The sequence below is a fragment of the Lewinella sp. IMCC34191 genome (genome assembly GCF_003390935.1).
Taxonomy (GTDB): domain Bacteria; phylum Bacteroidota; class Bacteroidia; order Chitinophagales; family Saprospiraceae; genus Neolewinella.
In genome coordinates this window covers 288,358-403,700 of the sequence record NZ_QNQZ01000001.1, presented here as the reverse complement: position 1 = coordinate 403,700, position 115,343 = coordinate 288,358, and the positions used below count along the sequence as shown (strand labels likewise).

The window sequence follows — 115,343 nt, the reverse complement described above, 5'->3', positions numbered from 1 at the left end:
GCCAGCGCGAATCCGGCTATCGCGGCAATACCGACGAAAAAAACGGAATTATGCAGGAAGTTCGTCCAGAACCGCATGTGGTGACCCTCACCACCGTCGACGAAAAAGCTAATGAGGAGGCATAGAAAGCCGACCCCCATCAGGGAGAGGGTGGTAATCTTGGCGCGGGATGAAAAAACGAAAGTCTCCATGTATAGGATATTCGGGTTTGGACCGGCGAACCGATCCGGATGGTAGGTATCTTATTTCTTTTGCAAGCCGGACTGCGCGTCAGTCGGTTCACCGTCGGTTGCATCACTCATGAGGGCCTCACTCTGGGCGGACTCGGTATCACTGTCTTGCTGAGCAAGCGGGTCTAGCTCACCCATTGGCGTAGCTACTCCCGGATTGAAGGTATTGACCTGCTGGTTGTACTCCGTATCGGTTTCCCTGGCCTGCAGCGACCGGATGTAGTGGATCACCTGCCAACGCTCTTCGTAGTTCATCTTGTCGGCATAGGCCCCCATTACGTTGTAGCCGTACATGATGGCATGGTAGTACCGGCCATTGGACGCCTCCAAAAATTCGGGACGGAGGAAGCTGGCGGGTTGTGCCGGATATTTTGCCTGAGGGTTTTTATCCGTATCGTATATGTAACCCAGTCCGTCACCGGCCTCACCGTGGCAGATGGCGCAGAAAATCTGGTAAAGGTTACCTCCCCGGATCATTCCTTCGTCCGTGATGGGAAATGGGTTGGCAGCATTATCGGCGATGGCCGCTTCGCGTCCTTCGGGGGTATCATCGTAGTAGTACGGAACGTGGCCGTTAGTTGGAATGGCAATGGCATTCATATGGTCGCCATCGACGATGGAACCCCGCATGCTTTCCGCTACGTCCAGCGTACTAGGGGGTTGCATACCGGGCAGGTACTGACCGGCATAACCGCGCGGAACGGTACCCTTAACCGTATACTTCGGATAGGCCAACTCGCCCAATTTAATGGTGGAGCGTTCGTTCCAGGTATTGTAGTAGTAGTAGTTATAAGTATTGGCTTCCATGGCTACCGAGTGGGCCATGTCGGGCATATACTCACTTCCCGTGAACTCACCTTCGGCGTCGGAACAGGCCGTCAGTAAGACCGCAAAGAGAAGCGACATGATCAGATGATGCAATTTCATGCGTAGGGGGTTTGGAGGCAGCGCCGTTTTAGGCGGCTACGGTTTTTTGGTGTACGGTTTCGACACCGGTGCGATCAAAGTAATCGCGCAAACGGTCGACTTCGGTGGTGCTGAGTTCGGTCACATCGAAGGCGATACAGAATTTATCGTCGGTGATCCGGTCATGTAGGCGGCGTGGTTCGGCGCCGGGTCCGAGGCCATTAATAATGTAGAATACGGTCACCATCCCAACGGCGGAGAAAAGAACCGTCAATTCAAAGGTGATCGGAATGAAGGCCGGTACGGACCAGTACGGCTTACCGCCGAAGATGATGGGCCAGTCCCGGGTAAATACCCAGGTCATGAAACCGAAGCCAACCAGACAGCCGATCGTACCGAAGATGAATCCGGCGATGTGCAACCGGCTCTCTTCTAATCCCAGCAGGGGGTCGAGACCGTGCACCGGGAAGGGCGTATATACATCGTCGATATCGAGATGGTCATCGTTGGCAGCCCGGACGGCGTCCAACAGCGTAACCTCGTCGTCGTACAGTCCGAAAAGGATCTCACGCTGTCCGGCGTGTGCGTAGGCTTCCGCCGTAGCTTTCGATTCCGCGTCTCCGCTTTCCCGTTCAATTCTTATTGTAGCCATGATATGGTCGCGTTAAGAGCGTCTTAGTCTAGTGGTTTGTCATTTTCTCCATCAATATCTACGGTCCCACCGGCCGGTATATCATTGACTTCCGGTGCGGTCGTTTTGCCGTGGCTGCTCGCCGCGGATGTCGTCGGATGGGGAGTGTGCGAGGTACCGGCGTGAGCGTGCGCCAGGGCATTAGGGCCGATATACTGATCACCCGCGGTCTTGAGAATACTCTTGATCTCTGCAATGGCTACCACCGGAGCGACCCGCGTAAAGATCAGGAACAAGGTAAAGAAGAGGCCGATCGTACCGATGAAGATGCAAATCTCCACCCAGGTAGGTACGTAGTAGCTCCAGCTGGAGGGCAGGTAATCACGAGCCAGCGTGGTGGCGATGATCACGAAGCGTTCGAACCACATACCGATGTTGATAAAGATCGACATAAAGAAGGTCCAGAACAGGCTCGTGCGCAGGCGGCGGCTCCAGAAGATCTGGGGCGACACCACATTACAGAGCATCATGCCGATATAGCTCCAGTAGTAGGGCCCGAGAACCCGGTTCAGGAAGGCGAATTGTTCGTAAATGTAACCGGAGTACCAGGCGATGAAGAGTTCCGTCAGGTATGCTACCCCGACAATGGATCCCGTAAGCAGGATTACCTTATTCATCGATTCGATGTGCTCGATCGTAATGTAATCCTCCAGGTGGAGCACTTTACGGGCGATCAACATCAGGGTAAGTACCATCGCGAATCCGGAGAAGATCGCTCCGGCTACGAAGTAGGGAGGGAAGATCGTCGTATGCCATCCCGGAATGACCGAGGTAGCAAAGTCAAAGGATACAATAGTGTGAACCGAGAGTACCAGCGGAGTCGCCAGACCGGCCAGGATAAGGGAAAGACTTTCCCACCGTTGCCAGTGCTTGGCCGATCCGTTCCATCCGAAGCTGACCACGCTGTAGATCTTCTTCCGAAGCCCTACCGCCCGGTCGCGGACGGTTGCCAGGTCGGGTACAAGACCGGCATACCAGAACAGCAGGGAGACGGTGAAGTAAGTAGAGATCGCGAAGACGTCCCACAACAAAGGACTGTTGAAGTTCACCCAGAGCGGGCCCCGTGTATTGGGGTAAGGGAAGATGAAGATGGCCAGCCACAGACGTCCCATGTGGATAAGGGGAAACTGACCGGCACACATAACAGCGAAGATGGTCATGGCCTCCGCTGCCCGGTTAACACCCGTCCGCCACTTCTGGCGGAATAGCAAGAGGATGGCCGAGATAAGCGTACCGGCGTGGCCGATACCTACCCACCAAACGAAGTTGGTGATGTCCCAGCCCCAGTTGATCGTCCGGTTAAGGTTCCACGAACCGATACCCACCCAGATCGTCCAGGCCACGCTGAAGGCGAACAGCCCCAGGCAGATCACCGAAATGATGAAGGTTACGATCCAGGACAGCGAGGGCGCGGTTTCCGTCGGACGGCAGATGTCTTCCGTAATCTGGTGGTAGGTCTTGTGACCAGTTACCAGCGGCTGACGTACCGGAGCTATATGTCCACTCATAAAGATTTACGATTTTCGATTTGCAATCAATGCGGCCGGGCGGGCCGGTGAATATTTAAAGCAAATCGGTTCAGTTGTTGTTGCGGGTTCTTTCGGGTTATGCTTCGGAAAGGGTCTCGATGGGGTTATGGACCCGCGCCGCGTAGAATACGGACGACTGGGTATTGGTCTCTTCGAGCACCAGGTAGTTCAGCGGGTTCCGCAGCTTCTGCGGAATGTCGCCGTTGGCGTTGTTGCGGTCACCAAAGGTGATGGCACCGGTCGGACAGGCCGTTTGGCAGGCCGTGCGAACGTCGGAATCACGCAGGGCGCGCTTCTCGATCTTGGCCGTCAGTTTGCCCGCCTGCAGGCGCTGGGCACAGAAGCTACACTTCTCGATTACTCCGCGGCTACGTACCGTGACGTCCGGGTTGAGCACCATACGGGTCAGGTTGTCGGCTCCGAATGGCAGCTCTTCGTTTTCGACCTCCGGCTCATTGCTGCTGAAGAGGTCGGCGGTAGTGAAGTCTAGCCAGTTGAAGCGACGGACTTTGTAAGGACAGTTGTTCGCGCAGTAGCGGGTACCGATACAGCGGTTGTAGATCATCTGGTTAGCCCCTTCGTCACTGTGCTGCGTGGCGTTTACCGGGCAGACGTTCTCGCAGGGAGCGTTATCGCAGTGCTGACACATCATGGGCTGGTAGACGGCACGAGGGTTTTCCACGTCACCGTAAAAGTAACGGTCGATGCGGAGCCACTTCATTTCGTGGTGGCGCCAGACCTCATATTTACCGACAACCGGTACGTTATTTTCCGCAACGCAGGCTACTTCACAGGCGGCACAACCGATACAGGCATTCAGATCGACGTGCATCGCCCACCAGTGGCCCTGGCTGTAGATGTCCTTTACGTATTCCTCGTAGGGATATAGGGTTTGCTCGTTGAGGTGCTGGGCCTCGGCGCGACGCTCGGCGATATGCTCTTCCAGTTCCGCGACTTCCGAGAATTTCCCCTGGAAGATGATGGAGCGGTCCGTTAGACCACCCTGCATACCCTCTCCCAGTTCCATGACGGTTGCCTCGTCAACGTGGTAAGGTTCGAGATATTCCCGCTGTTCTTCGTCCAGTTCGCCGGCGATGGTTTCCGTATCCCCGGTGCGGCTGTTGTAGTAGAGCTTGCCTTCCTCGTTGCTCGTAGTCAGTCCCATCGTGTGGTGGTACTGCACGCTAGCGAATTCCTCCTCCGTGTCGACCTTATCGGAAACAGCCGCTTCGGTATTATAGTACTGCACGTAGCCGTCTTCGTCGACGGTCAGCCACGGATAGACGTTGATACCGATGTTCTCGCCGATCTCGCGACCCGGGGCGCCGACAATCTGACGGCCGTAGCCGATGGCCAGACCGAAGGTGCCGGGCATTTGCCCGAACTGCCGGACAACGGTGATTTCTTTTGCGCTGTCCCCTACGGCCAGCTCGACGATGTCGGCCTTACCCTTGTACTCTTCGGGGTTCAGGTCCTTATATGCGGAGTAGCGGTTGCCGCCGGTCCAGGTTACGGGGATGGTCAGGTAGTTCCCCCAGACGGTGCGCGTTACGGGATCCGGACACTCTTGCAGCCAGGGGTTGGAGGCGTAAACGCCATTACCCATATTGACGGTCTCGAAGAAGGTGATCTCATTCTCGACCTCCGTGGCCGGACGTACCCGGGAAACCGCTCCGGACTCATCGAAGTCGGAAACCGAGCGTGGTTCGGGTTGCGCCAGGGGCTGGGTAGCCAGACTGTCGGAAGAAGCTTCCGTCTGAGTGGCCGGGGCGGAGGAAGCATTGTAGCCGAGACCATAGTCCGTAATGCTTCCGGTGGCGCTGGCGTTGAAAACACCATCGTGTAGTGCGCTGTCCCAGAAAGAACGGAACGAAGAGAACTGGCTCTGCGCGCCAAAGGCCGTTTCCTGCCAGTTGCGCATCACGTAGTCCATGTAGGGTTGCTCGGCCGTCGGATCGTAGCGATCACTTTCGGCCCAGATCAACAGGCTTTCTCCCTCCTGACGGGTACCAAAGCGGTTGACGCTTGCGAAGATCGGAACGATCGTGGGCTGCACGAGAGAGTAAACGCCCTGCACGGCCTCGGCATCACCCCAGCTTTCCAGGTAGTGGTGGTTGGGCGTGATGTACTCGCAGAGTTGGCTGGTTTCGTTGGGGGTACCGTGCATACTGATGGTCAGCATCCGACGGAAGCCTGCGGCAACCGGGTCATTAACGACGGCTGGATCCACTCCGGGATCATTTTCATCGACGACGTCGGCGTCTTCGCTTCGATCACCGACTTCGTCGGCGTTGAGCGGATTCTGTGACTTGCCGCGATTGGGATCGTTGCGTTGCAATACCGTGCGGAAGCGATCGGCCCAGGGGTTATCGTAAGCGGGGTTAGCACCATCCAGAACGATGACGGCGTCTACGCTGCCGGATTCCAGCTCGTCTACGAAGCGGGCTAGATCCTGATCGCTACCCTGCCGTTGGTAGCTCCAACGGTTGGTTTCGATGGTGCTGCCGTAGCTACCGAGAGCCCGGTTGATGGCGATGACGAGTTGCTGCTCGTACAGGTTGTTGCTACCGGAAACCACCAGGGCTTCACCGCGGGCAGCCCGCAGTTCCGTGGCTACGGCTTGAATTTTGGCATTCGTAGCGGCGTCGATGGAAGCATTTCCCCGTCCACCGCCAACAATGGCATTGTATAGAGCCAGGATGGCCTGTCCTTGCTGGCTAGGCTTTACCTGGATGCGGTTGTCCGCGTTGGAACCGGTAAGGCTCATGTGGCTTTCCACCTGAATGTGGCGGGACATGCGTCCGCTCATGGCTTTGCGGCCCGTGGCGTACTGACGCGCATACTCGACGGGGCTGATCCAGGTTCCGAGAAAATCACAGTCGAAGCCGACGATGATATTCGCGTTGTCAAAACGGTAGTGGGGAATCGCGCGGACGCCAAAGGCGGACTCGTATGCGTCCAGTTGAGCGGCCGAAGAAACGGGGTCGTACTGGACCAAAACGGTATTACCCGGCATGCCGGCCTTGAAGTCGCGTATGGCGGTTTTGAGCGAGGGGCTCAGAATCGTGTGGGAAACGATCCGGATCTCGCGCGCGTCCTGCAGGCGATCGCGAATTTCACCGTCCAAAACATTCCAGCCGGGGTTATCGCCGTAATTCCGCGCCCGCTGGATCTGGCCACCACTGACCCGGAAAGGACCATCGAAGCGGCTCGTATCGTACATACTCAGTACGCTGGCCTGCACCCGTGCGCTGGTACCTCCCTCGGTAATCGGGCTCATGCTGTTACCCTCGACCTTGATCGGACGTCCTTCGCGCGTCTTGACCAGTACGGGGACATAGTCACCCCCCTGTACGAAAGTGGAAGCGAAGTAGGTGGCGACACCGGGAACGATGGTATCCGGCTTGGATACGTAGGGGATAGCCTTACGTACCGGAATATCACACGACGCTATCGTAGCGGCGGTCATTCCAAAACCCAGGTACTTCAGAAAATCCCGGCGGGTAGCTTCCAGCCTTGGGTTTTCGAGTTGCTCCTGAGCGACCTCACCGGATGTAGCCTCCTTGTACTCGGGGCTGTTTTCGATTTGGTCGGTACCTATCCAGACGTTGTTGATTGGCTTCTTCATTCAACTTTACTTTGGGTGGGGAATGTTCCCGCACTCCGGAAATCCGCGTGTCGCGGCAATTGATAAGGTTCTTAGTAGTGGCAGCGCTGGCAGTTCAGTCCACCGACATCCTCCACCGTTACGGAACTACGGGTACCCTCCTGGATCTCCTCGTGGTAGCGTTGGTAAGAGTTGTAGTATTCGTTGTCCTGGAACTGGACCTCGGTTTCCCGGTGGCAGTTAATACACCAGCCCATACTCAGTGGGCTATACTGGTATACGACTTCCATTTCCTCTACCGGCCCGTGGCAGTTCTGGCACCGTAGCTTACCCACCGTGACGTGCTGCGCGTGGTTGAAGTAAGCGTGGTCGGGAAGGTTGTGGATACGGGTCCATTCAATCGGCCCCGGTACCCGGTCGTCACCGGTGTATTCATTGGTCAGGGCCCCGTAGATACCATCTACCTGCTCATCGATGAGCTCTTCCAGGTCATCGACGTCGACGCCCTCGGTGTAGTTGCGGTTTTCGATCCACTTACGGTAGATGGAGAGCGCTTGCTCGTTGCTCATCTGGTCGTAGTTCTCGATGTAGGCACCTTCCATCGGGTCCCAACCCACGGCGGCAAAAATCTTCGAGATCTCGGCGGTACCGTATTGGCTACCGTAGTTGATAGCCCGGTGACAGTTCATACAGGTGTTGACGGCGGGAATCACCGAGTGCTTCGAGCGACGTGCGCCATCGTGGCAGTACTGACATTCGATCTTTTGAATGCCGGCGTGGAGCTCGTGGCTGAATTTGATCGGTTGCTCGGGTTGGTAATCCTGCTGGCGGCCCAGGTCGATCGCGTGATTAACCGTCGTATACCCGCCAATGACCACGACCAGGAACAGAATGAAAGCAATCATTCCCTTGCTCGTAAGCAGCTGCGCCAGCGTACGGCGGGCGGGAGCGGCTCCCTCCCCGGCTTCCACCATGTATTGCAGATTGCTGGTCACGCGGGCGAGGATCAGCGAGAGGAGGAGCAGGACGCCACCGAGGATGATAAACAGCCAAGTGTTATCCGTTTCGGCGACTTCCTCCTGCGGACCGATATTCGGGCCGCCCGCGGTAGGATTGTAACTACCATCCGCTACACCGCTGATGTAGGCTAGCAGGTGCTCGATATCCGACGGGCTCAGATTGGTGTAGTTGGACATCACCGTCGGCTGGTATTCATTCCAGACGGCGAGTGCGCGTGCGCTCTCTCCCGTTCCGATCAGACGCTGGGAGTTCTGAATCCAGCGGTAGAGGTGCTCCCGGGGTTCGCCGGCCCACCGTGACTCCACGCCAGCCAGTGCGGGGCCGGTCATGTCGGTGTTCATGTTGCTGGCGTGGCAAGTACCGCAGACGTTCTCTTTCCAGAGTGCGGCTCCCAGGGCGGGATCACCCTCGCCCGCGGCTACATCACCTGCGGGGGCGGGTTCGTCGGTAATGGCTTCGGCTGCCGAAGCGGCCGGATCGCCCTCCACAACGGACTCCGCAGTGGGGTCGTCGGTCGCTTCATCCTGGGCGGAAACGGGTCCAACTACCAGTAAAAAGCAGAAAAGAAGAAGGAGGAACCGGTGGGTTTTCAGAAAATATGTCATTATCATGTTGACATTTAGGATGTTGCAGCGAGAACCGCTAAACGGGCTTTCCACTGGTCGGGCAAAGATACTTTGGTGACATTTCTTTAACAAACTTGTGGGGAACACGGTCCATTATTTAGATTCCGTCCAGTTAGTGACGCGAATTTTACGGTAGCTGGCCGCAAGGATAGGCATATACGCATCCTAACGATACTTCCACGGCGTAAACGCCCTCTTTAACGCGCGGAACGTGAACTGAAGAGAATAGGTGGACACGGGGATAGGAACAAGGTTTTGGAATGCGGACAATTCGACGCGCCCCAAGCAAAGAGGGCGCCGCGGCAATAAGCTTCAACAGCTATTTCCCACGCGCGCCCTTGGAACAAAGTCGATCATGTATACAAAACAAAGCGCCCGGATCCGGCCGAACTCCTGATTTTCCCCGGGCAATCCAGCAAGCGGTCTACCTCCCGCAGCAACCCCGCTCACTGGCAATGCCCCGAAGCAATTGTGGATAATCGCCCTCCCTTAAGGCAAATGTATAAGCACGTCGGCCTCCCCCGGGTGGACAATTCCGCAAGAAAGGTGGACCGTGCGACAACTTCGATCAAGGGTCCGCGACGGCAACGATTAAGCAGGGAATAATTCCGATATTCCCCTTCTCTTCGACTTCAGTGCGTTTCGATCATGCCATGTATTCCCTCCCCGCGAAAGTTCGTCTGCGCGCTACTGACCGTAGCCGGCTGCCTGTTGGCGGTGGGAGTCCAGGCCGCCGAACCCTTCCCCTTTCGTATTCAGTACCTCACCACCGACGACGGCCTGGCCCAGAATACGGTAGACGACATGCTGCGCGACAGTGAAGGCTTTATGTGGTTCGCCACCTGGAACGGTTTGTGCCGCTACGACGGGTACGATTTTGAGACGTTCCGATCCCAAAGCGATGTTGCCTCCGGGCTGCCCGATAACGGGGTTCACGCCCTGATGGAAGACCCAAATGGCAGGATCTGGATCGGTACGTCGAAGGGACTGGCCGTGTATGACCTTCATCAGCGGGGATTTCTTGAATTCACGTTACCGGCCTTAACCCTGCGCTCCGCCGACATAACGGCTCTGCATTCCGCCGCCGACGGATCGGTCTGGGTCGGTACCCGGCAGGACGGTCTCTACGTATTACGTTTAGCGCAACCCGGTCCCGACCGCCTACTCGTTACAGCCTATTCTCGCGTTTCGCTGCCCGCCGCGACGATCACTTCCCTGGACTCCCTGGGCGACGGGCGGGTGATCGTAGGCACGGACGCCGGCGTGTTTACCGTCGCCGATAGCGGAGCATCCAGGCGCCTGCCCGGGGAGGTGGGGAGAATGCCGGTCACTACCCTACTGCCCGAGGACGGCGATCTTTGGATAGGCACGCACGCCGGCCTGGTACGATACCGCTGGAAAGAGCGTACGCTACGCCGGTATCAGCACCATCCGCAAAACGACGCTAGCCTTTTGCACAACACCGTCACGGCACTGGCCCGGGATGCCGAAGGTACCCTTGTAGTAGGGACCCTGGGTGGGGTCAACTTCTTTCAGCCCCTAACGGAAAAATTTCGTTCCCTCACCCAGCGGGGGCAGGGCCGGCAGGATTTGAATAACCGATTCGTAAACTCCCTCCTTACCGACCAGCTCGGGAACGTTTGGATCGGCACCGAAAAGGGCGGGGTAAACAAATACAATTTGCACCAGCATCGCTTCGGTGCGCTGACGCACCAGGCCGGGGAATCCGGAACGCTGAGCCATCCCACGGTGAATTCCATCCTGGAGGAGGGAAAAATTCTCTGGGTGGGCACGGCCGGGGGCGGCCTGAACCGCATCGATCGGAGTACGGGCGACGTCCGGTCCTACACCCACGACATGCAGAATCCGCGGAGCATCAGTAGCGATTTCGTCACCACCATCCTACGCGGCCAAGCGGATGATCTATGGTTGGGTACCTGGGGATCCGGTATCAACCGGTTTAATACGCGTACGGGTACCTTCGAGCGGCCTCTGACCGCGGATTCTTCGCCGGCCGCCCCCCGGGCCTTTATATCCTCCCTTCAATTGGATCCAAGAGGATTTATTTTGGTCGGCTCGGAAGAAGGGCTGGCGACGATCGACCCCGCCACCGGTAAGCTTCATCCCTTTGGCAACGACCATCCGCTGGCCTCCATTCGGGAGGTAGGCTGCATCCTCCTGGACGCAAAGCATCATTACTGGATCGGGACGCGCCGGGGCCTGTTTCGCTTCCCGGCCGGCGCCCTGGACCGCGATGGAAGAGGTATGGCAGCGGACGACATCGACCGGTATACGCGAGATTCCGGGGTCGGTCTTACGGGCGATTACATCCTCAGTTTGCGCGAAGACCACCAAGGTCGGATCTGGGTGGGCACCTACGGGCGGGGTATCGCGGTAACTCCCGGTCCCGGTCGGGGCGAACCGCGGTTCCGGGTATTCGACGAGGGTGACGGACTGGGTAACAACGTGGTGTATACCATCGAGATCGACGACCGCGGTTACCTCTGGCTGGGTACGGATCACGGCCTGTCGTGCTTCGACCCGGACGGTATGAAATTCAAGAATTACTACCGTGCCGACGGTTTACTTAGCAACCAGTTTTACTGGTCGGCTTCCCACCGGGGTTCGGATGGCTACCTGTACTTCGGCTCGGTCGAGGGGCTTAACTACTTTCGCCCGAGCGCGATCGGAGCCTACCCGGATCCGGCGGCGGCCGTGATCACGTCGTTGCAGATCCTGGACAAACCGGTCAGCGTAGGAGAAGCCATTCACGGAACCGTCCCGCTCACGTCGGCCATCAGTCGGGCGGAGGAAGTGGCCCTGTCGTACCGGGACAATGTCTTCTCCCTCACTTTTTCGGCGCTCGATTACTTTCTGCCCAACCAGACCCGATTCGCGTACCGGATGGTCGGGGTGGACAAGGATTGGGTGACCGTGGGGGCCGACCGGCGTTTTGCCACCTACACCAACCTGGGGGGTGGCGACTACACCTTCGAAGTAAAGGCGTCGAATGGCCACGGCAGTTGGCAACGGGAGCCCACCCGCTTACGCTTCGTCATTTATCCTCCCTTCTACCAGACCACTTGGTTTCGCCTGTTGATGGTGATGCTGCTGGCCGGGGCGGTTTTCGCCTACATGCGGTGGCGGCTGCATTTTCTGCGGGCGCAGACCAAGAAGCTCGAACGGCTAGTCGGCATACGGACGGCGGAGATCGAGCGCCAGAAAGAAAACCTGCACGCGACCAATACGACTTTGGCCCAGCGCCAGCGGGAGATCGCCGAGCAGAAGGACGAACTGGAAGTAAAGAATCTGGAGATCAGCCAACAGCGCGACCGGCTTATCGAACTGAACCAGAAAGTGCAGGAGGTGAACCGGACGCGCCTGCGCTTCTTCACGAATATTTCCCACGAGTTCCGCACGCCGCTGACGCTCATTCTCGATCCACTGGAAAGCCTGCTGGAGCGCTTTAACGGGAACGGGGAGGTGCAGCACAGCCTGAATATCGTTAACCGCAACGCGCAACGGCTCCTGCAGCTGATCAATCAACTGATGACGTTCCGGCGTATCGAGGAGGGGCAGCAGACGGTTAGCGTCAGCCGGGGGGATATGGTCCACTTCATCAAGGGTATTTTTCTGTCCTTTCAGGACCTGGCCCGCCACCGGCAGATTGACTACCGCTTCGCGGTGACGAATCCGCGGACGAAGACCTGGTTCGACGCGGAGAAGCTGGAGCACATTCTCTATAACCTCCTGGCCAACGCCCTTAAATTTACCCCGGCCGGCCGTTCGGTCAGTCTGGATGTCTGTTTCCTGGACGCCGGGCCGGGCGACGATGGGGCTCCCTGCGTGGAGATCGCCGTTCGCGATACGGGGATCGGCATTCCGGAATCCGAACGTTCCCTCATCTTCGATCACTTTTACCAGGCACCCGACTCGGCGCAGGCCACGGTAAAGGGCTCCGGCATCGGCCTGGCCCTGGTAAGGGAACTGGTGAACCTGATGCACGGCAGCCTGACGCTGGCGAGTGAGGTCGGCAGCGGATCCACGTTCACGGTCTACCTACCCTACCGCCGCCGCTCGTTCCTGCCCGAAGAGGTGAAACAGGAAGCGACACCGATGGCGGACCACGGCGCCCGCGACTGGGTCCCGCCGGCCGGCGAGCTGATGTTACCCGTACCCGTTCTTCCGGAACCCGGCGCGGAGGCACCCCTGGTGCTGATCGTAGAAGATAATTACGATCTTCGCTTCCTGCTTACTCAACGCCTGGGGCGCAGGTACCGGGTGGTGGCCGCGGAAGACGGAGTGGCCGGCCTGGAAGAAGCTAAAAATCAGCTCCCGGACCTGATCGTCAGCGACATCATGATGCCCCGCATGGACGGTATCGCGCTGTGTAGGGAACTTAAAACGAATATTGAAACGAGCCACATTCCCGTCATACTGCTGACGGCGAAGGCAATGGTCGAGAACTGGGTAGAGGGACTGGAGACGGGAGCCGACGATTACGTAGCCAAACCCTTCAACCTCCAGATTCTCATGGCGCGTATCGATAACCTGATCCGGACCCGCCGGCGGCTGCGCAGACTCTTTGGCAAGCAGGCCACGCCGGTTCCGGAGACGGCGGCCGTGAATCCGGTCGACCAGCAATTTCTGCAGAGCGTGTACGATGTCCTGGAACGGAACTACACCCGTCCGGAATTTAGCCAACAACAGCTGGCCGAGGAACTATTCATTAGTCGCAGCCTCCTCTATAAAAAACTCAAATCCCTGACCGATCGCTCGGTCACCGACTTCGTTAATTTTTTCAAACTGGAGAAGGCCCGCCGATTGCTGGCGGGCGACGGGCTAACCATCGCCGAGATCGCTTACCAAACCGGATTCTCAGACCCGAAGTACTTCAGTCGGGTGTTCAAAAAGTTTTACGGCTATCCCCCCAGCGAATATTCCGCGCACCCGCCCCCTGGCAACCTCGCCAACCCCGCCAGTCTCGATAATCGCCAAAACTAGGCACGCGCCTTCCCCGTGGCCACCCCGCAAAATTGACAACATGATAATTGTCAAGGAGACAATTTTGTAATTATATTTGTCTTGCCCTCCGCACGTATGGGTGGGAGGAAGGCTTGATCATGCAAATTATCCCAACCCACGTTTCCGGCACGATCGCTACCGGCGGGCCCCGCCCGCGCCGGAGGGCTTCCGGCGTGGGGATCCTCCGTTTCCGTAAACTTCCGTTCCCTTGACCGTACTTGCTACCATCGACTGGATCATTATCGTCGCTTACTTCACCCTGATCCTCGGCATTGCCTGGTGGGTCATCAGCCAGAAGTCCGACACCTCCGACGATTACTTTCTCGCTGGCCGCAACCTGGGTTGGTTCGTGGTCGGTGCCTCCATTTTCGCTTCTAACATCGGTTCGGAGCACCTCGTCGGCCTCGCCGGATCCGGGGCGACGGACGGGGTAGCCATGGCCCACTACGAGCTGCACGCCTGGTGTTTGCTGGTGCTGGGCTGGGTGCTCGCCCCCTTCTACATGCGCTCGAAGGTGTTCACCATGCCGGAGTTCCTGGAGCGCCGCTTTTCCCCCGCCGCGCGGGTGGTGCTGTCGCTCATCAGCCTGGTGGCCTACGTACTCACGAAGGTGGCGGTGGGCATCTTCGCCGGCGGCATCGTCTTCGGGGTACTAATGCCGGAGATCTCGTTCATGGGGCTCGATAGCTTCTGGATCGGCTCCATCCTGGTCATCATCCTCACCGGAGCGTACACGATCCTCGGCGGACTGAAGGTCGTAGCCTACACCGAGTCTATCCAGACCATCATTCTCATTCTGGGTTCCGTCCTCGTGACGTACTACGGCCTGGACGCCCTGGGCGGCTGGAGCGAATTGCGCCGCATCGCCGGTACCGAGATGTTCAACCTCTGGAAGCCGCTCGTACCGGACGGCGTGGAAAGCACCTGGGAGCCGGTCATCAGCGAGACCCGCATGGCCTGGTACTTCAACAGCAACTACCCCTGGCTCGGTATGCTCTTCTGCGCACCCATTATCGGCCTGTGGTACTGGTGTACCGACCAGTACATCGTCCAGCGCACGCTGGGTGCCGAGAGCCTGACCGAAGCCCGCCGGGGTACCATCGCCGCCTCGCTGCTCAAGCTGTTGCCGGTGTTCATCTTCATCATTCCCGGCATGATCTCCTTCGCCCTCGCCAGCAGCGGTAAAATGCAGGTCATGAGCGAGGCCCTGCTCGACGCCAACGGAAAACTCGTCACGGAGAACGCCCAACAGGCTTTTCCGCTACTGGTGGCTACGGTGCTGCCCGTGGGTATTCGCGGGCTCGTCGTAGCCGGCCTACTGGCCGCGTTGATGAGCTCGCTGGCCGGCGTCTTCAACGCCTCCTCTACCCTCTTCACGATGGACTTCTACTCGAAGTTCCGCCCCAACGCCAGCGAGGCCAGTTTGGTCCGTATCGGCCGCTTCGCCACGGCGGCCATGGTCGTCATCGGCCTGGCCTGGATTCCCGTCATTCAGGGAAGCCGCGGCCTGTACGATTACCTCCAGAGCGTACAGGGCTACCTGGCGCCGCCCATCTTCGTGGTGTTCTTCTTCGGCGTCTTCAACAAACGGCTCAATGCCCAGGGCTGTCTGTGGGCACTCGGAGTAGGCTTCGCCATGGGCCTTTTCCGGTTGGCCATCGATACCCCGGTCGCACTGGGCGAAAACTTCGCCTACGAGGAGGGCTCCTTCTTCTGGTTCGTCAACAACATTTTCTTCCAGTACTACAGCCTGCTGATCTTCTTGGTCTGTGCGGCCGTAATGGTCGGCGTGAGCTACGCCACCCCCGCACCCGCCTACGAAAAGATCGCCGGCCTGACCTACGGAACGCTATCCGATGCCGACCGGGCGGAGACCAAAGCCAGCTACTCGAAGGGAGACGTCATCTGGTCGGGCGTCGTGGTGCTGCTGATTCTGATCGCTTACGGCTACTTTAGCGGCTAACTTTCAGCACCAACCTCCCCGTACCTACATAACCATTTTTGCGCCGGAGCGCAGGTAAAAACATTTTCAGCATGCGAATTCACTTTTCCATTTACCTCCTTCTTTCCCTCCTCTATGCCTGTGGTGGCGAGGGCAACGCCGATACGGCCACGGCGGAGGAAGAAACTACGCGGGATAGCGTATCCGTGACCGGCTTCGGCGACACCCCCGAAGGACCGGCGGAGGTCTACACGCTGACCAACGAAAATGGCATGGAGGTCGACATCACGAACTACGGCGGCATCATCACGAGCATCCGGGTACCGGACCGCGACGGTAATATGGCCGACGTAGCCCACGGCTTCCCCACGGTGGAAGGTTACCTGGGAGAAGATCCCTACTTCGGCGCGCTGATCGGACGCTACGGCAACCGCATCGCCAACGGCACCTTCACCCTGAACGGAGAAACCTACGAACTGCCCACCAACGACGGGCCAAATTCCCTCCACGGCGGACCCGAAGGATTTCACACCAAACTCTGGAACGCTACGGCAATGAACGAGGAGAATGCCGTTGAGCTACAGCGCACCAGCCCCGACGGTGAGGAAGGCTATCCCGGCAACCTGGACGTAACGGTACGCTACACCCTGACCGACGACAACGAGGTGCGCATCGACTACACGGCCACCACGGACAAGGCCACCCCGGTCAACCTGACCAACCACAGCTACTTCAACCTGAGCGGCGGAGGTACCATCCTCGACCACGAACTCATGATCGATGCCGACGCGTACACGCCGGTCAACAATACCCTCATCCCTACCGGTGAATTGCGCGACGTGGAAGGTACCCCCTTCGACTTCCGCGAACCCACCGCCATCGGCGAGCGGATCGAAGAGGAAAACGAGCAACTCGGTTTCGGCCAGGGCTACGACCACAACTGGGTGCTGAACAGCGGCGGCGGCAGCCTCACCTCGGTGGCTACCCTGTACGATCCGTCCTCGGGACGCATGATGGAAGTCCTGACCACCGAGCCGGGTATCCAATTCTACTCCGGCAACTTCCTCGACGGCAGCTTTACCGGGAAAGACGATGTCAGCTACGAACTGCGTAGCGCGCTTTGCCTGGAAACGCAGCACTTCCCCGACGGACCCAATCAGGCGGACTTCCCATCGACCATCCTGGAGCCGGGCGACACCTACGAATCCGAAACGGTTTACCGCTTCTCGACCCGTGACGAATCCGAATAAGTAAATAAGGCCTTAATTGGACAGTGCACGGCGTAGACTTTCCGTGAAGTCTTCCATCACCCGGGCCGCGTTGCGGCCCAGCATAAAGGTGTCGGAGTAACTTCCAACCAGTCTACCGTCTTCGGCCTGCACCAGGGAAGCGCTGAAACCCGTCAGGGTCGATACTTCACCGGTGTAGCTGTATTTCAGTAGGTATTGGACCTCTTGATCTTCGTACAGTCGTTGGTATACCATCGCGCGGTCGGTACGGTAAACGGTGGTATCGGCTGCCTCATACCTGAGAACCGAGGCAGGCATACTGGCACCCAGCAGACCACTGGAAAACACGGTAAAGCCGGCCTCCGCCAGCGCCCGTTCTACGGACACTTGCATGGGGTTACCCGGATCGCCGTGCACCACCCGCACCGATTCGCCGGACGGAATTGCTAAAGGTGGCATTTCCCGAGTCGGTACTTTGTTCCGCGCTATATAGATCGGGAGGCAGGAGGTAAAGAGTAAAAGGAATACACAGGAAATTATCGGTCTGGGGGACATTGCTTATCGGTTTGACTAAACGTAGGCATACCGACTCTTCCCTTCCGTTACGAACGCGTTAAACCAACGGGGCGCGGCGTTAAATACTCACCTTGCAGTTACGTCCCTTGTTGCTTCCCACCAAACGAAACGGCCACGCCATAGGCGTGGCCGTTCCTCCTGCGTTGAAGCAGGAACGGGCTTATCCATCCTGTTGGTAACGCACTTTTTACCTGCGCTCCGCCGCCCTACTGATTGGCGGACATGAAGTCGATGAGCGCCTGGTCCGGGTGGTTGCGGACTTTACTTTCCAGGTCGAGCATCATGGTCGCTCCTTCGTTGGCGTTATACGTCGGCCACTCAGGGAGGCCGTCGTGATTGGGGTCACCGGAATGCGCGAAGTTGATCCAGGCGCGGCTAACGTCCTTAGCCAGGGCGTGAGCTTCCGGGCCGCCGCCGGTCATTTGGTCGCAGCGGTCGATGTTGTCGAAGACGAAGGGGATCTCCATGCAGTGCAGCGCCTTGTATTTGCCGTCGAGTACGGGCGACTGCCAGGTGAAGAGGTACATGTACACGGGGGCGCCCCCTTTAAGGGAAGATTTCTCATTGGCCTGGTACACGGCACCGGGGCGGAACATCATATCTACGTCCATCAGGTCCGAGGCGCGGGTGTCGTCGGGGTAGGCTTCCCGGACGGCCCGCAGGTAGGTTTCGGCTTTTTCGCCGTACTGATTGCCGAGGTACTCGACCACTTCCTCCTCCGTGGCGTCGGACATATTGGAGCGAAGCGAGGGCATGAACTCGTTCTTCACCGTACCGATGAGCAGGGGAACGTCGCGGGACAGGGCCAAAGCCTCCGGATCGTACATCTGGTAGGGCAACACCTTTCCGTCGACGCTGGGCCCCCAGCTAAGTCCGAAGCCGGGAACGGTTTCCCCGCCATCGCGCAGCCGTTGGGAGACGACCCGGATGGCCCGCTGACTGGCCGCGACGAGCGTATCAAAGGGGACTTCCTGGATGGCGTCGATGTCGCTCTCCAGGATCCCGAGCTGGGCTACGGTTTCCTTGCCGAGTGCCTGGGAGGTTTCCCGGGTGAGGAACCCGCCGCGGAAGGCACCGGATTGATTCACGGCTTTGTGAAACAGCCCCTTGGCGGAGGGCATGGCCATGAGGGTATTCACTTTAGCGCCGCCGCCGGACTGGCCGAAGATGAGCACGTTCTCAGGGTCACCGCCGAAATTCGCGATGTTGTCACGTACCCATTCCAGGGCCAGGCGGGCGTCTACCATACTGTTGTTGGCGGAGGTGGCGTACTTCTCTCCGTAGGCGGAGAGGTCGAGGAAGCCCAGAACATTGAGCCGGTGATTGATGGACACCACCACCACGTCGCCGTTCTGGGCGAGGTTCTGCCCGTGGTAGGAAGGCAGCTCCTGGGAGGATCCCGCGGTGAAGCCGCCGCCGTGCAGCCAGACCATGACCGGCCGTTTCTTGCCGTCGTCGATGCCGGGCGTCCAGACGTTGAGCACCAGGCAGTCCTCGTTGGGATAGCCCCAGTCGTGGTCGAAAACGAACTCGCTTTCGTCGTTGACCATGGTCGTGGGATTCATGAGGGGGGCAACGGGGCCCCAGGAAAGGGAGCTACGGATTTCCTCCCACGCTTCCGGGGCGGTGGCGGTTTCAAATCTGTTGGCCGTACCGTAGGGAATGCCCTTGTACGTATAGACTCCATCGCGAATGAAGCCCCGGACCTTGCCGGATTTGGTTTCTGTGACGGCGACGTCCATGCCGGATTCAATTTGGGCCACGGCGGGCAGGCAGATAAGGACGGTGATGAGAAATAGAAACAGTCTTTGCATGATCGATTTGTTTGCTTGGAGGAGGGGGTGGCTTTACCCTTTCGGATAGGTTTCGGAAAGGAAGCGGTAGCGGTCGTCGTTGGTAGCCGGCCGTGCCTTGGTGGTTTCGTCAATGACGATGACCGAGGGTTGCTCTTCGTCGGCGGTTGCGGCCGGCCAGTTGGGTAACTCCGTTCCGTTAGGATCACCCGTCTTGATGAAGTTGGCGAAGTAGTCCTGCATGACCTGGGATACCTGGTGGTCGGTATCGGTCCAGTCGTAGTCTTTGACCAGGTGAAGGTTACCCATGGCGTATTCGATCTCACTGGCGTGCGGGGCTCCGATGGGCTGTGGGGGCGGCGGCGTACTGTCATCGCGCTCGACGGTACCACCGGCCAATGCACTCATGCGATTCTGGTCAACCAGCGGGGGACGCACCCGACTGAAGAGATAGCGATATACGGGCGAGTCGCTGTGTTGGCGGTGCAGATCGAACCAGCGCCAGGTGCTGTACACGATGAAGCGATCGGAGGCCAGGTCGGTGGCGGAGTACTCAACCTCCTCGGCAGTTGCGTGCGGATACAAGTCGAGGGCTTCTTCGTAGCGATCCGGGTAGGTTTCCTTCATCTTGGCGATGTAGGCCTCCGTGGTGTAGGGTTGGCCCTGCATGAAGGCCATACCGGGGATTTCGGCGGAGTTCCATCCTACCAGCAGCGGTACCTGGGCTTGGTCGCCGGCCGCGAAAATCTTCGGCAGCGTGGCGGGCAGTAGATAACCGTCTACGACCAGGGGGAAGCCGAAGCGCTGGGATTTGACGTAGGCCCGGTAGAGCTCGAGGGTGCTGAGCTGGCGCAGTTCAGCCAGACTCGCTTGCCCGATCTGCTCGGCGAAGCTCGCCCCGGTTTGTTCCGCTTCCGCCAGGGGTACGGGGGCCAGGGTCGGTTCGATAGCAGCCCCGCTTTCGCCGATGGCGCCGGCGATGAGGCCCCGGGATAGGGGCGAAGCCATCTGCACGCTGACCGATACCGAGCCGGCGCTTTCTCCGGCGATGGTAACGCGGGCCGGGTCACCCCCGAAGGCGGCGATGTTGTCATGCACCCACTGCAGGGCGGCCTGCTGATCGAGTAGCCCATAGTTGCCGGAGGCACCGTAGTCCGCTTCGGCGGAGAGTTCCGGGTGGGCCATAAAACCGAATACGTTGAGGCGGTAGTTGACCGTAACCGCTACTATACCTTTCTCGGCCATACGCTGACCGTCGTAGCGGGGCTCACTACCGTCACCGGCTACGAATCCACCGCCGTAGAAGTACACCAGTACGGGAAGGGCGGCATCGGGAGACTCGGCCGGCGACCAGACGTTGAGGTAGAGGCAGTCTTCGCTCATTCCCGCCGAGCGGAAATCCATATCGCCGAAGACCGGTGGCTGTACCGGCCGGGGCCCGAAGGCTTTGGTTTCCCGTACGTCTTCCCAGGAGGTGATTGGTTGCGTGGCCCGCCACCGCAGTTCTCCTACCGGGGGCGCGGCAAAGGGAACACCCAGGAACTTTTGTACGCCGGAACGGGTGTCGAATGTCCCTTCGATGGTGCCGGCCGTCGTTTGGACGCGCACGGGAAGTCCGAAATTATCCTGAGCGGCGGCTTCGGTAGCGGAGAGCATATAGATGAAAATAAGAAAACACGGTAGGAATCGCATAGTGCATGATTGAGCGCGAGAAGCTAATGTCTCACTTTGAGACAATAATACGGACTGTTTAGTTTACTTCGGGGCAAATCGTTCCTGGGGCCTTACCTTCGGGGCCTATGCCCAGCGATTCTTCCGCTCCTTACCTACCCCACCTGGCTTACGATTCGGTCATCTTCGGCTTCGCCGAGGGAAGGCTAAAGATCCTGATCATGGAGTACCACCGGACGAAGTGGTTTGCCCTGCCGGGCGGCTTCGTGCGGGCGGACGAGGCGTTGGATGATGCCGTCCGCCGGGGGTTGGAAGAGCGAACCGGCTTAGCCGATGTTTACCTGCGGCAATTCCACACCTTCGGGAGCATGGAAAGGTCCGACGGCAAGGCCATGCGTACTATCCTGCAGATGAGTGGGTACGCGCCGGAGGAACAGCCCTGGCTGATGGACCGATTCGTGTCCGTGGCCTATTACGCCCTGATCGATTACCATGGGGTGGAACTGCAACCGGATGCCCTGTCGGATTCCATTGCCTGGTACGACGTGGACGAACTGCCGCCACTTCTGTTCGATCATACCCGGATAGTGGAGCGGGCGCTGGAAACGCTACGGCAGAATTTGGAAAGCAACCTGGTGGGTAAAAACCTGCTCCCTACGCGGTTCACCATGAAGGAGTTGCAGCACGTGTACGAGGCGATTTTGGGAAAGGAACTTCGCCGCTCGACGTTCCAGCGGAAGATGCTGGCCACCGGCCTGCTGCGTCGGCACCAGAAGTTACGGGAGGGCAAAGCTCACAAGGCTCCCTACCTCTATAGTTTTGCCCTGGAAGAGGTAGATACGGAAACGGGTTAGCGGTTCGCACTGAACTTTGAACGGTCAATACGTTACACCGACATGGAGATCAAAAACTTCAACGGCGACATGCGCTACAACGCCTTCGGCGGCACCGGATGGCAGGTTTCCAAGATCGCGCTCGGCACCATGACCTTCGGTCAGCAGAATACGGAGCAGGAAGGGCATCGCCAACTCGACTATGCGATGGAGCGGGGCATCAACCTCATCGATACCGCGGAGATGTACAGCGTGCCGCCCCGCGCCGAAACCCAGGGGAGCACGGAGCGGATCATCGGCACGTGGATCCGGGCCCGCAAACGGCGGGAGGACTTTTACCTAGCCACTAAAATTGCCGGCCCCGGGAGCATGGCGGAACATATCCGCCCGAACATGGGCTTCGCCGAAGGTCAGCTCCGGACGGCCGTCGAACGCAGTCTGAAACGACTACAGACGGATTACATCGACCTATACCAGCTTCACTGGCCCGAGCGGAAGGCCAATTACTTCGGCGTACGGGGCGTGCAGGAACTGGACGACTGGCAGGATAACTTCCTGACCGTCCTCCGTGACGTGCAACAACTCCAACGGGAAGGGCTGATCCGGGAATGGGGCGTGAGTAATGAAACCGCCTGGGGGCTGATGCGGGTCCTGCATCTGGCGGAACTTCATGACTTGCCGCGTCCGGTAAGTATTCAGAACCCCTATAGCCTCCTCTCCCGGGGTTTTGAGGTGGGGTTGGCGGAAGTGTGCCTGCGTGAAAATGTAGCCGGCTTTCCGTATTCACCTCTTGCGATGGGTCGTCTTTCCGGTAAGTACCTGCGCGGCACGGACAATCCTTCGAGCCGCCTGAACCAATTTACCCACTACACCCGCTACAACGGCGATAATGCCCTCGCGCCTACCCGAGCCTACGCGGAGGTAGCGGAGAAATACGGACTCACCATGAGTCAGATGGCTTTGGCCTTCGTAACCGACCGTTCCTTTACCCAGAGTAACATCATCGGCGCCACCGATCTGGAGCAACTTCAGGAGAACATCGACAGCATTCACTTGCGGTTAACGGAAGAGATGATACACGATCTGGAAGCTGTACAGAATAGATTTCCCAATCCCGCCGTTTGACGCGAAGTACCGCGATCCCTATTGTAGTTTCGCGCCCCTTATAAAAAGATGTATGCAACTATCTATCGAGCGTAAACCGCTCCGCCTGTACGGTGACTCCAGTCGGGTCATCGGTCGTTTCTTCTGGGCCGGCAAGGACCGCGCGTATCAGCTCATTGACCGGATTATTGACCTGGACGACCAGGAGACCCACGATACCCTGATGCGCACACTACGGGATTTCGCCCGGCGGCACCGGAATACCGTCGGCATTTACCGCCGCCACCTGAACGCCGCACTGGACCGGGTGCCGGAACAGCGGGAAAAGGTGCTGCAGCTGAGTGAGGAAAAGCAGGCACTGATCGGCGCCTACTTCACCCACGAGTACAGCATCGAGTCGGCCGCCTTTTTCAACCCTTCCGTCGTACCCGCCCTGGACCAGACCGGGCTGCAGGAAGGGCAGATGCGCATCGTGATGAGCATGCGCGCGGTTGGGGAGGGGCACACGTCGTCCATCGTCTTCCGCAACATCATTCTGGACAAGGACAATAACCCCCTCGCCGAACCGACGAACCCCTTTGTCGGACTGGCCGAGCGGATCCACTACTCCCAGTACACGAAGAAAAACTTTTACGAGCGCTGTCACGCCAACGAGGAGGTGGACGAGGCCATGTACGAGCGGCTGATCGGTGATCTGCCGGATAATTTCAATCACCGGGAACTCTACGAGCGCTACTGGCACCTCTGGAATCAGTATGAGGTGGACAGCGCCGAACGGGATCAGCTGAACCACCTGATGACGGTTGCCGACCGCTACTACGAACTACACTTCAGCCTGGACACGGATATCAGCGAACGGGTACTCTACCCCATGATCGATTTCGAGATGAAGGGCATGGAAGACGCGCGCTTCCTGCAGTTCGTAAACGAAGACGGCAGCACCGTTTACTACGGTACCTATACGGCCTATAATGGCAAGCAGATCCGGCCGATGATCATTGAAACGCAGGACTTCTACAGTTTCATAATCCGACCGGTATACGGTGACGCTGCCGTGAATAAAAATCACGCCATCTTCCCGCGTAAGATTAACGGTAAATTTTACGTGCTCTGCCGTATCGACGGGATCAATAACTACATCATCAGCAGCGACCGGCTTCAGGTCTGGGATGATGCGATCAAGCTGGCCGAACCGAAATTCCCCTGGCAACTCTACCAGGTCGGCAACTGTGGAGCTCCCCTGGAGACGGAGAAAGGCTGGTTAGTGATCACGCACGGTGTAGGACCAATGCGGCGGTACTGCCTAGGCGCTATGTTGCTGGATCTTGACGACCCGACCAAGGTAATCGGTCAGTTAGAAGAACCCCTCATTAGCCCCATGGACGATGAGCGGGAGGGATACGTACCGAATGTGGTGTACAGTTGTGGAAGCATTATCCACAACGGAGAGGTCTTCATCCCGTATGGCATCAGCGACGAGGCGGCACGCTTTGCCACGGTCAAGTTGCAGACTCTATTGGACGCGCTGACTAAATAGCGGGGTTACCGGCTGAGGATTCGTTGGTATACGTCGATGTAGCTATCGACCATTCGATCGACACTGAAGCGATCGGTAGCCACTTCCGCAATTTCCCAGCGATTGAGATCGCCACAGGCGGACACCAGGTCGACGGCTCCTTCGACGGAGTCAGTCAAATATCCGGTTTTACCATCTTCGATCAATTCCGGCATGCTGCCACGACGGAAGGCAATGACCGGGGTACCCGTGACCATACTCTCCGCCACGCTCAGACCGAAGGGCTCTTCGAAGTTGATAGGGTGCAGTAGCGCGTAGGCATTGCCGAGGATGCGATCACGTTCGCGTGGGCCGACGTTGCCGAGGTAGCGCACTTGTTCCCCGTCGATGTGGGGTTCTACCTGATCCCGGTAGTAGTCATGATCCTGAATGAGTCCGGCAATCCACAGTGGTTTTTTAGCCCGTCGTGCAATAGCAATGGCCTCCGCAGTTCCCTTTTCGGGATGAATGCGACCGAAGTAGAGGAGGTAGTCCCCCGGCTGATCGTTGAAAGTGAATTGATCGGTATCCACGCCGTTATAGACCGTGGCGATATAGTCTAATCGCTCATCGCGATCCGCATCGCTGATGGATACGTAGTCGGTCGTATCGTTGTAGCGTTCGTATACCGGCACGATGTGATCGCTGCTGAAGCCATGGATGGTAGTTACCATGGGCGTATCCAGCAGGGGCGTATAGCCCAGTGGCATGAAATCAAACTGGTTGTGAACGATGTCGAAGGTGTTAGCAACTCCCATAACTTGACTTATGTGGAGGTACTCCAGGACCTTTGCGTCCTGGCCCTCCTGTTCGGCGTAGCCCGCCGCCGTCGTGGCTACTAATTTTCCGGCGGTACGGCTGGTTGCGGTAGCAAACAGCGTAACATCAATTCCCCGTTTGACAAGCCCCTCCGTGAGGTGACTCGTTACCTGCTCCCACGGTCCGTAGGCGGCCGGTGGAGTAGACCACGCGATGGGGGCCAGCATGGCTACCCTCACTCCGGGGTTATTTTCTTCACCTCCTCTTTGAGGGTGGTCACCTGGTCTGGCAGCGCGAAACCATTGAGCATATCTTTAAGCGCGCGCTCTTCGTCCTCTAGCGATTCCGAACAGGGACTATCGGGCTGATTGCGGCAGTAGTTCTCCATTTCCACCCGGCTGATCAGGTAGGAGAGCAGGCTTTCCGCTCCCTGGTTATGATTGACTCCCTGCGCCATCAGCCCATCGTAGCACCCCCCCGATTCCGGATTATACATGGGTGCCTTCATCTCGTTCTGCCCCGTGAACCACGAGAAGGCGAGTCCAAGATTATCGCAGTGCACCCGCAACTCCTGGTGACGGCAGGCTTCGCTTAGCAGCAGCACCATGCCCATCGCATCGACGGGTTGCTGGTCGTAATGCGGTCGCTCGCAATCCTGAAGAAAAGGTTCGTGGCATCCTATCGGACAGAGCAGACCGTCAATAACCGTCTGCGAAACAAGGAAGTTAGTGGCTTCGACCGCCACTTCGCGCAGGCTATCCTTGTTGAGGTGCCGCAGCGAACGGAACAGCGAGAGCGGTATAACCCCGTTGCTATAGGTGAGGTATTTTTCGAACCAGTGCCAATCGTCCCGACGCGAGTCTCGGTAGTGGTCCAACAACCGGTTACAGGAACGGTCCAGCATATTCAGCATGGCCTCGTCACCGGGTTTGTGATCCAGGTAGTAAGAGAGTGCCAGTACGCCGTAGGCAACCGTACGGGGGCTTTGCATCGTGTCTAGGTGACCGATGGCCCGAATAAACATTTCCTCCAGCAAGGACCGGTGATCGGGGCGTGGCGGATGGGCATAGCAGTAGGCTATCCCCCACAGCGCGCGACCGTAGCTGTCTTCCGAACCGACCGCCTCCATAAAGCTGCGATCATAGCCCATGAAGTTCCGGAAGGTACCGTCCGAGTTCTGGGCGTGGAAGAGAAAACTGATATAGGTATCCGCAAGGCGTTCCAGCAGTTTGGTTTCGCCGACCTTGTGATTTAGCATCATACCCACCAGGAGCAAAGCACGTCCGTTGTCGTCGACGCAGTATCCCTCGTGGCGGTTCGGAGTGGCGTATTTGGCATGCTGGATTATGCCACAATCATCGGTCAGCCGGCGCAGGTGGTCCAGCTTCAACTTCGGCAAGGAAATGCTTACCTCGGTGCGCTGGCAGTAGCGGGCGTAAGCGGCGCGAGACTGTCCGAAAACCCGGAGATATTGCTTTCCAATTCGGGGCCACAGAAGATGCTGACCGTATTCCGCGGCGCTAGCCCGCATGGCTTGCATCGTTTCCGGATTGTCGAAGAGCTCCAGTATTTGCTGCGCAAGCTGGGGGCTGTCATTGAACGGAAAGAGTTTTCCGCGGCCGTCCTGCAGCAGTTCGGTGGCGTGCCAGAAGGGGGTGCTGACGATGGCCGCACCGGCGCCCACTGCGTAGGCCAGCGTACCGCTAGTGATCTGCGCTACATTGGGATAAGGAACTACATAGACATCCGCGGCCCGCAGGCAATCGAACAGCTCTTGCTCATCAGCGAATTTGCTGATCATCTGCAGATTGTCTCCGACGCCAAGTTCAGCGGCGAGGTCTTTCAGGTAGTTCCGGTATTCTTCCCCGTTGTCCCGTAACACATGGGGGTGTGTTTTGCCCAGCACCACGTAGAGGGTATTCGGGTATCGCTCCACGATGGCCGGGAGCGCCCGAATGGACGTTTCGATGCCCTTGCCCCGTCCGAGTAATCCAAAGGTGAACAGCACGCGACGATCGTTCCAACCAAGACGTTGACGCAGCTCATCGATCGGGGCCGAATCGATAACGGGCACTCCGTGTTCTATGACGCTGATCTTATCGGCGTCCACGTGGAATACCTCCTGGAGTAAATTGCTGGCCAGATCGGTCATCACCACGACGGCCTGTGCCCGGCGGGCGATGCGGCTTAGCACGTTACGCTGCCCGTAGCTGGGTTCTTTCAGGACCGTATGGCAGGTCACGATGAGGGGAATCCGCAGTCGGTCCAGCAAATGCAACACATACGCTCCGTCGTCTCCGCCGAAAATGCCGTATTCATGCTGGAGCAACAGCAGGTCGAACTGATTGTCGTTCAGATAGTCTGCGGTGTCGCGGTAATCACGGATGACCTGTGGTCTGATCGTGCGACTTACCTCCCTCGGATAATCGTGGTCATCGTGGGGATCTTCCATCGCGATGATCTCGGCATACTCATGCACGTCGTCCGCCTTCAAATTGCTGAGGATGGCAAGCGCCAAGCTATGGGTAAACGTACCGATACCGCATGCTTTGGGGGGGTAGTTTCCGAGAAAGGCGATTTTCATTGGAGGGCGTAAGTGTTGTTCGTGGTGGAATGCGTGTTCCCTGGTTTAAACTTGAGTTTCAGACCGTTAGTTCGCCCAAAACGCGCCCGAAGCGAATCCAATTTGTGCAATATATACTCAAACGCTTACAGGGCCTCATTCTCGAATATGAGAAATTTTCCCTCCGTAAGGTTTTGCCCCTCCATCGAGCTTTGCCGGCGGTGAACCATGCCTACCGCCCGCCCGCCTTTTGCTATCTTTGCCCCCCGAAACGAAAGCTATTATGGCCAAGAAATTAAAGCGGGGCAAACCCAGCAGCAGCGACCTGAAAAACGGACTTAGTGCCCTCTTTCCCGGTCAGCGGCTCGATAAGGCCAGCGAGGAAGAAACGATCAAGGCGCTGAGCCGCAACTTCGCCATGCTCCCGATCGATAAGGTCAGCCCGAACCCCGATCAGCCCCGGCAGGAGTTCGAAAAAGAGTCGCTAAAGGAACTGGCCGATAGCATTCGCGTGCACGGCATCATTCAGCCCATGACCGTCCGGCACATGGGCGACGGTTCCTACCAGATCATCAGCGGTGAGCGGCGCTTCCGAGCCAGCCAAATGGCCGGACTCCGCGAAGTTCCCGCCTTTATCCGGACCGCCAACGATCAGACGCTGCTCGAAATGGCACTGATCGAAAACATCCAGCGGGAGGACCTCAATCCGATGGAAGTAGCTTACTCATACCTGCGCTTGCAGGAGGAGTTTGACCTCACCCAGGAAGAACTGGCCCGCCGGGTCGGCAAGAAGCGGTCGACCATTACCAACTACCTCACGATCCTCAGTACCTCCAACCGCGTACGCCAGGCCATCAAGGATCGTAAGATCAGCATCGGTGCCGCCAAGACCTTCTCCGGCATCAAGGATATCGGTCAGCAGGAAACCTTTCTCGACGACATCCTCTCCCACCCCAACTGGTCCGTGCGGGACATCGAGCGCGAGAGCCGGGTATATAAGAATAGGAATAAAATTAGCCGCGCTACCCCACCCAGCAACGACGACGCCCGCCGGGTCGAACAGTCCTTCGCCGAATTTTTCGGTACCAAAAAGGTCAAGGTCAAATTAGACAACGCCGAAGGACGTTCCGGTACGGTAACCCTCCGCTTCGAGAGTAAAGAACAGCTCGATCAGTTTTACAAAGCCGTCGAGTAGCATTGGCTCGCTATCCGGTGCAACTATCGGGCGGCAGCGGGTATCAATACAGTATATGCATTCCCCGATCCACAGGCGAATTATTCTGGTCCTGCTACTGGTCATCGGCTTGGCGCCCCTGGCCGCCCAGTACGATCTGGTGGCCGACAGCCTCGTCGTATCGGATGAGCCGCTTACCCTGAAGGAAATTAATGCCAGCCCGAAAAAGGCCCTGCTGTGGTCCATCATCCCCGGCGGGGGCCAGGTATACAACCGGGCCTGGTGGAAAGTACCGCTGGTCTACGGTGGCCTGTTAGGTATCGTAGCCGTCGCCGACTATAATCAAAATCTGTTTTCCCGCTACACGACCGCCATCGAGCAGCGCTGCCTGGGCGACGGGCTGATCATCACCATACCCTACGCCGAATGTATTCCCACCCCGAATGAGCCGGGGCTTTCGGAAGTATCGACCCAGGGCCTCATATCCGCCAAGAACAGCTCGAACAAACAACGCCAGACGGCCTACGTCTTCGTGATCGTAGGCTACGTACTCCAGGCGGTCGAGGCCTTCACCGATGCGCACCTGAAGGATTTTGACATCGACGACGATCTAAGCCTGCAAATCGGCCCCGTGATCGGAAGCGATACCGGCGCCGGGGCCGGACTTACCCTACCGATTGGCACGGGCCGTGCGGTCACCCGCCAGGAAATGCGTGTCAGACAGCTTTCGGGGCGCTAAGCAGTTCTTCCACGACGGCTTCCGCCAGTCCCGCGCGCGTAGAGCGACTGACCTGCACCCGCCGCAGCGAAGCATCCGCGGTCGGCGCGTAGGCCGCCCAAACGTGGTAACTACCGATCTGGTCCTTCTCACAATAAACGCCCAGCGGCATGGAGCAGCCCCCTTCCATCAGGTTCAGGACGGTACGTTCCACGTTGGTACACTCCCCGACGACCGGGTGATGCAGCAGGGAAAGCCTTTTTCGGATCTCGATGTCTTCCTCCCGGCTCTGTACGGCCATGACGCCCTGGCCCGGCGCGGGCACGAACTCCCGGGGCGATGGCTCGATGACGTGCAATCCCGACAAGTCCATCTCCAACCGTTCCAAACCTGCAGCCGCGAGCACTACCGCATCCAATTCGCCACTCAGGGCCTTTTTCATTCGGGTGGGTACGTTCCCCCGGATGTCTACAGGCAGGAGCCCGGGGTGTAAGTCCCGAAGTATGGCTTTCCGCCGATTACTGCTGGTCCCGATGGTGGCATTATCGCCCAGGCTGAACGGTTTACCCTTCACCACCCGGTCGGGGTGCACCAGGATGCGATCCCCCACGGAGGCCCGGTAGCTCAGGGCGGCCAGCACCAATCCTTCCGGCTGGTTGGTGGGTAGATCCTTCAGGCTGTGGACCGCGCAATCGATACGTCCTTCCAGCAACGCATCCTCTATCTCCTTGGTAAAGAATCCCTTGCCCTCGAGCTTGTCGAAGCCGAGATGCTGCACGCGGTCGCCCTGCGTCTTAATGATCTCCAGTTCGCTGTCAATGCCGTGCTCACGTAGCTCACGCTGAACGAAGTGTGCCTGCCAGAGTGCGAGCCGGGAGCCGCGGGTACCTATTCGAATCTTATCCATCAAGGACTGAATTGGTGAAGTAGTGAATGGTTGAATGACGGAATGATTGAAAAAAAGCAGTGCGGGCATGTCCTACGGACCCATTCACTAACTCAACCATTAATAATTCAATAATTAAAACTGGGCCAGCCTCGGTGCCCGCGGGAAAGGAATCACGTCGCGGATATTACTCATGCCGGTAATGAATTGTACGATCCGCTCGAAGCCAAGGCCGAAGCCGGCGTGCGGACAACCACCGAAGGTGCGAAGTTGCAGGTACCATTCCAGCTCGTCGGCGTGGACGTCCATCTCCGCCATGCGCTGGCGAAGTTTGTCCTCCCGCTCTTCGCGCTGACTTCCGCCGATCACCTCCCCGATGTAGGGGAAGAGTACGTCCATGGCGGCTACGGTCTTGCCGTCGTCGTTCCGCCGCATGTAGAAGGCCTTTATATCCTTCGGATAATCCCGCACGATCACCGGCCGCTCGAAATGCTTCTCCACCAGCCAGCGTTCGTGCTCGGCCTGCAGATCGGCACCCCAGGATAGCGGAAACTCGAACTTGCCCTTTTTGTAGGGCTTCGACCGCATCAGGATATCCAGGGCCTCGGTATACGTGATCCGGGCGAAGTCGTTCTCTACCACGAAGCGGAGCGTATCCACCAGGCCCATGGGGCGCCGATCGGTGGCCTTCATATTTTTCTCCGCCTGCTGGATGCGCTGGTCCAGGAACTCGAGGTCGCCGGCGTAGTGCTCCAGGCAATAGTTGATGAGGTACTTGACGAAGTCCTCCGCCAGGTCCATATCATTCTCGATGTCGGCGAAGGCTATCTCCGGCTCGATCATCCAGAACTCCGCCAGGTGGCGGCTGGTGTTGCTGTTCTCAGCCCGGAAGGTAGGTCCGAAGGTGTACACTTTACCTAGCGCCAGCGCTCCGATCTCGGCCTGTAGCTGACCGGAAACCGTCAGATTGGTGGCCTTGCCGAAGAAGTCCTGATTGTAGTCGATCCGTCCTTCCTCCGTCCGCGGTGGATTCTCGGGGTCCAGCACGGACACGCGGAACATCTCCCCCGCCCCCTCGGCGTCGTTGCCCGTGATGATCGGGGTGTGGAGGTAGTAAAAGCCCCGGTCGTGGAAGTACTTGTTGACCGCATAGGCCACTCCGTGCCGTACCCGGAATACCGAACTGAAGGTGTTCGTCCGCATCCGGAACTGGGCGTTATCGCGTAGAAATTCCATCGTCTGCGCCTTCGGCTGCAGCGGGTAGCGACTCAGATCGTTGGCACCGTATACGGTAATATCTTCGGCGATCACCTCGACGGCCTGTCCGGCGCCCTGGCTTTCCTCCAGCTCGCCGGTCACGCTTACACAGGCATGAAAGCCGATTCCGCGTATGGTCTCTTCGTCGAACCGGTCTGCGTCCACCACGACTTGCAGGGTTTCCGGTCCGCTCCCGTCGTTGAGCACCAAGAAGCGGTTGCCCCGCCACGCCCGTACCCAACCCATTACGGTGACGGTACTTCCCAGTGGTGGATCCTGCAGCAGTGTCTTGATTTCCTGACGTTCGATCATCGAGCTAAAATTTAGGGCCGCAAAGGTAGCAAACGGGCGGCGGCTATGCTTTCCGCGCGTAGTCACAAAGATGCTTAACCACGCAGTTTTGGCACTCCGGATGGTTCCAGTGGCAGACCCGCTGCCCGTGGCGCATATATCCCTGGTGCGAATCGTATACGCGTTGTCCGTCCCAGTCCTCGGGCAAATACGCCTGTAGCTGGGTGGCCGCCTTGTCCAGACTAGCCTTCGGGGCGACCAATCCGATCCGCTGGGCAACCCGCAGATGGTGGGTATCGACCACCAGGGCCGGAAGACGCAGCCGACTAAAACTGAGTACGGCCGCGCTGGTTTTCGCCCCGATGCCCGGTATGTCTTCCAGCCAGTCCCGGGCCGCCCGCACCGGCATATCCGCCAGAAATTCCAGGGCTAGTTCCCCGTCGTTTCGCGCCTTCACCTGCCGGAGCGCTTCCTGGATGCGCGGCGCCTTCACCTCCGGGTAGGTGACCGCGGCAATTGTCTGTTCCAGCTGGTCGGTCGGGGCCTCGATCACCTCCTCCCAGCTCGGATAGACCTCGCGCAAGCGTTGGTAGGCTGCCCGCGTCACGGGATTTTTCGTCCGGTGGGAAAGCAGCGCGTTGACCATCTCGCTCAGTGGGTCGCGCGTACTGAAGGGCACGAAGGGGGCCCCGTACGTTTTACATAGTATCTCGTCTACCACCAGGGCGCGTTCTTGCTCTTCCATCTGTTTAGGTGGATGTCGCCGGCGGGGGCCCAGGTTCCGCACTCCCGGCTTTTCGTTAGGTTTACCCCCAGAATTCTCACGCGCTTGGACCTGTACTGGCTTATTCCGGCCTTTTTCGCGATCGCCCTGCTTTACGCCTCGGCCGGCTTCGGCGGGGGCAGCAGTTACCTGGCGTTGTTGGCGCTCTCCGGTCTGCCCACCGGCGCCATGCGGCCGATCGCCCTGGTGTGTAATCTCGTGGTGACCGGCGGCTCCACCGTATCCTTCGCCCGGGCCGGGGTCACGCCGTGGCGGCGCGCGTTACCGCTTGTAGGCGCGAGCATGCCCGCAGCATTCCTGGGTGGACGCATTCAACTTGCCCGCCAGGAATATTTGCTGTTACTCGGTGGCCTTTTGTTGGTGGCCGGCATCCTCATGATCGTCGGCAAAGGGGCTAAGCGTACAACGGAAGAAAAAGCAGGGCGGCGGAGCGCAGGTATAATCGCCGTCACTATCGGCATCGGGGTCGGATTCGTATCCGGAGTCGTGGGCATCGGGGGTGGTATTTTCCTTTCCCCCATCCTTTTCTTGAGCAGGTGGGCGGACGCCCGGGCGATCGCGGCAACTACGAGCTTATTCATCGCCCTCAATTCCCTCGCGGGACTGGCCGGACAGCTAAGCGTCGGACTGGAGTGGCACCTCGGTCTCACCGCCATGCTGGCATTACCGGTAGCGGCCGGGGGATGGCTCGGCACCCGGCTCACGCTGCGCCGCTTCACCCCCGCCACGATACGGAATGTCGCGGCTGTGCTCATCCTTTTGGTAGGTGCCCGGTTAGTATGGTCGAACTGGCTTATGCAACTATGAGGATTCAATGCTTTGGCGTGGCCCGGGAGATTGCCGGCGGCTCCTCGATCACCCTCGATCAGGTAGAAGGCGCTACCGTAGCCGACCTGCGTCAACGGCTGGTCGCGACCTATCCCGCCTTTGGCGAGCTCGTTTCCTTCGCCATCGCCCGCAACGAAGAATACGCCCGCGACGAAGAACAAATTATGGCCGGTGACGAACTCGTCATCATACCTCCCGTAGCTGGTGGATAATTCCGATACCCTCCACGACATTCTGCTTTCCGACCGGCCGTTGTCGCTGGAGCACTGCCGCGACTTCGTATCGCACCCCTCCTGCGGCGGGCTCTGCTTCTTCGTCGGCACCATCCGCGACGTAAACCTCGGCGAAACCGTCACCCACCTCGAGTTCGAGGCGTACGCCCCCATGGCCGTCAAGGAGATGCGCAAGATTGCCGTTGCCGCCCGTGACCGTTTTGGCCTCCACGCCGTCGCCCTTCACCACCGTACCGGCGACCTGGCGATTGGAGACACCGCCGTCATCGTCGCCGTGAGCAGCAAGCACCGCAAACCGGCCTTCGAAGGCTGCGAGTTCGTCATCGACGAACTCAAGAAGCACGTGCCCATCTGGAAAAAAGAATTCCGCCCGGACGGCAGCCACTGGCTAAATGCCCGCCCCTAAAGGACGACTACCGCACTACCCCCTTAATCCCACCCCGTAAGCTCACTACCTCCACCTGCGGCCGGGCCTTGGCGATCTGGGCGGCCAGGACCAGGCTGAGCTTTCCGGAATTGCAGTAGAGTAGGTACTTGCCCCCCTCCGTCATTTTCTCCATACACTGGCCGTAGGGGTTCCGCTGGTCCAGCCGTTCCACGCCGGTGGGAAGCTCGGGCTCGCGATCCGGGGAGAGCATACTGAAGATAGCATCGTAACCAGATGGGGTCAGCGTATCGTGCACGACCTCCAGCTTGTCGTGCCGGCCATTTTTGCTTCCCCTCGTCCAGGGTTTGGGAATGGTCTTGGGGTATAACTTTTGCAGCTTGACGCGGTGCTGGCTGTTATCCAGGGCGTTGTAGGTGAGGAGGCGGTTGATGGGGGGATCGCCGATACCCAGCAGGTAGCACAGGGCGGCGTTGGCCTGCAGCATAGCCACGATCCCCACCGCGGTGGGCAGGACGCCGGCGGTCGCGCAGTCCGGCATACTGGGGTCGGGCTCGGGATAGACATCGCGTAGGTTGATCCCCCCCGGCTGGTTTTCAAACAGGGCGACATAACCGCTGTAACCCTGAGCGGCCGCATAGACCAGCGGAACACCCAGATGGACGCAGGCGTCGTTGAGCAGATGCTTGGTCAGCGCGTCATCGGTACAGTCCAGCACGAGATGGGCCCCCTGTAGGAGGACCTTACAATTTGCGGCGGCGAGGTATTTACCAATGGTGTTTACCCGTATCTCCGGATTAAGTCGTTCCAGGTGATTGCGAAGTTGGTCCACTTTACTTCCTTCGGCACCGGCATCGTAGAAAACCTGGCGGTGGAGGTTCGTCGCATCCGGGCGATCGCCGTCGATAAGGCGCAGTGAGCCTACGCCGGCCCCGGCCAGATAGGCGGCCGCCGGGCTCCCCAAACCGCCGCAACCTACGATCACCACCCGGGCGGCGGCGAGTTTTTCCTGTCCCTCTTGCCCCACTTCCGGTAGTACGGTCTGTCGGGCATATCGCTTATTCGCCACGCCGGTAATCGCTTTTACCGCCCTGCTTCTGCTGCAAGCGGAGGTCCGTTATTTCAATGTCGTGCGACATGGCCTTGCACATATCATAAATGGTCAGCGCTGCGACCGAAGCCCCGTGCAGCGCCTCCATTTCAACGCCCGTCTTCCCTTCCGTGCGTACGGTACAGCTGACCACGAGGGTATCGTTCCCTTCCTCATCGATGGCCACCTGGCAACCGGTGATCGGCAGCGGGTGACAGAGCGGAATGACCTGGGCGGTTTGCTTCACGCCCATGGTGGCCGCGATCACGGCCGTCTGTATGACGGAGCCCTTCTTGGTATTGAAGTTACCGCCGCGCAATTCGGTCATGATCTCCGGCCCGATGACCACGCGGCAGGTCGCGGTCGCCGTCCGCTTTGTTACTTTTTTGTCGCCGACGTCGACCATCGCGGGCCGACCGGTTTCGTCGAGGTGGGAAAGAGGCATAGTCGGTTAGTTTAGCCGCCGATACTGGTCATACTCGCAAAAATATTCCCCTGTTGTTCGCGGCGTTCCGTTTCGTGACCGCTGGCGTATTTGCCGTAGACGTATTCGCGGATGAGGGATTCCAGTTCTTCTTCCGATATCCCGCTCCGCAGCAGCGGCAGTAGTTCCAGACCCTGAGTGGAGTAAAGGCAGTTCAGCATAGTGCCCCGCGGCGTCAGTCGGAGCCGGTCGCAGGTACCGCAGAGGGAGCGGCTGTAAGCGGGTATGATGGCTACCCTACCCCGGTATCCCGGCACCTGGAAGGTCACCGCGCTTCCGCCCTGCTCCTGGTCGCGGATGAGGTCGGGGTAGCGTTCCAGCAGCCTGAGGCGCATCGCGTCGTACGATAGGAATACGTCGTGGTTACCGTCGTCGTCGTTGAAGGGCATCGCCTCGATGAAGCGGACATCCAGCTCTTCATCCCGCGTGAGTTCCACGAAATCGAAGAGTTCGTCGTCGTTAATGCCCCGCATGACGACCATGTTTATCTTGGTCCGGCAACCGGCTTCGAGGAGCAGGCGGAGGGCCGCCATCGTACCCTCGAAGTTGTCGCGCCGGGTGATCCGCGTAAAGCGCTCCGGACGTAGGGTGTCCAGACTGAGGTTGTAGGTCCGCAGGCCGTGGGCCATCAGTTCCTCGAGGTAGCGAGGTAGCAAGATCCCGTTAGTGGTCATGGCCAGCTTGGGAAATTGTTTGCCCAAACCTTCCACCAGCGTAGTCAGCTCGCGGCGCACGAGGGGTTCGCCACCGGTGAGCCGGACCTTCTCGACCCCCATCCGCGACAGGACGCCGGTGAGGAAAAGGATCTCGTCGTAGTCGAGCAGGGCCTCCCGGGCGGCGAAGGCGATGCCTTCCTCGGGCATGCAGTAGCGGCAGCGCAGGTTACACCGATCCGTTACCGCTAACCGGAGGTATTTGATTTGCCGGCCGTGTTGGTCGAGGAGCATGTACTAAGGTACACTTGAGGGGCGGATGTGTTGCGTTAGCGGTGGGATCGCTGTCCGAGACAGCGTTGTACCTGCGCTGTCGGAGACAGCATTTTACCGCGCTGTCGGAGACAGCGTTGTACCTGCGCTGTCGGAGACAGCGTTTTACTTCGCTGTCGGAGACAGCGTCGTACTGTGGCGGGTTAGAGCATTTTTTCGAGGCTGGCGATCTTGGCCTGGGCGTCGGCTTGTTTCTTGCGTTCCAGGGCGACTACCTGGTCTGGGGCATTCGCGACGAAGCGTTCGTTGGAGAGTTTTTTCTCTACGCCCTTTAAGAAGCCGCGCAGGCGCTGCAGTTCTTCCTCGGTTTTGGCACGCTCCGCGGCGAGATCGACCTCTTCGTTGAGCATCAGGTAAGCCGTATCGTTTCCGAAGAGGAAGGGAAGGCCATTTTCGGGCGCGCTCTCAACCATGTCTACGGAACGGAGTACGCCCGCCCGTTGGAGAAAGGCTGTTTCACCTGCGCTCCGCCGCAAAAGTTGGTTGCTTGAATCGCTCTCCTTTACCGCCAGGCCCAGCGCTTCGCCGTGCGAAATGCCGCGTTGGTTGCGCACGTCACGGATGTGGCTGACCGCGTCCTGTAGAACGGAGAAGCGACGCAGTAAATCACGATCGTAATCACCCGCCGTAGGCCAGGTCGCCACGATGCAGTCTTCGCCCTCGTTGCGGTGGCGGAGCTGGTGCCAAACTTCCTCGGTGATGAAGGGCATGAAGGGGTGGAGCAGGATCATCAACCGCTCGAATACCGAGATAGCGGCGTCGTAAGTAGCACGCGCAATCGTGCCGTCGTCGGGCTTAATAGCCTCCAGGTACCAGCTGCAGAAGTCCGACCAAATTAGCCGGTAGAGGGTTACCATGGCCTCGCTGAGTCGGTACTCGGCGATCAGGCGGTCCACCTCCGAAATGGTGGCGTTGAGTTTGGCCTCGATCCACTCGGTCGCCAGACGGGCGGCGGGATCGGGTTCGCGATCGGCGACCTCGAAGCTCTGAATGAGTCGATTCGCGTTGAAGATCTTGTTGCAGAACTTCCGTCCCTGCTCGCAGAGCTGGCTTTCGTTCAGTGCCTTGCCATCCTCCAGGGGCGCATCGAAAACAATATCGTTGCCTGCGGCGGCGCTGGACAGCATACCGTAACGGACGCCGTCCGCCCCGTAGATGCGCAGGAGTTCCAGCGCGTCGGGGCTGTTTCCGAGCGACTTGGACATCTTCCGCCGCTTCTGGTCCCGGACCATACCCGTGAAGTATACGTCACGGAAGGGCTGCTTTCCGTTCTCCCGCACGAAGTCTTCCCCCAGCAACTCTTCGCTGAATTCATAGCCGGCCATGATCATCCGGGCCACCCAGAAGAACATGATGTCCCAGCCGGTGACCAGGTCGTTCGTCGGATAGTAGTAGGCCAGTTCGGTCTTATCCTCACCGAAGCCATCGAAGACGGACATCGGCCATAGCCAGCTGGAGAACCAGGTGTCGAGCACGTCCTCGTCCTGATGCAGATCCTCCATGGTCAGACCGGGGTGGTGGTGCTGGGCGTCCAGGAGGGCTTCCTCGGCCGTTTCGGCTACGTAGACCTCGTCGCCGTGGTACCAGGCGGGAATACGCTGTCCCCACCAGAGCTGGCGGCTGACGCACCAGTCGCGGACGTTCTCCGGGTTGAGCCAGGAGCGGTACATATTCACCATATTCTCCGGGTGGAAGGTGACCTCCCCGGAAGTGACGGCCTTGAGCGCGGTGGCGGCCGTTTCGTCCATTTTCATGAACCACTGAAGGGTCAGCCGCGGCTCGACGACGGCGTTCGTGCGCTCGCTGCGTCCTACGCTGGTGCGGTACTGCTCGATTTCGACCAGGTCGCCCCGCTCCTTGAGCATTTTGACGATTTCGGTGCGTGCTTCAAAGCGATCCAGCCCAACGGCGTATTCGGCGAGTTCGTTGAGGGTGCCGTCGGCATTGATGGTATCGAAGATGTCCAGCCCGTACTTCTGCCCGAGCTCGTAATCGTTGGGGTCGTGCGCCGGGGTGATCTTGAGCGCACCGGTTCCGAATTCGGGATCCACGTAGTCGTCGGCAATTACCGGAACCACGCGGTTTACCAGCGGCACGATGACCTTGCGTCCCTGGAAGTTGGCGTAGCGCTCGTCATCGGGATGTACGGCCAGTCCGCTATCGGCCATGATGGTCTCGGGGCGGCTGGTCGCGACCGTGATGTAGGTATCGTCCGTGCCCTCGACCCGGTAGCGTACGTGGTACAGGTTTCCGTTCTCTTCCGTGTGGATGACCTCCTCGTTGCTGAGTACCGTTTGTGCTTCCGGATCCCAGTTGGTCATGCGCTGGGCACGGTAGAGTTTACCCTTGCGGTAGAGCTGCACGAAGACTTTGATGACCGCATCGTAGAGTTTAGGCTCCATGGTGAAGCGGGTCCGCGACCAGTCGCAACTCGCGCCGAGAAGCTTCAGCTGCTGGAGGATGATGCCGCCGAATTCTTCCTTCCAGGCAAAGGCATGCTTCATGAACTCGTCGCGGCCGATGTCCGATTTCTTGACGCCCTGCTCGCGTAACCGACGGACGACCTTGGCCTCCGTGGCGATACTGGCGTGGTCCGTTCCGGGTACCCAGCAGGCGTTCTTGCCATCGAGGCGGGCCTTTCGGATCAGGATATCCTGAATGGTATTGTTCAGCATGTGCCCCATGTGCAGCACGCCGGTGACATTGGGCGGCGGGATCACGATGGTATAGGGCTCACGCTCGTCGGGCTCGCTCCGGAAGTAGTCGTGCTCCATCCAGTGGGCGTACCACTTTTTCTCTACCTGGCTGCTATCGTAAGTCGCTTTGGCGGACATGTCATTCGGCTTTGGCGCACAAAGATAGCGGATGTGTAGGGCTTGGTGTTTTAGTCTGCTCGTTCGTTACTCTGCTAGTTCTTTAGTCGGTTAGTCGTTGCGTCTTTTGGCGAAGCGGTAGCGTACGGAGAGGGTAACGGATCCAAGCCTGGCGGGTATTTGCCGGCTGAAACGGGGAATGCGATCGCAGGAATCGTCGGGGTCGCTCGAATCGCACTCAAAGTCATTAGTATGCACGAATACTGGCCGTCTTGTGTGGAGGGCGTAGCGCAGACCTACGAAGAGGTTGGGCGTCAACTGGCGGTTTAGGGCGGCATGGCCGAGCCAGTTGGTGTGAAGTCTGTTGTGATATGATCCTTCGTATTTGTCGGGTACCATTGTCCGATAGGGCAGAACTTCCGTGTAGGGCTCCGATATTTGCTGGCCGTTGTCGTGGTAGGTAGCCGTCGTAATTCTGGAGTTGAGATAGAGGAGCCGCAGGTAGGCCAGTCCTAGTTCTACGGACCACTTACCCAACGCTACGCCAAGCGCGGCGGAGGCCCGGCCTCCGAACTCCTTGAATTCCAGGTGGCGACGAAAGCGCTGGGCTTCTCCATCGACAATTAGCGCCTCTTCATCATTGACTACGTAATTACGGTATCCTATTCCCAAGCCAACGCGTCCGTACAGGCGACGGTAAAGGGTATAACCGTGATTAAGCGAGATGGTGGCCGCCGGACCGGATCCCGCGCCCGTACCAAACGGGTTAACCGCCCCGGCCGCCAGCTCCAAATCGGATCCGGTAAACTGAGCCATCGCGGCACCGGGCACCAAAAGCGCGATCGAAATAACCCAAATTTTGATGATGCGAAGCGGCGGGTAAGGGTTATGGGAAGTTGGATATCTCACTACTTACTAACGAGAACTGCCCGGGCGTATTACCCGATAGCCTGCTCCAGATCCGCGATAATGTCCCCAACGTCCTCGATGCCTACGCTAAGCCGGATGAGGCCGTCGGTAATGCCGTTGCGGAGCCGTATTTCCCGCGGAATGCTCCGGTGGCTCATGGTGGCGGGATGAAGCACCAGGCTGTCCACGTCCCCCAGCGTCGGGGTGAGGGTGCAGAACTTCAGCCGGTTCATGAAGGCCTTGGCCTGGTCGATCCCTCCTTCAAGCTCGAAGCTCAGCATACCGCCGTGCAACTTCATCTGCTTGTCGATGGCACTGCAGTCGGGGTGGCCGGGAATACCGGGGTAGTTGACGGATTTTACGCGCGAATGCTCCAGCAGGTAGTGGGTTACCGCGGCGGCGTTACGGGAGTGGCGTTCCATACGCAGGGGAAGGGTCTTCAGGCCGTTCAAAACCAACCAGGCATCCCAGGGGTTACCCGACCCCCCGTACAGCTGGTAAATTGGTCGAAACTTTTGTTCGAGCAGGTCTTTGTCCCGGCAAACGATGGCACCGGCCACGCCGGTACCGTGTCCATTTAGGTACTTGGTCGTGCTGTGGATGACGATATCGGCACCCGATAGCAGGGGTTGCTGTACTACCGGCGTAGCGAAGGTATTGTCGACGATCAACAGGGCGCCGTAGTGGTGGGTAAGATCGGCCAGGTAGTCCAGGTCCGTACAGCGGAGCGTAGGATTACTCGGGGTCTCTACGTAGACGATGCAAAAACCTTCGTTTTCGGCAAGTTTGTCCTCTAATCGTTCACTGTCGCGCAGATCGGCGGTCACGCGGCTAATGCCACGCGGTGCCAGGGTATCGATCAGGGAACTGGTGCCGCCGTACAGGTCTTCCTGCGTCAGGATGGTATCGCCGGTTTCGCAAAGCCCGAGGAGGACCGTCGAAATGGCCGCCATGCCGCTGGCACAGAAGAGCCCATAGGTTTCGAAGTCTCCGCCGAAGCCTTCCAGCTGCGCGATCTTGTCGGCCGCGGCGTCCACGGTTGGATTGCCGAAGCGTCCGTAGATGTGTCCGGCCTCCACGCCGTCGAAAATATTGATACCCTGCTCTATGGAATCGAAAACGAAGCTGGAAGCGGCTACCAGGGGTACCTGGTGGGGCGGATTTCGTTGGGTAAGCCGGGGATCCTTAACGGAAAAGCTGGCTAGTTTCATGCTTGTAGTGGGTGCGCTTTGGGTAGATTGCTACCAAAAGTGATTACTAAAATGAGATACTGGCAAATGCACTAAGTTAAGGCATGCTGCCCACAGTTCGAGCCATGCCGTAGGTCCTTCGCGCGAAGCTACCTTTGCGACATGGAAGAGGAAGACGAACAGGAGGAAATGTACGAGGTTCAAGAGATTCTCGTAGATCCGAAGCAGAAAGCGGTGCGGATCGATAAATTCGTGACCGACAAGCTCCCCCGGGTCAGCCGCAATCGCGTTCAGAACGGCATCCGGTCCGGAAGCATCCTGGTGGACGGGCAGCCCGTCAAACCCAATCATAAACTTTCCCCGGGGGAATTGATCTCGATTGTCATCCCCCGGCACGGCGACCGACCCGACGGAATCGTGCCCCAGGATATTCCCCTCGACATTCGCTACGAGGACGAGGCCATCCTTATCGTCCACAAGCCCCCCGGCATGGTCGTCCACCCCGGAGTGGGCAACCCCGACGGCACGCTGGTGAACGCCCTGGCGCACTACCTTTCCGATACCGACATCCCCGTGCTGCCGGGGAACGACAACGACCGCGTCGGCCTCGTTCACCGCATCGACAAAGACACCTCGGGGTTGCTCGTCATCGCCAAGACGGAAAGCGCCATGTCTTTCCTGGCGCGTCAGTTTTTCGACCACAGCATCGACCGGACCTACCAGGCGATCGTCTGGGGAGCACCGGAGCCGCCCGACGGTACGATCGAACGGAATATCGGCCGCCACCCCCGCTTCCGGCAGAAGTATACCGTCTTCGACGAAGACGAGGGTAAGGTCGCCATCACGCACTACCGGACACTCTCCGATATGTACTACGTCAGTCTGTGCGAGCTCAAGCTCGAAACCGGCCGGACGCACCAGATCCGTGTACACATGGGCAGTCTCGGCCACCCGGTATTTTCGGATGAAAAGTACGGCGGCGACCGGATCGTCAAGGGGACCGTCTACAGCAAATTCAAAACCTTCGTAGAGCGCTGCTTTGCCCTCTGCCCCCGGCAGGCGCTGCACGCCAAGAGTATCGGCTTTATCCATCCGGTAAGCCGTGAGTACGTCCACTTCGACAGCGAATTACCAGAGGACATGCAAAGCTGCCTGGACCGCTGGCACCACTACGTGGATCACCGGAGGGCCAACAACCAACTGGAACCTTGAATTCGCGGGAAGCAACCCGGCAGTGGGTGGAGAACTTCGTGGTGCGGTTAGGGCTCTGCCCCTTTGCCGCCCGTCCCCTACGGGAGGGGAGGGTCCGTTACGAGCAATGTCCGGCGGAAACCGCCGAGGAAGCATTTTACTGGAGCATGGGCCGCATCCAAAATTTGGTCGGGGAGCCCCGGGAATCCGTAGAAACCGAGCTAATCGTTTTCCCGGAAACATTAAATTATTTCCCGGATTTTCTCGACTTCGTGGAGGAGATAGAAGAGGTACTGGCCAGTTCCGGGGCGGAGTCTTTGGTCCAGCTGGCGCATTTCCACCCCGACTATTGTTTCGCGGGGCTTGAGCCGGAGGACCCGGCCAATACAACAAACCGCTCCCCCCACCCCGTCCTGCAGTTGTTGCGGGTCGAAGGGGTGGCGGAAGCGGTTGCCGGCTATCCGGATGTCGATGCGATTCCGGAGCGAAATATTAGCCTCCTGCGCCGTTTGGCGGCGGAGGGGAGGTAATTAATTACAGCTTTACAAAGTTGCGGCTCACGACACCCCGTTCGGAGGTCAGTACGAGCTGGTAAACGCCCTTCGGCAGGTTAGACACGTCGAGATCGTCGGTCAGGGTACGGTTACCTTTATCGAAGGCGCGAACCTGCATCCGGCGGCCGGAGAAGTCGAATACGGCGGCTTCCACGCGTCCGCTAACCTCGTCCGTAGTCATGCTGAAGGTCAGGCGCTCAGCGACGGGGTTCGGGTACACTTCGAGGCTTGCTTCCATATCCAGCGACGGACGTACGGGCGTAGCTTCATTTTCCATACAGCCGAGGACGTAGCTTCCGAATTGGGTGGGAAGGGTATCCTTCTGGCTCATGAAGATTTTATCCAGGTAGGCGCCGGATTCGCGGCGGGCTACGTAGATCGTGTGGAAACCGGCTTCGAGTTCAAATTTCGTGGAGTCGCCTTCAGCTCTTACGCGCTTCCATTCAAAACCATCGGTAAGGAGGGTGGAATCGTCATCGTCGAGTTCCGTACCGAAGTTGATCCAGGGATTGTCGTCAACCTTGACCCAGAAAGAGTTGCTGTCGTCGCCGCGGGCGTTCATCAGGAAGTTCAGGTAGTAGGTGCCGGCACTGATCTCCTTCGTGGTGTAGGTGATCTGTCCGGGGAGTCCCGTACCCGCGGGTTCGGTGATGTTAGCGGCCAGGCGGCTGACCACGTAGCCTCCATTGGAGACGTTGGCGTTCTTCTGGTAGCTCCATTCGCTGCCGAGGTCACCGCATTCACCTTCGATCCAGACCTGATCGGCGCAGGCTTCCGGGTTACGTTCGCAGTCGGTCTGATCGCCACAGTTGAAGGCGGGTTGATCAATACCGGTGGGGGTGATATTCAGGGTGGTCACCAGGATTTTGTCGAGCTTGGTGTTCCGTTCGCGGTAGGCGAAGTCGATGGTCATTTCACCGGCTTCTACGGTATAGGGGCTGTTGGTGATCTGGCGCCAGGCCCAGCCATCCTCGTCCCCTACGCGGCGGCTCCAGCGAACCCAATCGCCACCGTTAACGCGGACCCAGAACGAGTCGTTGTCGGGAGCTTGTCCTTCAACGCGTCCCCAGATAAAGTACTCGTCCATTTCCTGGACGTTCAGGGTAAAGCGTACGTAATTGGCCGGAACGTCATCGGGAACGACATCTACACTACGGAGATTCTCGCCGATGACGACGTAAGATCCGTTGGAGGCTTCTTCACTTTCTTCGGTCAGCCAGTTTTCACCGACGGTGGCGCACTCTGCCTCCATGTAGGCGGCAAAGGGAACGGCGGTAGCGCCTTCGCTCTTGGCCAGCAGGGCGAAAGAGGAGAAGAGCGCGATAAAAAGGAAAATCGGGAAAACCCGATTTGTATACGAGTTAAAGTTCATCATGTCAGGCAAGATTTAGGGTTAAGCTGATAAGCTTGAGATATTTGGAAGGTGATTAAGTCTTGAAAAGCGAAAGCAATTAACAAATACTAGTGATTCAATCCGAAAGTCGATAACATGGCGCTAAATAAGCCAACCGACTGCCGTTTCCGGCCCGTTGGTTGATTAGTAGCAGCTATGCCAATCGGTTATCTTGGTAGTTTCTCGTGGGCGAGGCAAATTAGGCACCCACCCACTCGATCTCCCGAATAAGCGGAAGGATTTACCGGACCAATAGGGTCGCGAATTGTCGATGGAAGGGTCGCGTATGTTGTTGTTACAAATAGTGTCGGGGGCAAAAGTAGGGTAAATAACTCGATATGGTGGATATACGCGGTAAACAAACCGTCGCCACGCGGTCTGAACCTAACCTTTTCTTCGGGCGTACCCATTGCACGGCCGGACGCTTTTGTCCGGCCCGACCGCCCCAAATATCCAACCGCGCATGACGCTTGACCAACGAATAGCCGCCTTAGACCAACTCGGCCAAAAACTGAAATCCGGTGACGACGAGTTCCTACACGCCCTGATGAAGCGGACCGAATTCAATAACGGCTGGTTTACCATGGAGGCGCAGCAAGAAGCGCTCAGAGCCATTCTGGATCAGTTCTTGAATGGAGACAAGCTCCGGGATTGGGCCGCGGATTATCCGACGCTCGCTAAACCTGCGCTCCGCCGCCCGAATCAAACCGTCGGGCTGGTGCTCGCGGGGAATATCCCGCTCGTCGGCATGCACGATATTATTGCCGTTTTCGTAGCCGGCCACCGCGCGCAGATCAAACTCAGTAGCAAGGACCCTTACGTTCTTCCCTACCTCCTTCGACTGCTCAGTGCTATCGATGCCGCCACCCTACCCTATTTCGAGATCGTAGAGAAGCTGGCCGGTTTCGACGCCATTATCGCTACGGGCAGCAACAACAGCTCGCGATACTTCGAAGCCTACTTCGGCAAGTACCCGCACATCATCCGGCGCAACCGGAACGCCGTGGCCGTCCTGACCGGCAAGGAAAGCACGGACGACCTGCGCCGGCTTGGACGGGACATATTCGCCTACTACGGCCTGGGATGCCGTAACGTGTCTAAACTTTACGTGCCCGAGGGCTACGACTTCGGTCCACTTATGGATGTGCTACACGAATGGAAGACGTTGCAGAACCATACCAAGTGGAAAAACAACTTCGACTACAATTTCGCGCTGCTGACGCTCAATAAGGAAGCTTTCCGGTATACCGGTGCCGTTATCGTGCGGGAAGACGAAGCGATCGCCAGTCACATCGCGGGGATCTTTTATTCGACATACAAGGATTTGGGCGACGTAGCGCAGGAATTGAGCCAACGGCGGGAGGAAATACAATTAGTAGTTGCCACTCCTGGTCTGCTGCCCGAAAAAACCTTCGACTTCGGGGAGGCCCAGTCGCCGGCACTAGCCGATTATGCCGATGGCGTCGATACGCTGGCCTTTCTTTCCACCCTGCCTTCTCCAACGGCCGCTTGACCGACTGATTTCATAGGCTTTGCTTTAACGGCCTACCCCAATCCGGATACGACGGCCGGCGTATGCCCGATGTTTTCCGCGCGGACCGCCTTCCAGGCTTTGGCTATATTGCCTGCCTAATACAGCAAGATCATGTCTACCCAGCTTCCGCTTCAGATAAGCAGCTTCGAAAATTACCAGGCCGCCTACAATCGTAGTGTCGAGGACCCCGAGACCTTCTGGGCCGAGCAGGCCGAAACCTTTAACTGGCACCGGAAGTGGGACCGCGTACTGGATTGGAACTTTACCGGTCCGGACGTGAAGTGGTTCCAGGGAGGAAAACTGAACATCACGGAAAACTGCCTGGACCGCCACCTCGGCACCCGCGGCGATCAAACCGCTATCCTCTACGAGCCCAATGATCCGGACGGCGAAGTCGTTCGTCTCTCCTACCGGGACTTGCACCGGGAGGTCTGTAAGGCAGGTAACGCTCTCCGGGAACTGGGCATCGGCAAGGGCGACCGCGTTTGCTTTTATATGCCCATGGTGCCCGAACTGGCCATCTCGGTACTGGCGTGCGCGCGAATCGGAGCCATTCACTCGGTGGTCTTCGCGGGCTTCAGCGCACAGGCCCTGTCCGACCGCGTAAACGACGCCGACTGCAAGATGATCATCTGTTCCGACTACAATAACCGGGGCGATAAGACGATCCCGGTCAAGGAAGTGGTCGATGAAGCCATGGCCCTGGGCTGCCCCAGCGTGGAGACGGTGCTCGTACACCGCAACACGGGTGGCGACATCAGCTGGGACCCCAGCTACGATCAGTGGTACCACGAGCGGGTGGATAAGCAGTCGGCCGAATGCGCCGCGGAAGTGATGGACGCCGAAGACGTGCTGTTCATCCTTTACACCTCCGGTAGCACCGGCAAGCCGAAGGGGGTGGTGCACACCTGCGGCGGTTATATGGTCTACACCGCTTTCAGTTTCCTGAACGTATTTCAGTACGAGCCCGGCGACGTCTACTGGTGTACCGCGGATATCGGATGGATCACGGGGCACAGCTACATCCTGTACGGTCCTCTGCTAAGCGGAGCCACCACGATGATGTTCGAGGGGGTGCCGACCAGCCCCGATGCCAGCCGGTTCTGGCAGGTATGCGCCAAGCATAACGTCAATCAATTCTACACCGCTCCCACCGCGATCCGGGCCCTTATGGCCAAGGGCGACCAGTACGTGGAAGGGCACGACCTGAGTGACCTGAAGGTTATCGGGTCCGTAGGCGAGCCGATCAACGAGGAAGCCTGGGAGTGGTACCATGAGAAGGTCGGCAAGGGCCGGGTGCCCATCGTCGACACCTGGTGGCAGACCGAGACCGGCGGCATCATGATCTCGGGTCTGGGTGGTCACAGCCCGCAAAAAGCCACCTTCGCCGGCTACCCGCTGCCCGGCGTGCAGATGGCGCTGGTCAGCAAGCGTACGGGGGAAGAGTTGACCGGCAACCCGGAAAGCGGCCTGCTCTGCGTGAAGTTTCCCTGGCCGAGCATGCTCCGGACCACCTGGGGCGACCACCAACGGTGCAAGAACACCTACTTCTCCACCGTACCCGGCATGTACTTTACCGGCGATGGCGCCCGGCGGGACGAAAACGGCATGTACCGCATCGTGGGCCGCGTTGACGACGTGATCAACGTGAGCGGTCACCGGATGGGAACGGCCGAGGTAGAAAACGCGATCGACGAGCACCCGCTGGTGGTGGAGACGGCCGTGGTCGGCTACCCCCACGACATCAAGGGCCAGGGCATTTACGCTTACGTCATCCTGGCGCCGGGCACCCACGACGAGGAAAAACTGCGGGCGGAGATCGTGGATACGGTCCGCACCGAAATCGGCCCGATCGCCAAACCGGACAAGATCCAGTTCGTGGAGGAGTTGCCGAAGACGCGCTCCGGCAAGATCATGCGGCGCATCCTTCGCAAGGTGGCCGCCGGGGAGACCGACAGCCTGGGCGATACATCCACCCTGCTCAATCCCGAGGCGGTGGAGGCGGTGATCGAGGGTAAGGTCTGAGCGACAAGCTCATTACTCATACCCTACCTGAATAATTTCCGTCTCCATATCCGACTTTCGGGCGACCAACAACATGGCAGCAATGTGGTCGGAAAGAACGGAAGCCAAGTACTGCGCACCGGATTTTGTGAGGTGTATGGTATCCTGACTTATAAATCGACCATCAGGAGTGAATACCAGTACTTCTCCCTCTTCGGTGGAGAGCATAGCGATGAGATCGATGTAGCGGTCGCCCCATTCCGTGCGTAGCCACTCGTTCTTCGGCAGTACGTTGGACTTCATGCGCGTCCGGTAAGTGCGGTAATCAATTTCGGGCGTAAGCCGGTTATAGTGGATACCGTTGCTGTTACCGAAATCCTTCGTGCCAAGTACCCAGGTATTCCCGTAATCCATTTTCACGCCATGCGCTTCGTCAATTTCTTGAAGCATCGTATTACTTAGTTCGCCCTGAGCGGCAATGAGTATTACTTCCGCCTCCTGAAGACGTTTTAGGGCTTGACCTCCTGGCTTAACGACAAAATTTCCGGTGGCGTAGCGGACCTCCATACTCTCACCGAATTCGGACTCCAGGAGAATATTGGCGGCGTCCCGCGCGAAGCTGTTGCCCACCACCAGGACCTTAATCTTATTATTCCCCGAAAAGTCCATATTCAGGTCGCGGACGCGCTCGTTGTATGCATTGTGAATATTCTGCGAGCGACTCAGGAGGTTCAACTTCCGATGCGGATCGTCTTTGTAAAGCGCCAGCTCGGGATAATCCCGGACCACGCCACCAATACTGTAGACATAGAATGCGGCAACGGTGCTGAGTACGAATAGACCGCCCGTAAATAAGAGCACGGTCCGGGTGCGCATCCGCTTTCGATCCCTGAATGTATTCTCAACCCCGTAATAGGTTAGGACACTTAGCCCCAGGGTGAGAGCGGAAAGTCCGGCGGCCCAGCTCGGGGTAATTTCCTCTACGACCGTATAGCGGGCGAAGGCAAAAATCAACTGGTGCCACATGTACAGGCTATAGCTGATGGCTCCGATGAATGTCATAACCGGGTTGGCCATGATCCAAGAATAGACCTTATCGGTATCGAAGTACTGTTTGCCCACAACCAATAATGCGACACTGAGTCCGGTTGTGGCCAACACCCGCGACTCATTCGTTGCTAGGACGGGGAGGAACATAATTGCCGCGGTGAGCGCCAAAAGGCCATATAGGCAGTAGCGCCCCAGCCCGTAATGAGTAAAAATGGACTTGCGAAACAGAATGGCACCAAGACCGCCGGCGGCCAGTTCGAAGAAACGATACTGAATGAAGTAAAACTTGGCCGACTCGTCCTCTTGCCATAGGAAAGCGGCCAGGGAAGCGATACTCAGCGTGAGCAATACATATTTGACATACTTCAGGCGGGGCCCACCGAGGGCGAAGAAAATAAAGGGATATAGCAGATAAAATTGCTCCTCAATGCCGAGACTCCACGTATGCATCAATGGTTTATAATCGTTTCTGACGGACCAGTAATCAGCGGAGGTGAAATACATCAAAATGTTATTGGCAGAGACATTTGAGGCCACTACGCTTTGCCCTAGGTTCTCCAAATCGTCAGGAAGCATCACCACCAGCCCGAGTAATAAGGCTAGCGTGGTTACAACCAGAAGCAAGGGAATAATGCGCCGAATCCGGCGCTCATAAAAGTCGATTATCGAGAATTTTCTGGCTTCCGATTTGCCGTATACGATACTAGTAATAAGATAGCCGCTAATAACGAAGAATACATCAACGCCCAGGTAGCCATTCGGCAAGAAACCAAGGTGAAATAGAATAACCGCTACGACCGCGAGTGCTCGCAGTCCGTCAATATCCGTTCTATATTTCAAGATTAATGGTGTTAGCTGACCAGACAAGTCATTACAGGGTGCTTGCCGGACAATTGTGAGTCGTTCAATTCGGTATGCAAGCCATCAAGGGACTGTATAGCCGAAAATCTGTGTGTCAATACATGCAAAAATTCAGCCCTACCAACCGTTTTCGTTCGGTATTGCAGGGCAATAAGCTAGCAGGCTACTACCCCGCGTGTGAAAGGCATAGCTATGCATTGGAGTACGGTACTGGTTGAGCGCCAGTACGGAACATCCTTTATTAGGAACTAAACTTAAGACTGCTTATGACCGATTGTCGAAGTTCTTCCCGGGTAGTTGTACGGATATGACCGTTTTGAAGAAGGAAATAAACAACCACTAATACAGTACAGTAAAAGGTAGTACATCGCACTAGCGTCCGGGGAGTGAGATCGTTCGGATCTGCTGCGTGAACAAAACCCGACTATCCCTTAAAGCACATCCAAAATAGGATAGACAGACACGCTTCCATGAATTTTTTTCGCATATAGCAAATTAACATGCGCGTCCACCGCACTGAAAGGCAGAAGAACCGGGATAAAAGCACCAAAATTTATTTGGCGGTCAGTCAGCGAACGTCAGCGATTAAGCTTTGCTGGAGCTCCCCAAAAATGGGTACCGATAGTCAACCGGCGGAACGAAGTTCTCCTTGATCAGGCGGGGGCTGATCCAACGCTGGAGGTTGAAGGCGCTGCCGGCTTTGTCGTTGGTGCCGGAAGCCCGGGCCCCGCCGAAGGGTTGCTGGCCGACTACCGCGCCCGTGGGCTTGTCGTTGATGTAGAAATTACCGGCGGCGTTGCGCAGGTACTTGGAGGCCGTTTCGATCACCTGGCGATCGGTGGCAAAGACGGCACCGGTAAGCGCGTAGGGAGAGGTCGTGTCGACGAGTTCGAGCGCTTTTTCCCAGTCTGCGTCCTCGTAGACGTATACCGTCAGGACGGGACCGAAAATTTCTTCCTCCATCGTGGTGGATCGGGGATCGGTCGTCAGCAGTACGGTGGGTTCGATGAAGTAGCCTTCGCTCTTATCGTAACCTCCGCCGGCGATGATCTCCACCGCATCGTTCGCTTTCGCGCCGTCGATGTACCCGGCGATGCGGTCGAAGGCACGCTCGTCGATAACGGCGTTGATGAAGTTGCCGAAGTCTTCGACGGACCCGGACGATAGCGTACCGATATCCTTGATCAACCGCTCCTTGATCGCCGGCCAGAGGCTGGCGGGCAGGTAAGCCCGGGAAGCTGCCGAGCATTTTTGCCCCTGGTATTCGAAGGCGCCGCGCAGCAGGGCCACCGCTACCTCATCCGCATCGGCGGAGGGGTGGGCGATCACGAAGTCCTTACCGCCCGTCTCGCCCACGATGCGCGGATAGCTTTTGTAGGCACCAATGTTGTTTCCGATCTCTTGCCATAGTTGCTGGAAGACCTTCGTGCTGCCCGTGAAGTGGAGTCCGGCGAAGTCGGGGTGCTTGAATACGATGTTCCCCACCTGCGGGCCGTCGGTATAAATCAGGTTGATCACGCCGTTCGGCAAGCCGGCGGCCTCGAAGAGTTCCATGATGACCACCGCCGAGTATATCTGCGTCTCCGCCGGCTTCCAGACCACCGTGTTCCCGCACAGGGCCGGCGCGGCCGGAAGGTTCGCGGCAATGCTGGTAAAGTTGAAGGGCGTAATAGCCAGCACGAATCCTTCCAGCGCCCGGTATTCCAGTCGGTTCCAGATGCCGTCGGGGGAATGCAGCGGCTGCTCGCGGTAGATTTCCTGCAGGAAGTAGGCGTTGAAGCGGAAAAAGTCGCACAGTTCGGCTACGCTGTCGATCTCGGCCTGGTAAGCATTTTTACTTTGCCCGAGCATAGTGGCGGCATTCATCCGGGCCCGGAAGGGACCGGCAAGCAAGTCGGCCGCCCGCAGAAACACGGCGGCCCGCTGCTGCCAGGGCAACGCTTCCCAACCGGCCTTGGCTGCGAGTGCCGCGTCGATCGCCTGGTGGACGTGATGGGTCGTCCCGCGATAGAAGTGACCCAGTGTAAAATTGCGCTCGTGGGGCGGGTGCACGCTGACCTTTTCGCCGTCCAGAACACGCTCGCCGTTGATGAAGGCGGGCAGTTCGCGTTGCGTGGCTTTGGCTTCCTGCAGGGCTTGTTTGAGCTCCTTGCGCTCGGGGCTGCCGGGGGCGTAAGCGAGGACGGGTTCGTTAGTGGGTATGGCGATGTTGAATATGGCGTCGGACATAATGCTGTGGTGGTATATTGGCTAATCAGGCTGAACCCGGTCGCGGGTTCGATGAGGCGGCGGGGACTACTTCTTGCGGGCCGGCGGATCGAGGGGATCGCGCTCCAAAGCAATCTGCAGTTCCTTTCGTTGTTTGTCGCGCAAACTTACGATAACGGTACGGGAGCGGTAGCCGGGAGCGGACACCAACAGCCGGTACGTACCCGGCGCAAGGTAGCGGTAGAAATCGCCCGTGATGCGTTCGCTGTAGACGGAAGACTGCATCTCATCGTGCCCCGGAATGGTGACGTGCGCCCGCAGCGGCAGGCCCGTTACCTGATCGGTCACGATGCCGTGAATGCCGTAGCGCGCTTCGTTTAGGTAATTGAGCAGGGCGCTTCGCAGGGAGACCCAGAGATCGGGCAGGTCCTTGGCGGGAAAGCGTTTAGCGTTGGTGATTTCCACCGTCGCTTCCCGCGTGCGGTGGTAGTAGTTCATATAATCCTGGCGGGAACCGGAAATCGGGTACCAGTCGTGGCCATTCGTCGTCCCGTTGGCACGGTCCTTGAAGTAGTTTCCGAGGCGGCTGTCGCGCTGAGCGGTCTGGGCAAAATCGCGGCTGACGTTACGCCACCACTCCGTATCCGGGTGGCGGCTGCGGAAGGTGTCCCAGGGATAATTAAACAGTTCCGCTCCCCCGTGAAAATTGATGGCCAGGTCGAAGCCGTGGCTTTCGGCGGCCCGCATGAAAATGCGCGTTTCGGGCTGGTGGTCATTGCCGTCGGGGTAGCGACCGTCGTCCGGGTCTGGATAATTGCGATTGAGGTCGACGCCCTGGGCATTGCCGCGTTGCGCTCCGGCCAGGGATCGGTTACCGGCGCGGAAGGCACCGTCGGGGTTGGCGAGCGGATTGATGAAGAGTGCTACGTCGGAGAGCAACCCGGTGGCATCGTTGCGCAGCAGTGTTTCGGCGAGGCGGAGCAGGATCCAGTAGCCGGCCAGTTCGTCGCCGTGCATGGTCGCGGTGCAGAGTACCTGGGGGCGGGCCCGACTGTGGCGGACGTCGTCGGCGAGTTTAAGGACGAGGATGCGCCGACCGGAGGGCAGGGTCCCCCAAATCTCGATCCGGCAACGTTGCGGGTAGCGGCGCGCCAGCTCGAACATGATGTCCTCGTACACATCGTAGCTGGGATAGGCGGCCGCGGGGACCAGGGTGGGTGCCTCGCGATCCAGCAGCAGGGATACGCGAAGATCTTCCTGTCCGAAAACGGGGAATACGCTACCGAGGAGTAGGAATAATAGGACTGGGATAATCCGCTTCACTGTGCTAAAGTACCCGATCCGGGGTGAAATTGTTGCGGGCGCTCCCCGAAAGGTCCTTCCGGATGCGCCCGGCGTGTGGTGATACGTATGCTGGTATGTAAACGGTATTACCTACCTTGATCGCGCACTTTGTACTCCCCTTATGCAGCTTACTTCCTTCGACTGGCTCATCGTATTCGCCTTTTTTGCCGTCAGCCTGGCCATCGGCCTGTGGGCCAGCCGGGATTCCGGAAAGTCTACGCAGGAATTTTTCCTATCGGGCCGGAACATGCCGTGGTGGCTGCTGGGCGTATCGATGGTGGCGACTACTTTTTCGGCCGACACGCCCAACCTGGTCACCGATATCGTCCGCAAGCAGGGGGTGGCCGGAAACTGGGCCTGGTGGGCCTTTTTGCTCACCGGTATGCTTACGGTATTCGTCTACGCCCGTTTGTGGCGTCGCTCCGGCGTCATGACCGATCTGGAATTCTATGAACTGCGCTACGCCGGGGGGCCGGCCCGCTTCCTTCGCCAGTTCCGGGCGATCTACCTGGGTGTATTCTTCAACGTTATGATCATGGCCACCGTCTGCCTGGCGGGGATCAAGATCGCCGGCGTGCTGCTGGACATCGATCCGATCACCACGGTGGTGCTGGTCTCGGTCGTCACGGTCATCTATTCGGCCATGGGTGGGCTCAAGGGCGTCATCCTGACCGACTTCGTGCAGTTCACCTTCGCGATGATCGGCGCGGTATGGGCGGCTTACGTCGTAGTCAACCTCCCGGAAGTGGGCGGGCTGGACGGCCTGTTTTCCCACGCCGAGGTGAGCGAGCGGCTGGACCTGATTCCCTCCTTCGATAATCCGGAAGTGTACGTGCCGCTGTTCGTCGTTCCGATTGCCGTGCAGTGGTGGAGCGTCTGGTACCCCGGAGCGGAACCCGGCGGGGGCGGTTACGTCGCCCAGCGCATGCTCGCCGCCAAAAACGAAAATCACGCCGTGGGCGCGACGCTGCTGTTCAATGCCTTTCACTACGCCCTGCGCCCCTGGCCGTGGATCCTGATCGCGCTAGCTTCCGTTATCGTGTTTCCGGACCTGGAAAGTATTGCTACCGCCTTTCCCAATGTATCGGCCAACGTGATAGACGACGACCTGGCCTACCCCGCCATGCTGAGCTATTTGCCTACGGGACTGCTCGGGCTGGTGATCGCGTCGCTCATCGCGGCACTCATGTCGACCCTATCCACCCACCTCAACTGGGGTTCGAGCTACGTGGTCCACGACTGGTACCACCGCTTCGTCGAACCGGAGGCGAGCGAGGACCGCTTAGTACTCATCGGTCGTATCAGTACCGTCCTGCTGATGGTGCTCGCGGCTATCCTGGCCCTGGCGCTATCTAACGCCCTGCAGGCATTTTCGATCCTACTGCAGATCGGCGCGGGTACCGGCCTGATCTTTATCCTCCGCTGGTTCTGGTGGCGGATCAACGCGTACACCGAGATCGCCGGCATGTTTATTTCCTTCGCGGTTGCCCTCTTTTTGGAATTCGCCTGGGTTCCGATCGGCCTCCCGGAGTTGGCGGGACACGAGCGCCTGCTGCTCGGCATCGCCATTACCACCGTCGGTTGGTTGGCGGTCACCTTCGCCACCCGGCCCACCGATATGGCTACCCTCACGAACTTTTACACCACCACCCGCCCCGGCGGACCGGGCTGGCAACCCGTGGTCACTCAACTTCCGGAGCGCACCGACACGCAGGCCGACGGGCAACTTCCCCTGCGGATCCTGGCGATGCTGATCGGGGCCATTACCGTTTATTCGGTGCTTTTTGCAACGGGTTTTTATCTCTACGGACGTACCGTCGCCACCCTGATTGCCGGGGGCGTCGCGGCGGTCGGCGTGGCCCTGCTGTATACGATCTGGGGTAAGCTGCGCAGGTAATACTGACGCAGCGCAATCCGTTCGCACCACATCCGCTATGTATGCTATTAATAAAAATACCGCATGCCCGCTATCGATCGGATCTTCGAACAGACCAAACCCCTACAAGCCCAGCTGACCGGCCACCGGTTGTATCAACAACTGAAGGACATTGATGACATCCGGTTATTTATGGAGCGCCACGTCTTCGCGGTGTGGGATTTCATGTCCCTGCTCAAGGCGCTACAGAACGAACTGACCTGCACCACCCTACCCTGGAAGCCGGTCAGAAATGCCCGAACCGCCCGCTTCATCAACGAGATCGTCCTGGGCGAGGAAACGGACGTCGACCGCAACGGCGTGCCGGCCAGCCACTACGAACTGTACCTGGAGGCGATGGACGAGGTCGGTGCCGACAATCAGAAAATTCAGCAGTTGCTGGATGATATAAACGACCTGGACAACGCCCGGGAAGCGCTGCAAGCCGCCGATCTTGGCGAAGGGATCAAGCGCTTCGTAGACTACACCTTCGAGTTGATCAAGGAGGGTAAAGCTCACAAGATCGCGGCCGCCTTCACCTTCGGCCGGGAAAGCCTGATCCCCGAGCTGTTCATCGAGATCCTCAATCAGTCGCCGGAAGACAAATCCCGTTTCCCCCGCCTGGTCTACTATCTGGAGCGCCACATCGAAGTCGACGGCGATGAGCACGGCCCCCTTTCGGAAGCGATGGTTACCGAATTGTGCGGTACCGACGAAACCAAGTGGGCGGAAGCCCAGGCCGTAGCCGAAGAAGCACTGCGTCGCCGTATCGGATTATGGGATGAGATCGCGGACACCCTGGAGACCGTCGCTACCGTGCGGTAATCCCCGTACTACTTATCCAGCCGTAGTTCTAGCCACTCCATTCCCGGCGGTACCTCCTGCCGGAAGTGGGATATGAATACAACCGTGTCGGCCGGCCCCGTCACACGGGCCAGTACTGCGCGTGCGCGCTCGATCGACTTTTGGTCCAGCCCCTGAAAGGGTTCGTCCAGTAGCAATAGCGGCGGTGCCTTTACCAGAGCGCGACAGAGCAGAACCAGGCGCTGCGTACCGTTGGATAAAGAAGGAAATAACCGATTGGCATCCGGGTCCAAATCGAAGTAAGTCAGCAGGAGGCTGACCATCTTTTCCTGTTCCGGAGCGTATCGCCTGCCTAGTGCGAAGGTGTCGGAGTAGCCCGTTAGAATGACCTCCCGGGCCGTGATGCGTTCCCGAAAATAAGTATGCAATTCGGGCGAGGTGAAGCCGATCCGGCGCTTGATGTCCCAGATGCTGCCCCCACGACCGCGCCGCACTCCGAAGAGGGAGATGTCGTTGGCGTAGGCCAACGGGTTGTCCGCATAGACCAGACTTAGCAGGGTCGACTTCCCCGAGCCGTTCGCGCCACTCACTACCCACTTGTCGCCCCGGTTGACTTGCCAGTCCAGGTTGTCGAGTATCGTTCGTTCTCCGTAGGATATGGTGACGTTCCGGAAGCGGATAATTTCCTCCGGGACTTCGGCGCGAGTACTATCCGCCCAGGCATCCGCGAGCTGATGAAGCATGGGTTGGTCCGTTACTTCCCGGACCGGTGCGGGCGGTTGCTCACCGGCCCCACCCTGCCAGGAGCTCCCGTCCGGATACAAATGCAAGCGATGCGTGATGGCGGCGGGAACGCTTTCCGGGTGACCGCAGAGCACCAAAGTGAGCTTCAGTGCGGCAACCAGCTTATCGAGCACCTTATTCAGGATTTTCCGGCTGGCCACGTCGAGGCCAACGTAAGGATTATCGATGATCAGAACGCGCGGCCGGCGCAGCAGCTCCCGGGCCAGCAAAACCTTCCGCGTCTGCCCGCTGGACAGCTTGATCTTCTCCCGGTCCAGTAAGTCACGGATTTGAAAAATGTCCAGCAGTTCCGCGTTTTCTTCCACGGTAAAACCACCTGCCTCCAGGTACTGGCGGACTGTCGGATGTCCGGAGGCATCGAAGGCATTGTACCGCTGCTGGTAGTAGTGAACGTTGGTCGGGTTGCGGGCCAGTCGGGAATTGTCCATGAAGGTCACCAGCCGCAGGGCGGTGTACCGCTCCTGCGGGGAAAGTTTTGCATCCAGTAAGGGATACTTGAGCACGCCGGCGGAAAGTCGGCGCTGCCCGGCCAGGGTTTCGGCGAGGAGGGTTTTGCCCGTGGCCCGGTCCCCGGTGATCATCCAATGCTCGCCCTCGCGAATTTGGAAAGTGAGGGGTTGCAGGTTGCCGAACTGGAGTTTTACCTGACTGAGCGTAATCAGCTCCCCGCGTGACTGAGATTCCGTCATCGTTGCAGGTCTTCCGCGGCCATGCGCAGGTATACCCCATTGCTCCACCCAAATCCATCCTGGACGGGATACTCTCCGCCACCCGCTTCGAGGGTGATGTCTTCCACGTTGTATTTCTCGACCATCTTGTCGACATTCTCGTAGACGCGCTCGTTATTCTCCATCCACCGGTTGCGAATATCGGCGGCCAGGTCGCCATAACCGTAGCGGCGTAACCCGGCGTAGGCCATCCACTGCAGCGGCGGCCAACCGTTGGGCGCATCCCACTGCTGACCGGTTTCCTTTAAGCTGGTTCGTAGACCACCGGGGGCCAAAAACTGCGCTTCCAGCGTCCGGGCGACGGTCGCGGCGTGATCGTCCGAGGCTACCCCGGTGAATAGCGGGTAGATGCCCGCCAGCGTCAGGTAGCCGGTGAAGGCACCGGTGGTCCAGTTGCGGTCTTCGTACCATCCGCTTTCCGTATTCCAGAGGTATTCCTCGATGGCCGTGCGCCGGCGCTCCGCCCGTCGTTCCCACGCTTCCCGTTCGGGGACGAACTCCGAATGCTCGGCAATGGTGTGCTCCAGGTGGTAGAGCAAGGCGTTCAGATCCGGGGGCAGTATGTCCGTGGTGATAATGGTGGACAGCTTCTCCCCGTCGGCAAACCAGCGGGCACTAAAATCCCAACCGGATTCGGCGGCGGAGCGCAGGTGTTTAGCCACTTCCCGGGCATCACGTCCGCTCTCCTCGATCGTCAGTACATCCTCGCGGTAGCTTTCGGCGCGGGGGCGGTCTCCGTCGTCGAAGTAGCGGTTGAGGTAGGTGCTGTCGGCCATCCAAACGACGTGGTTCACGGCTCGGTTACCCTCACCGACCTCCTGGACGCCCCGCATCCAGAAAGCGTGCTCCGCTTTCAGTTGGTCCATGAACTCGGCGTAGACCCGGTCCCCCTCGATGGAAGCCAGCAACTCGACCATATGGGAGAAGAAGGGCGGTTGCGACCGGGTCAGGTAGTACGTCCGGTTCCCGTTGGGAATGAATCCCACCTCGTCGATCAGGTAGGCAAAGTTCTCCACCATATCCCGGACCAGGCTGTCCTGCCCGGCGGTGGCCAGCCCCAGTAGGGTGAAGTAGCTGTCCCAGTAGTACACCTCCCGGAACCGCCCGCCGGGTACGATGTAGTCTTCGGGCAGCACGATCAGGCTGCCGGCGCTGCCCTCGTCGCTTTCCGCTTCCCGCGTGAGGACCGGCCAGAGGGCATTGATGTGCTCGCTGATACCGCGCGCGCTTTCGCTGGTGAAACCGCTTTCGGGAGTGGCGGGCGGATCGAAGTTTGACGCTACAAAGCCGCGGAGATCGAAGTCGGGTTCGTCCTTCGCTTCGGCGTAATCGTCCATAATCTCGCGGGCGCTGCTGCGGGGAACCATGTCCACGAAGGTTTTACCATCGTCAAAGATCTGCTGCAGCTGCACCTCCCGGAACAAGTCGCCGAACAGTTCGTCCGGGGCCAGGAGTCTTTCGTCCGTTACCGTATCGCGCACCGTCTCCACGGTCGTTGCCTCCGCCGGTGGGGGGTCGGCATGACAGGCCACGAGAAAGAAACTACAAAAGGTGTACAGATAGAAGCGCATGAAGAATCGGATAGCCTGCCGTAAGCTACCGTCTTTTAGTAAATACCCGAGGAAGGTCTCCTCCGTCGGCGGACGAACTTCGCCGCGCTACGTTCGGCAGACGACGGGTCGTGGAGTACCTTCGCGCCATGCCTAGCTATATCGCCGATTACGTTTTCCCGATTTCTTCCGAGCCGATTAAAAACGGCATCGTCACCGTGGATGATAGTGGAACGATTACGGCCATCACCGCGCCGACGGACACTTTACCTGCGCCTCCGCCGCAAAAAATAGACGGTGTGCTCATACCGGGTTTCGTGAATGCGCACTGTCACCTCGAACTCAGTCACCTACAGGGAAAAAGCGCGACCGGCAAAACGCTTCTCCCCTTCCTGGTAGACGTGGTGACGATGCGGGAAACCGACCAAAACGTGATCGACGCCGCCATCCGGGAGCAGGACCGGCTTATGTGGGCGGAGGGCATCCAGGCGGTCGGTGACATCTGCAATAAGGCGGACACCGCCGCTACGAAGCGGGAAAGCCCCATCCGGTACTACAGTTTCGTGGAGATGTTTGACTTTCTGCAGGAGGACCGGGCACAGGCCAGCTATGAGATGTACCTGCCGGCCTACGAGCAACAACCCGAGCCGAAAAGCGCGGTACCCCACGCCCCCTACACCGTCAGCGCGGCACTATACCGAAAGATCAACGCCCTGAATACCGGAGCCGAAACCGTGAGTATCCATAACCAGGAGACGACGGCGGAGAACGAGCTATTTGAAACGGGCGGAGGGGAATTCCTTGCCTTCTTCGAGGGCTTCGGTAGCAGCCTGGACGACTTCAACGCACCCGGCACCCCTTCGCTGTACCATGCCATTCAGCATATGGACCCGGACAAGCGGACGCTGTTCGTGCACAACACCCTTACGAGCCCGGAGGCCATCCTGGCCGCCCAGGCCTGGGGCAAGCAGGGCGTGTACTGGGTGACCTGCCCGAACGCGAACCTGTACATCGAGAACCGGCTGCCGCGCTACGACCGCTTCCTGGACGCGGGAGTGAAGGTATGCGTGGGTACGGACAGCCTGACGTCCAACTGGCAACTCAGCATTGTCGAGGAACTAAAGACCATCGCCCGCTACCAGAGTACCGTCCCCTTCGCCTCCCTGCTGCGGTGGGCCACGCTTAACGGGGCCGAAGCCCTGCAGTTCGACGCCGAGCTGGGAAGCCTGGAACCGGGAAAACGCCCCGGATTGGTGGCCCTCACCGGACTGGCCGGCAGCGGCCCCGACGATTTCACCTTCACGGCGGAGACCCGCTCAAGCCGGATCGTCTAAGGGTCGGACCGGCAACACAACCGTCGCAGACGGGCGGGTGTCTTTACGGCATGGATAAAGTAATTTTCTTGCTGCTCTGGCTGGTCACGGCCACGCTGCCGGCTCAGACCCCGATGGCCGCCCAGGATGCCGAACCGGTGCAGAGCTACGAGAACGAGCGGCGCTGGGAGGAGATCGACGACCTGGAAGGCCGCTTCCGGATACTTTCCCCCGGGCCGCTGAAGCACACCGAAGACACCCTGACCACCGCGATCGGGGAACAGGTCTTCCATACCTACTTTTTCAAGGTCCCCGATCTGCAGCGGGCGGAAAACCTGATCTACGTCCTGAGCTACGTCGACTACCCCGATGGGGCCCTTCACCAGGACAGCACCGAACTCGTAGCCGAACTATTGCAATCCACCGAGGAATCCGCAGCGGAAGCCCTGCGCGGCGAGGTCATTTACGCCTCCGAGCGCGACGTGCTGGGCAATCCGGGCCGGCTTTGGCGGATCGATTATAAAGACGGGGAGGCGAGCGCCCGCACGTTGGCTTTTGTCATCGGGGAGCGCTATTACGAACTGAAAACCTTTTCGCTCACGGGGCGCGGCCTGGGGGAGGCATCCGACAAATTTTTCCGCAGTTTCACCTATCTGACGGGCCCCGATCAACAGCCCGGCGGCTAACGAACCCGACCGATAGCCACACGTTGAAGCGCAAAAAGAAACGTATGGATATCAATCTGAAAGGACAGACCGCGATCGTCACCGGATCGAGTACCGGACTGGGCCAGGCCTGTGCCATCGGACTCGGGCGCGAAGGCATGAACGTGGTGGTCAACTACCACAGCAGCGATAAAGAAGCTCAGCAGACCGCCGAGGAAATTGAAAAGGCGGGCGGAAAAGCCATTGTCGTCCAGGCCGATGTAAGTGACGAGGATGAAGTCGCCAAGCTCTTTGAGGAATGCGATAAAGCGTTCGGGCACCTGGATCTCCTGGTGGCCAATGCCGGACTACAGGCTGACGCCGCCTTTACGGAAATGACCCTGGATCAGTGGAATAAAGTGATCAACGTCGACCTCACCGGTCAGTTCCTCTGCTGCCGGCAGGCCGCGCGCATCTTCCGCAAGCAGGGCGTTCACCAACACGGCCGCTCCGCCGGTAAGATTATCTGCATGAGCAGCGTGCACGACGAGATCGCCTGGTCGGGACACGTCAACTACGCCGCGGCCAAGGGCGGAGTGAAGATGATGATGGAGAGCATGGCACAGGAGCTGGCCGCCGACAAGATCCGGATTAACAGCATCTCGCCGGGCGCCATCCGAACTGATATCAATAAAGAAGCCTGGAACACCGAAGAGGCAATGGACGAATTACTCAAGCTCATCCCCTATGGCCGGATTGGCGAGGCGGATGACGTAGCCAATCTATGCGCTTTCCTGGCGAGCGACGTCAGCGACTACATCACCGGGGCGACTATCTACATCGACGGCGGCATGATGCTGTACCCAGGGTTCCGGTACGGCGGATAACCGTACAACAGCAGGAAAAAGGCAAACATCGAGACACCGACGGAGCTTTCGAGCGTATTTTCCACCAGGCAGCTCAGTACAAACATCGTCCAGACGGCCAAAAAGAGGGGGTCCCGCCAACGCCCGGCTCCGAAACCGATGGCCAGAAAGCAGCCCACCGTCAGGACGAAGCCTACGATGCCCCCACCCGCCAGCGCCGTGACGAACTGGTTATGGGGACGCTTACCGGGCGTGTCGGGCAATCGTCTGGCGTACTCCCGGTCCATCACCGCACGCAGGTTGCCGGGACCGACACCCAGCACCGGGTGCTCTTGCCACACTTCGTAGCCGATACGAATGCTTGTCCAGCGCCCCTCATCGGAGTATTCCAGGTCGTCCTGGGCCGGGTCGCGATGAAGCAACTCGTAGCGCATGTAGTTCATCTTTGTCGCAAAAGACGGCAGGGTGAGATAAGCCAGCACGGGCAGCAACAAGATACCCACTACCCCACCGATAAGCCAGCCGTAGCGCCGGCGGTGCAGCGACCAGCCCGCTGCCACGATCAGCCAACCGGCGTAGCCTACCGCCAGACCGGAACGGACCGCCAGGACGTGTAAGCCGACCAATAGGGCGGCCCCCAGCCACAGCATCCACTTGCCGCGGAAACGAAACCACGCGTCCAAGCCCGTAACGGAGGCAATAGCTACCAGTAGACTGAAGCGGATGTGGTTGCCCCGGGGGACGGGCATAGCCTGGCCCCGGTAAATCAGGGCATTGATTTCATCAAAGTGGAAAGCGTAATTGATTAAAATACCCACCACCACCACCGTAACGAAGATGACCAGGTAAGGGGCTCCCTTGCGGGTGTGCTCGCCAGGATTCCGCGTGCCGTACCAGAAGGGGATGCCCACCCAGGCAATGGGCAGAATTAACAACGGTAGTTTGACCCGTAGGCGCTCCAGGAAATAGGCCCAGTCAAAGGTCTGCGGTGCCAGGAAGATGAGGTAGAGATAAAGTCCGGCCAGCCCCCAGAACAGGGAGCCCCTTACAAAAGCGGGGAAGTGGGTGCGCCAAACCGGGTTGAGGCCGCGGTCGAAGCCCAGCACCGCTACGATGCCCGTGACGATGATGCTGATGGAGAGCAGAACGGGCGAAAGCACCATCCCCACCACCATGCCCGGCACGCTCAGGGCCAGCAACCTTTTTCGGGTATCGGCTTCGCTTATTCCCATAGGGGCCAAGATACCGTCGGTCGGCGCATCGTGGCTATCTTCGCGCCAAAGCAAGCGAAATCATGGACGTATTCGAGCGCGTAACGGAGCTGATCGAAGAAATAGGCGCCGCCGGGGCCACCACTCCGGAGGAGGTAGAAGCCTTTCGTATCCGTTATCTGGGGAGCAAGAATATCCTCAAGCCCCTGATGGGAGAAATGCGGAACATCCCGAACGAGCGTAAACGCGACTTCGGTCAGCTCGTCAACCGGGCCAAGCAGGCCGCCCAGGATAAGTACGATGCGCTAGAGTCCGCCCTCACCCAACAGGAGGCCAGCCAGGCCGGGGCGGAGCTGGACCTCACGGCCCCCGGAGAGCCCATGCCGCTCGGCAGCCGCCACCCCATTGCCCTGACCATGCGCCGCATCGTGTCGATCTTCGAACGTATCGGATTTGCCGTAGCCGAGGGGCCCGAGGTCGAGGACGACTGGCACAATTTCTCGGCCATGAATACGCCCGAGGATCACCCGGCCCGGGATATGCAGGATACCTTCTACACGGCGGAAAATATGCCCGCCGGGCCGAATAACTCCGCCATGTTGCTGCGTACGCACACCAGTTCGGTGCAGGCGCGCACCATGGAGACCCAGCGTCCCCCGATTCGCATTATCGCCCCGGGCCGGGTGTACCGCAACGAAACCATCAGCGCCCGCAGTCACGCCCAGTTCCACCAGGTGGAGGGTTTATATATTGCCGAAAAGGTCAGTTTCGCCGACATGAAGGCCACGCTGCTGCACTTCGCGCGGGAGATGTACGGGGAAGAAACCCGCATCCGCCTACGGCCCAGCTATTTCCCCTTCACGGAGCCGAGCGCCGAAATGGACATCTGGTGGGGACTGGAAACGGAACACGATCACCGGATCACTAAGGGAACCGGCTGGCTGGAAATTCTGGGCTGCGGCATGGTGGATCCCGCCGTCCTTCAGAATTGCAACATCGACCCCGAGCGGTACACCGGTTACGCCTTCGGTATGGGCATCGAACGCCAGGCGATGTTGCTCTACAACATCACCGACATCCGCCTGATGTTTGAGAACGACGTTCGCTTCCTGCGGCAGTTCGCCAGCGTCCTGTAAGGATAGGTCGGCTAGGTATAGATATCGATTATGGACAGCGTGCCGAATAGCAGGCTGGCCACCCCGTTGGTCGTAAAGAACGCCAGGTTGACACGGCTCAGATCCGTGGCCGAAACTACCGTATGCTGGTAGGCCAACATCGCCAGGAATATACCCCCCGCGACAATCGTAAGCGGGCCGAAGGCCGGGTAGAGTTGATGCTGCAGGTAGATGGCAAACACCACCGCGATAGCACAAGCCAAATGCAGTATCCGGCTCAACAGCAGCGCGTTGCGCGTACCGAGTCGCACCGGAATGGAATATAGTTCTTCCCGACGATCAAACGACTCATCCTGCAGGGCGTAAACGATATCGAAGCCGGATACCCACAACAAAACGACCAGGCCATACAGGATCGGCAGTGTGGCCCATTCCGCCGTGACGGCCAGGTATGCGCCCAGCGGCGCCAGAGCGAGTCCCAGCCCCAGTACGAAATGACAGAGAAAAGTGAAACGCTTGGTATAACTGTAGCCGAGGATCACGAGCAGCGCCACGGGTGACAGCAGCAAGCACAATTGGTTTAGCAAGCCCGCGGTAACGACGAACAGCGCGGCGTTGACCAACACGAAAATAAGTGCGGCGGTGGCGGAGATGGTGCCCGCCGGAATCTCCCGGACGGCTGTTCGTTCGTTGCGAAGATCGATGTCGCGGTCCAGGTAGCGGTTGAAGCCCATGGCAGCCGAGCGGGCGAAGATCATACAGCCCAGTACGAGCAGCAATTTTCGGGGTTGCAGGGCGCCCTCGTCCAGTACACCCAGGAAAAAACCGAGTAGCGCGAAGGGCAGCGCGAAGACCGTGTGGGAGAATTTTACGAGGGACAGGTAATCGTTGACCCGGCGAAGGGTAGTCATCGGCGGTAACTGCTTTGATACTAAAAGCGGGGCGGGGAAAAAGGTTGATCGCGGCCCCGCAGGTTGCAAAGTCGGTTTTTTAGCTGATCCACCAACGTCGTGCCCCCGGCCTTACGTCTGCCAGGGAAAGTACCTCATCCATGATTCAACGACTGCCCGTTCTCCTGCTCCTGGTCCTGCTGTTCAGCGGCTGTCTGGAGGAGGAATGCAACGAAACCATCACCTACATCGGTTACGAGCCCATCGTCCTGGCGGAATCGGAGTGGCGCAATAACTCCTTTCCCGAGCTAGCGTCGGAAAGCGTATGTAATCCCGGCGCCTTTTACGTTTATGGGGACCTACTATTTATCCTCGACCAGGGGGAAGGACTACACATTCTAAACAACGCCGATAATGCCAATCCCCGGCCGCTGAAGTTTATCCCCATCAAGGGCGGTTACGGACTAGCGGTACGCAACGGCATCCTCTACGTCAATCAGTACATCGACATGCTGGCTTTCGACCTCAGCGACCCGTCCAGCCCGGAATTCCTCAGCCGTACGGAGGACGTGCTGGTGAGTAATGAAATGTACGGTTTTAGTACGCCCGTCGACGGCAGCGTGATTATCGGGCTATCGGAAACGAAGCAGACCATCGAGTTGGATTGTAGCTCCCCGCGCAGCGGCCAAGGAGTTTGGTTGGAAAATAATATGCTCTTCTTTGCCGTAAATAATTCCGGCCAAGCGGATTTTGCGGCCCTGGAGTCCGGTGGAGCACCCGGTACGGTCGGCACCGGCGGCAGCCTGGCCCGCTTTACCATCAATCAGGGAAACCTGTACGTGGTCAGTGATTATGACCTGCGGACCTTTTCGCTGGCCGACGCCACCAAGCCGACGCTGGTGAGCACGACCCAGCTCAACTGGGGCATAGAGACGATTTTCCCCTACGAGGACATGTTGTACGTGGGTTCACAAACCGGTATGCTCATCTTCGGACTGGATGACCCCACCGCCCCCGAACACCTTTCCACCCTGGAGCACGCGCGGCTTTGCGATCCCGTCGTGGTGCAGAACGACATTGCGTACGTCACCATGTGGGGCGGCTCGGAGTGCGGCGCGCAGGCCGATCAACTCGTCGTGGTCGATGTATCCGATCCGCGGGCACCCAGGGAAGTACAGACCGTACCGATGCCCAATAGTCACGGACTTGGCGTGGACGGGGACAAGCTGTTCCTGTGTGCCGGCTGGGAAGGACTCAAAGTCTTCGAGCTAGATGAAAACGGTCGCCTCGGCAACCAGCAGTACGTGGCCGGCGACTTCAATGCCAAAGACGTTATCGTGCTGCCCGCCAAGCGGGAACTGATCGTCCTGGGCTGGGAGCAGAGCGGCATCCGGCAATACGACTACTCCCCCACCGGCGAGCCGCAGTACGCCGGCTCCATCAACGTCTGCGAAACCGAATAAAGCAGTTCAGATGCTAACGCAGTCCTTCCCCAGCCCGGATCCGACGTAACCCGATGCGCTGTAACTTTCAGCTATGAACCCCGACACCATGCGCTTAATCCTACTGATCTGCTTCATTTGCCTCACCGAATGGTGCGTGGCGCAGACGATTGCCGAACGGAGAACGGTGGACCTGGTCGAGGTCCGGGGCGACATGGACCGCAGGGGGACGCTAATCGGTTACGCGTACGGCAAAAGCGTGACGATCGTCACCTCCACCGGGGAGGTCATCACCTTTCCCTGGAATAAAGTCCGCCGGGTCACCTTCGAGGGCGAAAGCGCCTCACCAATCGAATCCGAAGACTGGTGGATCACGGCCGACACCCTCCAGGTACTACCCGGCCGGAGGTTCCGGCATCAATTGCTTTTCACGACCGGGTTTTCACAGGAGGACCAGCAATCTTTTAACGGCTTCGATCTGGGTCCCTCCTTGCCCATTTACGGGCCGGGCGTCAGTTATCATTTCCTTTACTCGACGGATAATTTTTCGCTGGGACCGGGGGCCGGCTTCGAAGTGATGAACGTCGGCCGCGGGGAACGCCTGGTTTCCCTTACCGGCCTGGCCGAATATCGCTTGGGGCGGGGCCGTGTCAGGCCTTTCGGTCGTTTTCAGGCCGGGGTGAACCTACCGATCGGCAATGACCGGCTGGACATGGACAGCCGCTCGGTCGGGGCAACCTACCACCCGTCGGTCGGGCTGCTTTTCGGTCCACCCTTCGGCCGCTGGATGGACCTGAGCTTCGATATCGGATATCGATTTTCCACCGTTCACTTTACCGCACTTACGCCAAACCTGGAAGTGGTCGACCGCGAGATCGATTACCGACGCTTCACGTTCGGCTTAGGGGCCAGATTCTGACGGCTTGACTGATTACACCAACGAACGCGATTTAGTCGAGGCCTGCCTAAAGCAGGACCGACGGGCGCAGGAAGCCTTCTACCGCCGGTTCGGTCCGCCGGCGCTGTCGGTATGCCGCCGCTACTCTCCGGGCCGCGACGAAGCAATGGAACTGCTGAACGAGGGTATGATGAAGGTCTTCGAAAAGCTGGACCAGTTCCGTTGGGAAGGTAGCCTCGAAGGTTGGGTAAAGCGCCTCGTCTTTCATTCCACCATCGACCACTTCCGGAGGAACCGGCGCAAACCCACGCTGGAGATCGCCAACTGGGACCAACCGACGGAGGATACCGTCACCCACCGCCTGTACGCGGAAGACCTCTGCAAACTCATCGAGCTCCTGCCCGCCACGAGCCAGGAAGTCTTCTGGCTCTTTGCCGTGGAAGGCTACAGCCACGCCGAAATCGGTGAGAAATTAAACTTCACCGAGGGCAACAGCCGCTGGCACCTCAATAAGGCCCGCCAGATGCTGCGCGAGCAACTCAATAAAGAACCCCACAAATTCAACCGTTATGCCGGATAACAATACCCCCTGGTCACCGGACGAAGATTTCTGGAACGATGCGTGGGCGGACATGGAAAAACGCCTCCACCGCAAGCGGCGGCGGCCCGTAATCTTCCCCTGGTTGCTCGGACTTGCCCTACTCTTGGGCGGCGGAGCGCTGGTATGGAGCTCCTTCGGGCAGAGGGTTACTCGCCAATCATCCGTGACCGAACAAGAAGTAGCAGCCACGGCGCCGACTATCCCGCCTGAGGAAACCGCCTATACCACGGCGGAACGGCCGAGCCAAACGGCAGACACGCCCTCCGGCACCCGAACGACGGATATAGCACGGCAGGATCAGCCCGCCGGATCGCCGAGAATGCCGGCAACCGCGCGGACCGGGAATCAGGAAAGAGAAGGGCTTACCGGCGTAGAAGAAGGTGTATATCCTGCGCCCCCGCCGCCAACCGATGAATCCGCGCCGCAGGCGGTCGCCGCGGCCAGTCCGACCGTGCCGATGGCTGCCTTCGTCATTACCGGGCCCGGGATCGAGCTGCCGGATCTGCGCCCCTTGGCGACGGAAGAGAAGGAAATCACTCCCGTGACAGCGCCCGGCCGCTACGCGATGGCGGCGGGGGCGACCGGCTACGTCAACAGCTTCAAGCCCGGCGGATTCGTACAATTTGGCCGGCGATTCGGTGGAGGACGCTGGTTCGTGCCAGTGGCCCTGCGGTACGATTATTCCCGAAGATCGGTGTCGGTGGGGACGAACGAAGACGTGGCCGATGCGGTCAGTTTCGCCCCTTACCCCTTGAACGCGAGTTATTATAATAGTTTCTCGGGTGCCCTCAACTCCCGGCTGAGTGAGGGCAACGCGGGCGTCGTGGAAATGCATGCGCTTACATTACGTACCGGGCTGGGCCGGCGCCTCGGTTCGCGCTTTACGGTCTCCGCGGGTGCGGGGGCAAGCTACCTGTTCGCGGGGAGCGGTCCCGTGGTGGCTGACCTAAGCAGTAATAATTACTTTGCCTTTCGCGTGGAAGAGCGCCGGCGAAGTTTCGGGGCCGCGAACGCTGACTACGCCGTTTCCCCTAATGCCGGTGCCCAGGCGCCCTTAACCTCCAACATTAATCGACTACTTATAAGTACATGGTTAAGTGCTGATTACCGCCTGACAAGTCACTTCGGAATAACGCTGGGCTTTACCCGGTCCCTCACGCCGTTTTACAGAACGGATGCTCTGCAGCTGGAGTCTTCCCGGATTGCACTGGGGGTACGGTACGGCTTTTAGGCGATCAAAGCGTACCTTTGCGGCCCAATTGCGCATCGCTTATGAAAGAAGACATCGCAACGCCCGAAGTGACCGACGTCAGCGTAGCCGTTGTTCCCCGCCAGGATGCCGGTGAGGAACTGTGGGACATCTACCTGATCAATGAGGGAAACGAGGCGCTCGAGAACGTGCTGATCACCAGCCAGGGATACGGCAGCATCGATGGGGTCGACAAGACGACGACCGTCCTACGGCATTTCCACCAGACCCTGCCCCCCGGCGAGGCCGCCAAGATCGAGCCGATCCAACCCGCCCTGTTCGGGATCAACAACGAGTACTGGGTCAGCTTCAACCGCGGCGAGCACATGCTCGACAAGCGCTATCTCTTCAAGGCGGGGACCATCAGCGAGGATGCCCTCCGCACCCTGCCCGTCCTCGATCGCCCCGGAGTCAGCATGTCATGAGCACCCGCCCCGCCCCGAAGCGTGTAGCGGAGAGCTTCACGACCATGTCGGAGCTCGTCATGCCCAACGACACCAACCCCCAGGATAACCTGATGGGCGGCAATATGCTGCGGTGGATGGACATCTGCTGCGCGATCTGCGCCGGTAAGCACTGCGCCCGCCCCGTGGTGACGGCAAGTGTCGACAACGTCGCTTTCAACAGCGCCATCAAGAACGGCGAAGTCATTACGCTGGAGGCCAGCGTGACCCGTGCCTTCAATACCAGTATCGAGGTCTTCGTCGAGGTATTCGCGGCCACGATGCAGGGTACCCACCCGCGGCGGACGCACCACGCCTACTTCACCTTCGTTGCCCTGGATAAGGACAACGGTTCGCCGGTCCTCGTGCCGGAACTGACGCCGCTTACCGAGATAGAGCAGCAGCGCTACGAAGCGGCCCTGCGGCGGCGGGAATTGCGACTGGTGCTGGCCGGGAGAATGCAGCCCCAGGATGCCGCCCACCTTCAGGAACTCTTTAAAACCAACGTATGAATATCGTCACCTACAACGTCAACGGCATCCGCGCCGCCCTGCGTAAGGGGCTGGCGGAATGGGCCGGCGAACAGGACATCGATATTCTGTGTCTCCAGGAAACCAAGGCCTCCCCGGAACAGGTCGAGATGGAGGATCTGGAACGCGCCGGCTTCACGCACGCGGCCTGGCACAGCGCGACCAGCAAGAAAGGCTATTCCGGCGTGTTGACGCTGAGCAAGCAGGCACCCGATGCCGTCATCGAGGGCTGCGCGCTGGACGTGTACGACTGTGAGGGACGGGTCATTCGGACCGACCACGGCGACCTGACTATCCTCAACTGTTACTTTCCCAACGGCGGACAAGGCGATCACCGTCAGGAATATAAGTACCGCTTCCTGGATGATTTTCTGGACTTCACGAAGGAACTACAGAAAGAACGCCCCAACTTGCTGGTCGTAGGCGACTACAACATCGCCCACACGGAAATAGACCTCCACGCCCCGAAGCGCAACGAGACCAATACCGGCTTCCTTCCGGAGGAGCGGGCCTGGATGACGAAGTGGTTCACCGAAACGGATACCGTAGACGCCTTCCGCCACCTGCACCCTGAAAAGGTGGAATACAGCTGGTGGAGCTACCGGGCCAACGCGCGGGGAAATAATAAGGGCTGGCGGATCGATTACCACAGCTATCCCCGCGAACTTGCCGACCGCATCCGTCGGGTCGAGCACCTGAGCGACGCGATGCATTCCGATCACTGCCCGATCCTGATCGAGCTAGCCTAATCATATGGAACGGATCTTTCTAGACAATGCCGCTACCACTCCGCTGGATGCCACCGTCCTGGAAGCGATGACTGAGGTCATGCGCAACGACTTCGGTAATCCCTCCAGCATCCACGCCGAGGGCCGCAAGGCGCGTAGCCTGATCGAGGCTGCCCGCAAGACCGTCGCCAACGTCCTCAACTGCAGCATCGGGGAGGTCTTTTTCACCTCCGGCGGTACGGAGGCCAACAACATGGCCCTGAAGAACTCCGTGCGGGACCTCGGCGTCACCCGGGTTATCTCTTCCCCCCTGGAGCACCACTGCGTCCTGCACAGTCTGGATGCGATCCGCTTGACGGGAACCGCCAAGGTGGAGATGGTCGCTATCGATGTTTTGGGCCACGTCGACCTGGAGGATCTGCGCCGGCTGCTGGCCGCGAGCGACGAGAAAACGCTCGTCAGCCTGATGCATTCCAATAACGAGATCGGCAACCTGCTTCCGTTGCAGGAGGTCGCGGACATCTGCGCCGAATACGACGCCCTCTTCCACTGCGACACGGTGCAAACCATGGGCTACTTCCCGATCGACCTGGAACAAACACGGATCAGCTTTCTCTCCGGGTCGGCCCATAAGTTTTATGGTCCGAAGGGAATTGGATTCGTATACATCAACAGCGACAATATCATCAAGCCCTACCTGGACGGCGGAGCGCAGGAAAGAAATATGCGCGGCGGTACGGAAAACCTCTACGGCATCGTAGGTCTGGCCCGGGCGCTCGAACTGGCGGTGCGGGAACGCGACGCGCGCCGGGCGAAGATGGAGGACGTCCGTGGCTACCTCATCGAACGCCTGCGAGCCACCTATCCGGAGGTTCGCTTCAATGGCGATCCCGATCGTAGCCACTATAAAGTGCTGTCTGCCAGCTTCCCGGAGTCGCCGAAGGGCGATCTGCTGCTGATGAACCTGGACATGGCGGGCATTTCCGCCAGTGGCGGATCGGCCTGTTCCAGTGGCATCGATGTGGGTAGCCACGTCGTCGGCCACCTGCACCCCGATTCGAAGCGGCATACGATCCGCTTCAGTTTTAGCCATCACAACACGCGTGAGCAGGTAGATTACGTAGTGGAGCGTTTGGGGGGCATGCTATAGGACCGACGTATCTTGCCGCCCATGACCAGCAGCTACGAAACCGTCATCGGCCTGGAGACCCACGTCCAACTGGCCACCGAATCGAAAGCCTTCTGCGCCGACCGCAACGCCTTCGGTGCCGAACCCAACCACCACATCAGCCAAATCAGCCTGGGGTACCCCGGCACCCTGCCCCGCCTCAACGAGCGACAGGTGGCCTTCGCCGTGAAGCTGGGCCTGGCCCTCGGCTGCCGCATCAACCGGCGGAGCACCTTCGACCGGAAGAACTACTTCTACGCCGATCTGCCGAAGGGTTACCAGATTACGCAGGATGAGAATCCCATCTGCATCGGGGGAAGCCTGCCCATCCGCATCAACGGGGAATCACGCTCGGTACGCCTGCACCACATTCACATGGAGGAAGATGCCGGTAAGTCCGTGCACGCCGCGGGTGAGCCCTATAGTCAGGTCGATCTGAACCGGGCGGGAACGCCGCTCCTGGAGATCGTCACCGAGCCGGACCTGCGCTCCGCCGAAGAGGTAGACGCCTTCATGAGCGGCATGCGGCAACTGGTCCGCTGGTTGGAGATCAGCGACGGGAACATGGAAGAGGGAAGTCTGCGCTGTGATGTCAACATCAGCGTCCGTCCCGAAGGTGCTACCGAATACGGTACCCGCTGCGAGATCAAGAATATGAACTCCATGCGCTACGCCCGCCGCGCCATCGCCTACGAGGTCGACCGACAGATCGAATTGCTGGGGCGCGGCGAGGCCGTCGTGCAGCAAACCCGTCAGTTCGACCCCCAGTCGGGCACGACCTCGCCCCTGCGCGATAAGGAGAACGCCCACGACTACCGGTACTTCCCCGATCCGGACCTGCCGCCCGTCATCCTGTCCGAGGAATACATAACCGAGATAGAAAAGGGTTTGGGTGCCCTACCCTGGCAGGCGTACGACCGGCTCACCGCCTTCGGGATCGATACCGACGATGCGGCCCTGCTGAGCGAAGATCGCGGGCGTTATAAACAGTTTCTGGAATATGCCGAGGCATCCGATTCCGTTCCCGAGCTCGCTAAACTTTGGGTAAACCGCGTCCTGCCCCATCTCAACGGTGGCGGCGATCCGGGTTTGCGCCCGGAACAGTTCAACGAGCTGCTGGACCTGATCCGGGCGGGAGACGTCAGCGCGGCCAATGCCGCCAGCCGGTTGCTACCCGAATTGCTGGAAAAGCCCGGCGATCCCCGCGAATGCGCCGAACGGATGGGGCTCATCCAGAATACGGATACCGACTTCCTGGAGGGCATCACCCGCGAGGTGGTAGCCGCGAACCCCGGCAAAGTGACCGCCTACCGCAAGGGCAAGAAAGGTCTCATCGGCTTCTTTATGGGAGAGGTCATGAAGCGCAGCCAGGGCAGCGCCGAACCCAAGGAAACGCAGGCCATGCTGCGTAAACTGCTCGAACAGGAAAGCTGATGGCCACGGACCGGGTATTCATTTAGCACAACGGGCTATAATGAGGATGGCGTAAGCGAGACAATTGGCTCGCCTCCTTTTCGTAGGGTTCTCCGGTAGCTACCGTACCTATACCGTCAGCTAAAGACGGGAAAACCGCGATGTGACCGAGCAGTGAATTGGACCTGTTGTTCAACAAAAGCGGCACCCTGCTATTCCAAGCAGTACGAGCAAGCCACCTTATATGAAAGCCAAACGCGTTCGCCTCATTCTGGGCGACCAACTCAACGAGAAGCACTCCTGGTTCTCCGAAACCGACGAGGATACCCTGTACTGCCTCTATGAAACCCACTCCGAGGCAACTTACTGCGAGCACCACATCCAAAAGATCACCGGCTTCTTTCTGGCTATGCGGGCCTTCGCCGACCGGTTGCGGGACCTCGGTCACCGGGTGCACTACCGAACCCTTGATGATACGAGTGCCGATAGCCTAACCTCGATCACCGAATGCCTGCAACAAACCCTGGAAGAAACCGGCGCCGAATCATTCGAATACCAACTACCCGATGAATGGCGGTTAGACCAGAAACTAAGATCATTTTCGGAAAAAGCTGGAGGAGTAAGTGCGGATACGGAGCATTTCATGTCCGCCCGAAATGACGTGGAGGAGCTGTTCAAGGGGAAGAAGGCCTACCTGATGGAGACCTTCTACCGGGAGATGCGACAGCGCCACGGCGTCCTGATGGATGCCAACGGTGAACCCGTCACCGGCCAGTGGAACTACGACGAAGACAACCGCGGTAGCCTGCCGAAGGAGATCACCTTTCCCGAAGCGACCATATTCGAGCGCGATGCCACCGACATCGTGGAGATGATCCGGTCACACGACATCCCCACCATGGGGCGCATGGCCGACAACCGCTTTACCTATCCGGTGACCCGCGAGGAATGCCTGGAAGCCCTTGAGGATTTCTGCGCTAACCGCTTACAACACTTTGGCACCTATCAGGATGCGATGACCGAGGCGGACCCCCTACTCTACCACGCCAATCTGAGCTTTGCCATGAATACCAAGATGCTTTCCCCCCGGGAGGTGATCGATGCGGCGGTGGAAGCGTGGAAAAAGGACGGCGAGACCATCTCCTTCAATCAGGTGGAAGGCTTCGTCCGCCAGATCATCGGCTGGCGAGAGTACATGCGTGGCGTCTACTGGGCCCAGATGCCGGAGTTTGAGACCGTCAATAGCCTGGAGCACGACCGCGCCCTGCCCAGCTGGTACTGGACCGGCGACACGAAGATGAACTGCCTCAGCCACGCCATCAACCAAAGCCTCGACCGCGCCTACGCCCACCACATCCAGCGGCTCATGATCACCGGCAATTTCGCCCTCATCTACGGTGCCCACCCCGACGACGTGGACGCCTGGTACCTGGGCGTTTACATCGATGCCATCCAGTGGGTCGAGATCACGAATACCCGCGGCATGAGCCAGCGAGCGGATGGCGGACTCATCGCCACCAAACCCTACTGTAGCAGCGCCAACTACATCAATAAGATGAGCGACTACTGCAAAAACTGCCACTACCAGCACACCAAGCGCACCGGCGAACGCAGCTGCCCTTTCAACAGCCTCTACTGGGACTTCCTCGACCGGCACCGCGAACGCTTCCAGAACAACTACCGCATGGGCTTCATGTACAAAACCTGGGAACGGAAAGGCTCCGAAAAGCAGGCGGAGATCCTGGAGCGGGCCGCCTGGGTCAAGGACCACGTCGAGGAGCTCTAGTTATTTGCGGCGGAGCGCAGGTAAAAACCAGATCACCAAGGGGAAAGCCAGCCGTACGTACGAAAAGTTCAACGGGACTTGTCATCAATTCAAATCCCCTAGCAAAACCGTCCGATACCCGGCTTCGTCGATTACCTACGGGGCAAGCGCCGGCCCGAAGAGATGCACCATTACTCGTCGGTTCAGGTTACTAAAATAGTATTATCATTGAAGCCCTTTGCCAAATAAAGAATCTGCGCGCTTGATGCTTGCTCCCGTGCGCAGCTTACCTTTATCGCCTATTTCCCCCACCGCCCCTACATGTTCGCTCGCCTCCGCCGTGCCGTTTATCTGCTTCTCTGTCTGGCCATTGCGACGGCCGTCTTCACCTTTTACTACGATCGCTACCTCTGGGAACCGAATAGCGTGACGCCCACCTTCGGTGGTGACGGCCTTACGATCCACTACAACATGCAGTACCATGCTACCTACGGCGAGGGTACTGAACTTACGAACCAGTACTACCCCTACGTAGAAAGCATCTTCCTGACGGACGCGCAGGCGGTAGTTACGGTGGCGCTGGCTGCCCTGCGGCCGCTGGTACCAGATATCGGGAGTTACGCCGTCGGGGTGTCGAATTCCCTTATCCACTGGAGTAATGTGCTATCGGTATTGATCCTCTTTTTGATCCTGCGTCACCTGCGGCTACCCGTCGCGGCGGCAATACTCTTCGGTATCCTGATCGCGATGATGTCCCCCCAGATCGCTCGCCAGCTCGGGGGGCAATACTCGCTCGGCTATACTTTTCTGATCCCCCTCATAATCTATTATCAGCTGGTGGCCAGCAACCGGCGGCGATACTGGCCGGCCTCGCTGGGCGTAGGCCTGGTCATCGTGTTGCTAGGTCTTAACAATCCCTACCTCTTTGCGATCGGGGCTGCCTTCATGCTGGTCGTTGCGGCTGCCGCTTCGATCGTGCGCCTGACCGGCCACGAGGCCTACTCCTGGAACGCTACTCGGCAATGGGTCCTGGTAACCCTGGGTAGCGCCGTCGTGATCTACGCCGTCATTAACTACCTGGACCACGTAGACGACCGGGTCATGATTCCCCACGGGTACTTCACGAACGTGACTACTTGGGGCGGCTTACTGACTTCGCCCGGGCTGTTTACGTACGGGCCCATGCGTGACCTGTTCCCGAAGTTATCCGCGCCCGGTGGAGAACAGGCCGCCTACCTCGGCCTGATTCCGATCCTTTTCGCCGTTGCCCTTCCGGCATTATTGTTTTGGATGCTCCGGCGCGGCGGGCTGTTTACCCGGCTGGACCGTCGATTGGCTGTTCTGGTGCTGGGAGCGGCAGGCGTGCTAATCTACGCCTTCGGCCTGCCCTTCAGCTACTTCCCGGACTGGACCTACGACAATCTCAAATTGGTCCTGCAATTCCGCTCCCCCGCCCGGTTCACCTGGCCGGCTTATTACACGCTGTCGATCGTCACCGCATACGGCTTGTATCGTCTGGCGCGTAGGATACCAAAGCGCCCGCTGGGTGCCGCGCTACTCGTAGTCGCCCTCGGCGTCTGGGCCGTAGAAGCCAATCAGTTCACCTACGTCCGACTGTACGACCACGTCCACCACAATGCCTTCAGTCCGCATGACCTGGCCGGCTCCCGCACCCTGGCCGAGTCGCTCGCGCTGGATACGGCAACCTACTCCAGTCTGTATTTACTGCCCAGCGAGCAGGGCTGGTCCGACAAGCTATTCCGGAACGGTAAGTGGCGGAGCAACTACGACGGGTATAAACTATCCCTCGTCACGGGCATCCCGCTCCTCAATGGTAAGCTCACCCGCATTTCCGTCCAACAGACCCTGGCCAGCCTGCAGCTGATCTCCGACCCGCTGGTGGACCGGGAATTACTGGATCAACTTCCGGATGACCGTGCCATTCTGCTCCTTACCGATCGCAATAACCCACTGCTCGCCGGCGAGGAAGGCTTACGCCAGAACGGGACCCTACTCTACCAAAACCAGTATATCGAACTGCGGAGCCTCTATCCGAACGACATCCGCCAACGGACGGACAGCGTACAAGCCGCACTGCTGGAGGGAGAATTGGCTAGGCCCGAAACCTACGTTCACGTACCGATGGAGACGTCGGACGATTTTGCCTTCGTCGGGAATGGCAGTCAAAGGGCTACCCCGCAGTGGGAGATCCTGGCGGAAATTCCTTTGGACACGACCCTGCGTTCGGACACGCTCGAGCTGAGTTTATGGAATTACGTCGACCGACGCTACTTCGGCGGACCGATCTTCTACGTCAACTTTATGAACGACGAGGACGAGTGGATCAGCGAGCAGCGCCGTTGGATCAACGACAGCCCGAATACCCAAAATGGCTGGTTGCGGGCCGACTTCACCTTCCGGGCACCGCCGGGTACGACCTGGCTTCGCGTCATCGGGGAGTATGCTTTCCCCTATTACGTCGATGAATTATTGCTGCGGAGGTGGGATACTCCGGTGCTTTTGGACACCAATGGGGTACGGCGTCTCAATAATTACGTGATTGATACTCGTCCTGGCGAGGACTAATTGTCCGGGGCAGCTTTCTTCCTGCGCTCCGCCGCCCAATGTCCCCGCCCTCCAGCAACTTTTTCCTACCTTCACGACCCAGCAAAATATAGCAAAATGAACCTCCACGAATATCAGGGCAAGTCCATCCTCAGCAAGCACGGCGTACCCATCCAGAACGGCTACGCGGCCGACACGGTGGACGAGGCCATGACCAAATACGACCAGCTCGCCAAGGAAACCGGCAGCCCATTCGCCGTAGTCAAAGCCCAGATCCACGCCGGTGGACGCGGTAAGGGCGGCGGCGTCAAGCTGGCCAAGAATCGCGACGAAGCCAAGGAGCACATCAGCAATATCCTGGGCATGCAGCTCAAGACGCCGCAGACCCCCGGCGGTATGGAAGGCGAAGGAAAGAAGGTGAATAAGATCCTCGTAGCCGAAGACGCTTACGCCCCCGACTTCGACGCCAACAAGGAATACTACGTGTCCATCCTGATGGACCGCGAGCGCAAGCAAAACGTGATCATTCACTCCACGCAGGGTGGTATGGACATCGAGCAGGTCGCCGAGGAAACCCCCGAACTGGTACATAAGACCTACATCGACCCGGAACTGGGCATGCAGGGATTCAGCGCCCGCGAAGTGGCCTTTAACCTCGGACTGGAAGGCCTGGCCTTCAAGAACATGACCAAGTTCATCAGCAAGCTGTACCAGGCCTACGTGAGCGCCGACGCCAGCCTGATCGAGATCAACCCCTGTCTGCACACCGGCGACGACCGGATCGTAGCCGTGGACTGCAAATTCGCCGTCGACGACAATGCCCTCTACCGGCACAAGGACATCGCCGAGATGCGCGACGAGACCGAGGAGGACGCCACCGAAGTCGAAGCCAAGAGCTACGGCCTCAATTTCGTCAACCTGGACGGTAACGTAGGCTGTATGGTTAACGGTGCCGGACTGGCCATGGCTACCATGGACATCATCAAGCTTTCCGGCGGTGAGCCCGCTAACTTCCTCGACGTAGGGGGTACGGCCGACGCCGCCCGCGTAGAGCAGGCTTTCCGCATTATCCTGCGCGACGACCGCGTACAGGCTATCCTGATCAACATCTTCGGGGGTATCGTGCGCTGTGACCGCGTCGCCCAGGGAGTAGTAGACGCCTACAAGAACATCGGCGACATCAACGTGCCGATCATCGTCCGCCTTCAGGGCACCAACGCCGACATCGCCAAGGAATTGATCGACAACTCCGGGCTGAACGTGCGTTCGGCGATTTCGCTGGAGGATGCGGCTAATGAGGTGAAGACGGTACTGTCGTAATCGTCTCCCGTTCCTCGATTAAGACCGAAGGGGTCGTCGCCGGCCGGCGGCGACCCCTTTTCTATTCCGTAGCGGAACTGTCCGCCGGGTTTCGCAGCGGTACGGTAATCTCCCGGACGGTGAGGCCCAGCCCCTGAACGGAGCTGCTGTCGCTGGACAATAGCCGTTCGCCCAGGAGCGTGTCCGGCAGACCACCGCCCACGATGCGCTCGGGGGCGTAGGTCAGACGTACCTGAATATCTTTCAGCACACCGCCGTTCCAATCGGTGATCGTGCCACCTCGATCCCAACCGAAACCGGTAAAGGAGAACGGCTCGCCGTTCATTTCCCTGAGTTCGTGGAGTTCGGTCCCGACCGACAACCCAGTCGCGGCGTGGTGCCAGCGGGTGCGTGGATGGCGGAAGCTGACGCTATTGGGTTGCTTGTCTTCCCCCAGCTGTATCGCTAATTCATCGTAGGTGCCGGGAAAGAGTACATAGCCCGGGACGGCCTCGTCCCCGTCGAGGCGGTCACGGCTTTCCAGGGCATCGCTCCCGTAGAGGTTTTCGATCCGGGCCACGGCCATGTCCGGCACGATCAAACCTACGTGGTCGTAGGGCAGAAAGGACCGGTCGCTCTCGGGCGGCACTTCCGCCGCCTCGTTCCACCGAAAGCGGAACGGTTTGGAATCGGGAGGATCACCGCTTTCCATGCAGGCAGCCGCTGCCACGGAGAGCAGCAGAAGGGCGGCGGTCTTGATCATTGTGCCAAACATCTAGTACAGAGACGGCCGATCAACTATTTAGTTTAGTGCTCCCGGATAAGCCCCCGGCGGGGAATCAACCCTCGGGCACCGTACCGACGATCATCAACCTACCCGTACGATCAGGTCATTGGCCTCCACCAGTGTCTTCTCCTTCAGCGGAATGAGGGTCACTTCGCCGTCCACCGGACTAGTGATCGTCGATTCCATCTTCATGGCCTCGATCACGAAGAGCGGGTCGCCGGCCTTTACCTCGTCGCCAACCTTGACAAGGATGCGGCTGAGGTTTCCCTGCAGCGGGCTTCCCACCTCGTTGGTTCCCCCGGCTTTGACGTGGGCGGCCACCTTGCTTTCCAGCGAGCGGTCACGCACCGTGATGCTGCGCGTCTGACCGTTCAGGCTGAAGAAGACCAGGCGGTTGCCAAGCTCGTCGGCGTTGGTCATATTGAGGTACTTGACCGCGATCCGCTTCCCGGCGCTCAGGCGTACGAGGATTTCCTCGTTCGGCTTGAGCCCGTAGAAGAAAGCGGTGGTCGGCAGGTTAGCCACCTGCCCGTATTCCTGCTGGAACTCCTTAAAGTCGGCAAAGACCTTCGGGTAGAGTTGCTGGCTGAGTAGATCCTTGATCGTGGGTTCTTCCTCGAAAGTCGTCCGGTACTCCTCGGCCACGGCATCGAAGTCGACCGGTTCGAGGTGGGCATTGGGGCGGTCGGTGTAGGGTTCCTCGCCCTTCAGGACCATTTTCTGGATCTCCTTATCGAAGCCACCCTCGATCTGACCGAGATCGCCGCGCATCAGGCTCTTTACGCTGTCTGGGAAGTCGAGCTTGTGACCGCGTTCCCGGACATCCTCCTCGGTGAGGTTGTTGCTGGTCATGAACATGGCCATGTCGCCGACGACCTTGGAGGACGGTGTCACCTTGACCAGGTTGCCGAACAGTCGGTTGGCGGCGGCGTAGTTCTTGCGGATGGTATCGAACTCCTCTTCCAGTCCGAGCCCTCTCGCCTGCGGCCGCAGGTTGGAGTACTGACCACCGGGGATCTCGGTATCGTAGATCGTGGCGGTTCCGGCGCGCAATTCAGTCTCGAAGGGATAGTAGTAATTCCGGACCAGCTCGAAGTAGTCGGCGTACTGATTGAGCAGGGGCAGATCGACGGGGTTTTCCCGCGGGTGCCCCTCCATCATGGCGACAATGCTATTGTAACCCGGCTGTGAGGTCAGACCGGACAAACTATTGATGGCCACGTCGATAACATCTACATCCGCGTTCACTGCTTCCAGGTAGGTCGCGCTCTGAATGCCGCTGGTATCGTGGGTGTGCAGGTGAATAGGCAGGGAGATCTCTTCGCGAAGGGCGGTAATCAGCTCCCGGGCCGCCAGTGGCTTCAGCAGGCCGGCCATATCCTTGATGGCCAGGATGTGGGCACCGGCGCTTTCGAGCCTTTTGGCCAGGTCGATGTAGTACTGGAGGTTGAACTTGGTGTTGCCGGGATTAGTCAGGTCGCCGGAGTAGCAGATACAGGCTTCGGCCAGACTGTCGGTATTCTCCCGCACGGTCTTAATCGACACCTCCATATTCTTCACCCAGTTGAGCGAATCGAAAATGCGGAAGAGGTCGATGCCCCCCGCAAAGCCCTTTTCCTTTCCGTGGGCGTCGTAGAGCATGGAACCCCGGGCGGCCTCCTCGATGAACCGGACAATCAGGTTATCGGGGTAAGCCTTATACCCCACCCCGTTGCTGCCCCGCAGCAGCATTTGGAAGATCGTATTGGGAATGGCCGTACGCAGCTTACGAAGTCGCCGCCACGGGTCTTCCATCAGGAAGCGCAGCGCTACGTCGAAGGTGGCCCCTCCCCAGACTTCCATACTGAAGAGGTCGCCCGGCTGGTTCATGGCGTAGCTCCGGCTCACGTTGAGCATATCGATCATCCGCATGCGGGTGGCGAGCAGACTCTGGTGGGCGTCGCGGAAGGTGGTATCCGTGTACTGGATCTTTTTCTCGTTGCGCAGCCACTCGACAAACCCATCGCGGCCGAGTTCCTTCAGCCGGTCGCGACTCCCCTTCGGCATCTCCGCATAGGGGTCGAAGGCGGGAACAACGGGGCGGAGAAAGTCCCGGCCAACCTCTTTCTTTTTACCCACGTCGGGATTATCGTTGACGATAACGTCGGCCAGGTAGCGGAGCAGGCGGGTACCGCGGTCGCGGAAATTGGGCAGCTCCATGAGCTCCGGGTGATCCGGTATGAAGCGAACCGTTGCCTTACCCTCCTGAAAGTCCTTATCCTCAAGCAGATTGAGGAGGAAGCCGATATTCGTCTTTACCCCCCGCACCCGGAATTCCCGCAATGCCCGGTGCAGGCGTTCCGCGGCCCCCTTCAGGGTACGTCCGGAGCTGGTCACCTTCACCAACAGGCTATCGAAGTAAGGCGAGATAACCGCTCCGGGGAAGGCGGAACCGGCATCTAGCCGGATGCCCATGCCACTGGCCGAGCGGTAAGCGATCAGGGTACCGTAATCGGGCTTGAAATTATTGGCGGGGTCCTCCGTCGTGACGCGGCACTGCACCGCGAATCCGTTCGCCTGGATATCCTCCTGGCTTTGGATAAAGATCGTCGGGTGGTCCAGCCGGTAGCCCATGGTGACGAGGAACTGCGTCCGAACCAGGTCGATACCGGTGATCTCCTCCGTGATAGTGTGCTCGACCTGGATGCGCGGGTTCACCTCGATGAAGTAGATGGACTCGTCCTGGTCGACCAAAAACTCTACGGTACCGGCACAATAGTAGCCGACGGCCTCGCCCAGCTTCAGGGCGTAGGCGTAGAGCTTGTCTTTGGTTTCCTGCGACAGGTTCGCCGCCGGAGCGACTTCCACCACCTTCTGAAAGCGGCGCTGCACGGAACAGTCGCGCTCGAAGAGGTGGACGAGGTTGCCGTGGCGGTCGCCCAGCAGCTGTACCTCGATGTGGCGAGGGTTCTCGATGAACTTCTCCAGGAAGATCGTACCGTTACCGAAGGCCTTTTCCGCTTCGCTGCTCGCGTCGACGACTTCGGTGCGGAGCTGCTTTTCGTCCCGGACCACGCGCATCCCGCGTCCGCCACCCCCGGCCGCGGCCTTAATGATGACGGGGTAGCCGATGCGCTCGGCCTCCGAGGCGGCGAGCTCCGGGTCGGAGATATCCTTATCGCTGTCCTGGATCAGGGGTACGCCGACCCGACGGGCAAGCTCCTTGGCGGCTACCTTATCGCCGAGTTGGTCCATGCTGTCGGGCGAGGGACCTACGAACTCGATACCGGCTTCGAGACAGGCCCGGGCGAAATCGACGTTCTCGGACAGGAATCCATATCCGGGGTGGATGGCATCGACGCCCTTCTGCTTGGCCAACTGAATAATGGCCTTGATATCAATATAGGGACGCAGCGGCTCGTCGTCCGGACCGATCTGGTAGCTCTCGTCGGCCTTATACCGGTGCAGGCTGTAGCGGTCTTCGTAAGTGTAGATGGCCACCGTGCGCATCTGCAATTCGCTGGCGGCGCGGAGGATGCGAATGGCGATCTCACCACGGTTAGCGACGAGGATTTTCTTAAAGCGTTTTCTTTTGTGGGTGGCCATAGTATAAGGTATGCTGTTTGGGGTGCGGGAAGATAAGCACCGCCGCCACACTTGGAGGGTTGCAGAATTACCCGAATGCCGCCTTTTTTACGGTGGGGGACATTTTAATTAGACGAATTAAAGATAAAGGGCTTTTGACTTGGTCTGGCCGGACCGCGATGCCTACATTTGCGCTTATTAAGACTCATTAAAGATAACCAAGCCGTTCGATGACCCGCCTGAAGTTTCTCCCCAGCCTCCTGTTAGTCCTGTTCTTTGCTTGCGATGATGACGAGCCCATGTCGCCCACCCTTCAGGTTCCGGAGACCTATACCTTCGAGCGGCAGGGGACGTCTACCGTCAACTTCGAGGGGCAGCAGACCCGGATCGCGATGGCGGAGGAGCTCATCGACGGTATGATGGTCCCATCTAACACCGAAGCCGAGCTGCAGGCCATGTTTCGCAACGAAGGGCCCAACGGCGAAGACGTCGAACCCTACGCCAGTGCCGAGTTGAACGCCGCCACCCAATCCATTCGGAGCAAAGTCGCCGCCAGCCGCGACTATTTCTTTGCCGATGCGACCACTTCCGCCCTCATCAAAGCCGATTTCGACCTATGGTTGGAAGCCCAAGCCGCCGAGGTGTTCCCCCGTTGGGACGAGCTGGCCACGGCGGGGCAAGCCGGCCAAATCGCCGACGGGAGCCGCGCCCGCTACGTCAACGCCAACGGCCTGGAATACAACCAGGTGTTCGCCAAGTCGCTGATCGGTGCGCTCATGGTCGACCAGGCCCTGAACAACTACCTCAGTCCGGCCGTGCTCGATGAAGCGGACAACCGCGCCAATAACGACGGTGGCCTGACCGAAGACGGCCAGCCTTACACGACCATGGAGCACAAGTGGGACGAAGCCTACGGCTACGTTTTCGGGGCCGCCGTTGACCCCGCCGATCCGCTGCCCACCCTCGGAGACGACGACAGCTTCCTGAACGAGTACGTCCAGCGGGTCGACGCCGACCCGGATTACACCGGCATCGCTGAAGATATCTTCGACGCTTTCGTCCGCGGACGCGCCGCTATCGTCGCCGGCGACTACGCCGAGCGGGACGCGCAGGCCGACATCATCCGCGAACTGGTCAGCCGCGTCATTGCCGTACGCGGCATCTTTTACCTGATGCGCGGCGCGGACGCGATCGAGACCGGCACCGCCACCGCGGGCTTTCACGCCCTAAGCGAGGCCTATGGATTTGTATACAGCCTCCAGTTCACCCATGACCCCGCCAGCGACGCTCCGTATATGGACCGGGCAGCCGTCATCGAGGCCCAGCACGCCCTGGTAGCCGATAATGAGAACGGACTCTGGACGGTCAGCCCCGCTACGATCCGCAGCCAGGCCTCCCTTATTTCCGATGCCTTTGGGTTGACCCTGGCCGAGGCCGCCGAATAGACTATCCATGAAACCCTTACACCTTATCCTTTTCGCCTTTTCGCTCACCTTCCTGGCCTGTGATCCCCAGGCCGGCGACGACGACCCGGACCTAACGGACAACTTCGATCGGGAAGCCATGCTTGCCCACTGGGCGGATAACGTGATCGGACCCGCCGTCCGCCGATACGACGTAGCCCTGGCGGACCTGGATATGGCTACGACGGTGTACCAGGCTAATCCGAACGACGAACACCTGGACAGTGTGAGGGTCCGCTTTGAACGCGCCTACCTCGCCTGGCAGCGCGTCGACCTCTTCGCCTTCCGGGGGGCGGAGGATTCGCAGCTGCGCGAGCGGACCAATACCTACCCCACCGATACCGCACGCCTGCTGACGGAATCGGACGCCAACCTGGAACTGCCCTCGAATTTTGACGTGCAGGGCTTTCCCGCCCTCGACTTCCTGCTCTACGGCACGCCCGATCCGGAAACGCACAAGGATCGGATCGCCGAACTCGTCAAACGGATTCAGGATCCCGTCACGCCCTTCCTGCTCAGCTGGGAGGGTAATTCCCGCGACAGCTACGTCGAAAACTCCGGCAGCAGCGCCAACGCTTCCGTCGACCGGACGGTGAACCACTTCATCTTCTACTACGAAAAGTATCTCCGCGCCGGCAAGGTCGGCATTCCGGCGGGGGTGTTTTCCAGCGATCCCATGCCGATGCTTGCCGAGGCGCCCTACCACGGAGAGCTCAGCAAGTCGCTGTTCCTGGAAGCCCTCGCTGCCTCCGAAGACTTCTTCACGACTTCCCCTGGCCTGGCAGAATACCTCGATGTCCTTGGCGTCGAGCGCGACGGTCAACCGCTCAGTGCACGCATCAAGGCCGGCTTCGCCGACGCGCGTGCCGCCGCCTCCGGGCTGGATGCCGACTTCGCCACGCAGGTGGAGGACGACAACACGGAGATGCTCCAGCTCTACGACGCACTGCAGCGCAATGTCATTCTCCTGAAGGTCGATATGCTACAGGCCCTCAACATCAGCGTAGATTACGTGGATGCGGACGGAGACTAGCGCGGCACCGCTTATCGTATTTCGGATCGGCTTCGGCCTGATGATGCTGCTGAGCATCATCCGCTTCTGGGCGTACGGTTGGATCTACAAGCTTTACATCTTCCCCGACTTCTTTTTCTCCTACCGCTACTTCGAGTGGGTCAAGCCGCTCGGCGAGTGGACCTACGCCCTCTTTGCCGTGGCCGGGCTTTCGGCCTTCTGCGTGATGATCGGCTACCGCTACCGGATCGCAATCTTGGTCTTTTTCCTCAGCTTCACCTACATCGAGCTGATGGACAAGACCACCTACCTCAACCACTACTACTTCGTCAGCCTGCTGGCCTTTCTACTAGTTTTCATCCCCATTCCGGCGGGTTTAGGGGCGGCGGAGCGCAGGAAAAGCGCTAATACCTTCTACCGGAATGCACTTCGGATTTTCGTGGGGGTGGTGTATTTCTACGCCGGCCTGGCCAAACTCAATTCCGACTGGCTGCTCCACGCCCAACCCCTCGCTACCTGGTTGCCGGGGCGGGACCATTTCCCCCTGGTGGGCCCGCTTTTCCGCGAGCGCTGGGTCCACTTCGCTTTTGCCTGGGCCGGAGCGATCTACGACCTGGCCATCCCCTTCCTGCTGTGGTGGCGACGTAGTCGGCCGGTTGCTTTCGTCCTGGTAGTGGTCTTTCACGTGATGACCTGGGTGCTTTTTCCGATCGGCATGTTTCCGTGGATCATGATCGTCAGTGCCCTGATCTTCTTCGACGACGATGCGCACCGGAGTATCGTTGCCAGCCTGCGAGCCGTGCTTCCGCGCTTCGGTACCCGGACCAAAACCCGCAGGACTGGCCCGTACCGGGCACCGGCGCTGGCCCAGGCGGCTATCGTCGCGGTACTCGCCTACCACTTGCTGTTCCCCTTCCGCCACCTGCTGCAGCAGGACGAACTGTTCTGGACGGAGAATGGCTTCCGCTTTTCCTGGCGCGTCATGCTGATCGAGAAGGCCGGCATGGCCACCTTCCGGGTGGAGGATCGGGCCGGAGACCAACGCATAACGGTGAATAACCGGGAATTCCTGTCCACCTTCCAGGAGAAACAAATGAGTACCCAGCCGGATTTCCTGCTGGAGTTCGGTCATTTTCTGGCCGACCATTACCGCGCGCAGGGCTTTACCGAGCCGGCCGTCTACGTGGAGAGCTACGTTGCCCTGAACGGTCGCATGAGCCGGGCCTACGTGGACCCCACCGTGGACCTGACTACCATTTCCCCAGACGATCCCCCCCGGACGTGGCTGCTACCCTTTGAAGAAGATATCTATGGATTTTAGGTACCGCGTGCTGGTCCTGCTGTTGTTTCTATTTACCGCCACCGTAGTTGGCCAGGAAGAGCTGGCAATCATCGTTACCGACTCCGCCGGCAGCGCCCTTCCGGGGGTGGAGCTGTTCGTGGAAGAATCCGGACGGGTAGTTACTACCGACCTTACCGGATCCGCTTTTATCCTGCGCCCCGCCGCCCAAAACAGCCTGGTAACGGCCTTTCGGGTGGGGTACGCGACCCAACAGTTTACCGTAGGGCCGGCGGACACCTTGCGCCGCGTCGCGCTCCTGCCGCTGAGCCAGACCCTTAGCTCCGTAACGGTAGTCGGTGAGATCGAGGAACGGGAAGCCCTGACACGCCTGCGGGCCGTGGAAGGGACGGCTATCTACGCCGGCCGGAAAACGGAGGTCGTGAGCCTGGATGCCCTGACGGTCAATCTCGCCACGAACCAGGCCCGGCAGATATACGCGGAGGTATCGGGGCTCAACATTTACGAAAACGACGATGCCGGTCTGCAGCTCAACATTGGCGGGCGGGGGCTGGACCCCAACCGGTCGGCCAGCTTCAATACCCGGCAGAACGGCTACGACATCAGCGCCGACGTACTCGGCTACCCGGAGAGCTACTACACGCCACCGGCGGAAGCCCTGGCCCGGATCGAGGTCGTCCGGGGCGCGGCAAGCCTGCAGTACGGCACCCAATTCGGGGGGCTGGTCAACTTCGTCTTTCATGAGCCGGACCGGACCAAAGGTTTCAGCCTGCTGACTCGCCAGACGATCGGAAGCAACCGGCTGTTCACCTCCTTTAATAGGTTGAGCGGCCAGCTCGGCCCGTTAGGATACTACGCGTTTTACAACCGCAAACGGGGCGACGGATTCCGACCCAACTCCGGATTCAGCTCGGATAATGCTTTCGTCCACCTCGACTACGTGCCCCGCAATCGCAGCGGCGATCCTTCCGCTACGAAGATCAGCTTCGAGTACACTTATCTGGACTACCTGGCGCAGCAGGCCGGGGGACTGACGGACGCCGCCTTCTACCGAGATCCCTACGCCAGCATCCGGGAAAGAAACTGGTTTGCCGTCGACTGGCAGTTGTACAGCCTCCGCCTGGATCACCGCTTCAGCGATCGCCTGAACTTTAGCTTGAATGTCTTCGGGCTCGACGCCAGCCGCCGCGCCGTGGGCTTCCGCACCAACCGGGTCAGCCAGACTGACGACCCCGAACAGGCCCGGGACCTGCTCGTAGGCAACTACCGTAATTACGGGGCGGAGGCCCGCTTGCTGCGTCGCTACTCCCTCGGGAAGCAGACCGCCATCGCCCTCCTGGGAGCGAAGGTGTACCGGGCCGACAATACCGCGCTGCAGGGACCGGGAAGCGCCGGGGCCGACCCCGACTTCACCCTGGCTACCGATCGCTTCCCGAGCTACCCCAGCCAGTCGAGCTTCACCTTTCCGAACCTCAACGTAGCCCTTTTCGGGGAGCACATATTCTACCTGTCCGATCGCCTGAGCCTCACGCCCGGGGCGCGGTTCGAATACATCCGCACCGCCAGTGAGGGCAGCTACCGCCGCTTCGATTACGACCTGGCGGGCAATCCCATTCGCGACCAGGAATTCACCGACGACCGGGTCTTCGAGCGCAACTTGCTGTTGCTTGGACTGGGACTGAGTTACCGCCGCAGCGACGCGCTAGAACTTTTCGCCAACGCCAGCGAAAACTACCGCTCGGTCACCTTCAACGATATCCGGACGGTCAATCCGAGCTTCCAGGTGGACCCCGACATTCGCGACGAACGGGGCTTCACCGCCGATGCCGGTCTGCGGGGACGCGCGGGTCGGTGGGTGTACAACGCCAACGTTTTTGCCATCCGCTACGGCAACCGGCTGGGCGAGGTACTCACGGCCGAACTGCGAACGAATGCCGACGGAGCGGAAGTGGAAACGGGCCGCATCATCCGCCTGCGCAGCAATATCGGGGAGGCCTACCTCTACGGCTTGGAAACCCTCGTGGAATGGAAAGCATTCGAACGGGAAGAAAACGGCAAGGGACCAGCCTCCGCGTTGACGCTCTTCGCCAATACCAACCTCACCGATTCGCGCTATACGGCCTCCGACATTCCGGGGGTGGAGGGCAAGGCCGTGGAATTCATTCCCCGCCTAAACCTGAAGACCGGCCTGCGCTTCGGCTATGGCAACCTGCTCGGGTCACTGCAGTACAGCTATCTCAGCGAGCAATTCACCGACGCCAGCAACGCACCGCAGGACCGGCGGGACAATCAAAGCGGCATCGTGGGCAGCATTCCCGCTTACGGGGTAGCCGACCTGAGCCTGAGCTATGGCTGGAAGGGGCTCACCCTGGAAAGTGGGATCAATAATCTCTTCGACGAGGTCTATTTTACCCGGCGGGCAACGGGTTACCCCGGGCCGGGCATCATCCCCAGCGCACCGCGCACGTATTACCTCACGGTGGGATTTCGATTGTAACTGACAGTAAGGCTATTCCAGCAGAGCGGCATCTTCTTCTCCGAACTCCACGAGAATATTATCCCCGAGGGTAGTCGACAGGACCAGACCGCTGTAGGTTACGTAGATCGGATATTCCTTATGGCGGCGGTCGACCAGTACGGCCACTTCGATCTTACTCGGCAGCACGGTATGCAGTGCGCCGAGGGCATAGAACAGGGTGCGTCCGGTATTGGCTACGTCGTCAACGACCAGTACCGGTTTACCCTCCAGCTCCCGGACATCGTGATCCAGCTTCGGCCCCTTCTCCAGGGGATGACGGGGATCGATCTGGAGATTCCACAGATGCAGGGGGGCGTCGGATAGCGTCCGTAGCCCCCGGGAGAGGCGGCCGGCCAGTTCCATGCCCCGGTTATTGACACCGAGAATGTACAGTTCCGTCTCGGCGGTATTGTGCTCAAGTATCTCCATAGCCAGGCGGGTGACCTTGGCATCGATCTGACGGTGCGTCAGTAATTGCATAGCGGGTGAGTTTGCCGTCCAGCTTATTCCTGGATCATCTGCAGCAATTTACGCACCTGCTCGACAATGGTCACCTTGCGCTGGCCGGTGGCATCGCGGTTGGCCTGACGCAGCTTGAGGCGGAAGGTGTAGAGACTGCGGGGCCCGAGCAGGAAGGGCTCGTCGGCGACGTAGTCTCCGGGCTTCGGTATCTCACTGGTGTGGGTATCCACCAGTAGTTCCCAGCGCGTAAATTCTTTTACACCGGGCAGGGTGAATTCCACGCCTTCCCAGTAGGCATTGAGAATGACCAGGAAGATGTCGTCCTTGATCCGTTTACCTTGCTCGTCGTACTCATCCATTCCCTCCCCGTTGAGGATCATGCCGATACAGAGTTGGTTGCCGTCGTTCCAGTTGTCGTCGGTCATCTCGTGGCCCGAAGGATTGAGCCAAAGAATGTCACCGATGTGGGAATCGTGGATCTTCAGCCCGCTAAAGAAGCGACGCCGGTGGAAGACGGGATTTTCGCGACGCAGGGTAATCAGGTAACGGGTAAACTCGTACAGCCCCTTCCGTTCTTCGTTCCACTCCCAGTCGAACCAGCTGATGGGGTTGTCCTGGCAGTAGGCGTTATTATTCCCGAGCTGAGTGCGTCCGTATTCGTCGCCCATGCAGATCATGGGCACACCCTGGCTGAAGAGGAGCGTTGCCAGTTGGTTGCGCTGCATGCGCAGGCGAAGTTGGTTGATCTCCGGATCGTCGGTGACCCCCTCGACGCCGCAGTTCCAGCTGTCGTTGTGGGTTTCCCCGTCGCGGTTATCCTCCTGGTTGGCCAGGTTGTGCTTCTCGTTGTAGCTGTAGAGATCACGCAGCGTAAAGCCGTCGTGGGCGGTGACGAAGTTGATGCTTGCCGCCGGACGGCGACCGCTTAGTTCGTAGAGGTCGCTACTACCCGTGAGGCGGTAGGCCATATCGGCCACGCCGTCGGAACCTCCTTTCCAGAATTCCCGGACATCATCGCGAAACTTACCGTTCCACTCCGACCAGAGTACCGGGAAGGCACCTACCTGGTAACCACCGGGGCCGACGTCCCACGGCTCGGCAATCAGCTTGACCTGACTGATGATGGGGTCCTGGTGGATTGTATCGAGGAAGGTACTCAGCTTACCCACTTCGTACAGACCCCGGGCGAGTGCGCTGGCCAGGTCGAAGCGGAATCCGTCGACGTGCATCTCCGTGACCCAGTAGCGCAGACTGTCCATGACGAGCTGCAGCGAACGGTTGTGGACCATATTTACGGTATTTCCCGTACCGGTATAGTCCATATAGTACTCTTTATCGTCTTCGACCAGCCGGTAGTAGGCCTGGTTGTCCAGCCCTTTCATCCCCAGCATCGGACCGAAGTGGTTTCCCTCGGCGGTGTGATTGTAGACGACATCCAGAATCAACTCCAGTCCGGCCTTGTGAAGTGTTTTGACCATATCCTTAAACTCGATCACCTGCTCGCCGGCGCGACCCGAGGCGGCGTAGTCGGCGTGGGGGGCGAAAAAGCTCTGGCTGTTGTAGCCCCAGTAATTCCGCAAGCCCTTGTCGAGCAGGTGGCTGTCCTGGACGAAGTGGTGGACGGGCATGAGCTCGACGGCGGTGATGCCCAAATCCTTGAGGTATTTGATGGTTACCGGGTGGGCTAGGCCGGCGTAGGTGCCGCGCAGTTCCTCGGGGATATCCGGATGCTGCTCGGTCAAACCCTTGACGTGCATTTCGTAGATGACCGTCTCGTGCATGGGCGTTTCCAGGCGGACGTCGTCTTCCCAATCGTACGACGGGTCAATGACTACCCCCTTCGTAATGTAAGGCGCGCTGTCCTGCTCGTCCATCGTGAGGTACCGCTTGGGGTCCTCGCTGTTAATGGGGTACGGAAAAACGGCGGGGTGCCAGTCGATTGTGCCATCGATTGCCTTAGTGTAGGGATCGATGAGTAACTTATTGGGGTTGAAGAGGTTACCCGATTTTGGGTTCCATTCGCCGAAGGCGCGGAATCCGTAGCGCCAGCCGGTCTCCAGCCGGGGAATGAAGCAGTGCCATACCTGGTCGGTCTGCTCCATCATCTGAATGCGGTATTCCTCCTTATTGGGACTCTCCCGACGGAAGAGACACAGGTCCATGCGGGTAGCGCGTTCGCTGAACACGGCGAAATTCACGCCCGCCGGCGACCAGGTAGCCCCGAGGGGGTACGGCCGGCCGGGCCATACTTCTATATCCTCGAACTTGCCGTAGGGCTTACGCTCCTGTAGGGTGGCAATGGTTTTTTCTTTTGTCATAAACTGGGTTCACGCCCGATTGCCGAGCAAACGGTTAGTGTGAATTTTATTCAATGTAGAATGTGAATGTAACGGTACCCGGTCGGCTGCGTTCACTGCCGTTATATGCGGGCGCTAGTAGGAACCGCCCGCCAGCATGACCAGGGTGCAGCCCGTCACCGTTTCGATCCCGTTCTCCCGCGCCAGACGCATGAGTTCGCCGTTTTCCGTGCCGGGGTTGAAGATGATGCGGCGGGGAGCTACCCGCAACAGCCAGTCGTAGTATTCCGGCTGGTGCTTCGGCCCGACGTAGAGGGTAACGGTATCGACCTCGGGTACGTCCGGCTTGCCGTTCAGGATCTCGCGGCCCTGTAATTCACCGGACTTGATGCCTACGGGAACGATCTCGTGTCCGTGGCGCACCAATCGCTCGGCGGCGATGTAGGCGTACCGGGTCGGGTTCGGCGTCGCACCCAGAATTAAGGTTGTTTTGTTCAAGTGTTGAATAGTTTCATTTGGGGTAGCGGAGCCAGCCATAATCGATGGGAAGCCGGTGGACAAATGTCCCATCATCCGCTTCTTTCGAATAGGCTATCGGGGGCAGACTTGCATAAAGGAAACTACCTGAAGGGCATCCGGTTCTATCCTGGTCCCCGTAAATCACTTGTTTAACGGTCCACGGCCTATTTCCGCATCATTTCCACCTGCGGCCAAATATCGCCCACCAGGCTCACCAGACCGAACAGCAGGAGCTGAATACCGATGGCCATAACCAAAAAGCCCATGATGCGGCTCAGGGCAGACAGACCGGCACGACCCAGTAAGCGGAACAGCAGCGGCGCGTAGTGCAGGGTCACGAACACCAGTAGGGCCATGACCGCCACGACGCCTACGATCAGCGCGCTTTTCGTGTATCCCTGCTCGCCGGCCGACAACCCTACCAGCAATGAAATACTCCCCGGACCCGACAACATCGGCATCGCCATGGGCGTGAAGCTGATATCCTCCTTTGCCTGCGCTTCCTCCTCGATTTCGTGGGAGATACGCCGGCGTTCGGCTTTGCTATTGAGCAGACCGTAACCGCTATTGACAATGATGAGGCCACCGGCGATGCGCAGTGCGTTAAGCGAAATACCGAAGAAATTCAGAATGAGCGAACCGGCAAAAAAGAAAACGACCAGGATGATCATGAAATACATTGCCGTGCGGCGGGCAGACTGCGCCCTTTCCATCCGGTTGTAGTCGTTGGTCAGGGTAAGGTACATGGGTACCGCGCCGAAGGGATTGACGACGGAAAAAAGCGAACCGAGGGTGGCGAAGAAAAAGCTAATCATGGAGCGAAGAACACCCGCCAAAGCAGGGGGTTTCCTACCCTTTCCCCCGCCACTCGAGCGACCGTCTGTTCATGATTTCGCAAGTCGATCGGTCCGCCATCACTTGATGCCCGAGGCTGAGCGCCCGACGTAATTGCGTTTCGTCCAACTGGTGAATGGCAGGCTTTTTACTATCCAGCGCTTTCTGCCATTTTTTTTCAAATAAATGATCGTAGACCACCCGCAGGAAGCAATGGTTATGGACAATCGGGTATCCGCCCGCGCGCGCGGCCTCCGGAAACTGCCGGTTTGCCATATCCATCAGCTCCTGGCGGAGTGTATCCCGCGACACTATAGCCGCTCGTAGATACCCGCGATTCCCTGTCCGCCACCTACGCAGGCCGTGACCATGCCGTACTTCAGCTCGCGCCGCTTCATCTCGTCCAGCAGCTGAATGGACAGCTTCGCGCCCGTACAACCCAGGGGGTGCCCCAGCGCGATCGCGCCGCCGTTCACGTTGACGATCTCCGGGTCGAGGCCGACCTCCTTTATGACGGCCAGTGACTGGGTCGCGAAAGCTTCGTTGAGCTCGACCAACTGAATGTCTTCCAACTTCAGACCCGCCTGCTTCAGGGCCTTCGGGATGGCTACGCAGGGTCCGATGCCCATGTACAGCGGATCCACTCCGCCCACGGCGCAACTGACCAGCCGCGCAACGGGCTCGAGGTTGAGTTGCCTGACCATTTCCCCGCTCATTACGATCACGAAGGCTACGCCGTCGCTCGTTTGGCTGGAGTTGCCGGCGGTTACGACGCCGTCCTTCTGGAAGACCGAGCGAAGTTTGCCCAGGGCTTCCATGCTGGTACCCCGGCGGACGCCTTCGTCCTGGTCGACGGTGTGGCTGCTGGTCTGTTTCTTGCCGTCCTTCACGAAGACCTCCTCGACTTCGATCGGTACGATCTGGTCGGCGAAGAGTCCTTCATCGATGGCCCTGGCCGCACGTTCGTGGCTGCGTACGCTGAAGCGATCGGCCTCCTCGCGGGTGATGCCGTACTTCTTCGCGACGGCCTCCGCGGTGATGCCCATGCTGACTACGTAATCGGGCGTATCCTTCGCCACCTCATAGCTGGGAGCGAGCTTATAACCGGTCATCGGGATGTGGCTCATGCTCTCGGCGCCACCGGCTACGAAGCACTCCCCCATTCCGGCCTTGACCTTGGCAACCGCCATGGCGATCGTTTCCAGGCCGCTGGCGCAGTAGCGGTTGACGGTAACGCCCGGGACGGATTTGCCCAGGGCGCGCAGACTGATCTGGCGGCCGACCTGCAGGCCCTGCTCCCCTTCGGGGTTGGCACAGCCGACGAGTACGTCGTCCACGATCTTGGGGTCGATCGCCTCGTTCCGGTTGAATAGTTCCTTGATGACCCGAACCGCCAGGTCGTCGGAACGGAAGTTCTTAAATCCTCCCCGACCTGCTTTTCCTACCGCGGAGCGAAGGCCGGTTACTATATATGCGTCTTTCATGATTTTTCTTTAAGATTGATGGACCAGGCTGATGGCGAAGGCTTAGTTCCGCAGCGGTTTGTTCGTCTGCAGCATATGCTGGATACGCTCCAGGGTTTTCTGTTCGCCACAGAGGCTGAGGAAAGCTTCCCGTTCGATGTCGAGTAGGTATTGCTCGCTCACCTGTTGGGTGCCGGTCAGGTCGCCGCCGCACAGTACCCAGGCCACCTTCTTGGCGATCTTGATGTCGTGCTCGCTGGCAAAGTGCCCGCGACGCAGTTCGTTGGCCGCGGCGTAAAGAGCGGCAAGACCGCCCCGGCCGAGCACCGTGATATCATCGCGCTGGCGGGGCATGGTATAGCCGTCATCGGCCATGTCGAGGACCATTCGTTTGGCCTCTACGATGTTGCGGTCCTTATTGACGACCACTTTGTCGCGGCCCTCGATGAGGTAACCGTAGTTGTAGGCCTCGTAGGCGCTGGTCGAAACGGAAGCCATGGCGATGGTCTTGAAGCGATCGATCAGCGTGGGGATCATCACGTCACCCTCGAAGAAACTGTCGCTGGCCCGCAGGGCGAATTCCTTGGTGCCCGCACCGGCGGGGATCACCCCGATGCCGGCCTCTACGAGCCCGATGTAGCTTTCAGCGGCTACGGCGGCCCCGTCGCAGTGCATAACGGTCTCGCAACCGCCACCGAAGACGTAGCCCTGGGTAGCGGCAACCACCGGGATAGCGCTGTAGCGCAGCCGCATGACGCTCTGCTGGAAGAGATTGACCGCCATATTCAGCTCGTCGAATTCCTGCTGGTAAGCCAGCTGGGCAATCATCATCAGGTTAGCACCGACGCTGAAGTTATCGGCGCCGTTGCCGATGACCAGCCCGCGCCAGCCTTCTTCTTCCAGTTGGGTAATGGCCTCCTGGTATCCCCGGAGGACGCCCTCGCCAATGCTGTTGTGGGCACTGGTGAATTCCAGACAGGCCACCCCGTCGCCGATGTCGTGGACGGTAATTTCGCTGTTCTTATAGACCGGTTTCTGCTCGCGCAGGTTATCGAGGATGATGAAGTTTTCCGTACCGGGCTTGACCTTGTAGGTTTTGGTCTCCACGTCGTAGTACTTCAGCTGGCCATCTTCCCGCTTGTAGAAGCTATCGTGGCCGGCGGACTGCATGTCCTTGACCCATTGCGGGATCGTCGCCCCGTCATTTTCGGCGGCGTCTATGCCGGCCTGGAGACCGACCGCATCCCAGTACTGGAAGGGGCCCATTTTCCAGGCGTAACCCGCGCGCATGGCGTCGTCAATGCTGTAGATGTTATCGCTCACCTCGGGGATCCGGTTAGCGCTGTAGGCGAATAGCCCGCCCAGCATCCGATTCACGAACTGGCCGCCCTTATCGTCAGCCCCGAAGATCGCCTTCACCCGGCGCGGCAGGTCATCGATCTGCTTGGCCGTCTTCAGGCTGGGAATATCTTCCCGTTGGGGCTCCTCGTATTCAAGGGTCTTGAGGTTGAGGCCCAGAATGACCCGGTTTCCCTCCTCATCGGTAGTTTTCTTATAGAAACCCTGTCCGGACTTATTACCTAAAAACTTATTGTCGAGCAGGAACTGGTAATACTGTGGTATCTCCATCACGGCACTGGCCTCGTCGTCGGGCGCGTTCTCGCGGATCCCGGTCATGACGTGGGCACCGGTGTCGTGTCCTACCAGGTCGCCGAGACGGAAGGTGCCCGTCTTGGGCCGTCCTAGGGCGGGGCCGGTCAGCTGGTCTACCGTCTCGATCCGCAGACCGAGTTCGTCGGTCAGCGCGTAGCTCTTGGAAAGGCTGTAAACGCCAATCCGGTTGCCGATGAAGGCTGGAGTATCCTTCGCCATTACCGTGGTCTTACCGAGGTAGAGATCGCCGTAATGCATGAAAAAATCCAGCACTTCCTGCTTCGTATCCGGACCGGGAATGATCTCAAACAACCGCAGGTAGCGGGCCGGATTGAAGAAGTGAGTCCCGCAGAAGTGCTGCCGGAAGTCCTCACTCATTCCCTCCTGGATCATGCGGATGGGTATACCGGACGTATTGGTGGTGATCAGGCTACCCTTCCGACGAACCTTATCAACCTGTCCCAGCACTTTCTGCTTGATGTCCAGGCGCTCGACGACGACCTCGATGATCCAGTCGTAGTCACCCAGCTTGTCCATATCATCGGTGAAGTTGCCAACGGTGATACGCTTCGCAAAATCCTTATCGTAGAGGGGTGCGGGCTTCGACTTGATGGCGGTCTGCAGGGCCTTCATTGCTACGGAATTCCGGACCTGGGGGTTGGTTTCCGTCTCATCCATATCGCGCGGGAGGATATCCAGCATCAGGACGTCCAGTCCGATATTAGCAAAGTGGCAGGCGATGCCGGAACCCATTACACCGGAGCCAAGTACGGCGGCGCGGCGGATTCTTCGTTGGGTGTGCTTGGTCATATCATGATCGTTTAGCGAAAATTCGCTGGCTAAGGTAGATAAAAAGGAGTTTGGGAGCCAAAGGTTGAATGGACGTGTTGATCCGCCCTGGCTCTTCTGTCGGGGCACGGCCTGCCCGCGAGACTGATGGCCAATTTGCCATACGTCTGAGGCTCAGCGTATGGCAAATTGGCTTTCGAGCTGGTAGCAGGCAGCGTCGAGCTTGGATATCGGGTTGTCTCGGGATGCTCCACGCAAAACCTTACCGGGATAAGCTGGCTCCGGTTCGCTGCCGGCGAGGGCTTTTAGCATGACGACGGCATTTCAGGCGCCGAGCCTGCTGGCCGTCAGTCCCGTCCGGTAAAGGTCTGGTGGATGATGTACCCTTTCTCCGACTTTTCATCCCAGCTCTGATCGGCACATTCACTCAGGCACTGGGTATAGCGCGCGTCCAAGAAGCGTTCGACGAGGCCTATGCCCGGGGCGTACCATTCATATGCGTTCCGGTAATTGACCAGGTTATCGAATACCTCGGCCTGGCGAACGATGACGAGGCTGTCCAACTGGGCGCCGGTACGCAAAGTAGCGGAGGTATCTACCCGGGTGTAGCGGTAGTTCCAGCCATCATAGACATCCAGGAGCTCTCCTCCTACAAAGACCGAGCGGCGCGAATCGAAGGCGGCGTTGCCGTCCCAACTCGTTCCCTCGCGGATGGGACTCACCAGTTTGGTGAAGGTCAGGTTGTCCTCGGAGCGGACGATCGCCGATCCGTCGCGCGTCACGGTGAACGTCTGCTTGAAGCGGTAGGGAGCAAATTCATTGTTGCGTTCCCAGCGTTCACCGCGGTAGTAGGTCAGGCCATCGGCGCCCGTAAACGTTTCTACCAGGGTCTCGCGGGCCTCCGTGGTACTGCTGTCGTAGCGTACGCCGCCGACTTCCCGCCGCAACACGACGCTGTCGACGCGGTAGTAAATGGGGCGGTTTAATTCCAACGGATAGTACGTGGCCAGCTTATCGGCCATCGGTTCTAACGTTTCCTCCTCACAGGAAAGAAAGCTCAGCAACAGTAAACAAAGCAAGCAAATGGGGGCAGTCAATCGTAACATCCTCAAACGGTTGGGCGGGTGGATCGATAGCGATATACCAGGGCGACCACCACGCCAATCAGGATCAGAACGCTACAAATCAACGAGATGGTGCGCCCGAGGGAATAACTGGACGGCTCGAAGCTCATAACGATTTCGTGATCCCCGGCCGGTACGGGAAGCGCGCGCAGGGCGTAATTCGCGCGGATCAGGTCTACCGGCTGTCCGTCGATCGTCGCCTCCCAACCGAGATCGGGCCCGTACCAAATCTCGGAGAAAACGGCTAGCTGGTCGCTGTTGGAACTGAAGCGGTAGACGAGCCGGTTCGGCGCGTAACTCGTCAGTTCGATGCTGCCCGTACCATTTGGTTCTAGGGCGGCGAGCGCAGGTTTAAAGCTTTCGTCAACGATAGCTGTGTTTTTCAGATCGTCTACCGTTCCCAGCGCGGCAAATTCCGCATCCGCACCATTGACGTAATCGATGCGGTCGACCAGCCAGGCGTTCCCGTAGGCCTGGGGGTTTTGCTGCGCCTGGAGGGCGCCGCCTTCCCCGGGGATCAAAAAGTATTTGGTATTCAGCATATTGATCACGTCCGGATCGCGCGGCCCGAGGTACCCGTCGATCAGGTCCTGGTAGCGGCGCATCTTCACGGCCGAATACCCACCGAGGCTATTGTGGAAGTAGCTCGTCAAGGCATCCTGATCGAGAGGGCGCGACAGGTTCAGCACCCGGTAATAGGGGTCCGGGTCCTGCATGATCTGCTGATCGGCGGCCGTAGGCTGCACCTGATTGTTTACCGCTCTGACGGGCTGAAAATCGTCGTGCGACAGGTAGCGGCCGTTGATGCCGGCAAAGTCCGCTAGTCCGAGTAACCCGATCGCCAGGGCGGCCCAGGTGAGCGATAGCGTTCCCTTCCACAGGAGATAGAGCGTGCCGAAGGTCAGTCCGACAAACAGGAAACTGCGCATGGCATCGTCGAAGTAAACCCCGGAACGCGTCGCCTCCAGGGCACCAACGAGCTGATTCACATCCCCCTGCCCTCCGGTAAAGCGGGCGATTTGTGCGGCGTCCTGTGCGCTCGTATAATCGATGGTGAATCCCAGCAGCACCACCAGGGCACCGAGGGCGGCGGCCACGTAGCCGGCCAGTTTCAACTGTCGCCCGGCGGCAGTGGGGTCCGTAGCGGAGAGGACCGTCCACCGGTGAAGTCCCAGCAAACCGAGGGCAACCATCAGGAAAGAGGCTACACTGAGGGCGGAGTTGGGCGTCCGGAAGTTGTTGAGCAGCGGCAGGTTGTCAAACAGCAATCGATTGATCAGGCCCCCGTTGCTACCAAGGCTCAACAAAAAGATGAGGGCCGTCCCCCCGGCCAGCCAGATGCGCGAAGCCGTCGAAGCGGTAAACAAGCCGAAGATGAATAACGCCCAGGCCAGTGCCCCCAGGTAGATCGGTCCTTCGGTGAAGGGCAGGCTGCCGTGGTACAGGGGCGCCGGAAAGGTTGCCGGAACGCGGAATCCGGCCCGTGTCATGGCCTGTCCGAAATCGCTGCCCCGGTCGATCATCTGCCCGCTGCCCCCGCCGGCGGCCATGGGGGCGTAGGTGGCCAGCATATCCTTGAAGCCATTGCTCCATTGCATGGCATAGTCGTAGTCCAGACCGCCGGACGCGGCGGCCTTGGACGCTCCCTGGGTTGCGGCGGGGTCGGTGAGCACCGCCCCACCCCGCATGGACTGGGGCAGGTACTCCGACGTGGTCAGGAGATTACTCGCTCCGGCGCCGAGGGCCAGCAGCAGACCGACCACCAATACTCCCATCGCTTTGCCGAATACCGCGAGCGTCCCCTGCTGGTAATGCCGGATCAGTTCGGCGATTCCGAGGAAGGGAAGGGTTAGCCCGAAGTAGTACAGCATCTGGGGGTGGTTGACCAGAATAGCCAGCCCCATACCCAGGGCGAAGACCGCTCCCCCAAGCAGGTAGCGGGCGCGGAAGGCCAGCAGCACGCCGGCGGCAACGAGGGGCAAATACATGATCACCCCCAGCTTACTGACGTGCCCGGCCTGGTAGAGCACGATGTTATTCGTGGCAATGGCCGTGGTTATGGCCCCCGCCAGCGCCAGCCAGTGATTCACGCCCAGCAGGATCATCATCAGGTAAAAGGTGAGCATGCCACAGAAGACGTAGCCCGCCGGACCGCCCATGAAACCCCGGAAAAGCCGGTTCGCCACGGTGAGCTGGTTCCCCTCCGAGACGGCCGATATCTGGTAGGTGGGCATACCGCCGAACATGGCATTGGTCCAGTTGGTCCGTTCGCCGGTGGCCTGCCGAAAGTCGGTGATCTCGCGGGAGGCGCCCCGGTACTGTACGATATCGCCCTGGCGCAGCGCCTCTCCCTGGAAGTGTGGAAGGAAGAGCACGATGACCGTCACGAAAAAGACGACAAGGGCAATTAAATGGGGCCAGAATTGCTTGAGGTTCATACGGTAAGCTTAAAGAAAATCTACGTCGACGTCGTAAGGGTAGGTGATCAGGTAATTCATTGCTTCGTCAACCGGGAAGCCTTCGAAAACGATCTGGTATAGCATTTCGGTAATGGGTACGCGCAGGCGCATGCTGCGGGCCAGGTGCCGGGTGATCATCAGCGTACGGACTCCCTCCGCCAGTTCCTGGCTGGTCGCCGATACTTCCTCCAGGCTCTCCCCCGAACCGATGCGGTAGCCGAACATATAGTTGCGGCTCTTGCGGGAAGTGGCCGTGGCGATCAGGTCGCCGATCCCGGCGGTACCGAAGAAGGCCCGCTTATCACTGCCGAGCGCCTGACCGAAGTGGACCATTTCCACCAGCCCGCGGGTGACCAGCATGGCCTGGATGTTCTTGCCTAGCCCCACCCCTTTCAGGATACCCGACCCAAGGGCGATCACGTTCTTGAGTACCCCCGCCAGTTCGGCGCCCAGCAGGTCGTGGGTCCCGAAGACGTGCAGTTGCTGCGATTTCAGCACCACCTTCGCGCGGTTGATCACCTCGTCGAACTTACTGGCGATCACGGAGGCCGACGGCTGTCCGTCCAGCAGCTCGCGGGCCAGATTCGGGCCGGTAAGTGCGCCCACCCGAACCACTACGCTCTCCTGGCGGATGACGTCGGTCATGGTGTGGACGTTGCGGCGCTCGATGCCGCGCTTAGGAATGTCCTGCTCCAGGATGCCGGTGACGTCCAGCCCCTTGGTGCCGTGAATCAGCACGTGGCTGGGCCGAAGGTGCTCGGTCACGCTACGCATCATATCCCGGAAGTTATCCGACGGCACGATGGGCAGGATGAGTTGGCAGCGCTCGGCCACCTCCGCGAAGTCGTTGACCAGGCGCACGCGTTTGTGTAGCTCCACCCCGAAGCGAAAGCGTTCCCGGTTGAGTCGTTCCGTTAGTTCGGCGTTGCGGCTGTACACGAGGACCTCCGTATTCAGGGCCAGCAGATTGGCCATGGCGGTACCGAAGGTACCCGCCCCAATTACACCGACCGGTTCCGCTTGTGCCATCGCTCCGTTTTGAGGACGCGAAGGTAAGGCGTGTCGCGCTCCCGCGGGGGACGCCCGCGGAGCGACGTTGGACTATCGTTCGGGTATCTACGGTTGAGTTCCTCCGGAGAGAGAGAGGTTTTAGTGGATTTTTTGCGGGGCCCTCCGCTCGCAGGCGCTCGCTGCAGACCCCGCTGGTGGGTAGGCGTCCCTTCCAGGGCCGCGTCGATCAGCTCGGCCTGGAGCGGGATCGACCCTGGATCATTGCGCGGATCACCAGAATTATCGACCAGTCGGCGGACGACGGGTGATCAGTCTTCCTCCCGGAGGGGATCTTCCTTGAAGGATTCGATCTCGCGGCGTTCGCGTTTGGTGGGGCGACCGGCTCCTTTCTCGCGGAACTCCCCTTTGGACTTACCGACGAACCAGTCCTTATATTTATTCATCTCGTCTTCGGGGGTGTGATCGACGTAGCAGGTGACGGCTACCGGGGCCCCTACCCGCTTGTTAAGTAGTTTCAGGACCTCTATTTCCAGGTTGAAGCCCTGTTTCTGGACCTGTAGGCGGTCGCCTACGACGACGTTACTGCTCGGTTTGACGGGCTCGTCGTTTAGGCGGACCCGGCCCTTTTTGATGATATCGGACGCGAGGGTACGGCTCTTGAAGATGCGGACCGCCCAGAGCCATTTATCGATTCTTACTTTATCCATACCGGGATTTACTCCACTAATTCATACTCAATATCGAGCTTTCGCAGACTTCGGTAGGCCGAACTCTGGTTAAAGCTTACCTCGATATCAACGGGCGAACCCGCCAGGAGGATGTCGGTGTACTCGGTAGCGGTGCCGGAATCCACGTCGTCGGCAATATCTTCTATGGTCCGCGCGATGGCCCGCTTATCGGGGCGTAGGGCGTCGCACTGCAATAATCTTACGGTCATGGGCGCAAGATACGTCGCCTTTATAAAATAAACAAAATGTTTTAACTACCTTACCGCCTGAGCTCCCACTCCCGCCGGAGGAGGCGGTACTGCACGACCGTCCAGGCTTTTCCGTCTTTGACGATGTAGTCGTCCAGGGTACCCTCCAGCTTCATGCCGGCGGACTGCATTATCCTTCCCGAAACCAGGTTGTCCGCGCGGTGATTCGCCTGGATCCGGAATAGGTCGGTATGCCGGAAGCCGAAGTCGATGACCTTAACGACGGCTTCCCGGACGTAGCCCCGGCGCCGGTAGGGCGCGCCCATCCAGTAGCCCAGCTCCGCATGACCGTACTTCGGAGAGATGTGCAGCCCTACGGCGCCTAGCATTTCCCCGTTCTCCGGATTGCAGATGCCGAAGGAGAAAGCGTGATCGTTCGCCCAGCCCTCGTTGATGATGCCCAGCCAGGTAATGGCCGCGGCCTCGGTGTACGGATGGGGAACGGAGAGGGTGAAATCGGCGATGACCGGGTCATTAGCCAGCTCGATGATGCGGGGGGCGTCGGCCAATCTTGGCTTACGGAGCAGGAGTCGTTCGGTACGGAGTTCGGGAGCTTCCATGCGGGTGGTTTGGTAGTGGAACCCAAAGAAACATCCAATTAGTTGCGTGCTCTTTACCTGCGCTCCGCCGCAAAAAAAGGAAAGCCGCCCGGATCGCCGGCATGCCTGGAGACCGACGTACCTTATGCACCCAAAAGAACCGATATGCGCCGACGCCGCTTTTTGTACACCTCCGCCGCCCTGACAGCCGGTGCCGCGCTTCGTCCCCTCACGGCGGGACCGCTAGCTTTCGCCCCCGCGGGGGCCACGATGATCCGCCATAACATCGGCTACTACACCGAGCGGGGCGGCACGATCGGTTTCTACCGGCCACCCAGCGGAGCGGGCGGCGTGGTGGTGGATTCCCAGTTTCCCGACGCGGCCGAGCATTTTCTGAAAGAAGTGTTCGCCGGCGACCTGTCGCTCGACCTGCTGATCAATACCCACCACCACGGCGACCACACCGGCGGTAACGGCGTAATCGCCCCCCGCTCACGGGCCTACGTAGCCCACGAACGGGCGCGCACCAATCTGGAGAAAAGCGAGGCCGAACGGACCGAGGGGGAAGCGGTGCCGCTACCCGAAACCACCTTCGCCAAGGATTGGACCATGACGCTGCCCGACGGGGAAATCGTCACCGCTCGCCACTTCGGAGCCGGCCACACCGGAGGCGACGCGGTGATCCACTTCGAGAACGCCAACGTCGCCCACCTCGGCGATCTGCTGTTCAACCGGCGCTTCCCCTACATCGACCCGGGGGCCGGCGGCAATATGACCAACTGGATCAAGGTGATGGGCAAGATCCGGAAGGCCTACGACCGGGATACGGTTTTCATCTTCGGCCATGCGGCCGAGTCGTACCCCGTGACCGGGAGCCGCGAAGACGTCGCTTCCTTCCAGGATTACCTGAGCTACCTGCGGAAGTACGTCAAAAAGGAAAAGCGGAAGGGCACCAGCCTGGAAGCACTGAAGGCCAAGACCACCACCATCCCCAGCGCTCCCGAATGGCGGTTCGGCGATCGGCTGCGGGACGTGAACTTGGAAGTGATGTGGGAGGAGGTATAAGTACCGTCGGCTTTACCCTACCGGAATTTTCACTTTCTCTGCGCAATCTTTCACAAATACGATTGCCCCGCCAGCTTTGGACGGTAGCCCACCTAGCTATTCCTATATTGGCCCGCCCAAAGTAGCTGATCATGAAAAACCCCATTGTAGCCGAAAACTTCCTGCTGGAAAGCGAGGCCGCCCGCGAACTCTACCATGATTACGCGGCGGATATGCCCATTATAGATTACCACTGCCACCTGCCACCGGCCGAGATTGCCAGCGACCATACCTTCAAGAACCTGACCGACGTCTGGCTGCGGGGCGACCACTATAAGTGGCGGGCCATGCGCGCTAATGGGATTTCGGAAGACGGCATCACCGGATCGGCCAGCGACCGCGAAAAGCACCGCAACTGGGCGGCTACCCTGCCCTACGCCATGCGCAATCCGCTCTACCACTGGTCGCACCTCGAGCTGGACCGCTACTTCGGCGTCACCGACCTGCTCGGCCAGGACAACGCCGACGCCGTCTACGACCGCTGCACGGAGCAACTACAGCAGGAAAATTTCAGCGTCCGTTCGCTCGTCGAGCGGATGAACGTTAAGGTGATCTGCACCACCGACGATCCGGTCGATTCGCTGGAACACCACCAAGCGCTGGGTCAGGCTAATTTCTCCTGCCGAGTCGTGCCCGGCTTCCGGCCCGATAAGGCGATCATGATCGATGCCGACGGCTTCGTGAATTACATGGAAAAGCTCGGACAGTCTGCTGATAAAGAGATCGGTAGCTTTGATGACCTATGCGCTGCTTTACGCAGCCGGATCGACTATTTTCACTCCCTCGGCTGCCGGGTCTCGGACCATGGGCTGAACGAGCTCTTCGCCGAAACCTGCAGCCCCGAAGAAGCCGATCGCATCCTGAGTAAGCGCCTGCGGGGCGAGGAGGTTAGCCCGGAAGAGGCCCGCCAGTTCCAGACCGCCCTGCTGATCGAGCTCTGCCGGATTTACCACGAGCTGGAATGGACGCAACAGTTCCACCTGGGCGCCCTGCGCAACAATAATAAGCGCATCCTGCGGAACCTGGGTACCGACGCCGGCGTGGACAGCATCGGCGACTTCAGCCAGGCGCGCGGTATGTCGCTGCTCTTCAACAGCCTCGACAACACCGACCAACTGGCGAAGACCATCGTCTACAACCTGAACCCGGCGGACAACGAAGTGATGGCTACCATGGTGGGTAACTTCAACGACGGCAGCATCGTGGGCAAGATGCAGTACGGCTCGGCCTGGTGGTTCCTCGACCAGCTCGACGGCATGGAGAAGCAGATGAACGCGCTGTCTAATATGGGCCTGCTCAGCCGCTTCGTGGGCATGCTGACCGACAGCCGGTCCTTCCTATCCTTCCCCCGCCACGAATACTTCCGCCGGCTGCTGTGTAATATGTTCGGCCAGGACATCGAGCGCGGCCTGCTGCCCGACGACCGCCAATGGATCGGCCAAATGGTCCAGGATATCAGCTACAACAACGCAAAAAACTATTTTAATTTTCCCGCATGAAAGTTGTCACTTTCGGAGAGATCATGCTCCGCCTGACCCCCCCGGGTCACCTACGTTTTTCCCAGGCTTCCGAGTTCGACGTCGTCTACGGCGGCGGTGAGAGCAACGTAGCCGTTGCCCTGGCCAACTTCGGCCTGGACGCCCACTTCGTCACCCGCCTGCCGAACAACGACATCGGCGAGTGCGCCCTGATGGAACTGCGCAAGCGGAACGTGAAGACCGACCACGTCATCCGCGGCGGCGAACGCCTCGGTATTTACTTCCTCGAAATGGGGGCCGTACAGCGGGGCAGTAAAGTCGTCTACGACCGCGCCCACTCCGGCATGGCCACCATTGAAAAGGGGATGGTCGACTGGGACGAGGTATTCAAGGACGCCGACTGGTTCCACTGGACCGGCATTACCCCGGCCCTCTCCCAGGGAGCGGCCGACGCCTGCCTCGAAGCCATACAGGCCGCGAACCGGCTGGGCGTCCCCGTTTCCACCGACCTTAACTACCGCGCCAAGCTCTGGAAGTACGGCAAGGACCCGATGGACGTGATGCCCGACCTGGTGGAAGGCTGCGACGTGATCCTGGGCAACGAGGAAGATGCCGAGAAGCACTTCGGCCTGCACCCCGAGGAAGTGGACGTAACGGCCGGTGGCGAAATGGACGGCAAGAAATACCTCCCCGTCCTGAAGGAACTCATGAATAAGTTCCCCCGCTGCAAAATGACCATCACCACCCTCCGGGGCTCCGTCAGCGCCAGCCACAACAGTTGGGCCGGCGTGCTCTGGGACGGCGACAAGCTCTACGAAACCAAAACCTACCAGATCACGGACATCGTGGACCGCGTGGGGGGTGGCGACAGCTTCATGTCCGCCCTCATCTACGGACTGCTCACCTTCAAGGACGACAAGCAGAAAGCTCTCGACTTCGCCGTCGGCGCCTCGTGCCTGAAGCATACCATCTACGGTGACGCGAACCTCGTCACGGTCGACGAAGTCAACAAACTCATCGAAGGCGACGGCTCCGGCCGCGTTGCCCGCTAACCTTATTTGTCCATTCCGGGGAGCCGGCCCGCCGGCTCCCCGTTTCGATCATGCCCTTATCTATGGCCTTACATTCCCGCCTGCACGCCCTCTCCGTCATCCACGACCAGGGCATCATGCCCCTCTTTTACCACCAAGACGCCGAGCTGGGCAAAGAAGTCCTGCGCGCCTGCTACGCCGCCGGCGGCCGCCTGCTGGAGTTTACCAACCGCGGTGATTTCGCCCATGAGACCTTTCGTGAATTGAACGTCTTCGCCCGCAAGGAACTCCCCGATATGGTGATGGGGGTCGGCTCGATCAACGATGCCGCCACCGCCGCCCTCTACCTGCAGCTCGGTGCCAGCTTCATCGTCTCCGCCTCCCTGCGCGAGGATGTCGCGCTGGTGTGTAACCGCCGGAAGGTGCCCTACCTGCCCGGTTGCGCCACCCTGACGGAGATCGGCCGCGCCGAGGAACTCGGGTGCGAGATCGTCAAATTATTCCCGGGCAGCGTATACGGCCCCGAATTCATCAAATCCGTGCGCGGACCGCAGCCCTGGACCAGCATCATGCCCACCGGCGGCGTGACCACCGAGATCGATAACCTCAAGGGGTGGTTCAGTGCCGGGGCGGTTTGCGTCGGCCTCGGCTCGCAGTTAATCGGAAAATCGGTACTTTCCGATCGCGACTTTTCCGGACTGACCGACAACGTGCGGGAAGCCCTGAGAGTGGCGAAAGAACTTCGATCATGAAAAATTTATGGATTTACGGCTGCTGCCTGCTCGTCCTGCTCGCCGGTGGTTGCGCCGAGGAGGCGGGCGGCAAGGTGCTGCGGCTGGCCCACGGCCTCGACACCAGCCACCCGGTCCACCGGGGCATGGTCTTCATGGCCGAGCGGTTGGCGGAGCTATCCGGGGGTGAGCTGACCATCAGCATTTACCCCAACAACCAGCTCGGGACCGAACGGCAGTGCCTGGAGTTACTTCAGATCGGCAGCCTGGATATGACGAAGGTGTCGGCGGCGGTGTTGGAGAATTTCTCACCCGAGATCGCCGTGCTTTCCCTGCCCTACATTTTCCGGGGCCGGGAGCACGTCTACAAGTTTCAGGACAGCCCGCTGGGTCGGGAGATGCTGACCACCAGCGAGCAGTACCGGCTGCGCGGCCTGGTCTACTTCGACGCCGGTCAGCGTTCTTTCTACACCAAGGACCACCCCGTCAACGTACCCGACGACCTGAAGGGCGAAAAGATTCGCGTGCAGCTCAGTGCGACGGCGATCGCGATGGTGAAGTCGCTCGGCGGCTCCCCTACCCCGATCTCCTACGGCGAGCTCTACACCGCCCTGCAGCAGGGCGTGGTGGACGGCGCGGAAAATAACCCGCCGAGTTTCTATACGTCCCGCCACTACGAGGTGTGTAAGTACTACACCCTCGACGAGCACACCGCGGTGCCCGACGTGCTCATGATCGGTACGGAGGCCTTCGCCCGCCTAAGCGATCGGGAGCAGACCTGGCTGCAGGCCGCCGCCGACGAGGCCGTCACCTACCAGCGCCAACTCTGGCAAGAGGCGGAACAGGAAGCCCTGGACGCCGTGGAGGCGGAGGGCGTGCAGATCATCCGCCCGGATAAAGGCCCCTTCATCGAGCAGACCGCGCCCATCCTGGAAGGGTACCGCGACCAGCCCCGCCTCTACTCGCTCATCGAACAGATCATTGCAATGGCCCCCGAGAATGAAGGATAAAGTAGACAAAGTATTAGGCTACGTACTGGTCATCATGCTGGCCGTCATGACGCTCGATGTACTCTGGGGCGTCTTCACCCGCTACGTGATGAGCAACCAGGCCAGCTGGTCGGAGGAGATGGCCCGCTTCCTGCTGATCTGGATCGGTATCCTCGGCGCCGCCTACGCCAGCGGCCAGCGCATGCACCTGTCCATCGACCTGCTGGCGAACAAGCCCGTAAAACTCATCGCCGTCCTGATCATCCTCTTCGCCTTCGGGGTGATGGTGATCGGCGGCACCCGTCTGGTACTGCTTACGGCGCAGCTCGGTCAGCTGTCGCCGGCCCTGGGCGTACCGATGTCGATCATCTACTCCGTCGTGCCGATCAGCGGACTTCTCATCATCTATTACCGCCTGTCGGACTTTAAAGCCACCTGATGGAAGTTGCCATCCTCGTTCTCACCTTCGTCATTTTGATCGGTCTGGGCATGCCCATCGCCTGGTGCATCGGCATCAGCGCCACGGTGACCATGCTGTTCAGTATTCCCTCGCTGCCGGCCCTGACGACCGTCGCCCAGCAAACCGCCTCCGGCCTGGACAGCTTCAGCCTGCTGGCCATTCCCTTCTTCATCCTGGCCGGCCAGATCATGAACCAGGGCGGCATTGCGCGGCGGCTCATCGCCTTTGCCCGCTCGCTCGTCGGTGGACTGCCCGGCGGACTGGCCCACGTCAACATCATCGCCGCCATGCTCTTCGGCGCCATTGCCGGATCGGCGGCCGCGGCGGCTTCGGCCATCGGGGAAACCGTAGGCAAGGCCATGGAGAAGGAAGGCTACAGCAAGGAATTTTCGGCCGCGGTTAACATCACCTCCTCCACCACGGGCCTGATCATTCCACCCAGTAATATCCTGATTGTTTACAGCCTGGCCAGCGGCGGCGTAAGTATTGCCGCCCTCTTCCTGGCGGGCTACGTGCCCGGTCTGCTGACGGGTTTTCTGCTCATGATCGTGGCCGCCATCGTGGCGAAACGCAAGGGCTATACGACCCGCGGCAAGACGTCGCTCGGCGAGATCGGCCGCACCTTTATCGGGGCGCTACCGAGCCTGTTGCTGCTGGTGATCGTCATCGGCGGTATCGTAGCCGGCGTCTTTACCGCTACGGAAGCCTCGGCGGCGGCGGTGCTGTACTGTTTGATCCTGAGTTTCGTCTACGGAGAGGTAAAGGTTAGCGACCTGCCGCAGGTTTTCCTCAACGCGGTGGGCACTACCTCCATCGTAATGATTCTGATCGCCACGTCCATCTCGATGTCGTGGATCATGGCCTTCGAGAACATCCCCCAGGACATCACGTCTTTCCTGCTGGCCACCAGCGACAATCCGATCGTGATCATGATCATCATCAACCTGATCCTCCTCTTCGTGGGGGTGTTCATGGACATGACGCCGGCGGTCCTCATCTTCACGCCGATCTTCCTGCCCGTGGCCGTGCAGATCGGCATCGATCCGGTCCACTTCGGCATCATCATGATCCTGAATCTGTGTATCGGCCTGTGTACGCCACCTGTGGGTGCCGTCCTCTTCGTGGGCGTGGGCGTAGCGGGGACGACCATCCAGAAGGTGGTGCGGCCGTTGCTGCCCTTCTTCGTCGCCATGCTGGTAGCCCTGCTGATCGTGACGCTGGTGCCGGGATTGAGTACGTGGTTGCCGGCGCAGTTCGGGTTTTAGGTTTTTGCGGCGGAGCGCAGGTAGAAAGTTGCCAACCTGCCTACGTACATTCACGTTTAAGCAGATGAACGCATAACGCCATGACCGCTACCGCCGATCCAAATATAGAGTTGCTTGCTCATTTGCACTTCATCACCGTGGAGCGGTACCACGCCATGATTGAAGCCGGCATTTTAGGAGAGGACGATCCGGTGGAACTACTTAACGGGAAGATTGTAAATAGGAGTCCGATAGGACGTTTTCATGCGGTGTGCGTGCGCACGATTAATGCGCATTTTGTAAAGCTGCTGGATGGCAAATACTTGTGCAGCCAGGAGCAACCGATTACGATTGCGGAAGGCTCCGAACCCGAACCGGACTACGTCATCGCCTGGCTTAGCGAACACAACTACCTGGATCACCACCCCTACCCCGAAGACATCCACCTCCTCATCGAGGTGGCCGACAAGACCCTGCCGCGGGATCGGGGCGCCAAGCGCGGCATCTACGCCTGCGCCGGCATACCCGAGTACTGGATCGTCAACCTGATCGACCGGCAGCTCGAAATCTATACCCAACCCGACCTAGCAGCCGGCACCTACACCCAGGAACGTATCCTTCACGAGCGGGATACGCTGATTGATCACCCGTTGGCGGGAACCGTGGCGATTAATCGGTGGATTCCTTAGCAGTAGGTTGGTATACGGGTGGTATAGAAAAGGTATGTTTACCTTCGAGGACCACCTAAAACAAAGGGCGTAGACCCGACATGATCTATTTACTCTTTACATTCGGGACCAGCCCCTCTATACACCAACAAGCCAATTTTGCCGCCTTGACCCTGCTTTCGCGGAAGTCGGGTAAAGTATGTATCATCACGGATGCGCCGCGGTTTTACGGCAGGTTGGAAGAGGCCGTCCGCATCATCCCCATCAGTTCCGCAACCCTACAGGACTGGAAAGGACCGCAAGACAACTTCCTCCGGACCAAAATCCTGGCCATCCGGCACCTGGTCGCCGAGTATCCGGAACGCGATGTCGTATACGTAGATGCGGACACCTTCTGTTTCGGCGATCCGCAACAACTTGCTAATGACCTAACCGCTGGTAAAAGTCTCCTGCATGCCCTGGAGGGTCCACTCTTCGAAATGCCCACTAAATCGGAGCGCCGCATGGGACAGCAGACCCTCTGCAAGACTTTTGGAGGTACGACGGTTCAGAAATCTCACGTCATGTACAATTCCGGTGTCGTAGGTTTGGGGGGGGGGAGCGCTTTTGCCATTCTGCGGGATGCTCTGGCAATTTGTGACGATATGATTGCCGCCGGCGTGACCCCGCGGCTGATTGAGCAGTATAGCTTTTCAATTGCCCTGACCGAAGCAGGCCCAGTGGCAACCGCGAATTCCGTGATCGGTCATTACTGGGGGAATAAGCGGGACTGGAACGCGCTAATCTCCGAGTTCTTCATCACGCATCACCTTACAGCTACCACCCTGGAGGCTCAAATTGACGCCGCCGGTCGAACGGATTTTCGCACTATACCCGTCTACCGGAAGACCAGATCCAAGGAAGCTAAGTTGCAAGCCTGGCTAGAACGTCGCAGGGATGCCACCGCCCGCACCTTCATTCCGGCAGCAGGAGAAGCTGCCGCCCAACGGTCGGAGCGCTGGGTGGCCAGGCGGTGAGCCCCTACCGCCAGGAATCGCGTTTCAGAAAATAGAACCTTCCAAATATTGGAACACATGGCATTTTCCCGTAATGCTTAATCGATTGATATAGAGCCTCCATTTCATTGGCATCGTTTTGGCTTACTGATTTTTGCGCCCCCCGTCGGGCGACGAAAATCTTTTGGCATCAACACCTCGACCGATGAAATACGTTTTGCTCGCCTCCCTGTTCTTCTCTACCCTGCTCGCCGCCCAACCACCCGGCTACACGACTTTTAAAGAGATTACCGTTTCCAACAAGCTCGTTTCGGGCAGAGAGCCCCTGGTCAATTATCCCTTGTTAATCCACCTGGAGGATGCTACCTTACGTACCGTAGATCAGGGGGGCAACATGGAAAGTGCCAACGGGTACGATGTCGTATTCACCGCGGCCGACGGGGCCACCGTCCTTTCGCACCAAATGGTGGAGTACGACGGTACGGCGGGCCGCTGGGTAGGCTACGTAAACGTGCCCGCTTTGGACAATAAGCGAGATACCCGCCTGATCGTGTACTACGGCAATCACCGTATTACCACCGATCCCTCCACTCCCGATACCTGGGGCACCGACTACCTGGGCGTGTATGGTTTCGAGGGGAACACGCTGGACGTTAGCAACGCCGGCACGCACCTTACGGACTTCCGGACGACCAGTATTGATGGTAAGGTCGGCCTTTCCCGGGGCCTCCTCAATCCAAGTAGAGTCTTGTCCCGTGATGCGGACGTAGCCGGTGGCCAATACCTGAAAGCACCCGATAACCTGCTGACCGGGGCTAATAGTTTTACCTGGTCCGGTTGGATCCGACTGCACCAAACTCAAACCAACTGGGAGCGTATTTTCGACTTCGGCAGCGATGTAAACCGCAACTTCTTCTTTACGCCCTCATCTGATGTAGGGAACCTCGGCGAAACCCGCGCCCGCATCACCAATACCGGCATTCCCGGGGAAACCGGTCCCATCGTGGCCAATGCCACCAATGGTGTGGAAGAATGGGTACACTGGGCCATCACCATTGACGACGTAGCCAACTCGATGACCATCTACCGGAACGGACAGCGGTACGGTAATACCGTAACGCTCACCATTACCCCCGCCCAGGTTGAGCCCACCATCAATAACTATTTCGGCCGCTCGCAGTACGATGCCGACCACCTGATCGACGCCGACTACGACGAGATGCGGATGGCCACCCAAAGCCGGTCTGCGGCGTGGATCGCCACCGAGTACAGGAACCAGAACGACCCGCTAACTTTTGCCGTGGCCGGACCGGCTCAGGTAGCGTACCAGTCCATGGAAGCCATGGCGGCGCTGTCCGGCGAATTGATGTCCTATGCCGTCGAGGTCACCCCGCAAGGCCCTGTGGCCATAAATTGGGCCACTTCCCGGGAAGAAAACAACGCATCTTTCACGGCGGAGCGCTCCGTAGACGGCATTATCTGGGAAACGGTCGCCACCTTACAGGGAGCCGGAACCACCGCTACACCTTCCTACTACCTAATCCAAGATCCGAACGCTGGCTACGGACAGGTGTACTACCGGCTGAGGCAAACCGACTTTGACGGATACGATGTAATCCTGGGGGTTAGGAGCACCTGGATCCAATCTCCCCAGGCCCAGTTGTCCGTTTACCCCAACCCCACCCGGAACCAGTTCACGGTAAGCACCGATCGGGCCGTCGAAAGTCCCGTGGCCATCTACGATATCAGCGGAACCGACGTCACGTCCCGGGTGCGGCCGGTGGCAAAGGGAAACCACCAGGAGACGTTCGATCTTGCCGGCTTACCCTCCGGGACGTACATCGTACGGGCGGGAAGTGCTACCCAGGTGTTGGTTAAGTTGTAAGCGAACCGGCAGCTTTCGGAGGACCGCATGCCTAGCGTATGCGGTCACTCGCATTTGGGGGCATCGTCTCGGGCTTATGTCTCCCCTGACCTTAAGGCTTGCCGAAATTGCCCCTGCACCTGCGCTACGGCGCAAAAAACTGGTCCGTGCCTTGAAAAAAGGATAATCGGGCACAGATTGCCCGTTAAATTTTGAGCATAATTTTCTCAACATTCGCGCAT

90 protein-coding genes (1 of these 90 running past the window's edge) are annotated in these 115,343 nt (G+C 59.1%); 47 read left to right on the top strand and 43 right to left on the bottom strand.

All coding sequences use genetic code 11. From position 1 onward, the window contains the following. The 6 genes from DRW39_RS01635 to DRW39_RS01605 form a co-directional block, all read right to left on the bottom strand. Positions 1-191: the 5' end (the start) of a hypothetical protein gene (locus tag DRW39_RS01635; protein WP_198664746.1), read on the bottom strand. The gene continues 1,468 nt to the left of window position 1, outside the view; only the first 191 of its 1,659 coding nucleotides appear in the window; the start codon lies at positions 189-191; the stop codon falls past the left edge of the window. Positions 192-242: 51 nt separating this feature from the next. Next, positions 243-1,157 carry a c-type cytochrome gene (locus tag DRW39_RS01630; RefSeq protein WP_116105242.1) on the bottom strand — a complete coding sequence of 305 codons (915 nt, stop codon included), beginning with the start codon at positions 1,155-1,157 and terminating at the stop codon, positions 243-245. Positions 1,158-1,185: 28 nt separating this feature from the next. Then, positions 1,186-1,788: a DUF3341 domain-containing protein gene (locus DRW39_RS01625; protein ID WP_116105241.1), complete on the bottom strand. Its 603-nt coding sequence runs from the start codon at positions 1,786-1,788 to the stop codon at positions 1,186-1,188. Positions 1,789-1,811: 23 nt separating this feature from the next. Then, on the bottom strand, positions 1,812-3,335 hold the full coding sequence (nrfD, locus tag DRW39_RS01620; protein WP_116105240.1) for an NrfD/PsrC family molybdoenzyme membrane anchor subunit: 1,524 nt from the start codon (positions 3,333-3,335) through the stop codon (positions 1,812-1,814). A gap of 97 nt (positions 3,336-3,432) precedes the next feature. Next, on the bottom strand, positions 3,433-6,984 hold the full coding sequence (locus tag DRW39_RS01615) for a TAT-variant-translocated molybdopterin oxidoreductase (protein WP_232830034.1): 3,552 nt from the start codon (positions 6,982-6,984) through the stop codon (positions 3,433-3,435). Positions 6,985-7,055: 71 nt separating this feature from the next. After that, entirely contained in the window at positions 7,056-8,588 is a 1,533-nt protein-coding gene (locus DRW39_RS01605) for a c-type cytochrome (protein ID WP_116105800.1), read from the bottom strand. A gap of 669 nt (positions 8,589-9,257) precedes the next feature. Between DRW39_RS01605 and DRW39_RS01600 the strand changes: the two genes are divergently transcribed. The 3 genes from DRW39_RS01600 to DRW39_RS01590 all read left to right on the top strand — a co-directional run bounded on the left by DRW39_RS01600 (position 9,258) and on the right by DRW39_RS01590 (position 16,826). Continuing rightward, positions 9,258-13,613 carry a two-component regulator propeller domain-containing protein gene (locus DRW39_RS01600; protein ID WP_116105239.1) on the top strand — a complete coding sequence of 1,452 codons (4,356 nt, stop codon included), beginning with the start codon at positions 9,258-9,260 and terminating at the stop codon, positions 13,611-13,613. A 229-nt stretch (positions 13,614-13,842) separates the two neighbouring features. Next, positions 13,843-15,597 (top strand): sodium:solute symporter, encoded by a 1,755-nt coding sequence (locus DRW39_RS01595; protein ID WP_116105238.1) that lies wholly within the window; start codon positions 13,843-13,845, stop codon positions 15,595-15,597. A gap of 71 nt (positions 15,598-15,668) precedes the next feature. Then, on the top strand, positions 15,669-16,826 hold the full coding sequence (locus DRW39_RS01590) for an aldose epimerase family protein (RefSeq protein WP_116105237.1): 1,158 nt from the start codon (positions 15,669-15,671) through the stop codon (positions 16,824-16,826). Between the two features lie 12 nt (positions 16,827-16,838). On the opposite strand, the gene DRW39_RS01585 is transcribed toward DRW39_RS01590, so the two are convergent. The 3 genes from DRW39_RS01585 to DRW39_RS01575 all read right to left on the bottom strand — a co-directional run bounded on the left by DRW39_RS01585 (position 16,839) and on the right by DRW39_RS01575 (position 20,866). Then, on the bottom strand, positions 16,839-17,264 hold the full coding sequence (locus DRW39_RS01585) for a hypothetical protein (protein WP_116105236.1): 426 nt from the start codon (positions 17,262-17,264) through the stop codon (positions 16,839-16,841). Positions 17,265-17,587: 323 nt separating this feature from the next. Continuing rightward, complete coding sequence (locus tag DRW39_RS01580) at positions 17,588-19,195, bottom strand: carboxylesterase/lipase family protein (RefSeq protein ID WP_116105235.1); 1,608 nt, start codon at positions 19,193-19,195, stop codon at positions 17,588-17,590. A gap of 33 nt (positions 19,196-19,228) precedes the next feature. Beyond that, a complete protein-coding gene (locus DRW39_RS01575) occupies positions 19,229-20,866 on the bottom strand; it encodes a carboxylesterase/lipase family protein (RefSeq protein WP_116105234.1) in 1,638 nt (545 codons plus the stop codon). Between the two features lie 107 nt (positions 20,867-20,973). On the opposite strand from DRW39_RS01575, the gene DRW39_RS01570 reads away from it, so the two are divergent. The 3 genes from DRW39_RS01570 to DRW39_RS01560 are packed head-to-tail and all read left to right on the top strand — an operon-like array spanning position 20,974 to position 24,319. Beyond that, on the top strand, positions 20,974-21,699 hold the full coding sequence (locus DRW39_RS01570) for an NUDIX hydrolase (protein WP_116105233.1): 726 nt from the start codon (positions 20,974-20,976) through the stop codon (positions 21,697-21,699). A gap of 42 nt (positions 21,700-21,741) precedes the next feature. Continuing rightward, positions 21,742-22,803, top strand: a complete 1,062-nt coding sequence (locus tag DRW39_RS01565; protein WP_232830033.1) for an aldo/keto reductase — start codon at positions 21,742-21,744, stop codon at positions 22,801-22,803. A gap of 52 nt (positions 22,804-22,855) precedes the next feature. Continuing rightward, on the top strand, positions 22,856-24,319 hold the full coding sequence (locus DRW39_RS01560) for a glycoside hydrolase family 130 protein (protein WP_116105232.1): 1,464 nt from the start codon (positions 22,856-22,858) through the stop codon (positions 24,317-24,319). Positions 24,320-24,324: 5 nt separating this feature from the next. On the opposite strand, the gene DRW39_RS01555 is transcribed toward DRW39_RS01560, so the two are convergent. Next, a complete protein-coding gene (locus DRW39_RS01555) occupies positions 24,325-25,335 on the bottom strand; it encodes a glycosyltransferase family 4 protein (protein WP_116105231.1) in 1,011 nt (336 codons plus the stop codon). Further along, positions 25,332-27,680, bottom strand: a complete 2,349-nt coding sequence (locus DRW39_RS01550) for a glycosyltransferase family 4 protein (RefSeq protein ID WP_116105230.1) — start codon at positions 27,678-27,680, stop codon at positions 25,332-25,334. The genes DRW39_RS01555 and DRW39_RS01550 overlap by 4 nt, the downstream gene beginning before the upstream one ends. 262 nt (positions 27,681-27,942) lie before the next feature. Here DRW39_RS01550 and DRW39_RS01545 point away from each other — a divergent pair, with 262 nt between their 5' ends. Further along, positions 27,943-28,854 carry a ParB/RepB/Spo0J family partition protein gene (locus tag DRW39_RS01545; protein WP_116105229.1) on the top strand — a complete coding sequence of 304 codons (912 nt, stop codon included), beginning with the start codon at positions 27,943-27,945 and terminating at the stop codon, positions 28,852-28,854. 55 nt (positions 28,855-28,909) lie between these two features. Beyond that, a complete protein-coding gene (locus tag DRW39_RS01540; RefSeq protein ID WP_116105228.1) occupies positions 28,910-29,572 on the top strand; it encodes a DUF5683 domain-containing protein in 663 nt (220 codons plus the stop codon). On the opposite strand, the gene hemC is transcribed toward DRW39_RS01540, so the two are convergent. From hemC to DRW39_RS01525, 3 genes are all read right to left on the bottom strand, one after another. After that, positions 29,550-30,458 (bottom strand): hydroxymethylbilane synthase, encoded by a 909-nt coding sequence (hemC, locus tag DRW39_RS01535; protein ID WP_116105227.1) that lies wholly within the window; start codon positions 30,456-30,458, stop codon positions 29,550-29,552. The two genes, DRW39_RS01540 and hemC, sit on opposite strands and share 23 nt — an antisense overlap. A 114-nt stretch (positions 30,459-30,572) precedes the next feature. Further along, the gene (asnS, locus tag DRW39_RS01530) at positions 30,573-32,006 is read right to left on the bottom strand and encodes an asparagine--tRNA ligase (RefSeq protein WP_232830032.1); all 1,434 of its coding nucleotides are present in this window, start codon (positions 32,004-32,006) and stop codon (positions 30,573-30,575) included. A 43-nt stretch (positions 32,007-32,049) separates the two neighbouring features. After that, positions 32,050-32,730, bottom strand: a complete 681-nt coding sequence (locus DRW39_RS01525; protein WP_116105226.1) for an endonuclease III domain-containing protein — start codon at positions 32,728-32,730, stop codon at positions 32,050-32,052. 84 nt (positions 32,731-32,814) lie between these two features. Here DRW39_RS01525 and DRW39_RS01520 point away from each other — a divergent pair, with 84 nt between their 5' ends. The 3 genes from DRW39_RS01520 to DRW39_RS01510 are packed head-to-tail and all read left to right on the top strand — an operon-like array spanning position 32,815 to position 34,236. Beyond that, positions 32,815-33,576, top strand: a complete 762-nt coding sequence (locus DRW39_RS01520; RefSeq protein ID WP_198664745.1) for a sulfite exporter TauE/SafE family protein — start codon at positions 32,815-32,817, stop codon at positions 33,574-33,576. Beyond that, positions 33,573-33,809 (top strand): MoaD/ThiS family protein, encoded by a 237-nt coding sequence (locus DRW39_RS01515; RefSeq protein WP_232830031.1) that lies wholly within the window; start codon positions 33,573-33,575, stop codon positions 33,807-33,809. The genes DRW39_RS01520 and DRW39_RS01515 overlap by 4 nt, the downstream gene beginning before the upstream one ends. Continuing rightward, positions 33,802-34,236, top strand: a complete 435-nt coding sequence (locus DRW39_RS01510; protein ID WP_198664744.1) for a molybdenum cofactor biosynthesis protein MoaE — start codon at positions 33,802-33,804, stop codon at positions 34,234-34,236. Before DRW39_RS01515 ends, DRW39_RS01510 begins: the two co-directional genes overlap by 8 nt. Positions 34,237-34,243: 7 nt before the next feature. Here DRW39_RS01510 and DRW39_RS01505 read toward each other — a convergent pair whose 3' ends face one another. The 6 genes from DRW39_RS01505 to DRW39_RS01480 form a co-directional block, all read right to left on the bottom strand. Continuing rightward, positions 34,244-35,284, bottom strand: coding sequence for a HesA/MoeB/ThiF family protein (locus tag DRW39_RS01505; RefSeq protein ID WP_157975857.1), 1,041 nt, complete (start codon positions 35,282-35,284; stop codon positions 34,244-34,246). Further along, a complete protein-coding gene (gene moaC / locus DRW39_RS01500; protein WP_116105222.1) occupies positions 35,274-35,750 on the bottom strand; it encodes a cyclic pyranopterin monophosphate synthase MoaC in 477 nt (158 codons plus the stop codon). Before moaC ends, DRW39_RS01505 begins: the two co-directional genes overlap by 11 nt. An 11-nt stretch (positions 35,751-35,761) precedes the next feature. Further along, complete coding sequence (moaA, locus tag DRW39_RS01495; RefSeq protein WP_116105221.1) at positions 35,762-36,736, bottom strand: GTP 3',8-cyclase MoaA; 975 nt, start codon at positions 36,734-36,736, stop codon at positions 35,762-35,764. A gap of 182 nt (positions 36,737-36,918) precedes the next feature. Further along, positions 36,919-39,609, bottom strand: coding sequence for a valine--tRNA ligase (locus DRW39_RS01490; RefSeq protein ID WP_116105220.1), 2,691 nt, complete (start codon positions 39,607-39,609; stop codon positions 36,919-36,921). A 90-nt stretch (positions 39,610-39,699) separates the two neighbouring features. After that, positions 39,700-40,497: a hypothetical protein gene (locus tag DRW39_RS01485; protein ID WP_157975856.1), complete on the bottom strand. Its 798-nt coding sequence runs from the start codon at positions 40,495-40,497 to the stop codon at positions 39,700-39,702. 29 nt (positions 40,498-40,526) lie between these two features. Then, positions 40,527-41,708, bottom strand: coding sequence for a trans-sulfuration enzyme family protein (locus tag DRW39_RS01480; RefSeq protein ID WP_116105218.1), 1,182 nt, complete (start codon positions 41,706-41,708; stop codon positions 40,527-40,529). Between the two features lie 141 nt (positions 41,709-41,849). On the opposite strand from DRW39_RS01480, the gene DRW39_RS01475 reads away from it, so the two are divergent. Further along, positions 41,850-42,899 carry an RluA family pseudouridine synthase gene (locus tag DRW39_RS01475; RefSeq protein WP_116105217.1) on the top strand — a complete coding sequence of 350 codons (1,050 nt, stop codon included), beginning with the start codon at positions 41,850-41,852 and terminating at the stop codon, positions 42,897-42,899. Further along, a complete protein-coding gene (locus DRW39_RS01470; protein ID WP_157975855.1) occupies positions 42,896-43,408 on the top strand; it encodes a DUF1415 family protein in 513 nt (170 codons plus the stop codon). Before DRW39_RS01475 ends, DRW39_RS01470 begins: the two co-directional genes overlap by 4 nt. Positions 43,409-43,412: 4 nt before the next feature. Here the strand turns inward: DRW39_RS01470 and DRW39_RS01465 are convergent, their stop codons facing one another. Beyond that, the gene (locus DRW39_RS01465; RefSeq protein ID WP_116105215.1) at positions 43,413-44,807 is read right to left on the bottom strand and encodes a T9SS type A sorting domain-containing protein; all 1,395 of its coding nucleotides are present in this window, start codon (positions 44,805-44,807) and stop codon (positions 43,413-43,415) included. 481 nt (positions 44,808-45,288) lie between these two features. Between DRW39_RS01465 and DRW39_RS01460 the strand changes: the two genes are divergently transcribed. Continuing rightward, positions 45,289-46,338 (top strand): acyl-CoA reductase, encoded by a 1,050-nt coding sequence (locus DRW39_RS01460; protein ID WP_116105214.1) that lies wholly within the window; start codon positions 45,289-45,291, stop codon positions 46,336-46,338. 132 nt (positions 46,339-46,470) lie between these two features. Further along, a complete protein-coding gene (gene acs, locus DRW39_RS01455) occupies positions 46,471-48,384 on the top strand; it encodes an acetate--CoA ligase (protein ID WP_116105213.1) in 1,914 nt (637 codons plus the stop codon). Between the two features lie 12 nt (positions 48,385-48,396). On the opposite strand, the gene DRW39_RS01450 is transcribed toward acs, so the two are convergent. The 3 genes from DRW39_RS01450 to DRW39_RS01440 form a co-directional block, all read right to left on the bottom strand. Next, positions 48,397-50,253 carry an acyltransferase family protein gene (locus DRW39_RS01450; protein WP_157975854.1) on the bottom strand — a complete coding sequence of 619 codons (1,857 nt, stop codon included), beginning with the start codon at positions 50,251-50,253 and terminating at the stop codon, positions 48,397-48,399. Positions 50,254-50,859: 606 nt separating this feature from the next. Beyond that, on the bottom strand, positions 50,860-52,503 hold the full coding sequence (pruA, locus tag DRW39_RS01445) for an L-glutamate gamma-semialdehyde dehydrogenase (RefSeq protein ID WP_116105211.1): 1,644 nt from the start codon (positions 52,501-52,503) through the stop codon (positions 50,860-50,862). 66 nt (positions 52,504-52,569) lie between these two features. After that, positions 52,570-53,805: a M14 family zinc carboxypeptidase gene (locus DRW39_RS01440; protein ID WP_116105210.1), complete on the bottom strand. Its 1,236-nt coding sequence runs from the start codon at positions 53,803-53,805 to the stop codon at positions 52,570-52,572. Between the two features lie 142 nt (positions 53,806-53,947). Here DRW39_RS01440 and DRW39_RS01435 point away from each other — a divergent pair, with 142 nt between their 5' ends. Next, a complete protein-coding gene (locus tag DRW39_RS01435) occupies positions 53,948-55,723 on the top strand; it encodes a sodium:solute symporter family protein (RefSeq protein ID WP_116105209.1) in 1,776 nt (591 codons plus the stop codon). 63 nt (positions 55,724-55,786) lie between these two features. Further along, positions 55,787-56,566 carry a DUF3050 domain-containing protein gene (locus tag DRW39_RS01430; RefSeq protein WP_116105208.1) on the top strand — a complete coding sequence of 260 codons (780 nt, stop codon included), beginning with the start codon at positions 55,787-55,789 and terminating at the stop codon, positions 56,564-56,566. 8 nt (positions 56,567-56,574) lie between these two features. Here DRW39_RS01430 and DRW39_RS01425 read toward each other — a convergent pair whose 3' ends face one another. Next, complete coding sequence (locus tag DRW39_RS01425; RefSeq protein ID WP_116105207.1) at positions 56,575-58,038, bottom strand: ATP-binding cassette domain-containing protein; 1,464 nt, start codon at positions 58,036-58,038, stop codon at positions 56,575-56,577. Next, positions 58,035-59,648: an alpha,alpha-trehalase TreF gene (treF, locus tag DRW39_RS01420; RefSeq protein WP_116105206.1), complete on the bottom strand. Its 1,614-nt coding sequence runs from the start codon at positions 59,646-59,648 to the stop codon at positions 58,035-58,037. The genes DRW39_RS01425 and treF overlap by 4 nt, the downstream gene beginning before the upstream one ends. A gap of 128 nt (positions 59,649-59,776) precedes the next feature. Here treF and DRW39_RS01415 point away from each other — a divergent pair, with 128 nt between their 5' ends. Genes DRW39_RS01415 through DRW39_RS01405 form a run of 3 tightly spaced genes read left to right on the top strand, consistent with a single transcriptional unit; the run spans position 59,777 to position 62,471 of the window. Then, positions 59,777-60,961, top strand: coding sequence for an amidohydrolase family protein (locus DRW39_RS01415; protein WP_198664743.1), 1,185 nt, complete (start codon positions 59,777-59,779; stop codon positions 60,959-60,961). Between the two features lie 50 nt (positions 60,962-61,011). Continuing rightward, positions 61,012-61,626, top strand: coding sequence for a hypothetical protein (locus DRW39_RS01410; RefSeq protein WP_116105205.1), 615 nt, complete (start codon positions 61,012-61,014; stop codon positions 61,624-61,626). Between the two features lie 44 nt (positions 61,627-61,670). Then, positions 61,671-62,471, top strand: a complete 801-nt coding sequence (locus DRW39_RS01405) for an SDR family oxidoreductase (protein ID WP_116105204.1) — start codon at positions 61,671-61,673, stop codon at positions 62,469-62,471. Here the strand turns inward: DRW39_RS01405 and DRW39_RS01400 are convergent. Further along, entirely contained in the window at positions 62,420-63,682 is a 1,263-nt protein-coding gene (locus DRW39_RS01400) for an O-antigen ligase family protein (protein ID WP_116105203.1), read from the bottom strand. The two genes, DRW39_RS01405 and DRW39_RS01400, sit on opposite strands and share 52 nt — an antisense overlap. Before the next feature lie 62 nt (positions 63,683-63,744). Here DRW39_RS01400 and pheS point away from each other — a divergent pair, with 62 nt between their 5' ends. After that, positions 63,745-64,797, top strand: a complete 1,053-nt coding sequence (gene pheS / locus DRW39_RS01395) for a phenylalanine--tRNA ligase subunit alpha (protein WP_116105202.1) — start codon at positions 63,745-63,747, stop codon at positions 64,795-64,797. Positions 64,798-64,808: 11 nt separating this feature from the next. Here pheS and DRW39_RS01390 read toward each other — a convergent pair whose 3' ends face one another. Then, positions 64,809-65,687: a UbiA-like polyprenyltransferase gene (locus tag DRW39_RS01390; protein WP_116105201.1), complete on the bottom strand. Its 879-nt coding sequence runs from the start codon at positions 65,685-65,687 to the stop codon at positions 64,809-64,811. A 140-nt stretch (positions 65,688-65,827) separates the two neighbouring features. Between DRW39_RS01390 and DRW39_RS01385 the strand changes: the two genes are divergently transcribed. From DRW39_RS01385 to sucC, 12 genes are all read left to right on the top strand, one after another. Further along, on the top strand, positions 65,828-67,129 hold the full coding sequence (locus DRW39_RS01385; RefSeq protein ID WP_116105200.1) for an LVIVD repeat-containing protein: 1,302 nt from the start codon (positions 65,828-65,830) through the stop codon (positions 67,127-67,129). Positions 67,130-67,217: 88 nt separating this feature from the next. Then, positions 67,218-68,027, top strand: coding sequence for a hypothetical protein (locus tag DRW39_RS01380; protein WP_157975853.1), 810 nt, complete (start codon positions 67,218-67,220; stop codon positions 68,025-68,027). A gap of 4 nt (positions 68,028-68,031) precedes the next feature. Continuing rightward, positions 68,032-68,586: an RNA polymerase sigma factor gene (locus DRW39_RS01375; protein ID WP_116105198.1), complete on the top strand. Its 555-nt coding sequence runs from the start codon at positions 68,032-68,034 to the stop codon at positions 68,584-68,586. Then, positions 68,576-69,838: a hypothetical protein gene (locus DRW39_RS01370; RefSeq protein ID WP_116105197.1), complete on the top strand. Its 1,263-nt coding sequence runs from the start codon at positions 68,576-68,578 to the stop codon at positions 69,836-69,838. The genes DRW39_RS01375 and DRW39_RS01370 overlap by 11 nt, the downstream gene beginning before the upstream one ends. Positions 69,839-69,879: 41 nt before the next feature. Beyond that, the gene (locus DRW39_RS01365; protein ID WP_116105196.1) at positions 69,880-70,281 is read left to right on the top strand and encodes a hypothetical protein; all 402 of its coding nucleotides are present in this window, start codon (positions 69,880-69,882) and stop codon (positions 70,279-70,281) included. After that, a complete protein-coding gene (locus DRW39_RS01360) occupies positions 70,278-70,811 on the top strand; it encodes an acyl-CoA thioesterase (protein WP_116105195.1) in 534 nt (177 codons plus the stop codon). Before DRW39_RS01365 ends, DRW39_RS01360 begins: the two co-directional genes overlap by 4 nt. Beyond that, positions 70,808-71,578, top strand: coding sequence for an exodeoxyribonuclease III (locus DRW39_RS01355; protein ID WP_116105194.1), 771 nt, complete (start codon positions 70,808-70,810; stop codon positions 71,576-71,578). The genes DRW39_RS01360 and DRW39_RS01355 overlap by 4 nt, the downstream gene beginning before the upstream one ends. Before the next feature lie 4 nt (positions 71,579-71,582). Beyond that, entirely contained in the window at positions 71,583-72,707 is a 1,125-nt protein-coding gene (locus DRW39_RS01350; RefSeq protein WP_116105193.1) for a cysteine desulfurase family protein, read from the top strand. Between the two features lie 21 nt (positions 72,708-72,728). After that, entirely contained in the window at positions 72,729-74,159 is a 1,431-nt protein-coding gene (gatB, locus tag DRW39_RS01345) for an Asp-tRNA(Asn)/Glu-tRNA(Gln) amidotransferase subunit GatB (RefSeq protein WP_116105192.1), read from the top strand. Positions 74,160-74,382: 223 nt separating this feature from the next. Then, positions 74,383-75,924, top strand: coding sequence for a cryptochrome/photolyase family protein (locus DRW39_RS01340; protein WP_116105191.1), 1,542 nt, complete (start codon positions 74,383-74,385; stop codon positions 75,922-75,924). A gap of 300 nt (positions 75,925-76,224) precedes the next feature. Then, positions 76,225-78,489: a hypothetical protein gene (locus tag DRW39_RS01335; RefSeq protein ID WP_116105190.1), complete on the top strand. Its 2,265-nt coding sequence runs from the start codon at positions 76,225-76,227 to the stop codon at positions 78,487-78,489. Between the two features lie 96 nt (positions 78,490-78,585). Then, a complete protein-coding gene (sucC, locus tag DRW39_RS01330) occupies positions 78,586-79,788 on the top strand; it encodes an ADP-forming succinate--CoA ligase subunit beta (RefSeq protein WP_116105189.1) in 1,203 nt (400 codons plus the stop codon). A gap of 61 nt (positions 79,789-79,849) precedes the next feature. Here the strand turns inward: sucC and DRW39_RS01325 are convergent, their stop codons facing one another. Both DRW39_RS01325 and DRW39_RS01320 read right to left on the bottom strand, forming a co-directional pair. Beyond that, positions 79,850-80,530, bottom strand: a complete 681-nt coding sequence (locus DRW39_RS01325) for a hypothetical protein (protein WP_157975852.1) — start codon at positions 80,528-80,530, stop codon at positions 79,850-79,852. Between the two features lie 105 nt (positions 80,531-80,635). Next, entirely contained in the window at positions 80,636-84,139 is a 3,504-nt protein-coding gene (locus DRW39_RS01320) for a pyruvate carboxylase (protein ID WP_116105187.1), read from the bottom strand. Positions 84,140-84,348: 209 nt separating this feature from the next. On the opposite strand from DRW39_RS01320, the gene DRW39_RS01315 reads away from it, so the two are divergent. From DRW39_RS01315 to DRW39_RS01300, 4 genes are read left to right on the top strand one after another with little or no spacing between them, the layout of a single operon-like run. Continuing rightward, on the top strand, positions 84,349-85,563 hold the full coding sequence (locus tag DRW39_RS01315; protein WP_116105186.1) for a DUF4856 domain-containing protein: 1,215 nt from the start codon (positions 84,349-84,351) through the stop codon (positions 85,561-85,563). Positions 85,564-85,570: 7 nt separating this feature from the next. Further along, the gene (locus DRW39_RS01310; protein ID WP_116105185.1) at positions 85,571-86,614 is read left to right on the top strand and encodes an imelysin family protein; all 1,044 of its coding nucleotides are present in this window, start codon (positions 85,571-85,573) and stop codon (positions 86,612-86,614) included. Next, positions 86,598-87,914 (top strand): HTTM domain-containing protein, encoded by a 1,317-nt coding sequence (locus DRW39_RS01305; protein WP_116105184.1) that lies wholly within the window; start codon positions 86,598-86,600, stop codon positions 87,912-87,914. The genes DRW39_RS01310 and DRW39_RS01305 overlap by 17 nt, the downstream gene beginning before the upstream one ends. Continuing rightward, positions 87,904-90,390 (top strand): TonB-dependent receptor domain-containing protein, encoded by a 2,487-nt coding sequence (locus DRW39_RS01300; protein WP_116105183.1) that lies wholly within the window; start codon positions 87,904-87,906, stop codon positions 90,388-90,390. The genes DRW39_RS01305 and DRW39_RS01300 overlap by 11 nt, the downstream gene beginning before the upstream one ends. Before the next feature lie 12 nt (positions 90,391-90,402). Here DRW39_RS01300 and DRW39_RS01295 read toward each other — a convergent pair whose 3' ends face one another. The 13 genes from DRW39_RS01295 to DRW39_RS01230 form a co-directional block, all read right to left on the bottom strand. Beyond that, entirely contained in the window at positions 90,403-90,891 is a 489-nt protein-coding gene (locus DRW39_RS01295) for a phosphoribosyltransferase family protein (RefSeq protein WP_116105182.1), read from the bottom strand. A gap of 23 nt (positions 90,892-90,914) precedes the next feature. Further along, positions 90,915-93,191, bottom strand: coding sequence for a glycogen debranching protein GlgX (glgX, locus tag DRW39_RS01290; RefSeq protein ID WP_116105181.1), 2,277 nt, complete (start codon positions 93,189-93,191; stop codon positions 90,915-90,917). 114 nt (positions 93,192-93,305) lie between these two features. Further along, positions 93,306-93,668, bottom strand: a complete 363-nt coding sequence (locus tag DRW39_RS01285; RefSeq protein ID WP_232830030.1) for a CoA-binding protein — start codon at positions 93,666-93,668, stop codon at positions 93,306-93,308. Positions 93,669-93,853: 185 nt separating this feature from the next. Next, positions 93,854-94,504 (bottom strand): MarC family NAAT transporter, encoded by a 651-nt coding sequence (locus DRW39_RS01280; RefSeq protein WP_116105179.1) that lies wholly within the window; start codon positions 94,502-94,504, stop codon positions 93,854-93,856. 34 nt (positions 94,505-94,538) lie between these two features. Continuing rightward, the gene (locus DRW39_RS01275) at positions 94,539-94,805 is read right to left on the bottom strand and encodes a hypothetical protein (RefSeq protein ID WP_157975851.1); all 267 of its coding nucleotides are present in this window, start codon (positions 94,803-94,805) and stop codon (positions 94,539-94,541) included. A gap of 29 nt (positions 94,806-94,834) precedes the next feature. Continuing rightward, on the bottom strand, positions 94,835-96,007 hold the full coding sequence (locus tag DRW39_RS01270) for a thiolase family protein (RefSeq protein ID WP_116105177.1): 1,173 nt from the start codon (positions 96,005-96,007) through the stop codon (positions 94,835-94,837). 42 nt (positions 96,008-96,049) lie between these two features. Continuing rightward, a complete protein-coding gene (locus DRW39_RS01265) occupies positions 96,050-98,449 on the bottom strand; it encodes a 3-hydroxyacyl-CoA dehydrogenase/enoyl-CoA hydratase family protein (protein WP_116105176.1) in 2,400 nt (799 codons plus the stop codon). 326 nt (positions 98,450-98,775) lie between these two features. Beyond that, positions 98,776-99,534 carry a hypothetical protein gene (locus DRW39_RS01260; RefSeq protein ID WP_157975850.1) on the bottom strand — a complete coding sequence of 253 codons (759 nt, stop codon included), beginning with the start codon at positions 99,532-99,534 and terminating at the stop codon, positions 98,776-98,778. Positions 99,535-99,536: 2 nt separating this feature from the next. Further along, positions 99,537-101,990, bottom strand: coding sequence for a YfhO family protein (locus tag DRW39_RS01255; RefSeq protein ID WP_116105174.1), 2,454 nt, complete (start codon positions 101,988-101,990; stop codon positions 99,537-99,539). A 9-nt stretch (positions 101,991-101,999) separates the two neighbouring features. Beyond that, a complete protein-coding gene (locus DRW39_RS01250) occupies positions 102,000-103,040 on the bottom strand; it encodes an NAD(P)H-dependent glycerol-3-phosphate dehydrogenase (RefSeq protein WP_116105173.1) in 1,041 nt (346 codons plus the stop codon). Between the two features lie 290 nt (positions 103,041-103,330). After that, positions 103,331-103,729, bottom strand: a complete 399-nt coding sequence (locus tag DRW39_RS01240; protein ID WP_116105171.1) for an RNA-binding S4 domain-containing protein — start codon at positions 103,727-103,729, stop codon at positions 103,331-103,333. Positions 103,730-103,737: 8 nt separating this feature from the next. Continuing rightward, positions 103,738-103,959, bottom strand: coding sequence for a hypothetical protein (locus DRW39_RS01235; protein WP_116105170.1), 222 nt, complete (start codon positions 103,957-103,959; stop codon positions 103,738-103,740). A 50-nt stretch (positions 103,960-104,009) separates the two neighbouring features. Continuing rightward, on the bottom strand, positions 104,010-104,558 hold the full coding sequence (locus DRW39_RS01230) for a GNAT family N-acetyltransferase (RefSeq protein ID WP_116105169.1): 549 nt from the start codon (positions 104,556-104,558) through the stop codon (positions 104,010-104,012). Between the two features lie 144 nt (positions 104,559-104,702). Here DRW39_RS01230 and DRW39_RS01225 point away from each other — a divergent pair, with 144 nt between their 5' ends. The 10 genes from DRW39_RS01225 to DRW39_RS01180 all read left to right on the top strand — a co-directional run bounded on the left by DRW39_RS01225 (position 104,703) and on the right by DRW39_RS01180 (position 115,122). After that, complete coding sequence (locus DRW39_RS01225; protein WP_116105168.1) at positions 104,703-105,602, top strand: MBL fold metallo-hydrolase; 900 nt, start codon at positions 104,703-104,705, stop codon at positions 105,600-105,602. Positions 105,603-105,733: 131 nt separating this feature from the next. Continuing rightward, the gene (uxaC, locus tag DRW39_RS01220) at positions 105,734-107,140 is read left to right on the top strand and encodes a glucuronate isomerase (protein ID WP_116105167.1); all 1,407 of its coding nucleotides are present in this window, start codon (positions 105,734-105,736) and stop codon (positions 107,138-107,140) included. Continuing rightward, the gene (locus DRW39_RS01215) at positions 107,137-108,171 is read left to right on the top strand and encodes a sugar kinase (protein ID WP_116105166.1); all 1,035 of its coding nucleotides are present in this window, start codon (positions 107,137-107,139) and stop codon (positions 108,169-108,171) included. The genes uxaC and DRW39_RS01215 overlap by 4 nt, the downstream gene beginning before the upstream one ends. Positions 108,172-108,233: 62 nt before the next feature. Beyond that, complete coding sequence (locus tag DRW39_RS01210; RefSeq protein ID WP_116105165.1) at positions 108,234-108,902, top strand: bifunctional 4-hydroxy-2-oxoglutarate aldolase/2-dehydro-3-deoxy-phosphogluconate aldolase; 669 nt, start codon at positions 108,234-108,236, stop codon at positions 108,900-108,902. Continuing rightward, positions 108,899-109,891: a TRAP transporter substrate-binding protein gene (locus DRW39_RS01205; RefSeq protein WP_116105164.1), complete on the top strand. Its 993-nt coding sequence runs from the start codon at positions 108,899-108,901 to the stop codon at positions 109,889-109,891. Before DRW39_RS01210 ends, DRW39_RS01205 begins: the two co-directional genes overlap by 4 nt. Continuing rightward, the gene (locus DRW39_RS01200) at positions 109,881-110,309 is read left to right on the top strand and encodes a TRAP transporter small permease (RefSeq protein ID WP_116105163.1); all 429 of its coding nucleotides are present in this window, start codon (positions 109,881-109,883) and stop codon (positions 110,307-110,309) included. The genes DRW39_RS01205 and DRW39_RS01200 overlap by 11 nt, the downstream gene beginning before the upstream one ends. Continuing rightward, positions 110,309-111,595, top strand: a complete 1,287-nt coding sequence (locus tag DRW39_RS01195) for a TRAP transporter large permease (RefSeq protein WP_116105162.1) — start codon at positions 110,309-110,311, stop codon at positions 111,593-111,595. The genes DRW39_RS01200 and DRW39_RS01195 overlap by 1 nt, the downstream gene beginning before the upstream one ends. Positions 111,596-111,675: 80 nt before the next feature. After that, positions 111,676-112,263: a Uma2 family endonuclease gene (locus tag DRW39_RS01190; protein ID WP_116105161.1), complete on the top strand. Its 588-nt coding sequence runs from the start codon at positions 111,676-111,678 to the stop codon at positions 112,261-112,263. A 146-nt stretch (positions 112,264-112,409) separates the two neighbouring features. Then, a complete protein-coding gene (locus DRW39_RS01185) occupies positions 112,410-113,258 on the top strand; it encodes a hypothetical protein (RefSeq protein ID WP_116105160.1) in 849 nt (282 codons plus the stop codon). A gap of 184 nt (positions 113,259-113,442) precedes the next feature. Beyond that, entirely contained in the window at positions 113,443-115,122 is a 1,680-nt protein-coding gene (locus tag DRW39_RS01180) for a DUF2341 domain-containing protein (RefSeq protein ID WP_116105159.1), read from the top strand. Positions 115,123-115,343 lie beyond the last annotated feature (221 nt).

Bases quoted from the DNA above. Each gene is read 5' to 3' on its own strand.
- DRW39_RS01630 (WP_116105242.1), bottom strand. From the start codon at position 1,157: ATGAAATTGCATCATCTGATCATGTCGCTTCTCTTTGCGGTCTTACTG.
- DRW39_RS01625 (WP_116105241.1), bottom strand. From the start codon at position 1,788: ATGGCTACAATAAGAATTGAACGGGAAAGCGGAGACGCGGAATCGAAA.
- nrfD (WP_116105240.1), bottom strand. From the start codon at position 3,335: ATGAGTGGACATATAGCTCCGGTACGTCAGCCGCTGGTAACTGGTCAC.
- DRW39_RS01615 (WP_232830034.1), bottom strand. From the start codon at position 6,984: ATGAAGAAGCCAATCAACAACGTCTGGATAGGTACCGACCAAATCGAA.
- DRW39_RS01605 (WP_116105800.1), bottom strand. From the start codon at position 8,588: ATGACATATTTTCTGAAAACCCACCGGTTCCTCCTTCTTCTTTTCTGC.
- DRW39_RS01600 (WP_116105239.1), top strand. From the start codon at position 9,258: ATGCCATGTATTCCCTCCCCGCGAAAGTTCGTCTGCGCGCTACTGACC.
- DRW39_RS01590 (WP_116105237.1), top strand. From the start codon at position 15,669: ATGCGAATTCACTTTTCCATTTACCTCCTTCTTTCCCTCCTCTATGCC.
- DRW39_RS01585 (WP_116105236.1), bottom strand. From the start codon at position 17,264: ATGCCACCTTTAGCAATTCCGTCCGGCGAATCGGTGCGGGTGGTGCAC.
- DRW39_RS01580 (WP_116105235.1), bottom strand. From the start codon at position 19,195: ATGCAAAGACTGTTTCTATTTCTCATCACCGTCCTTATCTGCCTGCCC.
- DRW39_RS01575 (WP_116105234.1), bottom strand. From the start codon at position 20,866: ATGCGATTCCTACCGTGTTTTCTTATTTTCATCTATATGCTCTCCGCT.
- DRW39_RS01570 (WP_116105233.1), top strand. From the start codon at position 20,974: ATGCCCAGCGATTCTTCCGCTCCTTACCTACCCCACCTGGCTTACGAT.
- DRW39_RS01565 (WP_232830033.1), top strand. From the start codon at position 21,742: ATGGAGATCAAAAACTTCAACGGCGACATGCGCTACAACGCCTTCGGC.
- DRW39_RS01560 (WP_116105232.1), top strand. From the start codon at position 22,856: ATGCAACTATCTATCGAGCGTAAACCGCTCCGCCTGTACGGTGACTCC.
- DRW39_RS01550 (WP_116105230.1), bottom strand. From the start codon at position 27,680: ATGAAAATCGCCTTTCTCGGAAACTACCCCCCCAAAGCATGCGGTATC.
- DRW39_RS01545 (WP_116105229.1), top strand. From the start codon at position 27,943: ATGGCCAAGAAATTAAAGCGGGGCAAACCCAGCAGCAGCGACCTGAAA.
- DRW39_RS01540 (WP_116105228.1), top strand. From the start codon at position 28,910: ATGCATTCCCCGATCCACAGGCGAATTATTCTGGTCCTGCTACTGGTC.
- hemC (WP_116105227.1), bottom strand. From the start codon at position 30,458: ATGGATAAGATTCGAATAGGTACCCGCGGCTCCCGGCTCGCACTCTGG.
- asnS (WP_232830032.1), bottom strand. From the start codon at position 32,006: ATGATCGAACGTCAGGAAATCAAGACACTGCTGCAGGATCCACCACTG.
- DRW39_RS01525 (WP_116105226.1), bottom strand. From the start codon at position 32,730: ATGGAAGAGCAAGAACGCGCCCTGGTGGTAGACGAGATACTATGTAAA.
- DRW39_RS01515 (WP_232830031.1), top strand. From the start codon at position 33,573: ATGAGGATTCAATGCTTTGGCGTGGCCCGGGAGATTGCCGGCGGCTCC.
- moaC (WP_116105222.1), bottom strand. From the start codon at position 35,750: ATGCCTCTTTCCCACCTCGACGAAACCGGTCGGCCCGCGATGGTCGAC.
- moaA (WP_116105221.1), bottom strand. From the start codon at position 36,736: ATGCTCCTCGACCAACACGGCCGGCAAATCAAATACCTCCGGTTAGCG.
- DRW39_RS01490 (WP_116105220.1), bottom strand. From the start codon at position 39,609: ATGTCCGCCAAAGCGACTTACGATAGCAGCCAGGTAGAGAAAAAGTGG.
- DRW39_RS01480 (WP_116105218.1), bottom strand. From the start codon at position 41,708: ATGAAACTAGCCAGCTTTTCCGTTAAGGATCCCCGGCTTACCCAACGA.
- DRW39_RS01475 (WP_116105217.1), top strand. From the start codon at position 41,850: ATGGAAGAGGAAGACGAACAGGAGGAAATGTACGAGGTTCAAGAGATT.
- DRW39_RS01465 (WP_116105215.1), bottom strand. From the start codon at position 44,807: ATGATGAACTTTAACTCGTATACAAATCGGGTTTTCCCGATTTTCCTT.
- DRW39_RS01460 (WP_116105214.1), top strand. From the start codon at position 45,289: ATGACGCTTGACCAACGAATAGCCGCCTTAGACCAACTCGGCCAAAAA.
- acs (WP_116105213.1), top strand. From the start codon at position 46,471: ATGTCTACCCAGCTTCCGCTTCAGATAAGCAGCTTCGAAAATTACCAG.
- pruA (WP_116105211.1), bottom strand. From the start codon at position 52,503: ATGTCCGACGCCATATTCAACATCGCCATACCCACTAACGAACCCGTC.
- DRW39_RS01435 (WP_116105209.1), top strand. From the start codon at position 53,948: ATGCAGCTTACTTCCTTCGACTGGCTCATCGTATTCGCCTTTTTTGCC.
- DRW39_RS01430 (WP_116105208.1), top strand. From the start codon at position 55,787: ATGCCCGCTATCGATCGGATCTTCGAACAGACCAAACCCCTACAAGCC.
- DRW39_RS01425 (WP_116105207.1), bottom strand. From the start codon at position 58,038: ATGACGGAATCTCAGTCACGCGGGGAGCTGATTACGCTCAGTCAGGTA.
- treF (WP_116105206.1), bottom strand. From the start codon at position 59,648: ATGCGCTTCTATCTGTACACCTTTTGTAGTTTCTTTCTCGTGGCCTGT.
- DRW39_RS01415 (WP_198664743.1), top strand. From the start codon at position 59,777: ATGCCTAGCTATATCGCCGATTACGTTTTCCCGATTTCTTCCGAGCCG.
- DRW39_RS01410 (WP_116105205.1), top strand. From the start codon at position 61,012: ATGGATAAAGTAATTTTCTTGCTGCTCTGGCTGGTCACGGCCACGCTG.
- DRW39_RS01405 (WP_116105204.1), top strand. From the start codon at position 61,671: ATGGATATCAATCTGAAAGGACAGACCGCGATCGTCACCGGATCGAGT.
- DRW39_RS01400 (WP_116105203.1), bottom strand. From the start codon at position 63,682: ATGGGAATAAGCGAAGCCGATACCCGAAAAAGGTTGCTGGCCCTGAGC.
- pheS (WP_116105202.1), top strand. From the start codon at position 63,745: ATGGACGTATTCGAGCGCGTAACGGAGCTGATCGAAGAAATAGGCGCC.
- DRW39_RS01390 (WP_116105201.1), bottom strand. From the start codon at position 65,687: ATGACTACCCTTCGCCGGGTCAACGATTACCTGTCCCTCGTAAAATTC.
- DRW39_RS01385 (WP_116105200.1), top strand. From the start codon at position 65,828: ATGATTCAACGACTGCCCGTTCTCCTGCTCCTGGTCCTGCTGTTCAGC.
- DRW39_RS01380 (WP_157975853.1), top strand. From the start codon at position 67,218: ATGCGCTTAATCCTACTGATCTGCTTCATTTGCCTCACCGAATGGTGC.
- DRW39_RS01370 (WP_116105197.1), top strand. From the start codon at position 68,576: ATGCCGGATAACAATACCCCCTGGTCACCGGACGAAGATTTCTGGAAC.
- DRW39_RS01365 (WP_116105196.1), top strand. From the start codon at position 69,880: ATGAAAGAAGACATCGCAACGCCCGAAGTGACCGACGTCAGCGTAGCC.
- DRW39_RS01360 (WP_116105195.1), top strand. From the start codon at position 70,278: ATGAGCACCCGCCCCGCCCCGAAGCGTGTAGCGGAGAGCTTCACGACC.
- DRW39_RS01355 (WP_116105194.1), top strand. From the start codon at position 70,808: ATGAATATCGTCACCTACAACGTCAACGGCATCCGCGCCGCCCTGCGT.
- DRW39_RS01350 (WP_116105193.1), top strand. From the start codon at position 71,583: ATGGAACGGATCTTTCTAGACAATGCCGCTACCACTCCGCTGGATGCC.
- gatB (WP_116105192.1), top strand. From the start codon at position 72,729: ATGACCAGCAGCTACGAAACCGTCATCGGCCTGGAGACCCACGTCCAA.
- DRW39_RS01340 (WP_116105191.1), top strand. From the start codon at position 74,383: ATGAAAGCCAAACGCGTTCGCCTCATTCTGGGCGACCAACTCAACGAG.
- DRW39_RS01335 (WP_116105190.1), top strand. From the start codon at position 76,225: ATGTTCGCTCGCCTCCGCCGTGCCGTTTATCTGCTTCTCTGTCTGGCC.
- sucC (WP_116105189.1), top strand. From the start codon at position 78,586: ATGAACCTCCACGAATATCAGGGCAAGTCCATCCTCAGCAAGCACGGC.
- DRW39_RS01325 (WP_157975852.1), bottom strand. From the start codon at position 80,530: ATGATCAAGACCGCCGCCCTTCTGCTGCTCTCCGTGGCAGCGGCTGCC.
- DRW39_RS01320 (WP_116105187.1), bottom strand. From the start codon at position 84,139: ATGGCCACCCACAAAAGAAAACGCTTTAAGAAAATCCTCGTCGCTAAC.
- DRW39_RS01315 (WP_116105186.1), top strand. From the start codon at position 84,349: ATGACCCGCCTGAAGTTTCTCCCCAGCCTCCTGTTAGTCCTGTTCTTT.
- DRW39_RS01310 (WP_116105185.1), top strand. From the start codon at position 85,571: ATGAAACCCTTACACCTTATCCTTTTCGCCTTTTCGCTCACCTTCCTG.
- DRW39_RS01305 (WP_116105184.1), top strand. From the start codon at position 86,598: ATGCGGACGGAGACTAGCGCGGCACCGCTTATCGTATTTCGGATCGGC.
- DRW39_RS01300 (WP_116105183.1), top strand. From the start codon at position 87,904: ATGGATTTTAGGTACCGCGTGCTGGTCCTGCTGTTGTTTCTATTTACC.
- DRW39_RS01295 (WP_116105182.1), bottom strand. From the start codon at position 90,891: ATGCAATTACTGACGCACCGTCAGATCGATGCCAAGGTCACCCGCCTG.
- glgX (WP_116105181.1), bottom strand. From the start codon at position 93,191: ATGACAAAAGAAAAAACCATTGCCACCCTACAGGAGCGTAAGCCCTAC.
- DRW39_RS01280 (WP_116105179.1), bottom strand. From the start codon at position 94,504: ATGATTAGCTTTTTCTTCGCCACCCTCGGTTCGCTTTTTTCCGTCGTC.
- DRW39_RS01275 (WP_157975851.1), bottom strand. From the start codon at position 94,805: ATGGATATGGCAAACCGGCAGTTTCCGGAGGCCGCGCGCGCGGGCGGA.
- DRW39_RS01270 (WP_116105177.1), bottom strand. From the start codon at position 96,007: ATGAAAGACGCATATATAGTAACCGGCCTTCGCTCCGCGGTAGGAAAA.
- DRW39_RS01265 (WP_116105176.1), bottom strand. From the start codon at position 98,449: ATGACCAAGCACACCCAACGAAGAATCCGCCGCGCCGCCGTACTTGGC.
- DRW39_RS01260 (WP_157975850.1), bottom strand. From the start codon at position 99,534: ATGTTACGATTGACTGCCCCCATTTGCTTGCTTTGTTTACTGTTGCTG.
- DRW39_RS01255 (WP_116105174.1), bottom strand. From the start codon at position 101,990: ATGAACCTCAAGCAATTCTGGCCCCATTTAATTGCCCTTGTCGTCTTT.
- DRW39_RS01250 (WP_116105173.1), bottom strand. From the start codon at position 103,040: ATGGCACAAGCGGAACCGGTCGGTGTAATTGGGGCGGGTACCTTCGGT.
- DRW39_RS01240 (WP_116105171.1), bottom strand. From the start codon at position 103,729: ATGGATAAAGTAAGAATCGATAAATGGCTCTGGGCGGTCCGCATCTTC.
- DRW39_RS01235 (WP_116105170.1), bottom strand. From the start codon at position 103,959: ATGACCGTAAGATTATTGCAGTGCGACGCCCTACGCCCCGATAAGCGG.
- DRW39_RS01230 (WP_116105169.1), bottom strand. From the start codon at position 104,558: ATGGAAGCTCCCGAACTCCGTACCGAACGACTCCTGCTCCGTAAGCCA.
- DRW39_RS01225 (WP_116105168.1), top strand. From the start codon at position 104,703: ATGCGCCGACGCCGCTTTTTGTACACCTCCGCCGCCCTGACAGCCGGT.
- uxaC (WP_116105167.1), top strand. From the start codon at position 105,734: ATGAAAAACCCCATTGTAGCCGAAAACTTCCTGCTGGAAAGCGAGGCC.
- DRW39_RS01215 (WP_116105166.1), top strand. From the start codon at position 107,137: ATGAAAGTTGTCACTTTCGGAGAGATCATGCTCCGCCTGACCCCCCCG.
- DRW39_RS01210 (WP_116105165.1), top strand. From the start codon at position 108,234: ATGGCCTTACATTCCCGCCTGCACGCCCTCTCCGTCATCCACGACCAG.
- DRW39_RS01205 (WP_116105164.1), top strand. From the start codon at position 108,899: ATGAAAAATTTATGGATTTACGGCTGCTGCCTGCTCGTCCTGCTCGCC.
- DRW39_RS01200 (WP_116105163.1), top strand. From the start codon at position 109,881: ATGAAGGATAAAGTAGACAAAGTATTAGGCTACGTACTGGTCATCATG.
- DRW39_RS01195 (WP_116105162.1), top strand. From the start codon at position 110,309: ATGGAAGTTGCCATCCTCGTTCTCACCTTCGTCATTTTGATCGGTCTG.
- DRW39_RS01190 (WP_116105161.1), top strand. From the start codon at position 111,676: ATGACCGCTACCGCCGATCCAAATATAGAGTTGCTTGCTCATTTGCAC.
- DRW39_RS01180 (WP_116105159.1), top strand. From the start codon at position 113,443: ATGAAATACGTTTTGCTCGCCTCCCTGTTCTTCTCTACCCTGCTCGCC.